At 33.8% G+C, this 115,343-nt stretch carries 102 protein-coding genes, 1 tRNA gene and 1 pseudogene (1 of these 104 cut by a window edge); 75 read left to right on the forward strand and 29 right to left on the reverse strand.

Features of this window, described 5'->3' with window-relative positions:
* Window positions 1–403: the end of a lipoate--protein ligase gene (lplA, locus tag C7P63_RS05895; protein ID WP_125943237.1), read on the forward strand. It extends 602 nt beyond the left edge of the window; the window shows 403 of its 1,005 coding nt (coding positions 603–1,005); its start codon lies off the left edge, out of view; the stop codon is at window positions 401–403.
* 47 nt (window positions 404–450) lie between these two features.
* On the opposite strand, the gene C7P63_RS05900 is transcribed toward lplA, so the two are convergent.
* Complete coding sequence (locus C7P63_RS05900) at window positions 451–1,017, reverse strand: ATP-dependent Clp protease proteolytic subunit (protein WP_125943238.1); 567 nt, start codon at window positions 1,015–1,017, stop codon at window positions 451–453.
* Window positions 1,018–1,093: 76 nt separating this feature from the next.
* Window positions 1,094–2,101 carry a tryptophan--tRNA ligase gene (gene trpS, locus C7P63_RS05905; protein WP_125943239.1) on the reverse strand — a complete coding sequence of 336 codons (1,008 nt, stop codon included), beginning with the start codon at window positions 2,099–2,101 and terminating at the stop codon, window positions 1,094–1,096.
* Between the two features lie 365 nt (window positions 2,102–2,466).
* On the opposite strand from trpS, the gene spxA reads away from it, so the two are divergent.
* Both spxA and C7P63_RS05915 read left to right on the forward strand, forming a co-directional pair.
* Window positions 2,467–2,865, forward strand: a complete 399-nt coding sequence (gene spxA / locus C7P63_RS05910) for a transcriptional regulator SpxA (RefSeq protein ID WP_125943240.1) — start codon at window positions 2,467–2,469, stop codon at window positions 2,863–2,865.
* Window positions 2,866–2,986: 121 nt separating this feature from the next.
* Complete coding sequence (locus C7P63_RS05915; protein ID WP_125943241.1) at window positions 2,987–3,703, forward strand: adaptor protein MecA; 717 nt, start codon at window positions 2,987–2,989, stop codon at window positions 3,701–3,703.
* 35 nt (window positions 3,704–3,738) lie between these two features.
* On the opposite strand, the gene C7P63_RS05920 is transcribed toward C7P63_RS05915, so the two are convergent.
* The gene (locus tag C7P63_RS05920; RefSeq protein ID WP_125943242.1) at window positions 3,739–4,056 is read right to left on the reverse strand and encodes a Rossmann-fold NAD(P)-binding domain-containing protein; all 318 of its coding nucleotides are present in this window, start codon (window positions 4,054–4,056) and stop codon (window positions 3,739–3,741) included.
* A 245-nt stretch (window positions 4,057–4,301) separates the two neighbouring features.
* On the opposite strand from C7P63_RS05920, the gene C7P63_RS05925 reads away from it, so the two are divergent.
* The 5 genes from C7P63_RS05925 (at window position 4,302) to C7P63_RS05945 (ending at window position 8,605) form a co-directional block, all read left to right on the forward strand.
* Complete coding sequence (locus C7P63_RS05925; RefSeq protein ID WP_125943243.1) at window positions 4,302–5,006, forward strand: MgtC/SapB family protein; 705 nt, start codon at window positions 4,302–4,304, stop codon at window positions 5,004–5,006.
* A 109-nt stretch (window positions 5,007–5,115) separates the two neighbouring features.
* Window positions 5,116–6,531 (forward strand): bifunctional metallophosphatase/5'-nucleotidase, encoded by a 1,416-nt coding sequence (locus C7P63_RS05930; protein WP_125943244.1) that lies wholly within the window; start codon window positions 5,116–5,118, stop codon window positions 6,529–6,531.
* A 23-nt stretch (window positions 6,532–6,554) separates the two neighbouring features.
* Entirely contained in the window at window positions 6,555–7,166 is a 612-nt protein-coding gene (locus tag C7P63_RS05935; protein ID WP_243640807.1) for a YutD family protein, read from the forward strand.
* A 14-nt stretch (window positions 7,167–7,180) separates the two neighbouring features.
* The gene (locus C7P63_RS05940; protein ID WP_125943246.1) at window positions 7,181–7,948 is read left to right on the forward strand and encodes a TIGR01457 family HAD-type hydrolase; all 768 of its coding nucleotides are present in this window, start codon (window positions 7,181–7,183) and stop codon (window positions 7,946–7,948) included.
* Between the two features lie 51 nt (window positions 7,949–7,999).
* Entirely contained in the window at window positions 8,000–8,605 is a 606-nt protein-coding gene (locus tag C7P63_RS05945) for a TIGR01906 family membrane protein (RefSeq protein ID WP_279386794.1), read from the forward strand.
* Between the two features lie 6 nt (window positions 8,606–8,611).
* Here the strand turns inward: C7P63_RS05945 and C7P63_RS05950 are convergent, their stop codons facing one another.
* Window positions 8,612–9,034 (reverse strand): NUDIX domain-containing protein, encoded by a 423-nt coding sequence (locus C7P63_RS05950; protein WP_125943248.1) that lies wholly within the window; start codon window positions 9,032–9,034, stop codon window positions 8,612–8,614.
* Window positions 9,035–9,448: 414 nt separating this feature from the next.
* Here C7P63_RS05950 and C7P63_RS05955 point away from each other — a divergent pair, with 414 nt between their 5' ends.
* Together C7P63_RS05955 and C7P63_RS05960 are read left to right on the forward strand one after the other, a co-directional pair.
* On the forward strand, window positions 9,449–9,889 hold the full coding sequence (locus C7P63_RS05955; RefSeq protein WP_125943249.1) for an OsmC family protein: 441 nt from the start codon (window positions 9,449–9,451) through the stop codon (window positions 9,887–9,889).
* A 138-nt stretch (window positions 9,890–10,027) separates the two neighbouring features.
* A complete protein-coding gene (locus tag C7P63_RS05960; protein ID WP_125943250.1) occupies window positions 10,028–10,909 on the forward strand; it encodes a YitT family protein in 882 nt (293 codons plus the stop codon).
* Window positions 10,910–10,948: 39 nt separating this feature from the next.
* Here C7P63_RS05960 and C7P63_RS05965 read toward each other — a convergent pair whose 3' ends face one another.
* From C7P63_RS05965 to C7P63_RS05975, 3 genes are all read right to left on the reverse strand, one after another.
* On the reverse strand, window positions 10,949–11,638 hold the full coding sequence (locus C7P63_RS05965; protein ID WP_125943251.1) for a type 1 glutamine amidotransferase: 690 nt from the start codon (window positions 11,636–11,638) through the stop codon (window positions 10,949–10,951).
* A gap of 2 nt (window positions 11,639–11,640) precedes the next feature.
* The gene (locus tag C7P63_RS05970; protein ID WP_125943252.1) at window positions 11,641–12,981 is read right to left on the reverse strand and encodes a Mur ligase family protein; all 1,341 of its coding nucleotides are present in this window, start codon (window positions 12,979–12,981) and stop codon (window positions 11,641–11,643) included.
* A gap of 140 nt (window positions 12,982–13,121) precedes the next feature.
* Window positions 13,122–14,522, reverse strand: coding sequence for a TrkH family potassium uptake protein (locus C7P63_RS05975; RefSeq protein ID WP_125943253.1), 1,401 nt, complete (start codon window positions 14,520–14,522; stop codon window positions 13,122–13,124).
* Window positions 14,523–14,725: 203 nt separating this feature from the next.
* Here C7P63_RS05975 and C7P63_RS10270 point away from each other — a divergent pair, with 203 nt between their 5' ends.
* The gene (locus C7P63_RS10270; protein ID WP_165863787.1) at window positions 14,726–16,705 is read left to right on the forward strand and encodes a cell division site-positioning protein MapZ family protein; all 1,980 of its coding nucleotides are present in this window, start codon (window positions 14,726–14,728) and stop codon (window positions 16,703–16,705) included.
* A 126-nt stretch (window positions 16,706–16,831) separates the two neighbouring features.
* Here C7P63_RS10270 and nrdF read toward each other — a convergent pair whose 3' ends face one another.
* The 4 genes from nrdF to nrdH are packed head-to-tail and all read right to left on the reverse strand — an operon-like array spanning window position 16,832 to window position 20,565.
* A complete protein-coding gene (nrdF, locus tag C7P63_RS05985; protein ID WP_125943254.1) occupies window positions 16,832–17,800 on the reverse strand; it encodes a class 1b ribonucleoside-diphosphate reductase subunit beta in 969 nt (322 codons plus the stop codon).
* Between the two features lie 14 nt (window positions 17,801–17,814).
* Complete coding sequence (nrdE, locus tag C7P63_RS05990; RefSeq protein WP_125943255.1) at window positions 17,815–19,977, reverse strand: class 1b ribonucleoside-diphosphate reductase subunit alpha; 2,163 nt, start codon at window positions 19,975–19,977, stop codon at window positions 17,815–17,817.
* Window positions 19,955–20,335, reverse strand: a complete 381-nt coding sequence (nrdI, locus tag C7P63_RS05995; protein ID WP_125943256.1) for a class Ib ribonucleoside-diphosphate reductase assembly flavoprotein NrdI — start codon at window positions 20,333–20,335, stop codon at window positions 19,955–19,957. Before nrdI ends, nrdE begins: the two co-directional genes overlap by 23 nt.
* A 2-nt stretch (window positions 20,336–20,337) precedes the next feature.
* Window positions 20,338–20,565, reverse strand: a complete 228-nt coding sequence (gene nrdH / locus C7P63_RS06000) for a glutaredoxin-like protein NrdH (protein WP_125943257.1) — start codon at window positions 20,563–20,565, stop codon at window positions 20,338–20,340.
* Window positions 20,566–20,917: 352 nt separating this feature from the next.
* Here nrdH and C7P63_RS06005 point away from each other — a divergent pair, with 352 nt between their 5' ends.
* From C7P63_RS06005 to C7P63_RS06020, 4 genes are all read left to right on the forward strand, one after another.
* Window positions 20,918–21,388 (forward strand): FeoA family protein, encoded by a 471-nt coding sequence (locus tag C7P63_RS06005; protein ID WP_125943258.1) that lies wholly within the window; start codon window positions 20,918–20,920, stop codon window positions 21,386–21,388.
* A 1-nt stretch (window position 21,389) separates the two neighbouring features.
* Window positions 21,390–23,528, forward strand: a complete 2,139-nt coding sequence (feoB, locus tag C7P63_RS06010) for a ferrous iron transport protein B (protein WP_125943259.1) — start codon at window positions 21,390–21,392, stop codon at window positions 23,526–23,528.
* A gap of 33 nt (window positions 23,529–23,561) precedes the next feature.
* The gene (locus tag C7P63_RS06015; RefSeq protein WP_125943260.1) at window positions 23,562–23,693 is read left to right on the forward strand and encodes a FeoB-associated Cys-rich membrane protein; all 132 of its coding nucleotides are present in this window, start codon (window positions 23,562–23,564) and stop codon (window positions 23,691–23,693) included.
* Window positions 23,694–23,781: 88 nt separating this feature from the next.
* A tRNA-Lys gene (locus C7P63_RS06020) sits at window positions 23,782–23,854 on the forward strand.
* Window positions 23,855–23,975: 121 nt separating this feature from the next.
* Here the strand turns inward: C7P63_RS06020 and C7P63_RS06025 are convergent.
* A complete protein-coding gene (locus C7P63_RS06025) occupies window positions 23,976–24,203 on the reverse strand; it encodes a hypothetical protein (RefSeq protein ID WP_125943261.1) in 228 nt (75 codons plus the stop codon).
* 200 nt (window positions 24,204–24,403) lie between these two features.
* Here C7P63_RS06025 and C7P63_RS06030 point away from each other — a divergent pair, with 200 nt between their 5' ends.
* The 3 genes from C7P63_RS06030 to C7P63_RS06040 are packed head-to-tail and all read left to right on the forward strand — an operon-like array spanning window position 24,404 to window position 27,843.
* Complete coding sequence (locus tag C7P63_RS06030) at window positions 24,404–25,309, forward strand: phosphate ABC transporter substrate-binding protein PstS family protein (RefSeq protein WP_125943262.1); 906 nt, start codon at window positions 24,404–24,406, stop codon at window positions 25,307–25,309.
* A 54-nt stretch (window positions 25,310–25,363) separates the two neighbouring features.
* A complete protein-coding gene (locus C7P63_RS06035) occupies window positions 25,364–26,092 on the forward strand; it encodes a response regulator transcription factor (RefSeq protein WP_125943263.1) in 729 nt (242 codons plus the stop codon).
* The gene (locus C7P63_RS06040) at window positions 26,092–27,843 is read left to right on the forward strand and encodes a sensor histidine kinase (RefSeq protein WP_125943264.1); all 1,752 of its coding nucleotides are present in this window, start codon (window positions 26,092–26,094) and stop codon (window positions 27,841–27,843) included. The genes C7P63_RS06035 and C7P63_RS06040 overlap by 1 nt, the downstream gene beginning before the upstream one ends.
* Window positions 27,844–27,915: 72 nt before the next feature.
* Here the strand turns inward: C7P63_RS06040 and C7P63_RS06045 are convergent, their stop codons facing one another.
* Window positions 27,916–28,737 carry a helix-turn-helix transcriptional regulator gene (locus tag C7P63_RS06045; RefSeq protein WP_125943439.1) on the reverse strand — a complete coding sequence of 274 codons (822 nt, stop codon included), beginning with the start codon at window positions 28,735–28,737 and terminating at the stop codon, window positions 27,916–27,918.
* A 130-nt stretch (window positions 28,738–28,867) separates the two neighbouring features.
* Here C7P63_RS06045 and C7P63_RS06050 point away from each other — a divergent pair, with 130 nt between their 5' ends.
* The 9 genes from C7P63_RS06050 (at window position 28,868) to C7P63_RS06090 (ending at window position 41,484) form a co-directional block, all read left to right on the forward strand.
* Complete coding sequence (locus C7P63_RS06050) at window positions 28,868–30,628, forward strand: ABC transporter ATP-binding protein (protein ID WP_125943265.1); 1,761 nt, start codon at window positions 28,868–28,870, stop codon at window positions 30,626–30,628.
* Window positions 30,621–32,405, forward strand: coding sequence for an ABC transporter ATP-binding protein (locus C7P63_RS06055; RefSeq protein ID WP_125943266.1), 1,785 nt, complete (start codon window positions 30,621–30,623; stop codon window positions 32,403–32,405). The genes C7P63_RS06050 and C7P63_RS06055 overlap by 8 nt, the downstream gene beginning before the upstream one ends.
* A 120-nt stretch (window positions 32,406–32,525) precedes the next feature.
* Window positions 32,526–34,676, forward strand: coding sequence for a HelD family protein (locus C7P63_RS06060; protein WP_165863788.1), 2,151 nt, complete (start codon window positions 32,526–32,528; stop codon window positions 34,674–34,676).
* Between the two features lie 152 nt (window positions 34,677–34,828).
* Window positions 34,829–35,536, forward strand: a complete 708-nt coding sequence (gene yycF, locus C7P63_RS06065; RefSeq protein WP_125943268.1) for a response regulator YycF — start codon at window positions 34,829–34,831, stop codon at window positions 35,534–35,536.
* A 14-nt stretch (window positions 35,537–35,550) separates the two neighbouring features.
* Entirely contained in the window at window positions 35,551–37,380 is a 1,830-nt protein-coding gene (walK, locus tag C7P63_RS06070; protein WP_125943269.1) for a cell wall metabolism sensor histidine kinase WalK, read from the forward strand.
* Window positions 37,377–38,687: a YycH family regulatory protein gene (locus C7P63_RS06075; protein WP_125943270.1), complete on the forward strand. Its 1,311-nt coding sequence runs from the start codon at window positions 37,377–37,379 to the stop codon at window positions 38,685–38,687. Before walK ends, C7P63_RS06075 begins: the two co-directional genes overlap by 4 nt.
* Window positions 38,687–39,526, forward strand: coding sequence for a two-component system regulatory protein YycI (gene yycI, locus C7P63_RS06080; protein WP_125943271.1), 840 nt, complete (start codon window positions 38,687–38,689; stop codon window positions 39,524–39,526). Before C7P63_RS06075 ends, yycI begins: the two co-directional genes overlap by 1 nt.
* A gap of 16 nt (window positions 39,527–39,542) precedes the next feature.
* A complete protein-coding gene (locus tag C7P63_RS06085) occupies window positions 39,543–40,349 on the forward strand; it encodes an MBL fold metallo-hydrolase (RefSeq protein WP_125943272.1) in 807 nt (268 codons plus the stop codon).
* 187 nt (window positions 40,350–40,536) lie between these two features.
* Window positions 40,537–41,484: an NADP-dependent oxidoreductase gene (locus C7P63_RS06090; RefSeq protein ID WP_125943273.1), complete on the forward strand. Its 948-nt coding sequence runs from the start codon at window positions 40,537–40,539 to the stop codon at window positions 41,482–41,484.
* Window positions 41,485–41,575: 91 nt separating this feature from the next.
* Here C7P63_RS06090 and C7P63_RS06095 read toward each other — a convergent pair whose 3' ends face one another.
* Entirely contained in the window at window positions 41,576–42,838 is a 1,263-nt protein-coding gene (locus C7P63_RS06095; RefSeq protein ID WP_125943274.1) for a S1C family serine protease, read from the reverse strand.
* Window positions 42,839–43,211: 373 nt separating this feature from the next.
* On the opposite strand from C7P63_RS06095, the gene rlmH reads away from it, so the two are divergent.
* Window positions 43,212–43,691, forward strand: a complete 480-nt coding sequence (gene rlmH / locus C7P63_RS06100; protein ID WP_125943275.1) for a 23S rRNA (pseudouridine(1915)-N(3))-methyltransferase RlmH — start codon at window positions 43,212–43,214, stop codon at window positions 43,689–43,691.
* Window positions 43,692–43,880: 189 nt separating this feature from the next.
* Window positions 43,881–45,182, forward strand: a complete 1,302-nt coding sequence (locus tag C7P63_RS06105; protein ID WP_125943276.1) for an L-cysteine desulfidase family protein — start codon at window positions 43,881–43,883, stop codon at window positions 45,180–45,182.
* Window positions 45,183–45,240: 58 nt separating this feature from the next.
* Here the strand turns inward: C7P63_RS06105 and C7P63_RS06110 are convergent, their stop codons facing one another.
* Genes C7P63_RS06110 through C7P63_RS06120 form a run of 3 tightly spaced genes read right to left on the reverse strand, consistent with a single transcriptional unit; the run spans window position 45,241 to window position 48,740 of the window.
* On the reverse strand, window positions 45,241–46,254 hold the full coding sequence (locus C7P63_RS06110; protein ID WP_125943277.1) for an aspartate-semialdehyde dehydrogenase: 1,014 nt from the start codon (window positions 46,252–46,254) through the stop codon (window positions 45,241–45,243).
* Between the two features lie 33 nt (window positions 46,255–46,287).
* A complete protein-coding gene (locus C7P63_RS06115) occupies window positions 46,288–47,595 on the reverse strand; it encodes an aspartate kinase (protein ID WP_125943278.1) in 1,308 nt (435 codons plus the stop codon).
* A gap of 8 nt (window positions 47,596–47,603) precedes the next feature.
* Complete coding sequence (locus C7P63_RS06120) at window positions 47,604–48,740, reverse strand: homoserine dehydrogenase (protein WP_125943279.1); 1,137 nt, start codon at window positions 48,738–48,740, stop codon at window positions 47,604–47,606.
* A gap of 88 nt (window positions 48,741–48,828) precedes the next feature.
* On the opposite strand from C7P63_RS06120, the gene thrC reads away from it, so the two are divergent.
* The 9 genes from thrC (at window position 48,829) to C7P63_RS06165 (ending at window position 58,501) form a co-directional block, all read left to right on the forward strand.
* Window positions 48,829–50,319 (forward strand): threonine synthase, encoded by a 1,491-nt coding sequence (gene thrC, locus C7P63_RS06125; RefSeq protein ID WP_125943280.1) that lies wholly within the window; start codon window positions 48,829–48,831, stop codon window positions 50,317–50,319.
* Window positions 50,316–51,188 carry a homoserine kinase gene (gene thrB, locus C7P63_RS06130; protein ID WP_125943281.1) on the forward strand — a complete coding sequence of 291 codons (873 nt, stop codon included), beginning with the start codon at window positions 50,316–50,318 and terminating at the stop codon, window positions 51,186–51,188. The genes thrC and thrB overlap by 4 nt, the downstream gene beginning before the upstream one ends.
* Entirely contained in the window at window positions 51,182–51,619 is a 438-nt protein-coding gene (locus C7P63_RS06135) for an ACT domain-containing protein (RefSeq protein ID WP_125943282.1), read from the forward strand. The genes thrB and C7P63_RS06135 overlap by 7 nt, the downstream gene beginning before the upstream one ends.
* A gap of 172 nt (window positions 51,620–51,791) precedes the next feature.
* Window positions 51,792–52,697, forward strand: a complete 906-nt coding sequence (locus C7P63_RS06140) for a patatin-like phospholipase family protein (protein WP_125943283.1) — start codon at window positions 51,792–51,794, stop codon at window positions 52,695–52,697.
* A gap of 80 nt (window positions 52,698–52,777) precedes the next feature.
* Window positions 52,778–53,659: a DegV family protein gene (locus C7P63_RS06145; protein WP_125943284.1), complete on the forward strand. Its 882-nt coding sequence runs from the start codon at window positions 52,778–52,780 to the stop codon at window positions 53,657–53,659.
* Window positions 53,660–53,817: 158 nt separating this feature from the next.
* A complete protein-coding gene (locus C7P63_RS06150) occupies window positions 53,818–54,342 on the forward strand; it encodes a prolipoprotein diacylglyceryl transferase (protein ID WP_125943285.1) in 525 nt (174 codons plus the stop codon).
* A complete protein-coding gene (locus C7P63_RS06155; protein WP_125943286.1) occupies window positions 54,342–55,049 on the forward strand; it encodes a DUF6681 family protein in 708 nt (235 codons plus the stop codon). Before C7P63_RS06150 ends, C7P63_RS06155 begins: the two co-directional genes overlap by 1 nt.
* A gap of 669 nt (window positions 55,050–55,718) precedes the next feature.
* Complete coding sequence (locus tag C7P63_RS06160; RefSeq protein WP_125943287.1) at window positions 55,719–57,182, forward strand: peptide MFS transporter; 1,464 nt, start codon at window positions 55,719–55,721, stop codon at window positions 57,180–57,182.
* A gap of 164 nt (window positions 57,183–57,346) precedes the next feature.
* A complete protein-coding gene (locus C7P63_RS06165) occupies window positions 57,347–58,501 on the forward strand; it encodes a cation:proton antiporter (protein WP_125943288.1) in 1,155 nt (384 codons plus the stop codon).
* Window positions 58,502–58,550: 49 nt separating this feature from the next.
* Here C7P63_RS06165 and C7P63_RS06170 read toward each other — a convergent pair whose 3' ends face one another.
* From C7P63_RS06170 to C7P63_RS06195, 6 genes are all read right to left on the reverse strand, one after another.
* Window positions 58,551–60,506 carry a vWA domain-containing protein gene (locus tag C7P63_RS06170; protein ID WP_125943289.1) on the reverse strand — a complete coding sequence of 652 codons (1,956 nt, stop codon included), beginning with the start codon at window positions 60,504–60,506 and terminating at the stop codon, window positions 58,551–58,553.
* Window positions 60,490–61,716: a hypothetical protein gene (locus C7P63_RS06175; protein WP_125943290.1), complete on the reverse strand. Its 1,227-nt coding sequence runs from the start codon at window positions 61,714–61,716 to the stop codon at window positions 60,490–60,492. The genes C7P63_RS06170 and C7P63_RS06175 overlap by 17 nt, the downstream gene beginning before the upstream one ends.
* Window positions 61,713–63,809: a hypothetical protein gene (locus C7P63_RS06180; protein WP_207852990.1), complete on the reverse strand. Its 2,097-nt coding sequence runs from the start codon at window positions 63,807–63,809 to the stop codon at window positions 61,713–61,715. Before C7P63_RS06180 ends, C7P63_RS06175 begins: the two co-directional genes overlap by 4 nt.
* A gap of 87 nt (window positions 63,810–63,896) precedes the next feature.
* Complete coding sequence (locus C7P63_RS06185) at window positions 63,897–65,690, reverse strand: oleate hydratase (protein ID WP_125943291.1); 1,794 nt, start codon at window positions 65,688–65,690, stop codon at window positions 63,897–63,899.
* A gap of 183 nt (window positions 65,691–65,873) precedes the next feature.
* Complete coding sequence (locus tag C7P63_RS06190) at window positions 65,874–66,443, reverse strand: TetR/AcrR family transcriptional regulator (protein WP_125943292.1); 570 nt, start codon at window positions 66,441–66,443, stop codon at window positions 65,874–65,876.
* A gap of 72 nt (window positions 66,444–66,515) precedes the next feature.
* On the reverse strand, window positions 66,516–67,298 hold the full coding sequence (locus C7P63_RS06195) for a PHP domain-containing protein (RefSeq protein ID WP_125943293.1): 783 nt from the start codon (window positions 67,296–67,298) through the stop codon (window positions 66,516–66,518).
* A gap of 199 nt (window positions 67,299–67,497) precedes the next feature.
* Here C7P63_RS06195 and C7P63_RS06200 point away from each other — a divergent pair, with 199 nt between their 5' ends.
* From C7P63_RS06200 to C7P63_RS06250, 11 genes are all read left to right on the forward strand, one after another.
* Window positions 67,498–68,592: an ABC transporter substrate-binding protein gene (locus C7P63_RS06200; protein ID WP_125943294.1), complete on the forward strand. Its 1,095-nt coding sequence runs from the start codon at window positions 67,498–67,500 to the stop codon at window positions 68,590–68,592.
* Window positions 68,579–69,358 (forward strand): alkaline phosphatase family protein, encoded by a 780-nt coding sequence (locus tag C7P63_RS06205; RefSeq protein ID WP_125943295.1) that lies wholly within the window; start codon window positions 68,579–68,581, stop codon window positions 69,356–69,358. Before C7P63_RS06200 ends, C7P63_RS06205 begins: the two co-directional genes overlap by 14 nt.
* Complete coding sequence (locus C7P63_RS06210; RefSeq protein ID WP_125943296.1) at window positions 69,355–70,182, forward strand: ABC transporter permease; 828 nt, start codon at window positions 69,355–69,357, stop codon at window positions 70,180–70,182. Before C7P63_RS06205 ends, C7P63_RS06210 begins: the two co-directional genes overlap by 4 nt.
* Window positions 70,179–71,075 carry an ABC transporter permease gene (locus tag C7P63_RS06215; protein WP_125943297.1) on the forward strand — a complete coding sequence of 299 codons (897 nt, stop codon included), beginning with the start codon at window positions 70,179–70,181 and terminating at the stop codon, window positions 71,073–71,075. Before C7P63_RS06210 ends, C7P63_RS06215 begins: the two co-directional genes overlap by 4 nt.
* Entirely contained in the window at window positions 71,075–72,097 is a 1,023-nt protein-coding gene (locus tag C7P63_RS06220; RefSeq protein ID WP_125943298.1) for an ABC transporter ATP-binding protein, read from the forward strand. The genes C7P63_RS06215 and C7P63_RS06220 overlap by 1 nt, the downstream gene beginning before the upstream one ends.
* 207 nt (window positions 72,098–72,304) lie before the next feature.
* Window positions 72,305–73,141 carry a hydroxyethylthiazole kinase gene (thiM, locus tag C7P63_RS06225; protein ID WP_125943299.1) on the forward strand — a complete coding sequence of 279 codons (837 nt, stop codon included), beginning with the start codon at window positions 72,305–72,307 and terminating at the stop codon, window positions 73,139–73,141.
* Complete coding sequence (locus C7P63_RS06230; RefSeq protein WP_125943300.1) at window positions 73,138–73,437, forward strand: MTH1187 family thiamine-binding protein; 300 nt, start codon at window positions 73,138–73,140, stop codon at window positions 73,435–73,437. The genes thiM and C7P63_RS06230 overlap by 4 nt, the downstream gene beginning before the upstream one ends.
* A 252-nt stretch (window positions 73,438–73,689) precedes the next feature.
* Window positions 73,690–76,686: an alkaline phosphatase family protein gene (locus tag C7P63_RS06235; protein ID WP_243640808.1), complete on the forward strand. Its 2,997-nt coding sequence runs from the start codon at window positions 73,690–73,692 to the stop codon at window positions 76,684–76,686.
* Window positions 76,687–76,831: 145 nt separating this feature from the next.
* Window positions 76,832–77,848 carry a branched-chain amino acid aminotransferase gene (locus C7P63_RS06240; protein WP_125943301.1) on the forward strand — a complete coding sequence of 339 codons (1,017 nt, stop codon included), beginning with the start codon at window positions 76,832–76,834 and terminating at the stop codon, window positions 77,846–77,848.
* A gap of 69 nt (window positions 77,849–77,917) precedes the next feature.
* Window positions 77,918–78,598: a YoaK family protein gene (locus tag C7P63_RS06245; protein ID WP_125943302.1), complete on the forward strand. Its 681-nt coding sequence runs from the start codon at window positions 77,918–77,920 to the stop codon at window positions 78,596–78,598.
* A gap of 161 nt (window positions 78,599–78,759) precedes the next feature.
* The gene (locus C7P63_RS06250; RefSeq protein WP_125943303.1) at window positions 78,760–79,956 is read left to right on the forward strand and encodes a DUF2075 domain-containing protein; all 1,197 of its coding nucleotides are present in this window, start codon (window positions 78,760–78,762) and stop codon (window positions 79,954–79,956) included.
* On the opposite strand, the gene C7P63_RS06255 is transcribed toward C7P63_RS06250, so the two are convergent.
* On the reverse strand, window positions 79,945–81,048 hold the full coding sequence (locus tag C7P63_RS06255) for an SLC13 family permease (RefSeq protein WP_125943304.1): 1,104 nt from the start codon (window positions 81,046–81,048) through the stop codon (window positions 79,945–79,947). The genes C7P63_RS06250 and C7P63_RS06255 overlap by 12 nt on opposite strands.
* Before the next feature lie 358 nt (window positions 81,049–81,406).
* Between C7P63_RS06255 and C7P63_RS06260 the strand changes: the two genes are divergently transcribed.
* The 17 genes from C7P63_RS06260 to C7P63_RS06340 all read left to right on the forward strand — a co-directional run bounded on the left by C7P63_RS06260 (window position 81,407) and on the right by C7P63_RS06340 (window position 100,040).
* Entirely contained in the window at window positions 81,407–82,216 is an 810-nt protein-coding gene (locus tag C7P63_RS06260; protein WP_125943305.1) for a pyrroline-5-carboxylate reductase family protein, read from the forward strand.
* A 1-nt stretch (window position 82,217) separates the two neighbouring features.
* A complete protein-coding gene (locus C7P63_RS06265; protein ID WP_125943306.1) occupies window positions 82,218–82,988 on the forward strand; it encodes a VOC family protein in 771 nt (256 codons plus the stop codon).
* 45 nt (window positions 82,989–83,033) lie between these two features.
* A complete protein-coding gene (locus tag C7P63_RS06270; protein WP_125943307.1) occupies window positions 83,034–83,867 on the forward strand; it encodes an aldo/keto reductase in 834 nt (277 codons plus the stop codon).
* 20 nt (window positions 83,868–83,887) lie between these two features.
* Window positions 83,888–84,934, forward strand: a complete 1,047-nt coding sequence (locus C7P63_RS06275) for a zinc-binding alcohol dehydrogenase family protein (RefSeq protein WP_125943308.1) — start codon at window positions 83,888–83,890, stop codon at window positions 84,932–84,934.
* Window positions 84,935–85,075: 141 nt separating this feature from the next.
* Complete coding sequence (locus C7P63_RS06280) at window positions 85,076–86,029, forward strand: alpha/beta hydrolase (RefSeq protein WP_125943309.1); 954 nt, start codon at window positions 85,076–85,078, stop codon at window positions 86,027–86,029.
* A 169-nt stretch (window positions 86,030–86,198) separates the two neighbouring features.
* Entirely contained in the window at window positions 86,199–87,362 is a 1,164-nt protein-coding gene (aroC, locus tag C7P63_RS06285; RefSeq protein ID WP_125943310.1) for a chorismate synthase, read from the forward strand.
* 12 nt (window positions 87,363–87,374) lie between these two features.
* Window positions 87,375–87,878 carry a shikimate kinase gene (locus tag C7P63_RS06290; protein ID WP_125943311.1) on the forward strand — a complete coding sequence of 168 codons (504 nt, stop codon included), beginning with the start codon at window positions 87,375–87,377 and terminating at the stop codon, window positions 87,876–87,878.
* 209 nt (window positions 87,879–88,087) lie between these two features.
* Window positions 88,088–88,954, forward strand: coding sequence for a D-amino-acid transaminase (gene dat / locus C7P63_RS06295; protein ID WP_125943312.1), 867 nt, complete (start codon window positions 88,088–88,090; stop codon window positions 88,952–88,954).
* A 252-nt stretch (window positions 88,955–89,206) separates the two neighbouring features.
* Window positions 89,207–89,791, forward strand: a complete 585-nt coding sequence (locus C7P63_RS06300; RefSeq protein WP_125943313.1) for a signal peptidase I — start codon at window positions 89,207–89,209, stop codon at window positions 89,789–89,791.
* An 18-nt stretch (window positions 89,792–89,809) separates the two neighbouring features.
* Window positions 89,810–90,547 (forward strand): hypothetical protein, encoded by a 738-nt coding sequence (locus tag C7P63_RS06305; protein WP_125943314.1) that lies wholly within the window; start codon window positions 89,810–89,812, stop codon window positions 90,545–90,547.
* A gap of 39 nt (window positions 90,548–90,586) precedes the next feature.
* Window positions 90,587–91,300, forward strand: a complete 714-nt coding sequence (locus C7P63_RS06310) for an SH2 domain-containing protein (RefSeq protein ID WP_125943315.1) — start codon at window positions 90,587–90,589, stop codon at window positions 91,298–91,300.
* Window positions 91,290–91,922 carry a hypothetical protein gene (locus tag C7P63_RS06315; protein WP_125943316.1) on the forward strand — a complete coding sequence of 211 codons (633 nt, stop codon included), beginning with the start codon at window positions 91,290–91,292 and terminating at the stop codon, window positions 91,920–91,922. Before C7P63_RS06310 ends, C7P63_RS06315 begins: the two co-directional genes overlap by 11 nt.
* Before the next feature lie 10 nt (window positions 91,923–91,932).
* Complete coding sequence (locus tag C7P63_RS06320) at window positions 91,933–92,742, forward strand: hypothetical protein (protein WP_125943317.1); 810 nt, start codon at window positions 91,933–91,935, stop codon at window positions 92,740–92,742.
* 11 nt (window positions 92,743–92,753) lie between these two features.
* Window positions 92,754–97,841 (forward strand): hypothetical protein, encoded by a 5,088-nt coding sequence (locus tag C7P63_RS06325; RefSeq protein ID WP_125943318.1) that lies wholly within the window; start codon window positions 92,754–92,756, stop codon window positions 97,839–97,841.
* Between the two features lie 111 nt (window positions 97,842–97,952).
* Window positions 97,953–98,516, forward strand: a complete 564-nt coding sequence (gene efp, locus C7P63_RS06330; RefSeq protein ID WP_125943319.1) for an elongation factor P — start codon at window positions 97,953–97,955, stop codon at window positions 98,514–98,516.
* 134 nt (window positions 98,517–98,650) lie between these two features.
* Window positions 98,651–99,295 (forward strand): NAD(P)H-binding protein, encoded by a 645-nt coding sequence (locus C7P63_RS06335; protein ID WP_165863789.1) that lies wholly within the window; start codon window positions 98,651–98,653, stop codon window positions 99,293–99,295.
* Window positions 99,296–99,401: 106 nt separating this feature from the next.
* Window positions 99,402–100,040 (forward strand): SDR family oxidoreductase, encoded by a 639-nt coding sequence (locus tag C7P63_RS06340; protein ID WP_069027572.1) that lies wholly within the window; start codon window positions 99,402–99,404, stop codon window positions 100,038–100,040.
* Between the two features lie 60 nt (window positions 100,041–100,100).
* Here the strand turns inward: C7P63_RS06340 and pcp are convergent, their stop codons facing one another.
* The 3 genes from pcp to C7P63_RS06355 all read right to left on the reverse strand — a co-directional run bounded on the left by pcp (window position 100,101) and on the right by C7P63_RS06355 (window position 102,856).
* On the reverse strand, window positions 100,101–100,748 hold the full coding sequence (gene pcp / locus C7P63_RS06345; protein WP_125943321.1) for a pyroglutamyl-peptidase I: 648 nt from the start codon (window positions 100,746–100,748) through the stop codon (window positions 100,101–100,103).
* Window positions 100,749–100,851: 103 nt separating this feature from the next.
* On the reverse strand, window positions 100,852–102,024 hold the full coding sequence (locus C7P63_RS06350) for an iron-containing alcohol dehydrogenase (protein ID WP_125943322.1): 1,173 nt from the start codon (window positions 102,022–102,024) through the stop codon (window positions 100,852–100,854).
* A gap of 67 nt (window positions 102,025–102,091) precedes the next feature.
* Window positions 102,092–102,856 (reverse strand): DeoR/GlpR family DNA-binding transcription regulator, encoded by a 765-nt coding sequence (locus C7P63_RS06355; RefSeq protein ID WP_125943323.1) that lies wholly within the window; start codon window positions 102,854–102,856, stop codon window positions 102,092–102,094.
* Between the two features lie 321 nt (window positions 102,857–103,177).
* On the opposite strand from C7P63_RS06355, the gene C7P63_RS06360 reads away from it, so the two are divergent.
* From C7P63_RS06360 to C7P63_RS06375, 4 genes are all read left to right on the forward strand, one after another.
* Entirely contained in the window at window positions 103,178–104,551 is a 1,374-nt protein-coding gene (locus C7P63_RS06360) for a Na+/H+ antiporter NhaC family protein (protein ID WP_125943324.1), read from the forward strand.
* 1 nt (window position 104,552) lies between these two features.
* Window positions 104,553–105,755 carry an S-methyl-5-thioribose kinase gene (mtnK, locus tag C7P63_RS06365; protein ID WP_125943325.1) on the forward strand — a complete coding sequence of 401 codons (1,203 nt, stop codon included), beginning with the start codon at window positions 104,553–104,555 and terminating at the stop codon, window positions 105,753–105,755.
* Window positions 105,756–105,768: 13 nt separating this feature from the next.
* Window positions 105,769–106,821, forward strand: a complete 1,053-nt coding sequence (locus C7P63_RS06370) for an S-methyl-5-thioribose-1-phosphate isomerase (protein WP_125943326.1) — start codon at window positions 105,769–105,771, stop codon at window positions 106,819–106,821.
* Window positions 106,822–106,899: 78 nt separating this feature from the next.
* On the forward strand, window positions 106,900–107,559 hold the full coding sequence (locus C7P63_RS06375; protein WP_125943327.1) for an L-fuculose-phosphate aldolase: 660 nt from the start codon (window positions 106,900–106,902) through the stop codon (window positions 107,557–107,559).
* A gap of 36 nt (window positions 107,560–107,595) precedes the next feature.
* Here C7P63_RS06375 and C7P63_RS06380 read toward each other — a convergent pair whose 3' ends face one another.
* A complete protein-coding gene (locus C7P63_RS06380; protein WP_125943328.1) occupies window positions 107,596–108,663 on the reverse strand; it encodes an exonuclease/endonuclease/phosphatase family protein in 1,068 nt (355 codons plus the stop codon).
* A gap of 90 nt (window positions 108,664–108,753) precedes the next feature.
* On the reverse strand, window positions 108,754–110,286 hold the full coding sequence (locus C7P63_RS06385; protein WP_125943329.1) for a helix-turn-helix domain-containing protein: 1,533 nt from the start codon (window positions 110,284–110,286) through the stop codon (window positions 108,754–108,756).
* Window positions 110,287–110,551: 265 nt separating this feature from the next.
* On the opposite strand from C7P63_RS06385, the pseudogene rbsR reads away from it, so the two are divergent.
* From rbsR to C7P63_RS06410, 5 genes and pseudogenes are all read left to right on the forward strand, one after another.
* A pseudogene (rbsR, locus tag C7P63_RS06390) lies at window positions 110,552–111,564 on the forward strand (ribose utilization transcriptional repressor RbsR).
* A 177-nt stretch (window positions 111,565–111,741) separates the two neighbouring features.
* Window positions 111,742–112,647 (forward strand): ribokinase, encoded by a 906-nt coding sequence (gene rbsK / locus C7P63_RS06395; protein WP_125943330.1) that lies wholly within the window; start codon window positions 111,742–111,744, stop codon window positions 112,645–112,647.
* Window positions 112,648–112,679: 32 nt separating this feature from the next.
* Window positions 112,680–113,075, forward strand: a complete 396-nt coding sequence (gene rbsD / locus C7P63_RS06400) for a D-ribose pyranase (RefSeq protein ID WP_125943331.1) — start codon at window positions 112,680–112,682, stop codon at window positions 113,073–113,075.
* Between the two features lie 33 nt (window positions 113,076–113,108).
* Entirely contained in the window at window positions 113,109–114,449 is a 1,341-nt protein-coding gene (locus tag C7P63_RS06405; RefSeq protein WP_424580143.1) for a PTS transporter subunit EIIC, read from the forward strand.
* Window positions 114,450–114,599: 150 nt separating this feature from the next.
* On the forward strand, window positions 114,600–115,247 hold the full coding sequence (locus C7P63_RS06410; RefSeq protein ID WP_125943332.1) for a GntR family transcriptional regulator: 648 nt from the start codon (window positions 114,600–114,602) through the stop codon (window positions 115,245–115,247).
* Window positions 115,248–115,343 lie beyond the last annotated feature (96 nt).

The raw sequence follows: 115,343 nt of genomic DNA on the forward strand, positions 1-115,343 counted from the left end.
TAGAGAAAATATTTTACTACGTATTTTTGAAGTAGAAGATGTTAGTCAAATTAAAACATATGAGTTAACTGAAAAAGATTGGGAGAAAATTAACCATATTTCAAATGACTATTATAGAAACTGGGATTGGAATTACGGGAAATCACCAGAATTTGAAATTCTTCGTAGAGAACGATTTGATATTGGTTCGATTGAAGCAAGATTAAACGTAGCTAGTGGTGTGATTCAAGAAGTTAAAATTTTTGGTGACTTTTTCGGATTAGGAGAAATTTCAGATGTAGAAGAAGCTTTAACTGGTATTCAATATGATAAGGCTTCTGTAACAGATGCGGTAACTAAAATTGATTTGAAAAAATACTTTGGTAATATTGAAACAGAAGATTTAGTTAATTTATTATATTAGAAAAAGTGTGGATTTCGATTGAAATCCACACTTTTTTATTGTAGTTTTTAGTTAATTTCAGAAGCATTTGAGATGATTTGGTTAACAATCCCATATTCTTTTGCTTCGTCAACAGTTAACCAGAAGTTACGATCGGTATCTTTAGATACTTTTTCATAAGATTGGCCTGTTGCTTCAGCGATTAAACGATTAATTCTCTCACGCATTCTAACAATTTCTTTAGCTTCAATTTGAATTTCAGTACTTTGTCCTTGTACTCCACCTGCTGGTTGATGAATCATGTAGCGAGTATTAGGTAGACTGTAACGATTTTCTTTTTTAGCTGCTAGATAGATAGTAATACCTGCACTAGCAACCCAGCCAGTTCCAATGACTTTAATTTCAGGTTTAACAAATTGAAGCATATCATGAATAGTATCTCCTGCTTCAACATGGCCACCTTGACTATTGATGAAAACAGTAATAGGCTCGTCGCTCATTTGTTCTAAAATAAGTAGTTGGGTACTAACACGTTCAGCTAATTCTTGATTGATTTCACCGTAAATTAAGATAGTCCGACTATCCATTAATTTTTTTGTAAATAAAGTTTGATTTTGATTTTGTTGTTCATCCATGTTGTTCAAACCTCCTACGATTTTCCTATTGGTATCTTAGCATAAAAAGGGATAAATAGACAAAAAAATACCTTGCTTAACGTTTTTTACGTCCTAAACCAACAGCATTTTGCATTTTAGTTAAGGTTTTATTCGCAACTTGTTGAGCTTTTTCTGCACCTTCGTCTAATATACGATGTAATTCTTCTGATTCAAGTAACTCTTTTTGTCTAATTTGGATAGGTTCTAATAAAGCAACGACTGCTTCTGCCAAGTCATTTTTAAACTCTCCGTAACCTTTTCCTTCATATTTAGTTACTAATTCATCAATTGAGTAGTCACTAACAGCTTCATAAATTGTCAACAGATTGGAAATACCTGGACGATTGGTTGGATCGTATTCAATTGTTCCAATAGAATCTGTTACTGCTGATTTAATTTTTTTGCGAATAACATTAGGCTCATCTAACATAGAAATAAAGCCTTTTGGATTACTATCAGATTTACTCATCTTTTTAGTTGGTTCTTGTAAACTCATAATTCTTGCACCACGTTTTGGAATTTTAACTTCCGGTGTGACTAAAATTTCTTGTCCTTTTTGCGCGTAACGGTTATTAAAACGTTGGACAAAATCGCGAGTTAATTCTAAATGTTGTTTTTGATCTTCTCCTACTGGTACTAAGTTTGTGTTGTACAAAATAATATCAGCAATCATTAGCGGTGGATAAGTCAGTAAGCCAGCAGAAACCCCACCACGTTGTGTTTTTTGAGATTTGTCTTTGAATTGTGTCATTCTTTCTAACTCACCAATGCTAGTATTACATTGGACAATCCAAGCTGCCTCTGCATGTGCAGGAACCTCTGATTGAATAAAAATAATGGATTTATTAGGATCGATTCCTACTGCTAAGTAAAGTGCAGCTAGTCCTAACGTTTGCTGTCTTAATTTTAAGCGATCTTGCGGAACGGTAATCGCATGTTCATCAACTACGCAAAAGAAACAATGATAGTCATCTTGTAATTCAACAAATTGTTTCAATGCGCCTACATAATTACCGATAGTGGGAATCCCACTTGGTTGGATTCCAGAAAATATTGTTTCCATAGACGTATGTCTCCCCATTCTTTATCTGTATTGCTTCATCTATTTATTATAATAGAAATAAAATAAAAAAGACAGAGAGAAAATTGTAAGGATATTCGTTTGTGAAAATAATACAGATTATTTGCTGTAGTATTAAAATGTGCTTTTTCAATTAAGATTATGAATTTTTTATGAATAATAATGAAAAAGATGATGATTACTTATAAAACCTTGATATATAAGGGTTTTGAATAAAAGCTAAATTAAATTAATTATAAAATACAGTAGTAATTCTTAGCTAAATGATGTATAATAAAACATGTGAAGGTTAACAGGTTTGAGACCCTGTGTAATAAAAGAGGATTGCATAAAAAAGGAGTGATATTATGCTAACATTGTACACATCACCAAGTTGTACGTCTTGTAGAAAAGCAAGAGCATGGTTACAAGAACATGAAATTCCGTTTAGAGAACGAAATATTTTCTCTGAGCCCCTTGACATTGCTGATTTGAAAGCAATTTTGAGAATGACTGAAGACGGTACGGAAGAAATCATTTCCACTCGTTCCAAAGCATTCCAAAAATTAAATATGGATTTAGACGATTTGTCTTTACCAGAATTGTTAGACTTAGTTCAACAAAACCCTGGATTGTTAAGAAGACCTATTATGATCGATGAAAAAAGACTTCAAGTTGGCTTTAATGAAGATGAAATTCGTCGCTTTTTACCAAGAGAAGTTCGTGCATTAGAGTTAAGACAAGCTCAATTAATGGCTGGATTATAATTTGAGAAGCCTCGTCATCTTGACGAGGCTTTTTTTGAACATTTTTCCTTTACATTTTTTTATTTTGAGCTACAATGTGTCTATATAATAAAAAGAGAGTTAAAAGAGAGGTGTAGCGATAGTGGAAATGGAACGCATTAATGAAAATACGATACGAGTTCTGATTGAAAATGAAGATTTAGAAGAAAGAGGGATTACTTTCTTAGATTTATTAGGAAATCATAAAGAAATTGAGCACTTTTTTTACAGTATTTTAGCAGAAGTTGATATTGATGAGCAGTTTCAAGATTCCGACGCAGTGACATTTCAAGTGCTACCAAATCAAAATGGTCTAGAATTATTTATTAGTAAGAATCTGGTAGAATCTGAAGATGGAGAATTACCTGTAATTCCTGAATTAGAAGCCAGTAAAGAAATGTTAGGTGAACTAATACGTAAGCAACTTTCTCAAAAAGGAAAACTTGATAAACTTAAGAAGATAGTGGGATTTGAAGAAGATTGGGATGATTCTTTATCAGATGATGAAGATGAGGATGATGGACCTATTATTTTTGACTATGTTATCCAGTTGGAATCTTTTGAAGACGCTATTCAACTAGCCAAAGTTCATTTAATCAATTATACGGACTCTTCTTTGTTTAAAATGTCTGATCATTACTACATTCATATGCACTTTGAACTAACTGAAAGTGAACAACGACACAGCCTAAAAGAAGATTTAGCTTTGTTATTAGAATATGGAACCTTATCCATGTTAACTCCTGAAGTGTTAAGTGAATATGGTCATTGCGTTATGGACCGCCGAGCATTAGAACAATTAAAATATTATTTTGAATAAGTCAGTTGAAAAGGAGAGGCTAGCCTCTCCTTTTTTTATAGAGATATTTGATGTTGGATAGTTAGTAAAGCTTGATCTAGCATTGTTTCAAATTCATTTTCTTTGGTCGGTAATTCCTTAGAAGCTAATGCAGCTCTTTTTACATAAGGGATTTCTAGGAGTTTCATTTTATTTAAAACCTCTTGTGAAAGGTTGTTATCAGTTAAAATAAGTCCATGTTTACCATCTAGAAAAGGAAGATTTTCTTCTGTTAATAGTTCTTCTGTTATAATTATTAAAGGTGTTTGTTTTTTTGCCCAAGCTTTAATGAGTGGTTTTTCTTGAGGTAGCACTCCTGTCAGTAAAATTTCCATCCTAGTCACTCCTATAAGTCATTCTATTATTTGTGAACAGATGATTAATCTGTACTAATAAAATACCACATATAACTATTTAATTCAAAATAATATTGTAAATATAATGTTTTTTTTATAAACAGATGAAAAATATTGTACTAGTTAGGGTGGGCTTAACTAGAAGGTAAGAATAAATGGATAAGCTTTCTAAGGAAAGCTATTACTTTTAACATGATATAATAAAAGAAAGTAGAGGTGATTAGATGCCAGAATTAACCACAATGGAAATTATCCTAAGATTGTTATTATCTGCTTTAATGGCAGGGATGATTGGTTATGATAGAGAATTTAAAAATAGACCAGCTGGAATTAGAACCCATATACTAGTATGCTTAGGGGCAACCATCATTGCCTTAATTCAGCAACAGATTGAAGTAGAAGCACTTAAAATAGCTATTACTCAGCCTGAGTTAAGAAGTGTAGTACGGGCAGATCCAGCCAGACTAATTGCCCAAGTGATTAGTGGTATTGGTTTTCTAGGAGCAGGGACTATTATTGTGACTAAGCGTTCCGTTTATGGTTTAACAACTGCGGCGTCTTTATGGACAGTTGCGTGTTTAGGTTTATCTGTGGGGATGGGTTACTATACTATTTCAATTTTAGGTTTTATTGCCATTATTTTAGTCTTGTCCTTGTTAAATAAATTAATTGTTGTTCAAACTCTTAATCAAATTGAAGTTAAATTTACCCATGCTGCTGAAACAAAAGAATTTATTTTAGATTATTTTGCAGAACAAGGTGTTACGCTGAAGAATGTGGATTTTGATATTGATTTTACTGATAACGGTAATCGGTTATACCGTAATATTTATACAGTGGAAATTCCTAAAGACAAAAAACATGCAGATATTATCGAAGACTTAGCCCAAAATAAAAATGTGAAAAAAATTCGAATGATTAATATGTAGTCACTCAACTAAACTAAAGATTAAACTGTGAGGCAAGCAAGTTTGACTCATGGTTTTTTTCATGAAAAGGTAATAAAGGCTAATCGAAAGAGAAAGAAGTGAAAGAATTGTGAAGGAAACCATCCGTTTGGTTCATACTAATGATTTACACTCTCATTTTGAGCATTGGCCTAAAATGAGAAGATGGATTCAAACTAGAAGAAAAGAAAGTCAAGCTAACCACATTAATATGTATGCTGTAGACTTAGGGGATTTTTGTGATCGGTCTCACCCTTTAACAGAGGCAACAGATGGACGTGCGAATGTTCAATTAATGAATGAAATTGGTTATACTGGGGTTACCATTGGCAATAATGAAGGAATTGGCAATAGCCATGATCAATTGGAAACCTTATACATTGGAGGTAATTTCGATGTGGTACTGGCTAATTTAAAAGACAGACACAAAGAAGAATACCCTAAGTGGTTAACTCCTTATAAGATAGAAACAACTTTAGAAGGAACTAAAATAGCTTTTATTGGTTTAACTGCCCCTTTTCCTTTAACCTATGAACCAAATGGGTGGGATATTTTAAATCCGATAGAAGTGTTAAATACATTAGTGCCTAAGTTGAAAGAACAAGCAGATGTTATAGTCTTACTCTCTCATCTAGGGATAAAACGAGAAATAGAAATAGCTCAGCAGTTTAAAGACATAGATGTGATATTAGGTTCTCATACCCATCAATTGTTTACAGAAGGCAAGTGGGTAAATCAAACGCTATTAGCTGCAGCAGGGAAATACGGAGAGTATATTGGAGAGGTTACGTTAGTTTGTGACACTCATCAATTAGTAGAAAAAAAAGCCAGCGTATATGCTGTGGATCAAATGGAAGCAAAAGAGAGAGATAGTAGCGAAGTAGAGGAATATATAAACCGAGGAAAAGCTCTTTTAACTAATCAAGTTATTGGTTATTTACCTGCAACTTTTTCTCCAGTTCAAAGTTCATCTGCTCTTTCTTATACAGAACTAGGACTGTTAGCAGTTAAAGAATATGCTGGTGTAGAGGCAGCAGTTTTAAACAGTGGTTTATTTTTAAGCTCGTTATCAAAAGGAGAAGTGACAAAAGAAGCGTTACATCGAACGATTCCTCATCCAATGCACATTATGAAAGTCACCTTTACAGGTAAAGAATTAGATCGTTTTATTAGGGAAATGGAGAAAAATAGACTTTATTTAGAAAAATTCCCTATGGTAGGAATGGGATTTCGCGGGAAAATTTTTGGCCATCTTATGTATAGTGGGTTGTCTTATCATGCTGAAACAAAACAAACCTATTATTTAGATCAGCCTATTCAATTTGAAAAAAGCTATACTATTGCAACGGTAGACCATTATTTGTTTATTCCTTTTTTCCCAACGATTGAGTTGGCTGGTCAGGTAGAGATGCTTTTTCCAGAATTTTTGAGAAATGTGGTTGAGCAGTTTATTACAGAACACTATTCATATCCACAAAAAATCGCTATAATGAATCGTAAAGACTAAGTAAGGAAAAGGAGATAAGAACATTGACTGATGAACAAATAAAAGAGCCAGTTCTTTCTAATCCAGAAGAAAAGGAAGAGTCCTCTGTTTTAGAGACGCCAAAACGTGTCCGACTTGTTGGAGAAGATACAGTATGGATAGATGAAGTAGAATATAAATTAGTAGAAAATTATCGGGAAGCTTTTCAAGCAGAGCAAGTAGATGCTCGCTATAGTGATATTTTAAGCCGATATGATTTTATTGTAGGAGATATTGGTTTTGAACAATTACGTTTAAAAGGCTTCTTTTCAGCAGATGCTAAGAAAAAGCCTGCAGATACTAGAATTGATACCTTACAAGATTATTTGTATGAATATTGTAATTTTGGTTGTGCTTATTTTGTGTTAGAGCGAGTGAATAAAGTACCAAGTAAAGCAAAAGAGAATAAGCCTAACCGCAAACGTAAAAGTAATAAAAAACAAGCCTTTACTCATGAAAAAAAAGCACCTGCTAGTTCTCCTAAGAAAAACAAGAAGAAACCTATTATTAAAAATAGAAAACAGTCTCAGGATGAAAAGAAAGATAAACAAGTACATAAGCCACAAGAAATTGTTGAGAAGAAGAAAAATTATACTATTAGAAAAAAAGAGAATTAAAGGAGTGATTCCTTATGTCCAAGTATAAAGGATATTTTGTCGATTTAGACGGAACTATTTACCGCGGAAAAGAACCTATACCAGCAGGGAAAAGATTTATTGAAAAGTTACAAGCTAACCATGTCCCTTTTTTATTGTTAACCAACAATACAACCAAAACTCCTAAAGCAGTTCAAGCGAACTTGGCGATGAATTTTGATATTCAGGTAGAAGAAGCCAATATTTATACTGCAACCTTAGCAACGATTGACTATATGAAAGATATTGCTCTAGGAGATAAAGTGTTTGTAGTAGGGGAAATGGACTTAAAACAAATGATTCTGGAAGCTGGTTTTAAATGGGAAGAGGAACGACCTGATTATGTGGTAGTAGCACTTGATAGTTATTTAACCTATGAGGATTTAGCTAAAGCAACTTTAGCCATTCAAAAAGGGGCACATTTTATTGGAACTAATCCAGATAAAAATATTCCTACAGAACGTGGCTTAATGCCTGGTGCAGGCTCTATTATCCAACTTGTCCAAACAGCGACTCGTGTAGAACCAACTGTGATAGGAAAACCTAATACAACGATTATGGAAAAAGCGTTAGAGCGAATTGGCTTATCTAAGAAAGAAGTATTAATGGTTGGGGATAACTATGATACAGATATTCAAGCAGGTATCCAGAATAAAATTGATACCTTATTAGTTTTATCAGGTTTTACTCAACAAGAAGATGTACCTAAATTACCAGTTCCACCAACTTATGTATTAAATTCTCTTGATGAGTGGGAGCTATAAGGGAGGGGATTTTTTATCAATCAGAAAACATGGCTATTTAGACTGGGAGTTATTAGCTTAGTATTAACGATTGTGACAGTAAGTATAACTGTGACCATCAATGCCTATCCTTTATATGTGTGGGAATTAAAACAGTCAGGGATTAGTGAGACCTACCAATTATCTATACAAAACATTTTAACTAACTATAAGGTTTTAATGAATTATTTGAATAATCCGTGGATTAAACAGCTACATTTACCTGATTTTTCTTCATCAAAAGAAGGATTACAACATTTTAAAGAGGTTAAACAATTATTTTTTCTGAACTATTTCTTATTAATAGTTACTATTTATCCTACGTATCGGTTTATCCGAGGGTTAATGTCTGAAAGTCAAATGTGGCGATTGATTCGTCCTTTCCAATATTTGAGCCTATTTCCTTTTTTAGGTTTTTTCGGAATGATTGTAGGATTTGACCAAATTTTTGTAGGATTTCATAAGTTACTATTTAGAAATGATTATTGGCTATTTAATCCATATACTGATCCAATCATTGAAGTGTTACCGGCTAGTTATTTTCTACATTGTTTTTTATTAGCCATTATCTGTATAGAATTGCTTTTTTTAATCACGTTGTGGCTAAGCAAAAAATCTTTAACAAAAGAAACAGAGTAAAGAAAATTAATCTTTACTCTGTTTTTTATTTTGCCATTCTTTTAAAGCGTTAGTCGTTGTGTAAGTTAGAGCCGAGGGAAGTTGATCCAAAGAAAACCATTGTAAATCAGCTATTTTATCAGGTTCTTTGATAATGGGAGTATCTGAGAGGACTGTGGCAAAAAAAGTTGGACAAACAAAATGAACTTGTTGCTCTACTTGGATATGATTGGTGACACAAATAAGTTCATTTAAGTGAATATCAACACCAATTTCCTCTTTTATTTCGCGAATAGTGGCTTCTTCAATAGTTTCATATAGTTCAACTTTTCCTCCAGGTAAACTCCAACAACCAGTATCTGGATTCTTTTTTCTTAAAATAAGTAATAGTTCTTGATTAGTGTTAAATAGCATAGCGCCTACACCAACTTGGGGTTTTATCACAATCATCATCCTTTCTCTTGTTAGTTCTATTTTAAGGGAGATGAGGATATTTATAAAGGGTGTTATCTTAATTTTTTTATTTATATAGATAGTTATTCACAAAGTTTTTAAGCAGATTATAAAAACTTATACTTTACAAGGTAAGTATTAAGCGAAAATACTTGTTTTTCAAAAAATATTAAGGGGATAATTTTGTGAAATGAAATAGTATTTAAAATAAAGATTATCATATCAAGTTATATAGCTGTTTTTTATGGAGATATATGTTGACTGACATAAATGATTTGTTTGGTTTTTTTAAAGGGTATTAAGTAGTACAAATGCTATTTTTGAGAGAATTAAGAGGAATAAAGTGGTTTTTTGTAACCGCTTGTGTTACTATGATTGTGAAGTTATAATCAAACAAAGGAGAGACGCTATATGGCAAAAGAAATTTTTAAAGCAGAAGCACAATCAAAAGGAGGCTGTAAAGTATCTTGTACAGCAAGAGACTTTAACTTTATTTTAGATGAACCTAAAAATTTAGGTGGAACAAATGAAGGTATGAACCCAGTAGAAGCTTTATTATGTTCATTAGGTGCTTGTAAAGTCATAGTGGCACGTTCATTTGCTCGTTTCCATAAAATTAACTTAAAAGACATTCGAGTAGAGCTAGAAGGTACATTAGATACAGATGGTTTTACTGGTAAAAATAAAGAAGCTAAAATTGGTTTTTCACACATCACATCTAAAGTGTATATTGATGCAGACAATACAGATGAAGAGATTGAAAAATTTGTTGCTTTCATTAACCATACATGCCCAGTTCACGACTCATTAGCAAATGCACCAGAGTTTTCAACTGAAATTTACCGTGCTTAATTAAAATCAAATGAAACAAAGGAAAGTGGAGCGTAAGCTTCACTTTTTTTATATTTAGTAGGGGTTGATTTTTTATAAATTCTCTGTCATGATTTAAATAATAACGACTGGATTGTTATCAAGTAAGGAGGATAAAGAATGACAAAAAAGAAAAAGAAAGAGATTTTGTTTAATTTAATCAAAATTACAATTGGTTCATTAATTTTCGCAACGTCCGTGAATGTTTTTGCATTACCTAGTAGTTTAGGGGAAGGTGGCGTAACCGGTGTAACCATGATTTTATATTACACAAATCAAATTCCAACTGCGTTAACAAATGTCGTGTTAAATACTATTTTATTAATTATTGGTTATAAATATTTGGATAAGCAGACGGTATTTTATACGTTATATGCTATTGCCTGTATGTCACTATTTTTACATTTTACCGAAACGATTCATTTTATTCCTTCTGAAAGAATTGTAGGCGCCATTGCAGCAGGAACTTTAATGGGGTTTGGTATGGGAAGTATTATGCGAGGAAATGGTACAACTGCTGGTAGTGCTATTTTAGCTTTACTTGCCAACAAATATTTAGGTTGGAATAAAAGTTATGCTTTATTGTTTTTCGACTTAATTGTTGTATTACCATCTACATTAATCATTGGGTTAGAAAGTATGTTGCTGACTGTCGTATCATTAGCTGTTTCTACTAAAATTTTAGACTTTATTTTAGAAGGATCCAATCCGAAGAAAAGTGTGGTTATTATTTCAGAAAAGCATGAAGAGATTGCTAAAAAAATCAGTCAAGATTTGGAAAGAGGTATTACTGTTGTTAGAGGTGTTGGTTATTATAAACGTAATGAGAAAATTTTATTGTATGTAGTAATCGATCGCCCTCAAGTGTTACAAATTCAAAATCTGATTGAAGAAATTGATCCAACTGCATTTGTTATTTTCAATAATGTCCAAAGTGTTATTGGCGAAGGCTTTACCTGGGAGTTAATGGATACTGCTGATGATAATCCTAACCAAATATAAATAGAAAAAACTGATTGTCCGAAAAGACAATCAGTTTTTTTAGTCTAGTGATAAAGTAGGAGCTTGTTGTTGATATTTATGTTGCAACATCACATTAAGTAGACGAATAGCTAAGTGGGGATTTTTAGCTAAAATCGGTCCATGAAAATAAGAACAATAAGTGTTTTTATAAATAGCGCCCTCTGTTTTATCTTGCCCATTATTTCCAAAGCCTGTTTGGACAGTCCCTAATGGTTTTTCAGATGGGCCAATAAAAGTGACTCCATTATGATTTTCAAAGCCAGTATAGGTTTCGTTAAATGTTTCGTTGTGAATAGTGACATCTCCGATAAAACGGTTATTTACTTGGCTTTCTGTATAGTGATCCAATGCACCAATCCCTTGTATTTTTTCACCATTAGCCCCCATATAATAATGTCCAAGTAGTTGGTAGCCACCACAAATGGCTAAAAAAGGTCCATCATTTTCTATATAATTTATTAAGGCTTCTTTTTTGGTTTGAATATCTTTTGATACAATGAGTTGTTCAAAGTCTTGTCCTCCGCCAAAAAAAATAAAATCATATTTTTCAGGTTGAAAAGGTTCATGGATGCTCACAATTTCTGTATTAAATTGAATATTATTTTTTTTAGCAAAATAATTTAAAACAAGTAGGTTCCCATTATCGCCATAGGTATTTAGTAAGTTACCATATAAATGACAAACATTCAGGGTAAAAGTTTCTTCCATGATTACACTCCTTCTTTAATATATCCTTGGTTAGCCAGTTCTTTCCGCAGTTGTAAAACAGCGGTATAAGTTGCTAGAATATAAACTTTTTCAGTCGGTAATTGTTTAATCGCTGCAATAGTCGCTTTTAAATCAGGCTCTTCTATTAGCTGATTTTCTAGACCAGCAACTTGTAAGCGAAAGGCAATGTCATGATGACGTTCCCCAGAAGCAATCACTTTAGGCACATTCATTTCAGTGAAGGCTTCATAATTCGCATCCCAAATCCAACTAGTATCGATCCCGTCAGCATAGTTAGCATTTAGCATAGAAACGAGGGAAAAAGGCTGTGGAGCTAATTTAATCATATCGATAACTTGATTAATGCCGACTGGATTTTTAACTAAAATAAGTTGGCAAGTTTTATCTTCAATTTGAATGACTTCTTGTCGACCAAATACTTTTTCATCATAAGCCAAGCCTTTTCGAATACTACTAGGTTGGATGTGATAGTAGTTAGCAACACTAGCAGCAGCTAAAGCGTTATATACGTTATATAATCCACCAACTTCAATACTATAGGACTCTCCGTCAATAACAAAACTAGCTTTTTGATCTGTCATATCAGTAAGCTGGGTTAAGGTATAAGTTAACTCTGGACGAGTAAAACCACAATTTGGGCAGTAGTAATGACCTAAATTACTATAGGTAATCATTTTATAATGAAGAACATGGTGGCAAGTAGGGCATAAAACTCCATCTGTATTAAAATGAGCTAATTGTTCTTCTTCTTTTTTATGATTAAACCCAAAATAAAGTCTTGGGTTAACAGTTTCCACTGAGTTAAAAATTGGCAAGTCCCCATTACATAAAATAGGGGCTTTTGGCGCTTTTTTAGCACCGTCAACGATTAATTTATAAGTGGTATAAATTTCTCCGTAGCGGTCCATTTGATCTCTAAAAATATTAGTAAAAACAAATAAAGAGGGAGTTAAATAGCTAGTGACTTTACTTAAACTAGCTTCATCTATTTCTAAAACAGCAAAAGTTTTTCCTTGTTTATTTTTTTTACTAGCTAAAAATGTCGAAACAATTCCTTGAATCATGTTAGCACCAGTCGTATTGGTTACTACATGGTCGTATTCTTGTTTTAATATATTAGTAATTAAAGCGGTAGTTAACGTTTTACCATTAGTACCAGTTACTACAATGATTTCATAATCTTTAGCGAGAGACTGAAGAACATGAGGGTCGATTTTTAATGCAAGCTTTCCTGGATAGCTACTGCCTCCTTTAGTAAAAGTTTTTAAAAACCAACGACTAAGCTTTCCAGCTGTGATTGCTAAGTGACTTCTTAAAGACATATTCTTCCTCCTAAATCAATTCGTCTTATTCTAATGCAAGGTTAAAGCCAATTTATCATACCATATAATATTACTTTTTTTAATAGTTTGAAATTCTGCAAGGATAATTTTAAGAAAAACCTATGCAATTTTGCATAGGTTTAACCGATAATAATTTGCTCTGTAGGATAAGTATAGCCTTTGTCTTTTTTTTCTTTGGGAATAAATAGAAGTAACGTATAAAGCATGCCTACTCGGCCAATAAACATAAGTGAAGCAATAATAATTTTACCAATAGTAGACAAATCACTAGTAATACCTAATGATAAACCAGTAGTTCCAAAGGCAGAGGCTACTTCTACAATGAGAGCGATTAACGAATGGTTTTCAGTAATAGATAAAATAATTACAGAAATAAAGCACATAAGTAAGGATAAGTTAAATACAATCACTGCTTTTTTTATATCGTCATTGGAAATACGTCGTCCAAAAATACTAATGTTTTCTTCGCTTTTAATAAATGAAGTCATGTACAAGCCTAAAATAGCTACAGTAGTGGTTCGCACACCACCACCTACCGAGCTTGGACTACAACCGATAAACATAAAGGAAGAAAATAGTAGTAAGGTAGGAGTTTGGAAATTAGCTAAATCATGAATTTGTAGACCAGCATTTCGAGTGGTCATTGAGTAGAACATGGCATTGATCCAGCGATTTGACTCAGTCATATTAGCAAATAAATGATTTTTTTCTAGTAGATAAATACTCACAGTTCCTACTATAAAAAGTATGAAAAACATGAGCAAAGCTAATTTACTAAATAAAGAGAAACGGAAAGGAAACTCGTGTTTTTTTTGTCTAAAAATGATCCATTCTTTAAATTCCATAATGACAGGAAAGCCAATTCCTCCAATGGCAATTAGAAAAATTATAGATAGGAGAAAAAAATGATCATTAGCATATGGAATAATCGAGTGGCCAGTGACATCAAAGCCAGAGTTAGTTACAGCAGAAATAGCTTGATAAAATCCATTAAATAAAGCATCACTAATCGTTGCATGGTGTTCTTTGTAATAAAAATAAATAGAAAATAGGCAACCGAAAATAATTTGGAGCCACAGCAAGATACTTAGTGCCGTTCTAATTAGTCTAACAATCCCACTAAGTTTTGGTTGGTTCATATCAGTCATAATCAATTGTCGCTGTTTTAAGGTAATTTTTCGCTTGGAAAAAATTAAAAAGAAGGTAGAAATCATCATAATACCAAATCCACCTACTTGAAAGAAAATTTCTAAAAGGATGACTCCTCGGCGATTAAATACCTGGCTAATATCAAACGTGCTTAAACCAGTCACGCTGACAGAACTAACTGCCATAAAAAACATATCTAATGGAGCCACTTTCACTCCTTCATTTTGGAAAAAGGGGAGCTGGAATAAAATGAATGCTAATAAAGTTAAGACAATATAGTAGATAACAATAATTTGTACGCTTGAAAAAGTAGTTGCAATGAAATGTGTCACATCTCTTTTATAGGCAGCAATTTGCCGATTGAAGTGCACGGATATCCCTTCTTTCTTCAGTCAGTGATTACATTTAGTATAGCGATATTTAAATGTAAATACAAAGTTTACCTGAAAGAATAATTTTAAAAATTACTCAAATTCCATAAATAGATCCCTATTTTTTTAAGATATGTGATACACTAAGTTTTGATGAAAAAGTCGATATTTTTAGATTAGAAGAAAGAGGAACGTGGACGATCATGAGTATTAATCCTAAGTGCCCTAATTGTGGGTATATCTCAACAAGCGGCGAAGATTTTTGCCCACATTGTGATAGATTTAAGTACGAAAGAAATCGTACTTTATCTAGCAAATCGCCATCTGAAGTTTCTCAGCAAGCGTCATCTTCTCAGTCAACAGAAACTATTAATTTACTTACCGAAGATACAGCTAAACCAGAATTAGCGAAAAATCAGCCAGATGCTACAGATAATCAGCAAGAAATTGTTGAAGATGTAACAGAAACAGATGGGCTAACAAATCAAGAACTGGATGATTCTCATTCAAATGATGAGCCAAGTGATTTTTGTGAAGAAAATAGGATAGATGAGTCAAAACAAATAAATGAGGATAATGTCTCTGAAGATGAAGAGCTAGAAGAGCATCAAGTGGATCATTCTTTAGTGGAGGCTTTAACAGCCAATCATGAAGACATTCATTTAGAAGATGTTGTTAAGAATAAAGATATTACGATGGCAGAAATTGATTTACTAAATGATGTAAAAGAAAAAGAACTTCTTATAACAGAAGAACAAGAAGAACAAGAAGAACAAGAAGAACAAGAAGAACAAGAAGAACAAGAAGAACAAGAAGAACAAGAAGAACAAGAAGAACAAGAAGAACAAGAAGAACAAGAAGAACATATTGTAGACGAAGGGTTGAACGAATTACCTACGGCAGTTAGCATTGCAGAACCAGAACCAGAACCAGAACCAGAACCAGAACCAGAACCAGAACCAGAACCAGAACCAGAACCAGAACCAGAACCAGAACCAGCTAGCTCAAATGAAGATTCAGAAAATTCAGATATTCAAGAAGAAGTGGATCAAAGGGAAGAGGTTGCCCAATTACGCACACAATTAGAAGAATCATTAACTAAAAAACAAACAACCACCCAGTTAGAAGCTCCTGACTTAGAGGAAACAGACGTGACACCTTCTAAGAAAAAAAGAGTATCTAAAAAATGGTTAGGGTTTATTACGGTTATACTGCTAATAATTGCAGGAGTCGTGGGCATTCAGAAGTATCAAGAACAAAAAGAACAAGAAAGACAAGTTGCTATCACTCAACAAGTGAAAAAACTTGATCAATCTTTAGCAGATATTTATGCGGATGATAATAATGAATATTTAGCAGCAGGAGTCGCTCAAAAAGATTTAAATTATGTTAAACAAGGCATTAAAAAATTAACAGAATTAGAAGCTCCCGCTAAAGCGAAAAATTATCAAAGTCAATTATCAACTGTTCAAGCTAAATTTGACTTGGTCCAAGGAATTAATGATCAATTTGTCCAACCAATTATAGTAGAAGATAAAATCAATCAGACTGCTTATTTAAAAGAAGACTACAAGCTTCCTGAAAAAGTAGCTAAAGAGGGCGATTCTTTTACTCAGTTATATAATCAAGCAGTAGATGAAGGGATTAGGCAAGATCAATCTATCAAAAATTGGTTGAAGTTAGTTGAACAGGTGTATGACCAAGATACCAAAGTACTTAAAGATGATATCACCAAGGATAAAGTTGAGGCGCTTAAAAATAGTCTTAAAGAGATGAAAAACCCAACTTACCAAAAAGAAACAGAGAGCATTATTCAAACTGCTGAAACTAAATTAGCAGAAAAAGAAAAAGAAGCACAAGCGAAAAAAGAAGCAGACAAGAAAAAAGCAGAAGAAGAAAAACGAAAAGCTAAAGAACGAGAAGAAAATGGCGAAGGAGTTTGGGCATGGAATCCAGGCATTAAAGAGCAAGTGATTGAAAAATGTCTAAGTCGAGGCTATATCGTTCCAGATGGCTATAAATTAGTAAAAAGAGAAGTCCAAGGAAATGCAGGGTTATATGATTTATATGCAACCAATACCCAATCACCTCTCCTTCAAAATCATAGTGATAAAGAATTGCCAATTTACTTAGTAACCATTAATTGTAAAGATGGTTTTTTCTGGGGGAATGGACCTAACTAGTTTTTTTAATTAACATGATTATCAGAACAAGTTGTTCGATTAAATAGATCAATAGAAAACAAGTAAAAAAAGACGCTAAACTGACAGTAAAGTCGATTTAGCGTCTTTTTATTTGTTTAAATTTGTTTAAGAGTCTAAGCCAATAAGATAATCGTCATCTCTCATCGCTTCTACAGCACCTAATAGATAACCGTTCCCTACTTGAGAGAAGAAATCATGGTTAGATGTTCCAGTTGAAATACCATTCATGACAATAGGATTGACATCATTAGCTGTATCAGGGAATAAAGGGTCCATTCCAAGATTCATTAAGGCTTTGTTGGCATTATAACGTAAAAATGTTTTCACGTCTTCTGTCCACCCTAAATCATCGTAGAGTAGCTCTGTATAAAGTTCTTCATTAGCATAAAGATCGTATAATAAATCATACATCCAGTCCCGCATTTCATTTTGTTCAGCTTCCTCTAACTCATTAAAGCCAAGTTGAAACTTATAGCCAATATAAGTACCATGTACAGATTCATCTCGGATGATTAATTTAATGATTTCTGCTACATTGGCTAGTTTATTGTTACCTAAGTAATATAAAGGAGCGTAGAAACCGGAGTAAAATAGAAAAGTTTCTGCGAAAACACTGGCTACTTTTTTTTGTAAAGCTGTACCTGTTCGGTAAATTTCGTTAATGGTTTCTGCTTTTTTTTGTAAGTATTCGTTTGTGTTCGTCCATTCAAAAATTTCATCAATTTCTGCTTTAGTATTAAGTGTACTAAAGATAGAAGAATAGCTTTTAGCATGAACAGATTCCATAAATTGAATGTTGTTTAAGACAGCTTCTTCATGTTGTGTGCGGCAATCTGGACGAATCGCTTCAATGGCACTTTCTGATTGGATCGTATCTAATAAGGTTAGTCCACCAAACACAAGACCAATGTTTCTTTTTTCAGCGTCATTCATTTTACGCCAATCATCTAAATCGTTAGATAAAGGAATTCTAGTATCTAACCAAAATTGTTCTGTTAGTTTTTCCCAAGTAGATTTATCAATCATATCTTCAACGTTATTCCAGTTGATTGCTTCATAATAAGTATAACTCAATGTGTTTTCCTCCTTTAAATGACACAACTTTCGCATGAATTACTACCAATTTCAGTTTCATCTTCAGTAAAGGTCCGCACATAATAAATGGATTTAATCCCTTTATGGAAAGCATAGTGTCTTAAAATGTTTAAATCTCTTGTTGTTTGTTTTGACTCTTTATCTTTCCATTCATATAAACCTTCTGGTATATCAGAACGCATAAATAAAGTTAAACTCATTCCTTGATCCACATGTTTTTGAGCAGTGGCATACACATCAATAACTTTTCTCATGTCCATATCATAAGCTGAAGTGTAATAAGGAAGTGTTTCATTATTTAAATAAGGAGCTGGGTAATAAATTTTTCCGATTTTTTTCTCTTGACGTTCTTCAATTAGGCGAGTAATAGGATGGATACTAGCACTAGTATCATTAATATAAGAGATAGATCCATTTGGTGCTACTGCTAACCGGTTTTGATGATAAAGACCATCAGCTTGGATATGTTGTTGTAACGCTTGCCAATCCTTTGCAGTTGGAACAAAAATATCTGAGAAAAGTTGTTTAACTTTATCTGTTTGCGGCACAACAGGCTCATTAATGTATCGATCGAAATAAGAACCATCCGCATAGCTCGATTTATCAAAATTGTGGAAAGTTTGTTTTCTTTCTTTGGCAATTTGGTTACTTTCTACTAAAGTCCAATAGTTTAATAGCATAAAATAAACATTGGTAAAATCAATAGATTCTTTAGAACCATATTCCATTTGGTTTTTAGCAAAATAAGAGTGAAGACCCATAGCACCTAAACCAATGGTATGATTTTGTTCATTACCATGTTTAATAGAAGGAACAACATCAATGCTAGAGGCATCTGTTACATAAGTTAAAGCACGGGTCATTGTTCGAATAGACTGACCAAAATCAGGACTGTCCATTAAATTAGGGATATTGGTTGAACCTAAGTTACAGCTAATATCTGTTCCTAAGACTTCATACATTTGTTGATCATTAACACGGGAAGGTGTTTGAACTTGTAAAATTTCAGAGCAAAGGTTACTCATAATGATTTTGCCATCAATTGGGTTTTGACGATTAGCTTCATCAATATTGATAATGTAAGGATAACCAGACTCTTGTTGTAATTTACTAATTTCATTTTCTAAATCTCGTGCCCGAATCCGTTTTTTACGTATATTTGGGTTAGCCACAAGGCGGTCATATTCTTTTGTGATATCCACATAAGCATAAGGAACTCCGTATTCTCGCTCCACGCTATAAGGGCTAAATAAAAACATATCTTCATTTTTTCGAGCTAGTTCATAAAATTTATCTGGAACAGTAATCCCTAGTGATAAGGTTTTAACGCGAATTTTTTCATCCGCATTTTCTTTTTTAGCAGATAAAAACATTTCAATATCTGGATGGAAAATATCTAAATAAACTACCCCAGCACCTTGTCGTTGTCCTAATTGATTACTGTAGCTAAAACTGTCTTCAAATAATTTCATAACAGGTACAACACCACTACCAGCACCTTCGTAGCCTTTAATAGGAGCTCCAGCTTCTCTTAAATTAGATAAGGAAATACCTACACCACCACCAATTCGTGACAATTGTAAGGCGCTATTGATTCCTCGGCCAATACTATTCATATCATCAGTTAATTGGATTAAAAAGCAAGAAACTAATTCTCCTCGGCGTTTACGGCCAGCATTTAAAAAGGAAGGAGTAGCAGGTTGATAACGTTGGTGAATCATTTCGTCTGCTAATTGTTTCGCTAGTTTTTCATCCCCATCAGCGAAGTAAAGAGCATTGAATGCTACTCGGTCTTCATAGGTTTCTAAGTAAGCTGTTCCTTCATTATTTTTAAGTGCATATTGAGAATAAAATTTATAAGCAGCCATAAAGGAGTTAAACTGAAAGTTTTGGGCTTCTAAAAATTCATAGAGGGAAATAATAAATGAAAGAGAATATTTTTCAATAAATTCTGTTTCTAAATAATTTTCAGAGATTAAATACGTTAATTTTTCTTCAATAGTAGGGAAAGTTAATGTATTAGGTTCTACATTTTCTTTAAAGAAAGCTTCTAAGGCTTCTTTATCTTTATGCAAAGGGATTTGACCATCAACGGGTCTATTTATTTCATTATTTAATTCAAAATAAGAGACATCAGTTAATTCTTTTAGACTCAATTTGATTCACTACCTTCTTAAAATTTTTTACATCTTCATCAGTTCCACTAAACTCAAAAGCAAAGACAAGAGGAACATGATAATCTCTAGCAATATCTTTTGCTGTATAAATAAATAAATCAGCAAAATTACGATTGCCACCACCAGCTACACCTTGTAGATAACTAGCATTTGATTTGAACTCAATAAAATCGTTCACTACTTCAGTGACATCACTATCGTAAGTAGGAACGACTAATAGGTAAGGTTCATTTAATTCAACATAAGGATTATTTAGATCAATTTCGTAATTAGGGAGTTCCAATTTACGAATAAATCGACGAGTTTGTCCAGTAACTGAGAAATAAACAAGTTTCATAGTTACACAGCCAATGCTTTTAATTGATCAGGACGGAAACCAACGATTGTTAGTTCTTCATTTTTAACAATAGGCACACTTTGATAGCCTTGTTGTTTTAGCACGTCCACATATTGTGGTTGTTCTTCTATATTGATCTCTTGAAAGGAAACTTGGTTTTCTGACAAGAATCTTTTTGTCATTTTACATTGTGGACAGTTATTTTTAGTATATATAATGATGTTTTTCATAATGAAAACCTCCATTTAAATTTTCTAGTTGATAATAATTAGTATACCTTCTATAGATTAAATGTCAACTCAAAACACAAGATATTGTGCTAAGAAGATATCTAACCGCTACCTTTAGTGGTTCATTGTTTCACAATACTGATTTATTAGGAATTATAATGCTTTGTTACGACTCGTAACTAATAATAGTTAAAAATTATTTTACTGTCATTCTTGAAATAATTGAAAATTGTATGAAAATTCTTGTTATGTGAATATTTCCACTATTGACAAACAAATAGCCAATGATTATTATGGTAGTAAGTAATGAGAACGATTATCAATAACGATATCTATATAAAGAGGAGATTCTATGAAATTAACAGATGCAACAGTTGGCAAATATTATCAAATTCAACATGTCTCTACTACAGAAGGTGAGCAGAGTTTGGAGAAGAATGGTTTGTCCAAAGGGCAGAAAATTATTTTGTTAGGGAAAAATGAACAAAATAATTATGAAATAGGTACACCTGTTCGTAGAATTCAAATGACTCCCCATGTTTCAAGCCAAATTGAAGTAGAAAAGTATGAAGAGAGCACTTATCGAACTAGTCATCTATGTTCGTTAGAGGAAGCTCCTTTCCATGAGGCAATGTCGATTGACTACATTATTGGTAAAGATAGTGTTAAGCGAAGACTGATGGATATGGGGTTAACAAAAGGGACCAGCATTACTAAAATTAATGTAGCCCCTCTAGGCGATCCTATTGAATTTTCCGTTCGAGGTTATAAATTAACCTTACGACAAGAAGAGGCCCAAAGAATTATTGTAAAGGATAGATAACATGACAAATATATCAATCGCCTTAGTAGGTAATCCTAATAGTGGGAAAACAAGCATTTTTAATGCTGTTACTGGTGCTAATCAATTTGTAGGTAACTGGCCTGGGGTAACAGTAGAAAGAAAAGAAGGACAATATATTCAAAATGAAAAAGTTCTAGTCCAAGATTTACCAGGTATTTACTCTTTATCTCCTTATACACCAGAGGAGGTAGTAGCTAGAGATTATTTGATTGGTCAACAACCAGATGGCTTAATCGATGTTGTGGATGCCACCAATCTTGAGCGAAATTTATACTTAACCTTGCAGCTAATTGAAATCGGTGTGCCGATGGTCATCGCTTTAAATATGATTGATGTGATTCGAAAAGAAAATAAACGAATTAACATTGAAAAATTAGCGTATGGTTTAGGAACACCAGTGATAGAAACAAGTGCTACCAAACAAATTGGTATTCAAGAAGTAATGAAGAAGGCTATTCATGTTCATAACGAAGAAATGGTATCAGGTCAAGGGATAAAATATGATCACCGACTAGAAGCAGCTCTATCAGAAATTCAAGGAATTCTTACTGAAAATGAGGTTGGATTAGATCATCTTCGGTGGTTTAGTATTAAATTTTTTGAACGAGATCAAAAAATAATGCAAGAAAATTCTTTGCCAGAAAAAGCTAGTCAAGAAATTGAAGAAATTATTCAAATGACAGAAAAAATACTAGGTGAAGACAGTGAGAGTATTATTATTAATGAACGTTACCAATTCATCACTCAGCTAACTCAGTTATGTGTAGTGTCTACTGAAGATAGTAAGGAAAATATCAGTGACCGAATTGATAAAGTGATAACGAATCGTTGGTTAGCTCTTCCGATTTTTGCTTTTGTAATGTGGTTAGTTTATTTTCTATCTATTCAAACTGTAGGAACTATGGGAACAGACTGGGTTAATGACGTATTATTTGGTGAAATTGTCCCCAACCATGTGACGAACTTTTTACAAAGTATTCAAGTAGCTTCTTGGATGGAACGAATGATTGTAGAAGGAATATTAGCAGGAATAGGGGCGGTTTTAGGCTTTTTACCTCAGTTAATGGTTTTGTTTTTATGTTTGTCATTTTTAGAAAATTGTGGCTACATGTCACGGATTGCCTTTGTACTAGATCGTATTTTTAGACGATTTGGTCTATCTGGTAAATCTTTTATCCCGATGTTAGTGGCAACAGGTTGCGGAGTACCAGGGATTATGGCTAGTCGAACGATTGAAAATGAAACGGATCGCCGTATTACTATCATGGTGACAACATTTATTCCTTGTTCTGCCAAATTACCAATCATCGCTTTGATTGCAGGAGCTTTTTTCCCTCATAGTTCTTGGGTTGCTCCTTCTGCTTATTTTGTAGGCATGCTAGCGATTGTTTGGTCTAGTATTTCCCTTAAAAAATTTAAAGTCTTTAAAGAGGATCCAGTTCCTTTTATTATGGAACTTCCACCTTATCATATGCCTAAGTTACGTTCAGTGTTACAACCTACTTGGAACCGAAGTAAATCTTTCATTAAAAATGCAGGAACCATTATTTTTGTTTCAAGTATTTTGATTTGGTTTTTATCAAACTATAACATTCGTTTACAAGCTGTTAGTGAAAATGAAAGTATGTTAGCTGGGATTGGTTCAGGGATTGCTTGGTTATTTGCTCCTTTAGGTTGGGGAACTTGGCAAGCAACAGTGGCAACTTTTACTGGTTTAGTAGCGAAAGAAAATGTAGTAGGAACATTTGGCGTTCTTTATGGTGGTGTGAAAGAAGTATCTGAAAGTGGACTAGAAGTTTGGCAAGTGTTAAGACAAGCCTATACACCACTAGCAGCTTATTCCTTCCTATTATTTAATCTTTTATGTGCGCCATGTTTTGCAGCTGTAGGAGCGATTCATAGAGAAATGGCTGATTGGCGTTGGACAGGTATGGCAGTTGCATTTCAATGTGCTTTAGCTTATGCGATTAGCTTTATTGTGTACCAATTAGGATTTGTTTTCTTAGGATACGGACCAGTTGGTTTAGGATTTGTAAGTTCCATTGTTCTATTAATGGTAATGATTTATTTATTGGTTCGTCCAACTGAAAAGAAAGTAACGATTTTATCTACTATTTAGCGGATAAGTGTATAGCGACAAAGGAGAAAAAGAATGTCAACTTTATTAATTGGTTTAGGCGTGTTTGGTTTTTCAGGATATGTTATTTACCGAAAGGTTGTTAAGAAAGATAAAAAAAGTTGTTGTGAAGACTGTGATTGTGCAGTTAAACATCTAGATAAATAAGACGAAGCAATTTGCTTCGTCTTATTTTTTTTAAAAAGTACTTGATGTTATACAATCATAGTGCTAAAATGTTCCTTGTAGCAAGTTCGGGCTGTTAGCTCAGTTGGTAGAGCAACGGACTCTTAATCCGTGGGTCGTGGGTTCGATCCCCCCACAGCCCATTGGGTGCCAAACCCGCAAGAATGGTATCAGGTTGGCGTTTTCGGACGTTTCGAAAACCTGATACGCATTCTTTTTTTTTTATAAGTAAAATCCCCTTCTAGATGATTAGAAGGGGATTTTTTAATAACCAATCGTTGAAATTTGCCAATCAGATAAAGGTAGGGTGGTTACTTTATCGTCTTGATAAATAGTTAAACTAACTGCTCCTTTCTCATTAACTAAGTCAAACAAATCTAGTAAAAGAACAGCTTCATATTGTTCCGTATCTGTATTGACTGTTGCTTTTGTGACATTTGTGTAAAGTTTTTCAGTATAGTTTTTTAAATTAACTAAATTAATACTAGTCATTATCTTACTCCCTTTCCTTTTGTTTAAAGAAAGTATATCGAATAATTCTTTAAGTGAAAAGGGTAAGTAATAGAATTAACAGAAGATTTACAAATAACTTTACTTATAATTTACATAGAAAAGAAATCAAACTTTACAAACACTTGTTAGGATAAAGGTGTCCAAAAGACAATAACATTTTTGATTAAGAGGAGATTAATATGAAGAAAAAAAGTATGGCACTCACTTTTATTAGTTTGTTAATGGTAGGAACGCTAGCAGCCTGTGGAAGTGGTAAAGAAGAAGGAAGTCAATCAACAGACAAAGAAACACCGACTTCATCTAAAAAGGTAGAAATAAGTGCAGTAGGTTCAACCGCTTTACAGCCATTAGTAGAAAAAATTGCAGAAATTTATCAAACAGATAATCCTAATTACTCAATTGTTGTTCAAGGCGGGGGAAGTGGGACAGGTTTAGGTCAAGTGGCAAGTGGCGCAGTGGACATTGGTAACTCTGATATTTATGCAGAAGAAAAAGAAGGTATTGATAGTAAAAAATTAACGGATCACCGAATGGCAGTCATTGGGATTGCTCCTGTTGTTAATAAAGAAGTTGGAATCAAAAATTTATCCCATGAACAGTTAGTCGATATTTTTACAGGTAAAACAAAGAACTGGAAAGATGTTGGCGGAAAGAACGAAGAAATTGTTGTAGTGAACCGAGCACAAGGTAGTGGGACACGGGCAACTTTCGAACAATGGGGATTAGATGGTAAGGGAGCTGTAGATTCACAAGAACAAGATTCATCTGGAACTGTTAAAAAAATTGTAGCAGAAACTCCAGGAGCTATTAGTTATTTAGCTTTTTCTTATCTAGATGATTCCTTACAAGCTGTTTCTCTTGATGATGTAGAACCAACAAATGAAAATGTAGCAGATAATCAATGGAAGATTTGGTCATATGAACATATGTATACCCAAAAAGATGCTAAAAAAGAAGTCAAAGAATTTTTAGACTATATCTTAACAGAAGATGTTCAAAATCATGTAGTCAAAGAATTAAACTATATTCCCATCACACAAATGAAAGTAGAACGCTCATTAGATGGTACAGTTAAAGATAAATAAGTTCTGTCAACTTTGTCTGAATAACGTATAATAATAGAAGGAGAGTGATTAACTATGAAACATGTTTTAGTGGTTGATGACGAACCTTCTATTACTACATTATTGAAATATAATTTAGAAAAAGAAGGGTATACCGTTACAGTGGCTTATGATGGGAAAGAAGCCTTACAAATGGCGTTGTCAGATTCTTTTGATTGTATCGTCTTAGATTTAATGCTACCTAAATTAGATGGATTTGAAGTAACAAAAGCTCTAAGAAGCCAACAAATTCGGACCCCTATTTTGATGTTAACGGCTAAAGATGATGTGGTAGATAAAATTGTTGGGTTAGAGATGGGAGCCGATGACTATTTAACCAAACCTTTTAGCCCTAGAGAGTTAGTAGCTAGAATGAAAGCCATTGACCGACGTTTAAATTTAACTAAGGTAGATGAAGATATGGCAGTTCCTGCTTTAATTTCAGAAAATGCTATTACTATTGGGGAGATTACCATTTATCCATTAGTCTATCAAGTAGTTAAGAAAGAAAATAAAATTCAATTAACTAAAAAAGAATTTGATTTACTACTTTATTTTATGAAACGTCAAAATAGAGTCATAGACAGAGAAACGTTACTATATGCTATTTGGGGCAATAATGATTTTTATGGACAAACCAGAACAGTGGATATTCATGTGAGTCATTTACGGGAAAAAATTGAAGACAATCCCAAACAACCAGAGTACTTGATAACAGTTCGTGGTTTTGGTTATAAATTTCAAGATCCTAAGAGTGTAGTCTAATGAAAAGGCGAGAGAAAAAGTCTACTTATTATATTATTCTAGTGTTGTTACTTAGTTTAGTTTTGAGTTTAGTTGGCGCTTTTTATACTAATCGTTTTTTTTATCAGGAAGTGATTGAACAACAAACCAGTCGTTTAGCTCGTGAGATAGATGTGTTGAATGGGACTTTTCAACAAACAACGTTAAATGAGTATGTGGATCAAGTGTCTCACTTACATTTAACTCAATATGAGCGGATTACTATTCTTAATTCAGAAGGAATCATTGTTTATGACTCTTCTAAAGAAGACTCGGCAGTAGGAACTCGTACCAGTCGACCTGAAATAAAGGTTTTAATGGAGGATCATAAGCAACAAGGGGCTTCTCTTAGAGAGAGTCATACAATCGGAGAGAAATTATTATATGTGGCTAAGCCGATAAAATACCGAGGAGATGTACTAGGATATATTCGTCTATCGGAAAAGTTTCGTGGCTTTTCTCAAACGATTAAAGAGTTTCGCTTGTTACTATTTATAATCTTTTCGTTATTACTTATAGTTAATTTAGGCTTGATTTTATATGTTTATCGCCGCAATCAACAGCCATTAAAATATTTAATTCCTGTGATTGAAGACGCCATCGATAAACCAGAGCAAGAGCAAGTCTTAGAAACTTCTTGGTCAGACTGGAATCAGACCTATGAGTTACTTAATCAACTTTTACAAAAAAATCAGTTGCTTTATTATCAGCAGCTATCAAATGAAGAAAAGTTTTATTTTTTAATGAATAGTCTTAATTTAGGGGTTTGTTTGTTTAATGAAGAGTTAACTATCCTGTCTCACAATCAGGTCGTGGAAGACTGGTTTTTTAATCAACAAAAAGAGGATCAGTTTTCTATCCAACAGTTACCTCAAGCAGTTCAATTATTAATGGAACAGGCACGAGATAAAGAAACAGAAGTCCAAGAAACTTTAGTTGTTTCGACCTCACAGGAACAATTTTTTCAAGGAGTAGTAAGGCTACTACCAAGTAAAACCAATCAACAAAATGAATACTTACTTATTCTATATGATATAACAGAAGTAATGCAGCTGGAACAAATGCATAAAGATTTTATTAGTAATATTTCTCATGAGTTGAAAACACCGACTACCTCAATTATTGGATTTTCAGAAACGTTATTAGACGGAGCTTTAGAAGATCCAACAGTTGCCCGTGACTTTATTCAGATTATCCATAAAGAAGCTAACCGGTTATATGATTTAATTCAAAAAATATTGCAACTTCTGCAAACTGAAAAAACACAGCCAGAGCAAGATATGTTAAGAGTGCCACCACAATTAGTGATTGAAGAAGAATTAGACCGCTATCAGCCGATGATTTTAGAAAAAGAATTATCGATTCGGTTTCAGTTAGATGAGTTATCTGAATTAGTACCGAGTGAGTTTTTTCAGCCAGTTGTCAAAAATTTATTAGAAAATGCTATCACTTATACAGAAAAAAAAGATATCATTTATATTCGTCTGTTTAAACGAGATGAGATGCTTTTTTTTGAAGTAGAGGATACAGGAATTGGTATTTCTGATCAAGATCAACAGCGTTTGTTTGAAAGGTTTTACCGAGTAAGTAAGTCCAGACAGCGTAATCAAGGGGGATCAGGGTTAGGACTATCAATTGTTAAACATTATGTAGAGCTTCTGCATGGTACTGTATTTTTAACTAGTCATTTAGGTGAAGGAACAAAAGTGACAGTCCAGATACCTATGATCTAAATAAAAGCCAAAACTTACCGGTTAAGTAAGTTTTGGCTTTTTGTTTGGTTAATTTAGTTAATAGGTAGGAAATTATTCAATTTGTGATGGAGAGGTTCCGTAATATTTTTTAAATAATTTACTAAAATGATAGGCATCTTCATAGCCAACAATTTGGGCTACTTCTTTGACAGATAATTGGTCATGATGAAGTAGTTCTTTTGCATGTCTTAACCGAATATGAATTAAATAATTAATCGGACTCATATCTGTTTCTTCTTTAAAAACTTTAGATAGATGAGTTTTACTGACAAACATTTTTTCAGCTAATTGTTCTAAAGTAATCTCTTTTTGATAATGATTTTCTAAATAATAAATAGTTTTTTCTACTAAACGTTGTTTTCTTTGGTCAGAGGAAGTCAAAGAAGGGGATAGATAATCTAAGTTTGAAGTAGCATCTAGACTTCGTAAGACTAACACAAGCATTTCTGTAATTAAAGCCTTAATCATAAGACGGGCTTCTAAGTGATCAGAGTTGATTTCTTGGACTACTTGCCAAGCTTTTTCTAAAAAGACTCCGTGATAAGCACCTAATTGTAATACCGCTTTAGAATGAGGAAATCTATTTTTAGGTAAATTTGTCAAAAATAAATTGTCAATCCCAATATGTAGTTGATGGGAATAAGTGCCAGAGTGTTGTTGCTCACCGTGGACTACTTGAGGATTGAACAACAAAACTGTACCTGCCATAAGTGAGTAGTTTTGATTGTCAATAAAATAATGAGACTCACCTTCTAAAATAATAGAAAATTCTAGATGATCATGTTGATGTAAGGGACTCTCATTATTCGGTTCATTCCAAGGATCAAAAGCATATAAGATATGAGGATTAAAGGTTTGGTTGTTTACATACATAGCCAAAAGAATCTCCTTTCATGAAAGATAGTCATATTGTACATCATTTTAAAGAAGAATGCCCATTCAAATTATAAAAAAAAAGAGTAGTCTTATATAGCAAATAAAGAATAAAAGGAGGCTTATAGCTGTGAATAGTTTTGAATGGATTTGGCAATATTCAAAAAAATTTTGGAAGTACGGTGTGATTGCTATTATATTAGTTATTATCAATGCGGCAACCATTGCTATTAATCCATTATTAACCGGTAAAATAGTAGATGAGGTAATTGAAGGAGGAAAAGAAAATTTATTAGTTCCCTTATTACTTATTATGATAGGGGTTACATTTTTTAGAACAGCTGTCCGCTATTGTTATCAACTATTATTTGAGCGAATAGGACAAAATACCTTGTTTGATTTAAGAATGGATTTGTATCAAAAGTTGCAAGAATTGGATTTCGATTTTTTTAATCATACGCGAGTAGGAGATATTATGGCACGAATGACTGGAGATACTGATGCTATCCGTCATTTTGTTTCCTGGGTTACTTATAACATTTTAGAAGCTATTTTATGGTTTGTGATTGCCATCATTGCGATGGGAACCATTAATATGAAATTAATGCTTTCTTTAGTAGCTGTGACGCCAATTATTTTTATTTTAACGAAAAAAATGGCGAATGAGTCTCAAGCCGCTTTTTTTGAAATTCGTGAAAGTTTTTCAAGATTAAATTCAATGGTAGAAGAAAATATTGGCGGAAACCGAGTAGTTAAAGCTTTTGCTCGTGAAGCTTATGAAATTGAAAAATTTAATCAGCATAATGATGATTTTAAAGAAAGAAATATGGGGGCCGCTGATATTTCTAAAAAATATTTACCTTGGTTAGACGGCTTAGCTGGCAGTTTAACTTTAATCACTTTATTAGTAGGTGGTTTGTTTGTCATGTACGGTGAAATGACATTAGGAGAACTTGTCACATTTAATGGTTTTTTATGGATGCTTAATATGCCAATGCGAATGAGCGGATGGCTAGTAAATGATGTGCAACGGTTTAATGCAGCTTCGATTAAAATTAGACAAATGTTGACGACTACCCCTAGTATTCCAGTTGCTCAATCTTTAGACCAATTAAAGATTGAGGGTCATGTTACTTTTAAAGATGTTTCTTTTCATTTTTCAGATGATCCTACAACTGAGGTATTATCTCATATCAGTTTTTCAGCTAAACCAGGTCAAACTATTGGGATATTAGGAGAAACTGGTTCTGGAAAAACAACCTTAGTTAATTTGATTGCTCGGTTTTATGATGCTAGTTCTGGTGAGATATGGATTGATGGAAAGCGAATTGAAGAGTACCCTGTTCGTCAGCTAAGAGAGAATATTTCAATGGTTATGCAGGATGTGTTTTTATTTTCCAACACCATTCAAGATAATATTGCCTTTGGTACTCCAGAAGCTGATTTAGGTTATGTGAGTCAAATTGCGAAAATTGCAGATGCTCATGGATTTATAGCTAGCATGCCAGAAGGTTATCAAACCATTGTGGGAGAAAGAGGAGTAGGTTTATCAGGGGGACAGAAACAACGGATTTCTTTAGCGCGAGCGTTAGCTAAAAATCCTTCTATTTTAATTTTAGATGATACTACTTCAGCAGTTGATATGGAAACAGAATCTAAAATTCAACAGGAGTTAACTAAATTAACAGGTGAAAAAACAACATTTATTATTGCCCACCGGATATCATCCGTTCGAGATGCTGATTTAATTTTGATGATGTCTCATGGAAAAATTGTTGAGCGAGGGACTCATGAGGAGTTAATTCAACAGCAAGGCATGTATTTTGACGTGTATAAAAAACAATTAGGGTTAGAAGAGGATGAATTAAAAGGAGGTGCTAAGCTTGGCTAGAAATAAGTTTGATGTGGATGAGGAGTTAACTCAGGAATTTAATTGGAGCTATTATAAACGGTTAGGTGCTTATATCAAACCTTACCGAAAGCAAGTTTGGAAAATATTAAGTGTGATTATTGTCGCTAACTTGTGTGCCATGCTTGGACCTTATTTTACTAAAATTGCTATTGATCAAATTATTCCTAACCATAATATTTCATTATTAGTATGGATTAGTGGTATTTATTTAGTGGCTTTAGCTGTCATGGGCTGGTGTTTAAGGTACCGAATTTATCACATTACAGAATTAGGTCAAAATATGTTGAAAGATATGCGTTTCTCTATTTTTGAGCATTTACAAAAGTTACCTTTTTCTTATTTTGACAATCGTCCCCATGGCAAAATATTAATTCGGGTAGTTAACTACATTAACACTTTAAGCGATTTGTTGAGTAATGGATTAATCAATTTAATTTCAGATGTATTTACGGTCATCATTACTTTACTAGTTATGATAGCCATTGATGCTAAATTAACATTATATAGTTTAGCTCTACTACCTATTTTATTTGTTATAGTTATGTTGATTAAAACAAAGCAGCGAAAAGCTTATCAAGTGCTAAGTAATAAGCAATCCAATTTAAATGCGTTTATTCATGAAAGTATTGCAGGAATTAAGATTACCCAATCTTTTGCCCGAGAAAAAGAAAACGATATGATTTTTACTGAAGTCAGTGAAGATTACCGCAGTTCTTGGATGAAAGCTATTTATGTCCAGTTTGCCCTTTGGCCAGCAGTCAATAATATAGCAGTAGTGACAACCTGTTTGATTTATTTTGTTGGAATTAAACAAATCGGTGTAAATGTTAGTACAGGAACCTTGATTGCTTTTATTGGATACATTAATAATTTTTGGAATCCAGTGATTAACATTGGAAATTTTTATAATTCGTTAATTACAGCTACTGCTTACTTAGAAAGAATTTTTGAAACTTTAGATGTAGAACCAGATATTAAGGACCGACCTCATGCAATTGATATGCCTAAAATTAAAGGAGAAGTTAGCTTTGATCAAGTGACGTTTAGATATGAAGAAGGTAAAAATATTTTAAGTCAGGTTAGTTTTAAGGTTCAGCCAGGAGAAAGTGTGGCTTTAGTTGGGCCGACTGGTTCAGGTAAAACAACTATTGTTAATTTGTTAAGTCGTTTTTACGATGTTAATGAAGGCAGTGTGCAAATTGATGGGATAGATGTTCGAGATGTACATCTTCAGTCTTTGCGGCAGCAAATGGGAGTAATGATGCAAGATACCTTTATTTTTTCTGGAACAATTTTGGAAAATATTCGCTATGGTCGGTTAGATGCAACCAAAGAGGAAATTATAGAAGCAGCTAAAATTGTTCGAGCTCATGATTTTATTCAGGAGCTAAAGGATGGTTATGACACAGTTGTAGAAGAAAGAGGTAGCACTTTATCAGCAGGACAAAGACAATTGATTTCATTTGCTAGAGCTTTATTAGCCAATCCTAGAATTTTAATTTTAGATGAAGCTACTGCTAATATTGATACTAAAACGGAAGAGTTATTACAAATAGGTTTATTAGAGTTATTAAAAGGACGCACTAGTTTTATTATTGCTCACCGTTTATCTACTATTAAAAATAGTGATAAAATCTTTTACATTGAAGCAGGAAGAATTAAAGAAGCAGGAAGTCATCAAGAATTAATGGCAGAAAAAGGCTATTATTATCGTCTTTATCAATCTCAATATGATTTATTGCGTCAAATGACTTAGTTAAAAACAAGGGGCCTAGTTATAGGTGCCTTGTTTTTTCATTAATAATAATTGACTCATTTAATAAAACAGCGTAAAATATATTACCATTGTATAAATATAATCAAAGGAGATATGCCTGTGTCGAAGAGTCAAGAATGGTTAAAAGAAGAAGCTCATTTAAAAGAAATTTATGCTAAATTACAAGAGATGCAAATAAAAGTAGAACAAGCTTCTCATGAAGAAGATGAGACTTCTCGTAATTTTGTTAGAAACTTATCCGATGACATAAAAATGAATACTAACTCACCTATAGATAGTTTTGAATCTCTGATTGAAATTGAAGCTAAAAATCAACAGTTAGCTCAATTAAAGTTTAAGCGAGAATGGTTAGAAAGACAAAAAGATAGTATTGAAAAATTGTTGGCTAGTCCTTATTTTGCTAAATTAGATGTTCAGTATCCTGATGAAGCATCTACTGAGTCTTTTTATATTGGCGTGGCAGGTTTCAGTGATGAACAAACCCACGAACAATATATTCAAGATTGGCGCTCACCGATTGCTAACTTGTACTATGAAAATGATTTAGGCCCGACTAGTTATGAAGCACCTATGGGACAAGTTGAAGTAGATTTACAAAATCGTCGTCAAATTAAAGTTGAGAAAAATGACTTGCTGCAATTTTTTGATACAGCCACAGCAATTGAAGATCCTATGTTATTAGAAGTGCTAGGAGAAGAGTCCACAGCTAAATTACAAGACATTACTAGTACTATCCAAAAAGAGCAAAATGCTATTATTAGAGATACTAAAAGTGATGTTTTAATAGTAGAAGGAATTGCGGGAAGTGGGAAAACTTCTACGGTTTTACAGCGAATTGCTTTTTTATTATATCGTTACCGAGAAGATTTAAGAGCTGAACAAGTTTTACTATTATCTCCTAACCCAATGTTTAGTAAATATATTGAGGAAGTCTTACCAAGTTTAGGTGAAAAAAATCCACGCCAAATGACTTACCGAGATTTAATTCAATACCCAGGGTCCAAACGTCACATTGAAACACTTGAAGAGCAGCTTCAAATAAGTGAGTACACTTCTTCTGTTGAAGCCATGAAACAGCTAGAAGCATATGTGTCACATTTGACTCCTAGTGATTTAGCACTACGACCTCTTGTTAAAGGAGACGAAGAAGTTATTTCAACTCAGTGGATGCGTGAAAAATTAGCAACTTTACCAGAAGATATTGCGATGTACCGAAAATTAGATTATTTGCGGGAACAAATGTCAGAAAGATTGCGACAAGTAATCAAAGAAGAAGCTAAAAAACAAAAATGGCGTGACAAACTGGAAAATTTAAGCAATGAAGAGTATAACCAAGTATTTGGTGTCAATAAACAAGGTGGGAAAGAACAAGATTTAGATAAAGTGGTCTTTCAATTAGTTAGTCGTCATTATCAAGTGTTGCGAGGAAAAATCCAACACTATCAATGGTTAAACTTACAGGAACATTATTATCTAGCTACAGGTAATCAATTGCGTGACAATATTTCTTTAGATTTAGGGACAGAGTTTGCTTATTTTTACTATTTAATGTTACGCCCAACTGTAGATAGACAGATGAAATTTATGATTGTAGATGAAATTCAAGACTACAGTGAAGCCCAATTATATTATTTAGCCCAAGTATTTCCAAAAACTCGCTTTACTTTAGTAGGGGATCGTTACCAAGCTATTTTTGCTCAAGGCGTGACGTTTCCTAGAATTGCTGAGATTTTTAAAGGAGATAACCGCAACATTCGTCAGCTATCACTTTTAAAATCTTACCGGTCTAGTGGACCAATCAGTCGTTTTATGCAGCAGTTGATTAGCCAAAAACAAGGAGAAGTAGAAATCATTAACCGACCAGGTAAAGAGCCTGAAGTGTTAGGATTTAAAGATAATGATGCTTACGTAACTTATCTGAAAAACTGGTTAAATCAACAAGCTACTCAGGAGCGAAGTGTGATTTTAACAAAAGATAGCCAAGAAGCGCTACAAGTGATGAGTCAATTAAAAGAGGTAGCTGGCTTATCAGCAATTACTCATTCTAGTAAAATGTTATTTGATAGTCATTTATTAGTGATGCCTATTTATTTAGCAAAAGGCTTAGAATTTGATAATGTGTTAGTTCATAATGCCTCAAAAGAACGATTTAATACAGAGAAAGAATTAAATATGTTATACACAGCTAGCTCTAGAGCCATGCATACTTTATCTGTTCCTTATGTAGGGGAAAAATCATCTTGGTTATAGTTAAAACTTATTAGAAATTAAAATAGAAAAAGAGAAGGGGAAAGACTTCTCTTTTTTTTTAATTCAGTAAGAGAAAGTACCCTCAAGGTAAAAAATCATGTATAATGGGTATGAACTTGATGATAGAGTAGCAATTAGGAGGAAACTTATTCATGAAAAAAATATTAGTGGTCGATGATGAAAAACCGATATCCGATATTGTCAAATTTAATTTAAATAAAGAAGGCTATGACGTTTACACCGCTTATGACGGAGAAGAAGCAATTGAACAAGTAAAAGAAGTGGAACCAGATTTAGTCTTACTAGATTTAATGTTGCCTAAAATAGACGGGTTAGAAGTTTGTCGAGAAATACGTAAAAGCTACGATATGCCTATCATCATGGTTACGGCGAAAGATTCTGAAATCGATAAAGTTTTAGGTCTAGAGTTAGGAGCAGATGATTATGTCACTAAGCCATTCTCTAATCGGGAATTAGTGGCCAGAGTTAAAGCAAATCTTAGACGACAAGGAAGTATTGAAGCTAAAGTACAAGAAGAAGATGAAAATAATGAAATTGAAGTGGGAGATTTAACGATTCATCCTGATGCTTATATGGTATCTAAACGAGGATCTGATATTGAATTAACTCACCGAGAATTTGAATTGCTCCATTATCTAGCTAAACACTTAGGACAAGTGATGACTCGTGAACACTTGCTTCAAACTGTTTGGGGCTATGATTATTTTGGAGATGTGCGCACAGTAGACGTAACAGTTAGACGTTTGCGTGAAAAAATCGAAGACAATCCAAGTCATCCTACTTGGTTAATTACTCGTAGAGGTGTGGGATATTATTTAAGAAATCCAGAACAAGATTAGGAGTTTGCGGATAAATGAAAAAAAGACTTCATTTTTTCCAATCCGTTCATTTTAAAATAGCCATGGTGTTTGTGCTACTGTTACTTATCTCAGTAGAAATCATCGGGGCTATTTTTATTCGAGAATTGGAAAAATCAACGATTGATACCTTTGAAAAAGGCATTGATTCCCAAGTAGAACAGTTAGCGTCTAACATTAGCGTGGAGTTAATCCCTACTGATCATGAAGAAGATGGCGATACTAATTTAAAACGGATTGTGAATGAATTTGCCAAACGGGATGTGCTAGAAGTTCGAGTGATTGATGATAAAGGGATTGTTCGGGCAACTAGTGACGCCAATCAGCAAGCCGTCATTGGTAAAAAAAATGATAACGTGTTACTAAATGACTTTGCAGAAAAACGAAAAGAGTTAAAAGATAATGATTCAGGCCGGAGAGTGTACATCAATGTCCAGCAAATTAAATCTTCCACTGGAGATACAGTGATAGGTGGTTTGTATGTTAAAAGTGATGTAGAAAGTAAATATCAAGAAGTAAATAATACCGCCCTGATTTTCTTTACCGCCTCGATTATCGCCCTATCGATTTCTTTAGGTGTAGCCTTGCTAGTTTCCCGTACCATAACTAAACCTATTGGGGAAATGAAACAACAAGCTATGCGGATTGCGGAGGGAGATTATTCCGGCAAAGTAGAAGTTTATGGGCAAGATGAATTAGGACAGCTAGGCACCACCTTTAATGAGTTATCAGATAGAGTAGAAGAAGCTCAGGGGACTCTTGAATCAGAACGTCACCGGTTAGATAGCATTTTAACCCATATGACAGATGGCGTAGTAGCAACTGACAGAAGAGGAAAAGTCATTACTATTAATGAAATGGCAACAGGACTGCTACATACAAAAACAGAAGAAGCTTTAGGTCGTTCAATTATTGATTTGTTAGGTATGGAAAAAACTTATACCCTTAGACAACTACTAGAAAGTTCTAGTGATCAAATTATTGAAATTTCCCAACCAGGTTATGAAGATAGTATTTTACGGGCTGATTTTGCTTTAATCAGAAGAGAGTCAGGTTTTATTAGTGGGTTAGTTTGTGTGTTGCATGATATTACAGAGCAAGAGAAAAATGAACAAGAACGACGAGAGTTTGTTTCGAATGTGTCTCATGAATTACGTACACCTTTAACTAGTATGCGGAGTTATTTAGAAGCTTTAGCAGATGGGGCTTGGGAAGATAAAGAAATTGCTCCCAAATTTATTAATGTGACTCTTGACGAGACAGACCGTATGATCCGTATGATTAATGATTTACTTAATTTATCTCGTATGGATGCCCAGAGAAGTCCTTTACAGTTAGAATTAGTTAACTTAAATGAAATGTTTCATTTTGTCATTGAGCGTTTCGAGATGATGATTACTAGTACAAATCAAAATTATCGAATTAAAAAAGATTTCACTCAACGAACTATTTGGGTGGAAGTCGATCCAGATAAAATGATTCAAGTTCTAGATAACATTATGAATAACGCATTAAAGTATTCTCCTGATGGGGGACAAATTACGTGTAGTTTATTGGAAACTCATAACAATGTCATCATTAGTATTGCAGATGAAGGAATGGGTATCCCTAAAAAAGATGTGCGCCGAGTATTTGACCGATTTTTCCGTGTAGACAAAGCGCGTTCAAGAGCTATGGGAGGATCAGGTTTAGGCTTAGCCATTTCTAAAGAAGTGATTAAAGAGCATGGTGGTACTATTTGGGCTGAAAGTGAAGAGGAAGTTGGATCAGTCTTTTATATTTCTCTACCTTATGTGCCAGTAGAAGAGGGGGATTTTTGGGAATGAAATTGATAGATCGATTTTTTCGGTTGCTTCTTGTCATTATGATTCTATTAAGTGTCGTTTTGTCAGCGAAGATTTGGACTAACTCAGGTAAAATCGATGCTGAAAAAGAAGAAACAACTGACAGTATTCTACAAAAAAAATTACCTCAAGAAGTATTTGTTCCGACTCAATTTGTTTATCACAGTGAAGATGGTCGCCATTTTTACAGTAATCACGAAAATTTTATTACCAGTTTAAATAAAGCACTCGTCAAGTTATCACTAGGTAAGCTTAAACCAGTAGTCGAAGGTCAAAGAGAGGCTTATATTGATATCCAAACTAAGCGGCAAAGTATGGAATTAATTTTTCCAAATGAGCTAAACCTAGCTTATTATTTTGAAATTAACCATCTGTCCCTTGACCGAAGTGTTTATAAATCATTAACCTTTAACCGCATTGTTCTTGATTTTAAAGAAAATAAGCTGTATTTTTTAGCAGATGACCGGTTTAAAGTCTATGAAGCAAGTATTAGTGGGAATACAAAAGGATTAGAACATAATCTTTATGAGAAAGAGAATAAATTTAAAGAAGTAACGGCTAATCAAGAATGGTTGCCAGCTATTTATAGCACTAAAGAAACAGACGATATGACCTTTAAAAAGTATAGTTATATCTTGGCAACTCAGTCCTATACTATTTTTTCCAAAGCTTTTTTTGATAAAACAGAAGAAATATTTCCTAATGAAAGTTCAAAAGAAAGTAAAGATGTGAACTTGATGAATTATGAAGGAGAAAGTATGACAGTTAGCTATCAAACAGGAGAAGTCAACTTTTTTGGAAGAATTAGAGAAAGCAGTCGTAGAGAATCTTTAAATCTTTTTTCAGATAGTTTTTACTACTTAGAAGATATTGCTAGCTCTTTTGGAACTCTACGCTATTTTGATAGTACAGCCTCTACAATTGTTTACCGTAGTTATGTAGAAGGGTATCCGGTGTTTAGTGATTATAGCCGTGGAAGTGTCCAGTTTAACTTGATGAACCAAAATGTTCGCATTTTAACCAATCAAGAAACGATTCAAGTGCCTATTCCTTCTGACGAAACCATTACTTTACCTACTACCCAAGAGGCAATCAACCAATTAACGCAAGCTGGCATTCCTGAAACCGATATTAGTAACTTGAAAATTGGCTATACTTGGCGAACTAATGATGAAACGAAACAAGTGGTGGACTTAATTCCTGAATGGTATATAAAATATAAAAATGAATGGAAATCTGTGGCCAATGTTTTAATTGAACAAGGGATTCATGAAGGAGGTCAGTCTTAATGGATTTTAAAAAGATTGAACGTATTTTTTTACTTGCCTTTTTCTTCTTGAATCTGTTTTTACTCTACACTTATAGACAAGGAATGAGTAATGATTCTGCAGGTTTAACTGAGAGTAGTCATTTAAATAATATTGAACAACGATTGCAAGTAGATAATATTAAATTTCCAGCTGCTTTTTCTAATGAAATTCACGATGGGTATTATTTAAGTGGGATTAAATCAGATGAAGGAGACATGACCAATTTTAAATTAGACGGAGAGATATTTTCCTTAGACTCTGGTAAAATGCAAGTGAATTTAAATAAATCAGTAGTAGTTCCTAAAAGTAAAAAAGAAAGTTTAAAAACAATGAAAGAATTAGTCAAGCAACCTCATTTGGTTCCTTATGGCGGAGAATATCAGTATCAAGGAATTTTATCTGATTTACCTCATAAATATGTTTTTACGCAGCAATATAATGGTATTCCGATTATTGATGAAACGAGTCTATTAACTATTAATGTAGATAAAGATTCTGAGTTTGGGGATAATAGTTTAGTGAATAGCTATACTCAAAGTCATTTAAGAGAGATAGAGGCCTTAAGGGAAAGTCAACCGCTTATTACTGAAAGGGACGCTGTTACCACACTTTATCTAAGTAATAAAATACCTAAAGATGCTCGGTTAAATAATATAAAATTAGGTTACACACGCATTTTTAGTGTACGAGGAAAAAATGTATATATTCCAGCATGGTTTGTTTGGATTGAAACCAGTAAAAAAAATAGTCAAATCGAACGAGTGAATGCTTTTACTAATTCGATTATTTCAACAAGTGTAACTGAAGTAAATAAATAAAGAGAGGAGAAAAAGTATGACAATGGATTCAGCATTTCAAGTGAGTGTGTTAGCAAGTGGAAGTACTGGAAACTCTCTTTATATCGAATCTGATCAAAAAAAAGTGTTAGTAGATGCCGGTTTAAGTGGTAAAAAAATTACTGAATTAATGGGACAAATTGACCGAAATCCTAAAGATTTAGATGCTATTTTTGTGACTCATGAGCACCGAGATCATGTCCACGGGGTAGGGGTTCTATCTAGAAAATATGACATTGATGTGTATGCAAATGAAAAAACATGGGAGGCTATGTCTCGCATTGTAGGTAATATTAAGCTAGAGCATCAACATATTATCGAAATGGGGAAAACCTTAACATTAGGAGATATGGATGTGGAAAGTTTTGGCGTATCTCATGATGCGGTAGCTCCTCAGTTTTATCAGTTCCACCGGCAAAATAAGGCCTTTGCTGTATTAACTGATACAGGATATTGTAGCGAACAAGTTAGAGGAGTTTTGCGTAACGCTAATGGTTATTTGATAGAAAATAACCATAACATCGAGATGCTTAGAATGGGGAAATATCCTTGGCACTTGAAACAACGAATACTAGGAGACAGAGGCCACTTATCTAATGAAGACGGAGCCTATGCCTTAGCTGATATGATTGGTTCTAAAACAGAAAGAGTCTACTTAGGGCATCTTAGTAAAGAAAATAACATGAAAGAACTTGCTCATTTAACTACTGAGAATATTTTGAAATTAAAAGATTTAGGGGTAGATGAAGATTTTACTATCTGGGATACAGATCCAGATATGGCTACTGATTTATTTCAATTTTAATAGAAACAGCTAGTAGTTTTATCAAGCAGTTTTAGAAGTTAGAACCTGTCTCTAACTTTTAAGACTGCTTTATTTTTTTATAAAACTAAGTACTTTTTACAAAAGAAGCTAAATCCTAAGTTGAAATTATTTACAAAAAGTAAGTAAAAGGCGTATAATTTATTTTGTAAGAAAGGGGCTATTAAAAATGAAAACAAGAGCTATTGCTATAGAAAAATATGGTCATGGGGATCAATTAGTGGAAAGAGTCATTGATTTACCTAGTTTAGGAGATAAGCAAGTACTCATTAAAGAAAAAGCCGCTTCAGTTAATCCAATTGACTGGAAATTAAGAGAAGGATATTTAGCTGAAATGATGCCTTGGGATTTTCCTATTGTTTTAGGCTGGGATGTAGCTGGAGTCATTGAAGAGGTAGGAAAAGATGTAACAGATTGGCAAGTAGGTGATGAGGTATTTGCTAGACCGAAAACGACTCGGTTTGGTACCTATGCTGAATATACAATGGTGGATGAGGACTTACTAGCTAAAAAACCGCAAAATATTTCTTTCCAAGAAGCAGCTGCTGTCCCTTTAGCTGGTCTAACAGCTTATCAGGCTCTTGTGACCTATGGAGGTTTACAGTCCGGTGAAAGTGTTCTAATCCATGCTGGAGCAGGTGGGGTAGGTTTATACGCTATTCAATTAGCTAAAATGTTAGGGGCAAAAGTCTATACAACTGCTAGCGAATCTAATCACAGTTTATTAAAGAAATTAGGAGCAGATGTTGTGATTGATTATCATGCAACTGATTTTAGAGATGTGGTTAAAGAAGTGGATTTAGTGTTTGATACCTTAGGGGGAGATGCTCAGCGGAATAGTTTCCAAGTATTAAAAGCAAATACTGGCAGGCTTATCTCTATCGTCAGTGAACCAGATCAAACACTTGCCAAAGAAAAACATGTTTTAGCTAAAAGTATTTGGCTAGAACCAAATGGACAGCAATTAAGTCTATTAGCTAATTACTTAGAAGAAGGAAAATTGACGGTTCAAATTGCCGCAGAATTTCCACTAACAGTGACAGGGGTAACCCAAGCTCATCAATTAAGTGAAACCAACCACGCGGTAGGAAAAATTATAATTAAAACAGAAAACTAGAATTATGTTTAGTCAGTTTTTTTAAGAGAAATAGCTCCTGTTAAATGCAATCCAATGAATTTAACAGGAGCTATTTTTACGTGTTATTAACTTATTTAGTTGCAGATTGTTCGATAACTAAATCTACTGTCACAGATTTTTTATCTTTTCCGCGGTAGAAAGTGATTTTTGCTTTATCTCCAACTTTTTTCTTATAAAGAGCAGTTTGTAAGTCAGTAGAAGTTTCTACTTTTTGGTCGTCTATACCTACAATGACATCATATTGTTTAAGACCTGCTCGATCTGCTGGAGTTGCTGCCCGAACTTCTCGGATAATGACCCCAGTAGTAATATTTTTTGGTAATTTTAAGATTTTTTCTTGTTGTTCAGCACTAACAAGAGATAAGTCACTCATCGTAATACCTAGAGCTGGACGAATTACTTTTCCATTTTTCTCTAATTGATTGATCACAGTAATCACATCGTTACTTGGAATGGCAAAGCCTAATCCTTCTGCTGAAACACCACTTTCAGCTTGGGCAATTTTAATGGAGTTAATACCAATGACTTGTCCTGCAATATTAACTAATGGTCCACCAGAGTTACCTGGGTTAATAGCAGCATCCGTTTGTAAAGCATTAATGTTGGTTACTTGGTTATTATCTGTTCGGTTAACGATGTTTCTATTTTTAGCAGAAATAATTCCTTGAGTAACGGAATTAGCATAAATAGAACCTAAAGGAGAACCAATAGCAATAGCAGGTTCACCTACTTTAATTTTGTCAGAATCACCAAAGTCAGCTGTTTTTTTGACCTTACTACTGTCTACCTCAATGACAGCTAAGTCGGTATAAGCATCTGTCCCTACTAGTTTAGCAGCTAGCTTCGTTCCGTCATCTAGAAGAACTTCTAGCCCATCTGATCCTTCAACAACGTGGTTATTAGTGACAATATAAGCTTTGTTGCCTTCTTTTTTGTAGATAACCCCACTACCTTCACTACTAGCTTCTAAATCTTCATCAGAAGATTTTTGTTCTGAATTATCTTCTTGTTGCTCACTTTGCCCGAATAAGGAACCAAGACCGCCGTAAATATCTTCCATTTTTTGTCTCTTTTGCAAATTAACTACTGAAACAACAGCATCTTGAACTTTTTCTACTGCTTTTGTTGTCCCAGATTCTACATTATAGGTCACTTTACTGACTTCTGTTGGTTTATTTGGTTCGCTAGATGTGGAGGTATTTGCTGTTGAGTTAGGTTTTATAACAGCAAAAGCGAGACCAAAGGCTAATAGACCTCCAATAATACCACCTAATAAACCTGATAAAAATTTAGATTGTTTTTTCTTTTGGGGAGTTACGTCTTTTCGCATCATGTCGGTGTAATCACCTTTCCTCCTTTATTTGTTATAGACTTTTTATGTATACAATTTTATTATACAATTAAAAGATACCTCTAGTCTAATCTTCCACTTTGAATATTTTGTGAAAAAGATAGGATAAAATGGGAACTAAAGAAAATCTTAAATATTTATTTTCTTGTTATTTTTTAAGGAATAAAAGTCAAAGTAGACTTATCCACAAAATGTGGATAATGTTAATAACTTTTAAATGTTTGTTAAATTAATCTTCTGAAACGCTTTAAAAATGATAAGATGTGAATAAGTTTGTGGATAAGTATGGATAAATCTAAGAAAAAAGATTACTAGATATCTATTAAAATAAAATAAGAATCAAAAGGAGCCTATAATGAAAATTAAAATGATTACAGTTGGAAAGTTAAAAGAAAAGTATTTGAAACAGGGCATTGCAGAATACAGTAAAAGATTAAGTAAGTATTGTAAATTTGAACTATTAGAAGTTAGCGATGAAAAAGCACCAGAAAAATTAAGTGAAGCTGAGATGCTTCAAGTTAAAGAAAAAGAAGGAGAGCGGATACTAGCTAAAATTGGGGAACAAGATTATGTTATTTGTTTAGCCATTCAAGGGGAAAATTTAAGTTCAGAAGACTTTGCTAAAAAGTTAGATCAGGTCATGCTGCAAGGAAAAAGTACGATTACCTTTGTGATTGGTGGCTCACTGGGTTTATCAGAAGCAGTCATGAACCGTGGTAATTTTTATTTATCTTTTGGGAAAGCAACGTACCCGCATCAATTAATGCGATTGATTTTAATTGAACAAATTTATCGCTGTTTTCGGATTAATCATCATGAGCCGTATCATAAATGATAGTGATAATACAGACAACTAAGAAAATAGTATATTTTTGATTAAAAAAAAAAGACTTTAGTAAAAAATTATTGTAAAAGCGTTTTCTTGCATGTATGCTTTGATTGAGACTATTGTTAGACAAAGATCTTAATGTGTTTAGAGTTAAGATCACTTTTGAAAATTGTTTAATTAAAGGAGAGTATATCAATGGATACATTACAAAAGACAAGTCCTTTTATACAAGCACTTAAAGAAGGAGTAGTTCCAGCTACTGGGTGTACAGAACCAATTGCAGTGGCATTTGGAGCAGCAGTTAGTAAAAAATATTTAGGAGAACAACCAATTAAGCAGGTTCAAGTAGCAGTATCTCCTAATGTGATGAAAAATGCGATGGCGGTGATTGTACCTGGAACAGGTGAACCTGGACTATGGATTGCAACAGCTGCAGGGTTAATCTCTGGAGACGGAGATGCTGGATTAAAAGTGATTGCTCAACTACAAGAGGAAGATTTACCTGAGATAAAAGAACTAGCTCAATCAGGAAAAATTGAAGTAGAAGTAGCACCTGTAGAGGATAGTTTATATGTAGAAGTTACGCTATTAGGGGAAGTGGATTCTGTAACAGTGAAAATTGCAGGAGGCCATACCAATATCTATAGCATTACTAAAAATGAGGAAGTTATCTTAGATAAACCACGTCCTGTGACAGGAGAAGTATCAGAAACTAAACAGTTTTTACAACAAACAAACTTACGAGAAATCTGGGAATTTGCTGAAACAGCACCGATTGAAACCATTCAATTTATGAAGGAAGCTAAAGAATTAAATATGGCTTTAGCTCAAGCTGGTTTGACTGGTTCTTATGGATTAGGTTTGGGAAGATCTGTTGATAAGGCTAAGTTAAATCAATTTGGTTCTGGGATTGAGGGAGATATTTATAATCAATTATTAGCTTATACAACAGCTGCTTCTGATGCCAGAATGGGAGGAGCTCAATTAGCAGCTATGTCTAATTCCGGCTCTGGTAACCAAGGAATAACTGCTACAGTGCCTGTATGTGTAATGGCTAGCTTTAAAGAAGTTGGAGAAGAGAAAGAAATTAGAGCGTTAACTCTTTCTCACTTGACGGCTCTTTATATTCATGCATTTTTACCTGTGTTATCTGCTTTTTGTGCAGCTGATTCAGCAGCTATGGGAGCAGCAGCAGGCATTGTGTATTTATTGGACGGAGAGTATACTCAAGCTGAGATTGCCATAAAAAATATGGTAGGAGATGCACCTGGTATGATTTGTGACGGAGCAGGTTGTTCCTGTGCAATGAAGGTAGGAACATCGGTTTCTTCGATGTACCGGTCGGTTAATTTAGCGATGCAAGACATTGCTATTCCCTGTAGCAACGGCTTAATCTGTGATAGTTTTGAAGAAACAATCCATGCCTTAGGTAGACTTGCAACAGACGGACTGAAACAAACAGATGCGGTGATTTTAGATATTATGATGAACAAATAAATAAAAAAAGAGTGTCTCCTTAATATGAGGGAGGCACTCTTTTTTAGCTGAAAATTTGTTAGGCATAATCTTTTAAATAACTCTCTAGTATTTGAATACTATTAGTTGCAGCACCTTTTCTCAGTTGATCTCCGCAACACCAAAAACTAATGGCAGTTTGATTACCAATTGGTTGTTTTCTAATTCGACCTACATAGATTAAATCTTGATTACTTGTATCTAAAGGAGTTGGGTATTCGTAGTTAAGAGGATCGTCTACAACTTTTACTCCTTTAGCATGGGATAAAATTACTTTGACTTGTGAGACATCTAAGTCTTGCTCAAAGAAAAGCGTAATCGATTCAGAGTGAGAACGAATAACTGGTACTCGAACACAAGTACAAATAACTTGTAAGTCTTGATGGTGGAGAATTTTTCTACTTTCATTTTGTAGTTTTAATTCTTCGCTGGTATTGCCTTCCTCATCAAAGGAACCAATTTGCGGAATTAAGTTATAGGCAATTTGACGAGGAAAAATAGCAGGTTGCGGGATTTTATTCATTTGTAAATCATGGGTTTGAGTAGTTAATTCTTCCATTCCTTTAATTCCAGCACCTGAAACAGCTTGATAAGTTGACACAATCATAGACTGAATAGGATAACAAGCATGTAAAGGAGCGATAGCCATCAAAGCAATAATAGTGGAACAGTTAGGGTTCGCAATTACACCATTTTGAGAGGAGATATCTTCTGGATTAATTTCAGGGATAACTAAAGGAACTTGTTGGTTTAGTCGGTAAAGACTAGAGTTATCGATGACTAAACATCCTTTTTCTACTGCTATAGGAATAAAACGTTGAGCGACGTCATTATCTAAAGCAGATAAAACTACCTCTATTTCGTTAAAACTATCAGGAGTAAGCTGTTCAACGACTAATTCCGTTTCTCTAAAGGGAAATTTTTTTCCAGCACTTTTAGCAGAAGCAAAAATCCGTAGATTATTACTAGGCCATTTTTTTTCAGATAAGATGCTTAACATTTCCTGACCTACTGCACCTGTGACTCCTAAAATGGCTAAACGACATGTTTTCATTACAGTTAACTCCTTTATAAAATAGTTAGTGAGCTATTCAAATTCGTTGTAAATGGCTTGAATAGTTCGTTCGTAGTCTTTATTAGTTACCGCTAGAATAATAGTGGTTTCATTACTAGTTTGAGAGATCATCGAGATATTAATCTGTTGTTCTCCTAGGGCATCAAATAAACGACCGCTCATGCCAGTTTTATGTTTCATAAAGCGTGAGACGACAGCAATCAAAGAAATATCATTAGCCACAGTGACTTCATTTGCTCCGCATTTTTCTTTTAATTGATAAATCACATCATAATATCTTGGTCGTAGCTGGCTAGAGTCAATCACTAGTGAAAAGGTATCAATACTAGTTGAAATATGCTCAATTTGGATGCGATTTTCCTCTAATACTTCTAAAGCTTTTCGAATAGTCCCAAATTCATTAGACATGTGTTCTTTAATTACAGTTATAATAGAAAAATCATTTTTACCAGCAATACCTGTAATTTCTTGTGAGCGTTCTTGTGTGACTTTATTTAAAATAATTGTCCCAGGATTAGTTGGCTCATTGGTATTTAAAATATAGATTGGAATGTTTTTATCTTTAACTGGGTAAATCGCTTCTTCATGTAAAACAGAAGCTCCCATATAAGAAAGCTCTCTTAACTCTTCATAAGTGATGAGATCAATTTGATGAGGCTGATGGACAATAGAAGGATCTGCTTTTAAAATACCAGACACATCTGTCCAATTTTCATAACAAGTAGCATCTGATAAGTTAGCCAAAATACTTCCAGTAATGTCACTGCCTCCTCTAGACATGGTTTTAATTTTTCCGTCTGGATAGGCACCGTAAAAGCCAGGAACTACAATACAAGAAGTCTCTTCCATAATACTTGAAAAAGCTAATGCCATTTTAGAATAATCTAAGCTACCATCATAGCTAAAGAAAATTAAGTTTTTAGCATCCACAAAGGTGTAGCCTAGATAATCTGCCAGAAGTTGAGCCGTTAAGTATTCCCCGCGACTGACTAAATAATCACAGTCAATGTGATCGTAAATTTGTGTGTATAATAAATCAATTTCTTGTTTGATATTAGTAGATAGTTCTAAACTTTTTTCGATACCTAATAATTTTTCTTTAATCATGTCAAAAAGTGGATCAACTGGCATACCATAACGTTTATGTTCAAAACATAAGTAAAGTAAATCAGTAATTTTATGATCTTCATGACTTTCTTTGCCACTAGCACTTGTGACAACGATTTTTCTAGCTGGGTCACTTTCTATAATTTGTTTTACTTTTTCAAATTGTGAAGGACTTGCTACACTACTGCCACCAAATTTTGCTACTTTTACCATTGTTTATGTCACCCCAAGTTATTCATTATTCTAACGACAACAGCCTGTGGATCATCTAAGTAAGCAAGCAGTTCTTTTACCTGGACTGTTGTGAGATAGGTTGTCTGATAATAGTGAGAATCTTTTGCTTGAATCCATTGCTCTGGTATTTTTTTAGAGCTTTTGATTACATAAGCATGTGAGTCTAAAGGACGGTATTGTAATTGGTTAAGAGGTAAGGATTGTTGGTCTTTTTTTCCTTCCTGTATATCTAAAAGATTTTGAACAATAGCGTCAGCAGTTGCTTTTTTTCCAGCTCCTTGTCCAAAGAATTTTAATGTCCCAATATTACTTCCTACAAGAGAGACTAAATTATATTGGTCAAAAACGTTTCCTTCTAAACTGTGTGTATCTACAGCATTAAGTAGAACGCTCCCCTCATAGGTTTCTCCCTTCACTTGTATATCTCCTAAATATTTTAGCGTAAAGCCTTTTTGTTTAAAATAAGATATGTCAGCTTGAGAAATATATCTCATACTACAAGTGAGTAACTCTTCAGGATTAATTTTACCATTAAAAGCAACAGAGGCACTAATATTTATCTTATTTAAAATATCTATACCATCAATATCTGCACTAGGATCTGCTTCTGCGTAACCTAATTCTTGAGCTTTTGTTAAAACCTGCTCAAAGTTTTTTTCTTCTTGTGTCATTTTCGTTAGGATAAAGTTAGAGGTGCCATTTAAAATACCGTAACATCTAGAAATAGTATTAGCTTTTTTAGCTCGTTCTAAATGATGAATCCAAGGAATTCCTCCAGCTACACTGGCTTCAAATAAAAAAGAAACTTGATTATCTTGGGCTAGTTGTTTGAAATACTCATAATAAGGCGCAATCACTGCTTTATTAGCACTGACTACGTGTTTTCCCTGTTTAAGACAAGCTGTGATGCATTCATAGGCGGGATGGATACCATTTAAGGTTTCAACCACACAGGTAATGTCTTCATCTAGTAAAATTTGTTTAAAATCTTCACACCATAAAGGAATTTGTTTGTCAGGATTAGGTCGGTTCCAAATTTTTTTGACTTGAATGTGTGAGTGTTGTTCTAGCAATTCGTAGACGCCTGAACCGACTGTGCCGTAACCTAAGATAGCAATTTTCATGTTTCACCATGTCTTTCTCAAGAATACACTTGTGTTTATATGGAGAACATTGTACCATAGGCATATATGAAAAACAAGGAGTGTTTGGATGAAAAAAAGGTATCAGAGTACTAGAAATGAAGATGTTTTAGCAACTTCTAGTGAAGCCATATTAACAGGCATGAGTCCTGATGGAGGGTTATTTGTTTTAAAAGATATCCCTCGCTATATGACCTCTAGCGAAAAGTTAATGGATAAAAACTATCAGCAGTTGGCGATTGATGTTTTAACCTTATTTTTAGAAGATTTTACGTTAGAACAAATTGAATACTGTGTTAATAAGGCTTATACTGATACTTTTTCTGATGAAAAAGTGACGCCTTTAAAAAAAGTAGGAGAACACTATATTTTAGAGTTGTTTCATGGTCCAACTAGTGCCTTTAAAGATATTGCTCTAGCTCTTTTACCTAGATTAATGGAAACTTCTTTAACCATTCAAAAGAGATCTGAGACTTTGTTGATTTTAACAGCTACCAGTGGAGATACAGGTAAAGCAGCTTTAGAAGGGTTTAAAGACAATCCATTGGTTAAGTTAATCGTTTTTTATCCGGATCAAGGAGTATCTAACATTCAGAAATTACAAATGGAAACTCAAGAAGGACTAAATGTAAGAGTGACGGCTATTGATGGTCATTTTGATGATGCCCAAACGGCAGTGAAAACCTTGTTTAATGATGAGGATTTAAAGCAACATTTAAATCAAGTAGGCATTCAATTATCTAGTGCCAACTCTATTAACATTGGTCGCTTGATTCCTCAAATAGTTTATTACTTAGATGCTTACCGGCAACTGTTAGTAAATCATGATATTCAAGTAGATGAATTAGTTGATTTTATTGTTCCCACAGGAAATTTTGGGGATATATTAGCTGGTTACTATGCAAAACAATTAGGTTTACCAATTAGAAAATTGGTTTGTGCTTCCAATCAAAATCATGTTTTAACAGATTTTTTATCCACTGGTTGCTATGATAGTCGTCGTCAGTTTTATAAAACCAGTTCACCTAGTATGGATATTTTAATTTCATCCAATTTAGAAAGATTACTTTTTTATGCTAGTGGTCAAGATGAACCTTATGTAAAAAAATGTATGGAGACTTTAGCAACAACAGGTCAGTTTACAGTTAATCAAAAAGTGTTAACCAATATTCAACAAGATTTTGCTTGTGGCTATGTGACAGATCAAGAGGTACTTGAAACAATTGGCGAGGTTTATAAAGAACACCACTATTTACTAGATCCTCATACAGCTGTTGCTTATCGAGTGATGAAAGAAAGAGGAGATGAGTTGGTCAAGCAAGTTGTACTAGCTACAGCTTCGCCCTATAAATTTTTAGAAACAGTTGCTAAAGGGATTCAAATGAAAAATCCTGCTGAAGATCCTTTTAGGTTGATGTTACAACTAGAAGAGAAAACGAACACTCAAGCTCCGTCTTCTTTAAAGGAATTACAGAAAAAGCCCGTTCGGTTTTCTGACTGTTTAGATAAAGCTTACATAAAAGATTATGTCGTACAACAAGTAAAGGAGCTGACTAAATGATTGAGATACGTGTTCCAGCTACATCTGCTAACTTAGGGTTAGGTTTTGACTGTTTAGGAATGGCTCTAACTATGGAAGCTTCTGTTCAGTTTTCAAGTAGTGACCAGTTAATCATTACTGGGTGTGATAAAAAGTATCAAGGAGCGGATAATTTAATTTATCAAGCTTACTGTCACGGGATGAGTTATTTAAATCAAGTAGCTTTACCTGTTCATATTCATATTAATAGTCCTATTCCTCCAGCTAGAGGGCTAGGAAGTAGTGCGACTTGTGTTGTAGCAGGGATACTGGCTGCTTATGGGTTAACTGGTACCCCAGTTAATCGAGAGGAAGTTTTAAAGTTAGCAACTGAATTGGAAGGACATCCTGATAATGTAGCCCCAGCTATTTTAGGCGGATTGACTGCTTCTTATCAAGGGGAGAAGCAAATTTATACTATTACTTATCCGGTTCACAGCTCGTACCGGTTTGCTGTCTTTATCCCAGATTTTCCTTTAGAAACACAAAAAGCTAGAGCAGTGTTGCCTCAGCAGATTGCTTTTTCTGAAGCTGTTTCTAATCAGAGTCAACTATTATGTATGTTAGAAAGTTTAAAACAAGGAGAGGGGACTTGGTTAAAAGAGGTGTTAAAAGATCATTTGCACGAGCCTTACCGTAAAAAACTGATTACAGAATATGAACAAGTTAAAAAAATAGCGGAAAGAACTGGAGCAATTAGTTTGGTTATTTCAGGAAGTGGCCCAACCTTGTTAGCTATTTATCAAGAGCAAGTTCCTTTAGCTGAATTAACAGCAGAACTTAAACAATTAGAACACAAGTGGGATTGCCAAGAGCTATCTATAGAAACTAAAGGAGCTTACATATGTTAGAAAACTATTTGATTGTGGATGAACAAGTGTTGCCAGAAGTTTTTAGTAAGGTAATTCAAGTCAAACAATTATTAAATACCGGCAAACACACACAAATTAGTGAAGCAGTTAAAGAAGTAGGCATTTCTAGAAGTGCTTATTATAAGTACAAAGATCATGTTTTTTCTTCTGAGTCTGTTTCACTTGTGCGTAAGGCATTAATTTCTTTTGTGTTAACAGATGTGAAAGGGTTACTTTCAACTGTTTTAAATGCTATATCAGATTTTGGAGGGAGTATTTTGACTATTAACCAAAATATTCCCATTCAACAAAAAGCTAATGTGATTGTCAGTTTAGACATGCAAGATTTAAGAATTCCTATTCAAGAATTGTTAGATAATATTGCTAAAATACCAGGAGTTAGTAAGGTGAGTTTACTGTCAATTGACTAAGCCTGATTAAAAAGAACTAGTTAAGAAAATAAGATAGACCTGTTTAGCTAGAGGGGTATCTGTTTTAAAAAACTAGTTCTTTTTTAGTAGAAAAGATTATGACTAGGGAAAATATAGGTAGGTATGGTAAAATTTTGATTAGACAAATGAGTAAGTGAAAGAAGGAATGATGATGAACCATCATACATATTCTAGGTTGAACGAGATACCAGTAGGCAAAGCCTCTGATCATATAACAAAAGGTTGCCTTGTTTTAGAAGGCGGGGCTTTTAGAGGAATGTATACACAAGGTGTTTTAGATCTATTGATGAAAGAAGACCTTAATTTTGAGTGTACGATTGGTTGTTCTGCTGGAGCCATGAGTGGGATTAACTATGTGTCTGGACAAATCGGACGTGCAGCTAAGATTAATTTAACTTATCGGCATGATAGTCGTTATGTAGGGCTTAAATCAATTAAACCTAATCATGGGGTTATTGGGTTTGATTTTGTTTTTGATCAAGTAGATCACAAGTATCCTTTTGATAGGAAACGATTTTTTAAAGAAAACCGCCGATTTGTTGCAGTAGCCACAGATTGTATCACTGGTAAGGCAGCTTATTTTGAAAAAGGGAAAACTTCAGATATTTTAGCAGGAGTACAGGCTTCTGCTAGTATGCCTTTTGCTTCTAAAATGGTGAAAATAGGTAACAGTGTTTATTTAGATGGGGGTTGTAGTGATAAAATTCCTTTTCAATGGGGGATTGATCAAGGATATGACAAAGTGATTGTTGTTCGAACTAGAGAGGATGCTTACCGCAAGCCTGCTTCTGATCCCTTGGTTCACTATGCTAAGCATCTTTACCAAGACTATCCTAAGTTTATGGAGGCCCTGGAAGAGATGGATGCTAAATATAATCAACAGTGTGATGAGATAGAACAATTAGCTCAAGCTGGAAAGATATTTGTTATTAGTCCTTCTTCGCCAGTCACAGTAGGACGGTTAGAAAAGGATGTTGAAAAGTTAGGGGATTTATATGTACAAGGTTATTCTGATGCTAAAGCCTCTTTGCCTTTGTTAAGAAAGTATTTGGAATAGGGTTTATTTTAAGAAGAAATAAAAATGGTATAATATACTTGGAGGTTATTTGTTAGGACCTTTTTAGGAGGAGATTATCTATGTCAGATTTTATATTAAGTTGTTGTTCTACTGCAGATTTATCGAAGGAGCATTTTTTAAATCGAGATATTCAGTATATATGTTTTCATTATTCTTTAAATGGCGTTTCATATCTAGATGATTTAGGAGAGTCTATGTCATTTGATGAGTTTTATCATCAAATGGAGCAAGGAGCTGAAACTAAAACATCCCAAGTAAATGTAGACGAATTTATTCAGTATTTTCGCCAATTATTAAAAGAAGGAAAAGATATTATTCATGTGTCACTTTCTTCTGGTTTATCTGGCGTGATTAATTCTGCTTATATGGCAAAAGAGCGAGTGTTAGAAGAATATCCAGAGCGGCAGATCACTATCATCGATTCTTTAGCAGCTTCATCTGGTTATGGTTTATTAATGGATAAATTAGCAGATTTAAGAGATGAAGGTTTTGAGTATCAGCAAGTCATCGATTGGGCTGAAATACATAAGTTAGAGTTAAATCATTGGTTTTTCTCTATGGATTTAAGTTTTTACGTTAAAGGTGGTCGTATCTCTAAAACTTCAGGTTTTGTTGGTAATCTTTTAAATATCATTCCTTTATTAAATATGGGGGAACAAGGAGAATTGGTTCCTTACGCTAAAATTAGAGGGAAGAAAAAAGTGGTTAAAACGATTGTAGAAGAAATGACAACACATGCTAACAGCGGGCTAGCCTATGCTGATAAATGTTATATCTCGCATTCTGCTTGTTTAGAAGATGCTAAGCGTGTTGCAGAGTTGGTAGAAGAAACATTTCCTCATCTGAAAGAGAAAGTAGAAATTAATTCCATTGGAACTACAATTGGTAGTCACACTGGACCCAATACAGTGGCTTTGTTTTTTTGGGGAGATCAGCGTTAAGGACTGTTATAACAAACTTTTTGTTGCCGGTGAAACGGATATACAAGAAGTTTGTTATTTTTTTAAGCTTATGTTAAATAAGAAGAGATAGCTTAGGATTTTAAAAAGAGCATGCTAAAATAAGGACAAGTGAAGTAAATTAATGGAGATGAAAAAAATTGAGTAAGAAAAAAGTTGTCGCTCCTTTTTTAAAACCGTTAGCAATTTTGACTATTTCAGTAGGGATTTGCACAACAACGGCAGTAGTAGATAATAAAGGATATAAACCACCGAAAACTAATATAGAACAGCCAAAAGAAACGAATCCTACAGATGTTAAAACTAATCAATCTAAAGAGGAACAACCGGACCAGACTCATAGTCAAAGCGATGAGCAAACAAAAGAGAGTAGCGAACTGGAAAACTCTCAAACAAATTCCGAAAATTCTCAGCCTGTAGATAAAGATAAACCAAAACAGTCTGTAGAAGACCAACCTAGTACTCCTGCTAAAGAAGAGGAAGAAACTAAACCAGATAGTTCTAATTCTCAGCCAGATGAAAGTACAGATTCTAATATTAATGAGCAACCTGATTCCAGTCAGCCTTCTGGAGAAGATTCTCAGCCGACTCAAAATGAAACGAGTCAAAATAATGGGGCAAAAAATCAATCTGTTACAAATAATTATGAAGGGGGACAAAGTTAATGGAGGCACTTTTGACTCTTATTTTTAGTAATATTAGTAAGTTTTTAAACTATTTAAACATTAATCCCCGCTTACAAAATAAAATTTTTACAGTAGTTAGCGTTTTTCCAACGCTTTATATTTTAAGGATTGTCAAAGGTTATTTTCAAAATGGTAACCACTTACGAGGGATTATTTACTTATTGATTTTTATCGTGTTAATGTATTTTATTGTCGTTAATTTTTTGTATTATTTTAAAGAGCGTAAAGTTAAATGGGATGTTACCAACTTAATTGAAGATATTGTACCAGAAGATACAACTTTTGGTGGAAGTGTCCCAACTAACTCACTTGAGACTTCTTCGATTAAAGGACAAAAAATAAAATTAAACCTTAGTGAAGATAGCGATATAATTATTGAAGAAGTTGTTGATAAGTTGGTAACAACTGGTGAAATTAAGTTAAATTCTTTAGAGCAAGAGGGGTATTTATTAGATAAATATACATTAATTCCTTACTATAAAATCCGTAAAGAAACTTTATGGATAGGTAGTAGTTATAAAGATATGAAGCCAGTTGCTAGTATTGTTCAACTAGATGACCGAGATGAATTGATTCCTTTAGGGGTATTTCTAATTGGCGGACCTTACCGAGAAGGACCAATAACTTATAAAGAACCTTTTAGACTTCAGTTACGGGTAAAAGACCGAGAAGGAAGAGTATCCTAAAATTTATATCTAAATACATGAGAAAAGCCTCCACCTACAGATGTTAAGACTGATAGGTGGAGGCTTTTTTAGTTAGTTAGCGTGATATTATTAAAGAACTCTAAAAAAGTTTTCTGAAAAACTGTGAATATATAAAGTAAGATTTTATTTCAACTTTTTTTGATAGGTAGGTTGATATAACAGTCTTAATAGCCTCTTGGTTTTAAATAAAATAACTCAATCTTTGTTTTATTAAATAACGATTTTTAAAATAATGTTTTTTTATTCAATTTGTTGAATAGAAATTCATGTTATTAAAAATAAAAAAGAAAAAAGAGATGAGCTAGGTTAATTAAATTAGAAAATAGGAGTTCTATGAGAAATTTATTCATTTTTTTAGTTAGTCATTTAAATAGTTTGTAAAAACCTTAAAAGCTTAGATAACAATGGTTTTTACGGCATGTTCGATTAGTTTATTTTTTTATTTAATTTATTAGTATAGGTAAAAAATATCACAAGATTAAAAAATAAAAAGATTTTTTTCATCAACTTATATTGCCAACTGTAATTATAGAATGTATAATTAACTAATTATATGAGGTATTTATTTTGCTAATTTGGTAAGCGAAATAAAACAGAAAACTTTCAAAAAATAATGATAGTTTCTGCAAATTATAAAGGTGGTTTATTATGGATACCAAAGAAAAAACGTTTTTGGGTCAGCCAATAGGTTTGGCCACACTCTTTTTTACAGAAATGTGGGAAAGATTTAGTTATTACGGTATGCGTGCAATTTTACTTTACTACATGTACGATACTGTTACAAATGGTGGATTAGGATTACCTAAATCTACATCGGTTGCTATTATGTCAGTTTATGGTTCTTTAGTTTTTATGTCCAGCATTGTCGGTGGATGGCTTGCGGATAGATTATTAGGATCTAGAAAAACTGTATTTTACGGTGGTTTGTTCATTATGTTTGGTCACGTGGTATTAGCCACACCTTTTGGCATTCCGGCTTTATTTGTTTCAATGATCATGATTGTTATTGGGACTGGGATGTTAAAAGCGAATGTATCTAGTATGGTAGGATCTCTTTATAGTAAAGAAGATTTACGCCGAGATGCAGGTTTCTCTATCTTTTATATGGGGATTAATATCGGTAGTTTGTTAGCCCCAATTATTGTCGGTACTTTGGGACAAAAAGTGAATTATCATTTAGGGTTTTCAGTGGCGGCTGTGGGAATGCTGTTTGGTTTAATTGTCTATTATTTCCAAGGCAAACGAACAATGCCAGGCATTGGTGTAGAACCAAGCAATCCAGTTGTTGGCTCTGAACGTCAAAAATTAGTGAAAGTATTTGGCTTAATATTATTAGTTGTAGCAGCTATTTTTGGCACTGCAGCGGTAACTGGTCATTTAACGATTGATTTCTTTATTAACTTTATTAGTGTATTGGGAATAGGTTTACCAGTTTTCTATTTTGTTAGAATGTTAAGTTCTAAAGATGTCTCACCAGAAGAAAGAAAAAGAGTGAGAGCCTATATTCCATTGTTTATTGCCGCAATTATTTTCTGGTCTTTAGAAGAGCAAGGTTCTTCTATTTTAGCGCTATTTGCTAGTGATAGAACACAAGGAACATTGTTTGGATTTAATATCCCAGCTAGCTGGTACCAAATTTTAAATCCTGTGTTTGTGGTAATGTTGACACCAGTTTTTGTTTGGTTATGGACGAAATTAGGAGATAAACAACCTACAACTGTTGTTAAATTCTCAATTGGGTTAGTCTTAGCTGGTTTATCGTTTGTCATATTAATGTTCCCTGGTTTATTGTTTGGAACGGATCAACGAGTTAGTCCATTATGGTTAGTCGCTAGTTTCTTTGTAATGATTTTAGGAGAAATGTGTTTATCTCCAGTAGGATTATCTGTTACCACTAAGTTAGCGCCTAAAGCATTTGAAGCTCAAACATTAGCTATTTGGTTATTAGCTGATGCGTCTTCTCAAGCTATTAATGCCCAAATCTCTAGATTTTATACAACTCAAACCGAATCTGCTTATTATGGGATTGTTGGTGCGGTAGCTGTGATTGCAGGAATTATTTTATTTACTATCCGAAAACCAATTCAAAATCTAATGGGAAATATTCATTAAGCTAGAATAACATAACTCTGTTAGCATTTTTATTGCGAGGAAATTAGATTTCAGATATAGTAAGAATAGAAGTGATGCTCAATTTGATAAAAAAATGAGCATCACTTTTTTTAGTCCATTAGAGAGAAGGTTTGGTAAACACATAAAAGAAAGGGGATTTTTTAATGGAATTACTATTAACGTTAATTATTATTTTGACTGGAACGAAACTAGCAGGTCAGCTGTCTATCCGGTTAGGGCAACCAGCTGTGTTAGGTAAATTGATCATAGGGATTATATTAGGGCCAGCCATGTTAGCTTGGGTGAACGATTCAGCTATTTTTCAAGAATTTTCTAACTTAGGAGTGTTACTCTTAATGTTTCTAGCTGGATTAGAAACAGATGCTGATCAGTTAAAGGCAAATTGGAAGCCTTCAGTAGCAGTAGCGGTTCTTGGTATTATTATTCCATTTATTAGTGCTTTTGGAGTAGGTTCTTTGTTTGGTTTTGGATTTAATGGCTCTATCTTTTTAGGGGTACTATTTTCAGCCACATCGGTAAGTATCACAGTTCAGGTTTTAAAAGAAATGGGTGTGATGCAAAGTCAAGAAGCTACAACGATCTTAGGGGCAGCAGTTGTTGATGATATTTTAGTTGTGACACTGTTAGCTTTTGTGATGTCTTTTATGGGAACAGATACTTCCCAAGTTTCTGTAGGATTACTGATTGCTAAAAAAATTCTCTTTTTCTTAGTGGCTTTTGTAGCAGGAATCTATCTTGTGCCAAAATTTTTACAATTGTTTGCTAAATTTAAAGTAACAGTACCAGTAACAGCAGCTGCTTTAATTATCTGTTTTGGTTTTGCTTATTTTGGTGAATTATTAGGAATGGCTGGTATCATTGGTACGTTTTTAGCAGGTCTCTTTATTTCCCAGACGCCGTTTAAAGAAGAAATTGAAGAAACAGTTGATCCGATAGCCAATGGTTTATTTGTCCCATTTTTTTATGTGAGTGTTGGATTAAGTATTTCTTTTGACGGAGTCTTAAGTCAAATGGGCTTGCTAGTAGTTTGCACCTTAGTAGCTATTTTATCTAAGTTACTAGGAGGCTATTTAGGAGCTCGAATGACAGGCTTCCCATCAGATTCAGCTTTTGGTATTGGAGCAGGAATGGTTTCTAGAGGAGAAGTGGCGTTGATTATTGGAACAACTGGGTTGAGTAGTGGTCTTTTAGCAGAAAACTACTATACCACTATTATTATTTCTGTGATTTTAACCACACTGATTGCACCACCTATTTTAAAACATTTCTTCTTAAAAATGGAACATCAGTCAGTTTAAAAATAGATAAGCAGTTAGCTTTAGTAATCCACTAAAGTTAACTGCTTTTTTAATAAGTAAAAATCGTTTCGATATGCTTTTTAACACTAGCTAACAATTTATCAGGTAAGGTATCAATTTCCTCTCCTAGACGAATACCATGTGGCTCTTTAAAGCCTTGATTCCAAATGAAATCAAATGTTTTTTCAACTTGTTCATTGTTGTTACCAATTTGAAAGGCAAACATTTCAACTTGTTTATCAAGTAATTTTTCAATGGCTGTTTTAGTAGCACCAGGAAAGCTAGAAGCTCCGTCAGTTATTTCAAAAATAAGTTTAACTTGCTTATGGCGAGCTAAATCATGTTCCTGCTTAGGAGTGATGCTATCTAAAATAGCTTCTAAACAGCTAGCGTCATCAGTAGCTCCTCCTTGTCCTTTTAAACTTATAACCGATTTAATCAACTCACTTTGCTGTTCTTTAGGAGAGGGTGAGTCAAAGCTTTTCAATTGGGTAAATTGACTACCGAAAAGCCAGGTTTCACTAGTTACTGTTAACCGGTTATGTAATAGATTGGCATTTTTTTGTAAGTAAGTATTAAAGTCCTCTAAAGATAATAAGGTAGCAGTCAGTGCTTTTCTAGCTGCTTCAATTTTTTCTGTATTCATCGAACCAGAATTGTCTAGTACAAAAGAAATTTCAATGATTTCAGGTAAAATATTTTCTTTAGGGGTTAAAACATAGCGACTAAAAATAGGGAGTTGTTTGTACTGCCCAGTTTGTTGGGCTTCTGAGAAGTCGGTATAATGCTGAATTAAACTGCCCACATCTAGTTTGCCTTTCACTTGAGCAGCTTGTTTAACACTTTGCTCTTTTTTAGCTTCTCCCACCACTTTTTGCCAAAAAAGTGCCATTTCTTGTCGTTCTTTTTTAACCGCTTGTTCGTAGTAATGGAATAGTTGTTGATCTGCTACAGTTATGTCGTAATTGGAAAGAGAACCTATGCCTTTCATCTGTTGTTGAAGGAGTTCTTTGGCATTAGATTCTTGTTCTAGAAGTTGTTCTAATATTTCTTTTTCTTCAGCTGGAGTAGCTTCTAAACTGTCTGCAGTTACGTCATTCGAGTCTTTTGTTAGACTTAAAGATTTTTCTAGGACCCCTTGTTTTGTGTTACTTTTTTTATTAGATGAAAGAGTCATCTGATCGATTTCTTGTTGCCATAACTTTTTAAAAAATGGATAGACAAAACTTTTTAAAAAAGCATCTTTTTGAAAAAGATCCGCTTCATTAGCCACGAGTTGTTTCATCTTCGTTTGAATAAATGAAGCATAAGGCTGTTGGAAAACGACCGCATCAAATGGATTATGAACAGTATCTAAAGAAATATAGTTTAATCCCTCAATTTCTAGTACGATAAAGCTTTGCACAAAGCCTTGATGAAGAGGTAGCTTTGTGATAGTTCCAGTTTTTTTTCCTTGGGTGTGTAAGTAAGACTGAATGTATTCTTTGTACTGAGGTTGTTGATAAATTGGACAAAGTTCTGCCACTCTTAAAAAAGCTAGATAATGGTCACAAGTATAGAAAAATTGGGTAAACTCTTGTTGGACATGGTTGATGGCCAACAGTGTTTTAGTTTCCTTATCTTCTGGAAAGTTACTTTGATTTAGAGCGTGTAATAAATAAGCTACCATAAAGTTGGCTTCTTGTTGCCAATAATCGAGTCTATTCAAATAAGCTTTAGGGTATTTTTTCCAATCAGGATAGAGGGATAATTCGTAATAAATATGCCAAAGCATTTGATTACCATCTAATTCTTTATCCAAAAAGCGACTAAGAGGCAAGTAAACTAGATTTGTTTTAGGATCAAATTTAATCCGGTCTCTATCTGCTTGAGGTAAATAGTTTAATTGTCCATTTTGGGTAAAGGTGGCTAAGGATCTTTCTTGTCGTTGTAAAAACTCTTCACAATTTTTTTGGGAAGTAATTTTTAAGGGAGCTTCGTCCCACCAACTAGTTAGTTTGTCCATAAGGCACCTCCCTTTTTTGGTAAGGATTAAACTGCTGTAAGTCTTGGGGATGACGCAGTGTTTGTATCCTTAGTAGTTGAAATGAATTATCAACATCTTGTAGTAAATAGTGGGTAGCATCTAGCCCAATGATATAGGTTAGCCACCAGTCAGATTGAGTGGCATAAGGGTTTATTTCCCATTGGTTAAAGTTTTCTTCTAAGAAATAAGCTTGTCCTAAGTCATTTAAAAAAAGTGCGGTTCCAGCTGCAGAACTGCCAGTAAATAAAGTTCCCTCTAAAGTCTGACCTGGTTGAACAGATAAATCTGGGTTAATAATAGCCCATTCTCCGTTTAAGCCTAAAACAGCTAATTGCCTTGTCAGCTTATTACTCCCAACTAAAGGCATAATCTTTTGAACAGAAGTAGTTAAACAAGGTATAGTGCTTCGTAAACGTATTTTTTTTGGCAGACATTGGATACATATGACCTTTCCTTTTTCATTCCCTAAAAATAAGAGATGAGTATTTAGTTGACAAATAGCTAAAAAAGGTTGGGGTGTATCTAATTGTTTTGTTTCTAAAATGACTGGATTAAAAAGAGAAGTCAGATTGACTCGGTAAAGAGTGCCTTTTTTACTGATAGCTAGACACTGATGGTGTTCTAATTTAAGTAACCATTGATTGTCTTTAAAGGCAATAGACTTACCTCCTTGTTTTAAGAGAGGTTTTTGCTGCATTTCTTCTGCAGCTAACAAGTCTTGTTTAGTCAAATAATAACTTTGGCCATTGCTGTCAAGAAATAAAAAAGAATTACCATAATCCATTACAGTGGTAAAGTTAACTGCTAGCGGATTAATCATAGGATAAGCAATTAGTTCATTTTTTTCTAAGTTGAGATTAACCCACTGAACTTTCCCAGAAAAATAGTGAACTAAAAAAGAATGTTCTGCTATTGGAAAGATTTGTTGAATCAGTGGGATAACATCCATATGTCCATAAGTTTTGACTGCTGACATGTGGAGTCCAACTTGTTTTTTATGTGTATCTGTTAGCCGAAAAAAAGGAAGTAGGTCTGTTAAAAGTGCTTGATTTGATGTTGTTAATTCCTTTAAGCTAGATAAAACAGAAGAGTCGATTGTTCCTGTTTGAAGACTGTCATTTAATAGCTGTCTTAGTTCTTCTAGTTGGCTGATAACTTGTTTAGCTTCAGTTTTAGGAAGTTGTTTCACAGTTTATCACCATCTTCAGTTAGAAATTGCCATAGAAACTGACTGTATTCTATTTGACTAAGTTCTTGGTCTAATTTTTGATAATTTTTTAAAGTCATCATAGGTTTTGTTTCTTTAAAGTTTGGATGCTCCTGTAGAGTTAGAGGAACACTGGTTCTAGCAGGTTGGTTTCCAAAAATTAATTGGATAACATCTAAATAGCTTAGTGTCTCGGTTGTAGGCCGAACATAGTGGTAAGGGTATTCCCTTATTTCATCATAGGTGGTTAAACCTTCCCCAGTTGCTTTAGTAGCCACACACCAACCATCTGCTTGTTGGAAAAATCCTAACCGAACCGCTTGGGATAGGATATAGTTTTGGTCATCTGGATAAGTAATCGAACTGATAAACCCTTCCCAAAGTGCCTGACTTAAATCTTTTTCTTCCCCTAAATTCCATTCATCTAGCACACGAATAATATTCCGAATAGATAATACTGATTCTCTTAATTCTAAATGACTCATAGTTTCTCCCTTTTCATCTTCAATCCATTTCCCCATAAAAATGTGTTGAGTTAATCGGGATAACTGGGCAAAGCGAAATAGTTCTGCTAGACTTTGTTTGGCATTAGGGAGTTGTAGTGTGCCATTTGGATTAGCTAATGTAGCTAACATAATTCGGAATAACTCATTTTTTTCAGGTTGTTCTTGTTGTGTTAAATCTCCAGTTAATTGTTGGGGCACATAGTTATATTCAATAGTTAGAAAACGAGACTGAAAAGCTGGGTTTAACTGGTTAGTCCCTTCGTAACTAACTAAATCAGTAGATAAATTACCTGTACCAATAAAACCAAAGCCAGGATGAATGTAGACAGGTCCTACGCCAGTGATATAGGCAGTTTGACCAGCGTGACGCTGTAAAATATCATTTAAAGCAATCAGGTTTTGCATTGCTATAGTATTTAATTCGTCCACAATCACAGGTCGACCTTGTTTAATGGCTAATAAAATTTCTCGGTCCATTTTTTGAATGGTGGTTCCAAAGCTACTGTTTTTAGCAATGAATAAATCAGAAAAACTTTTCCACACTTGAATTTTTAGCTGGAGAGATTCATCTGCTGTCAAATGATTTAAATAAGTGTCATGTTCCGTTAGCCACTGATTGTAGTCTGTAGCTAAGGTGTTAAGATAATCTGAAAAAGATTGAGACTGAAAAGTTTGTTCTAAGGTTAATGTTTTTTCAACAAACATATCTTCATAAGTTAAGTTATGTGAGCCAGAAATAAACAAAGGTCTTAAAGCTGCTATTTCTTCTTTTGAGCCATGAGTTAAAAGATGAATATAATGGGTGTGCTCCACTTGATACATTTTTTTGAAAAAAGTTAAGACCTCTTCTTTAGAAGCTTTCGGATGTGAGGTAAACCATTCTTCTAAAGCGGTTTCTAATTTTTGTTGAATTTTTCTTTGAATAATAAAATCAGTAGCTACCTCAATAGCTAATTGGGTTTTCCCACTGCCAAGATGACCTACAACATAAATAGGAGTTCCTTGTTTTAAGGCTTTTAGCATTTTTTCTTTGGTTTGTTGGACATAGGGCACTGAAACTAATCGCTGCTGATGTAAGTTGTCGATATCCTTTAACCATTGTTGCTGATAATACGTTTCCCAGGCTTCTGGTGAATGTTGGATAACTTGCTTGATTTCAGTTTTTAGTCTTTCTTTTTGGTCCACATGGTAACGAGTATAATCGTTACTTTTAAAGGTAAGACTTTCTTCTGTTTGGTCAAGATTTTTCTCCCAGTTTAGAAAAAAATCTTCGTAAGTAAATTCATTTTTTAACGTAAGTAGCTGCTGTTGTTGTTTCTCTTGTTCTGTCTTTTTAAAAGATAAATACTCTTTAAACAAAGGAGAAGAAGGATCTGTATCAGCTTGCTGATGATCTGATAAGACAGGTTCTCTAAAATGAGCAAAAAAAGGTTGCTGAATAAGTTGTTCTTTTTCAGCTTGTCTAATCTCTTTTAAAGAAATTTGGCGTAAATATTTTTCATAAAGATTTTGCAGTTGTTCTAGTGACATAGTTTCTGCTTGGTTGTGGTTGTATAGGTTCTCACTCACAGGAGCGCCTCCTTGTTATATGCCTGATTAAATAAAGGAAGATCCCGTTTTCGCGGGATCTCTTGATAAAAAGATAGATTGAAAGGCTTAAAGAATGTGATATTCTTTTAACAGTGTTTCAATTTCTGTGTCTTTAATTTGTTTAACTAGCTTATGTCTAAGAAGAGGTGGTAAGTCAATATCAGGTTTTTCTCCGTCAAGTAAGCTAGATACAGCACTTAATAAGTAACGAATGTCATATCTTGATGCATAAACTTCAGGTACGCCTTTTTCCACACCTGTTAACACATAAACAGCTTCCATTGCTGTTCTACCAGAGTATTCAATCGTGAAGACAGTATCTCGTCCTGGATCGTCTAAAGTTTCAGCGAACTGACCTAAAAAGGCAAAGTTTACACCATCTTTTGGTACAACATAAGGTCTGTCACCAGCTTTTCTTGGTAAGAATTGAGCAGTGATATAAGGCATCATAACAGGAACAGCTGTACAAGATTCTGCTAATTCATCAATTTCATTAACAGGTACACCAATATGGAATAACCATTCCTTAGTAATTTCTTTACCTGTACAGTCTCTCATTGGTTTTGTAATATAATCCCCAGGTACGTCAGATAGAAGTCCATAAACCCAAATTGCGACATCTTTTTCAGGTTGTCCGTAATATTGTTCTTGTCGGTTGATTGTCCAACTCATTAACCAAGAGGAGTCAATGGCAGAAACAATCCCACCTGAAACTGTTTTACCACCATAAGGAGACCGTTTAGTAATTTTTTCAATATAAGCAGGTACTCGTTCATCATGACAAGTGACAGTACAAGATTCCCAGTTGGATCTTTCTGGGTCATAACAGAATTTATCTGGATGACCAAATTCTTCTGATTGTTTAGCAATGTTTTGCCATAATGTCCAACATCCTTTAGGTTCTTTATTGAAAGGAGCAGGTGTGTTGTCATCTCCGTAGCCAGAACCTTCTGTAATGGAACCATTGGTAATGAAAACTAAATCATTTTCAGTTAAATCAATAGATAAATCTTTGCCATTTTTGTCTGTGGCTACAATTTTTTTCGCTACTTTTTTAGTAGGTGCTACATCAAATTCAACATTTGTAACAGTTACACCGTACTCAAATTTAGCTCCGTGATCTTTTAAGTATTTAACCATAGGCATAACAAAAGATGTATATTGGTCATGTCTAGAGAATTGTAAAGCAGATAAGTCAGGAAGTCCTCCAACGTGGTGGATAAACCGGTTCATGTATAATTTCATCTCTAAAGCACTGTCCCAGTTTTCAAAAGCAAACATGGTCCGCCAATATGCCCAGAAGTCACTGTTTAACAATTCGTCAGAGAAGATATCTTCAATGGCTTTATCTTCTAATTCTTCATCGGTTGTTCCAACGAAAAAGGCTAATTCTTTGGCTAAGTCCTGACCTAAGTTAAATTTACCATTATCGTAACGTTCTCCCCGATTTTTAGTAATCCGGCAATTACTGTAGTTAGGATCATCGTAGTTTGTATAATAAAAGTGATCTAGTACACTCATACTAGGATCTTCTGTAGCAGGTAAAGAGCTAAATAAACTCCAAAGCACTTCAAAATGGTGTCCCATTTCTCGTCCACCACGAGCTACATAGCCTGCATTTTGTAAAACTTCTCCATCTAAAGAGCCACCAGGTAATTCTAATTGTTCTAAGAAAGTAATTTTACTGCCGTCCATATGAGCATCTCGGACTAAAAAGCAACCAGCTGCTAAAGAAGCAATCCCAGTGCCGATTAAGTAAGCTTTTTTATCTTCGATGTTTTTAGGTTTTCTTGCGTTGACTAAAGAGTGATAAGTACCGTTAGTTAAAGTAAGTCTTGGATCGTGTGTTTTTAATTCCATGAATTTATCCTTCTTTCTTTTATCTAACTCATGATAGATGGTTTATTTCTAATAGTTACCATCTAATTTCATTATACGGTGTAAAAAAATAAGAAACATTAAACAAAAAAGCATGATGCCTAAATTTTAGGCATCATGCTTTAAGTGTCTAGTAGATTATCCAGTTGTAAAAACTTAAACCGTTTATATACGAGGAGAATGTGAACTTCTGAGGAGTGAGGCTTGAATGTTTCCATCAAATAGATAGCCAACCCGTTTTATTACCTGTTCAGGGTCTTCTTTCATTCCTGTTTCAATCCAATGTAAAACCATACCTGTTAAAGCACATTGGTAGAAAGAAGTAATTAACTGTTTATCTTGGTTTAAAGCTTCTAGTTGTTCACTTTCATGTTCTACGTATTTTTCCATAATGTTTCCAGAAGTATTAAAAATATAAGAGGTCAACTCTTCTCGCTGCATTGAGTCATAAACATGATAGAGAGCAGTTTTGTTGTTAAGAGCTAATTTAGTTGCCACCATAAAACTTTTCTCCCATGATAATGTTTGGTTGTATTCATCAATCACAGCTTGTAGCTCTGTTCTAAAAATTTCAGATAACAGTTCGTAAATATCTGCGTAATAATAGTAAAAAGCATTTCGGTTAAGATCACAAGCTATGGTTAAATCTTTGACAGTAATTCTTTTTAAAGGTCGTTCGTTAAGCATCTTAATAAAAGTATCTTGAATTAATTTTTTTGTATATTGATGTGCCAAGCTATCTCACCATCCTTGCTCTTCATTATATCATGTGAAAGGAGACTAAAAAAGAACCAGTCTTACTAGCAGTTAAAAAGTGACTAGCGTCAATTGTTGCTGCTGATACGTTGCTAACTGATTAATTTGAAAGGAATGTAGTAAATCTTTCATCTCTTGAAATCCCATTTCATAATCAGAAGCACGGTGAGCATCAGAGCCTAAAGTAAATAAATAGCCTCCCAAGGAAAGGTATAGTGGAATGACATAGGTATATAACTTTTTATTTTTGTAAGTTAAGATACTTTTAGCATTAAGTTCTAATGCCATATTTTTAGCAATAATTTCTTTTAAAATGGGGATTAGGAAAGGTTCTGCTATCTGTTTGAAATCATTGACAGATAGGGATAGTTTTCTAACACCATAGTCAAAGTGAGTCAAAACTTGAGCGTTTGAAAATTCTTTGACAGCTTGTAACATCTGGGTGTAATAAGCAGCAGTGACTTCTTTAGGATCTAAAGAGAGAATATTATTGTCCATATAGTCTAGCTGCCCATTTTGATGCACACTTAATAAAATAAGATCAAATTCTTTTCCTTTTAAAAAATGTTGAATATCTAGCTGATGTTGATTTAAATATCCGACTTCAATCCCTGTTAAAAAAGTGGTGTTAGGATATTGCTTTCTTAAACTATCTAATTCTTGAGTATAGTTAGCGTAATCTGGCAAGCTATCATTAAAATGATCACTTGGATTTTTAAAGTCAAGATGTTCTGTGGTAATGAAAATAGACGGCTGATGCTGCAAATAATGATGAAAACTTTCTTTTGAATCAAATGAATGATGACTGTGCAAATGTTGATCGTAATAAATCATTCAATTCCCTCCTTATATGAATAAAGTTAATGTAGCATATTTTCTTTCATTAAAAGAGGATTATGAGAAAAATTCAGGTAAAGTTTAGGTGAAAAAATTTACCTAAACTGTTTCTATTGTATACAGCGACTTTACTGTTAGTTTACATCTGTTTTCTATACTACAAGTAGTGTCACAATAAAATAAATGAGGTGTCAAAATGAAGAAGGTTTTACTAACAGGCATGGTGGGAATATTAACTTTAGGAGCATTAGCAGGTTGTTCTAGTGAAGACAAACATACAAGTCAAGCAGCAGTTGATGCCAATGACTCTTTAGAAACCATTGTCGAGAAAGCGAAAAAAGAAGGGGAAGTAGCTAGTGTTGGTATGCCAGATACTTGGGCCAATTGGGTAGGAACTTGGGAAGATTTAGATAAAAAATATCAAATTAAACACCAAGATACTGACATGTCCAGTGCAGAAGAATTAGCTAAGTTTGAATCAGAAGGTGAAAATGGGACAGCAGATATAGGCGATGTAGGGATTAGTTTTGGGCCGTTAGCAGCTGAAAAAGATTTATTACTAGCATATAAAACAACCTATTGGAAAGATATACCTGATTGGGCTAAAGATAAAAAAGGTGAGTGGCTACTTAGTTACACAGGCACTATCTCTTTTATGACAGATACTAAAAATGTGCAAAACCCACCAACTAGTTGGGAAGACTTAGTAACAGGTGATTATAAAATAGCAGTGGGAGATGTGACTAAGGCAAACCAAGCCCAATTTTCTGTGTTAGCAGCAGCCATGGCTAACGGAGGAGATGAGAAAGATATTCAACCAGGTTTAGATTATTTTAAAAAATTAGCGAAGAAGGATAGACTGTCTTCTGTGGATGCCACGTTAGCCAATATAGAAAAAGGTGAAACAGATGTGACTATTTTATGGGACTTTAATGCGTTGAATTACCGCGATCAAATCGATAAAAGTCGTTTTAAAGTCACTATTCCAAAAGATGGGTCAGTCATTAGTGGCTATACCACGTTAATTAATAAACATGCTCCTCATCCTAATGCTGCTAAATTAGCCAGAGAATATATCTTATCAGATGAAGGACAAATTAATTTAGCTAAAGGATACGCTCGGCCTATTCGGGAGAATGTTACATTACCTGAAGAGGTTAAAAAACAATTGTTGCCAGATGAAGAGTATGAAGCAGCTAAACCAGTGAAGTCTAATAAAGACTGGGATCAAACTGCCATTGAACTACCTGAAAAATGGCAAAGTGAGGTATTAGTTCATGTTAAAAAATAAAGTCATGTTAATTTTATTAGATGGTTGCCGGTATGATACAGCAGTAGAGCAAATGGGCTTTTTAGGCGGACTAGTGGAAAAAAATCAAGCTCAACTCCGAAAAGTGTTAGCCGAAGTACCTAGTAATTCTCGGCCGCTATATGAAACCCTTCTAACAGGTAGGTCTGTATATGAGCATCAAATTTATACCAATATGACTGTTCGACTGTCAAAAGAAGTCTCTATTTTTGATTTAGTTAAAGAACAGGGAGGAGTGACAGCCTGTGCAGGTTATTATTGGTTAAGCGAGTTATATAATCACAGTCCTTATCAACTGATGGAAGACCGAATTCAACATGATCCTACCCAAAAAATACAACATGGTATTTTTTATCATGAAGATTGTTACCCAGATAGCCATGTGCTAGCAGATGCGCAGTCTTTAATTCAAACTTTTTCTCCTGATTTTTTAATGGTTCATACGATGAATATAGATGACAGTGGGCATAAGTATACTTGTCAGTCCCAAGAATATGTTCAGGCGGTAAACCGAATAGATGGGTTACTGGCCTATGTGATTCCTGTATGGCAAACATTAGGATATAACATTATCGTGACAGCAGATCATGGAATGGATGAGCAAGGGTTACATGGTGGCATGCGTTTAGCTCACAGAGAAGTTCCTTTTTTCTTATTGAACAACGCACCAGTTTTACCAGATACCCTAGAGATGTCTCAATTAGAAGTGATGCCTCTTATTTGTCAGTTACTAGGAGTGAGTGAATGAAGAAAAAAATAGTTATAGGTTGGTTGTTAGTTCCTGTTACTCTAGTGGTCAGTTTATTTTTAGTAATTCCTCTTGTGTATATGCTACTTTCTAGTTTTAAACAAGACGGTACACAAGCTTGGACGATAAATAATTATCTACAAGCTGTTAGCAATCCCTATTATTACCAAGCATTTTTTAACAGTGGATGGATTGCTTTAGTTTCTAGTTTAGTTGGAATTTTATTAGCTAGTTTATTTTGCCAAGCCTTACTGCAATTGCCAGACAAGCTACAAGAGAAATTAACTTTGTTTTCTAATTTAGCAGCTAACTTTGCAGGGGTGCCTTTAGCTTTTGGGTTTATTATTTTATTTGGCAATGCTGGTATTTTTAAACTGATTTTTCCAGAGTGGCTTCAGTTTGATTTGTATTCTTGGAAGGGATTAGTTTTGACCTATGTTTATTTTCAAATTCCGTTAGCTACCCTCTTTTTATATCCTGTCTTAAAAAAAGTGCAAAAAAATTGGCAAGAAAGTGCTGAACTATTAGGCGCTTCTAACTTTTATTACATAAGAAAAGTAGTGTTTCCCTATGTTTTACCTGCCATGAGTGGTACTTTTGCTATTTTATTTGCCAATGGTATGGGAACGTATGAAACAGCTTATGCATTAGTTGGCAGTAATATTAATTTAATCACAACCAGAATTGGGGCTCTAGTAGCAGGAGACGTGTATGCCAAACCGAATGTAGGAAGTGCCCTAGCTGTTTTATTTGCTTTGAGTATGATTTTAGTCATTGCTTTATCTCAAAAATTTATGACACAAATGAGGAGGGTAACTGAATGAAACCACTAGTCACACCTAAAAAGAAATGGCCTTATGTGGTAGTTATAGCTATTTGCTTATTTTATATTACCCCATTACTTATGACAGGTTTGTATGCATTTAGTGAAAGTTGGGGTAAAACTGTGTTACCTGACAAGTTAACGATTCATTGGTTTGTTGTGTTGTTTAAAGATCCTTATTTTTTACAAGCTGTGCTACGTTCCTTTATGCTATCCATTGGGATGTTAGTCGTGATTTTGGCTTTAATGATTCCTAGTGTGTTTCTACTCTTTTTATATTTTCCTAAATTAGATAAGGCTGTGCAAAGTTTAACCATGATGCCTTATGCTATTCCTGGTGTTATTTTAGTTACTGCTCTATTAAAAACCTATTCTAAATCAGCTATTCCTATGTTGGTTGTGTTAGGAGGAGCTCTTTTTATCAGTTGCTTACCAGTTATGTATATGAGTATTCGTAACAGTTTGATAGCAGTCAATACTAAAGAGTTGATGGAAGCAGGTGCTATGTTAGGAGCTCATCCATTTTCCATCATTGTTAAAGTTATCTTACCTAATTTAAGAATAGGTATTGTGTTATCTAGTTTGATGGTATTTTCAGGTTTGTTTGGTGAATATGTGTTGACCAACTTACTAGTTGGAGGTAGGTTTGAAACGTTACGTATTTATATGTTGCGCCGGATGAATGAAAATGGTCATTTAGCCAGCAGTGTGATTGTGATTTATTTTATTGTCTTAATGTTAGTCGGCTTAGGCATTAATTATTTGTCACATAAACAAAAGAGTAAAAGTTCTATTTCTACTAACAAGATGAAATTAAACAATAAAAAAAGAAAACAATCAGTAAAAGAGTCACCACTTATACCTTTTTCTGATCAACTCAAGGAGGGAATTTAATGACCTATTTAGAAGTCATTGAAGGAAGTGTTCAATTTGGAGAACGTCAAGTATTAAAAAATATTTCTTTAACAGTTGAACAGGGAGAGCTTGTTACCTTATTAGGGCCAAGTGGCTGTGGTAAATCTACACTGCTAAGAATGATTGCTGGACTAGATCCTCTTAGTCACGGGGTAGTTAAGTTAGAAGGAAAAGAAATTCAACATTTACCAAGTAGAAAACGGCAAATCGGTATGGTCTTTCAGTCTTATGCGTTATTTCCAACTATGACAGTTTTTGAAAACATTGCCTTTGGTTTACGCATTCAAAAATTAAGTAAAGAAGTCATAGAGGAAAAAGTTTTGAAGATATTAGAGCTAGTTGAAATGACTTTATTTAAAGATCAACTAGTTAGCCGATTATCAGGTGGACAAAAACAACGTGTGGCATTAGCTAGATCCTTAATTGTTGAACCCAAATTATTATTATTAGATGAGCCTTTAAGTGCATTGGATGCAAGAATTCGTAAGCAGCTTCAATTAGAAATTAGACGTATTCAAAAAGAGCTAGGGATTACGATGATTTTTGTTACTCATGATCAAGAAGAAGCGATGCGGATTAGTGATAGAATTTATGTGTTAACTGAGGGAGAATTAGCACAAGTTTCTACTCCTGAAGGTATTTACACCCAACCTAAAACCCAATTTGTAGCCGAATTTATTGGAGATTATAACCAATTAAGTGGAAAAAGTTTAGCTACTTTACTAGAAGGACAGAATGTTTTTGTCTCAGAAAACAGTTTGTACTACATTAGGCCAGAAGTGATTAAATTTGAGGCTAGCAGTCATGCTGTTAGAGTTAAAGCTGTTTATCAATCTCAGCAACTATTAGGTAATATTATTAGGTATCAGTTTATGACAATGGATCATCAAATTATTCAAGTGGACCGATTAAATGATCAAGAGATTCCTTATCTGCAATTAAAAGAGCCGATGACTCTTTATATTCAACAAGAAGATTTAATTCAAGTGGCTGTGAGTTGACTATTTAAAAGGACGTGCTATATTAAACGTGTATACAATCTATCTAAAATAAATAAGTGCGGGGGGACTCTTAGGAGTTGAGAAGGTATAGCCTGACCCATTGAACCTGACAGTTAAGACTGACGTAGGGAAGCTAATTCGTTGTAAGGACAAGTGCTGACTGTTTAGGTGAGCACTTTTTTTATTAGAGAAAAGAGGCTTTTACCTATGACAGAATGGATTCAAAAAGAAATGATGGTAGCTATGAATAAGGTTCGGGAACAGACCCCTTTAGTTCCTTCTATCACGAACACGGTGACCATTAATTTAGTAGCGAATGCTCAATTAGCAGTTGGTGGTTCTGCGGCGATGGTTTATTTGCCTGATGAAGGGGAGAGCTTAGCTAAGTTAGGTCAGTCTTTTTATATCAATGTGGGAACCATGTTTCCTATTTACCAAGAGAGCTTACCTAGAACGGTTCAAGCATTAGTAGCGAATCAGACTCCTTGGGTACTTGATCCTGTAGCAGTTGGCTTAGGAGAGTTAAGGACTTCTTTATTAGCAAGTTTTAAACAAGGCAAGCCTAATATTATTCGGGGAAATGCTTCTGAGATCATTGCACTAGCAGGACTCTGGGGGTTATCAGGTGGGGCAAAGGACTCTCAGGTAAAAGGAGTAGACGCTTCTGAACCTGTAGAACAAGCGATTCCCGCGGCTATTTCTTTAGCTAGGTGGACAAATGGAGCTGTAGCTGTATCTGGAGAAAGGGATATTATAACAGATGGTCACAAATTAGCTTTCTCTAGTGGTGGCTCTTCTTTTTATGAAAAAATAACTGGGGCAGGTTGTTCACTTGGGGGAGTATGTGCTGTGTATCAAGCAGTTACCACACCGTTTATAGCTGCTTTAACAGCTAGCACTCTTTATAATGTAGCAGGAAAATTAGCTGAACAACAAGCAACAGGTCCTGCTAGTTTTCAGCAACATTTTCTAGATCAATTGTATCAATTATCCCCAAGTCAAGTTGCTAGTCATCCGTTTGAGTTAAAGGAGGTGTCAGAGTGAATACATTAGTAGCAGTAGCTATTGCCCCTGTAGGAGTTGGGGAAGAATTATCTAAGGAAGTAGCTAAAGTCATTCAAGTAATCAGAGAATCAGGCTTACCATATCACACTTCTTCTATGTTTACTGAAATTGAAGGATCTTGGGATGAAGTTATGGAAGTGGTTAAACAAGCCACGTTTGTTTTGGCTGAACAAGGCATTCGGACAGAAGTTGTCTTAAAAGCAGATATTCGACCAGGCTATCAAGATATGATGGTCAGCAAAGTTGAAAAAATTGATAAATTATTAGGAAAGTAGTCATCTATTATTTTCATAAAAGTCAGTTACCTCTTTATTTAGGTGACTGGCTTTTTTGCTTAAATAAAATATCTTTATCTTCAAATAATTTAGGTTTAATATAACGTTTCATATAAAATTCATTAGGCAAAAACAAGCTTGTTTAGATATTTTTTCATGCTATAATGGTCAATGTTATGACAGTTAAGCAAAGTTATACTTAGTATAAAAGTTTATTTGCAAGAGAATGGAAAAATAAAGGAGGCTTTTTTTTTGCTGACAAATAACAAACAAAAAATAAATATACTTGTACCAGTAGTGGCTTGTCTATTTATGATAACTGAAAAGATATTACAAATAGCGACTGTTGTGCCAATACATGCTCAAATGCCTACCCGATTTTTTATCTATTATGGATTAAAAGCGGTCACATTAGTTGGAATTAATTTAATCCCACTATACTTCGGCTATCATGCACAAAAGTTCAGCCAACAACCTTTAAAGCATTTAGCTAAATATTGGCTGATTTATGCTATTTCAGCACTGCTTTCCACAAGCTTCTTTTTTGTCTTAAAAGGTCAATTAAGTTTAAGAGATTTATGGGTAGTATTATTTCCTATTAGTCAAAATTATTTTGGCTTTTCTGTAGCCTGTGTTTTATTGTACCTAGCTCTACCTTATTTAGAAAGACAACTAACTAATTTATCTATGTCTAGTCTAAAATTAAGCATCTTTTTAGCAACTATTATCTTTTCCGGATTACCGACTTTATTTGGTAAAGATGTTTGGCGGTTCCAAGATGGGTATTCCGTTGTTTGGCTTGTCTATTTGGTTGGTCTAGGTTTTTTTCTAAAGAAACGAGAAGAACAACAACCAATTGCCTTTAGATGGGGGCATTTACTGATTAGTTTATTTCTGATAACTGGTGTTATTGTACTAATGACCCATATTTCTTTAATGTTAAGAGGAGATACCTCCACTGCGAACCGATTTAGTGTACCTTATTCTTTATTGGCAGTTTACTATTCAGTCAGTTTATTTTTATGTTTAGAAAAATTACAAAAAATCATACCTGTCCAGTGGCAGAAAACCACTTTGGCAACTTATTTAATAAATACTCAAATAGTTATTAACTGGCCAGTAATTATTTATCAAGTACAAAGTTTTTATAAAAAAGATTTTCCTGATTCTGGAATGAAATGGTTATTAAATAGTTTGCTGTTTGTTGCTATTTATCAGGTAGCTGTTATCAGCTTAACTGTGCTATCTTTATTTCTTCAAAAAATTGGTACGTATCAGAAGTTAGAAAATAAGTTATCCATTCAAGATTATGGTCAACTTAAACAGCTGTTGTTAGAGTTTCCTAATTGGCTTAAAAAGAAGAAACGATTGTTTTTATTAATCGGTTTTTTCTACGGGATGACCATACTCCAAATGTACTTAGTATCTGATCATTACATCAATATCACCGTGTCTAGAAGTGTTAATGCCTATTTATATATCTTTTTTGCTAGACAAGGAGCGATTGTCTTAAACGTTATTATCCTCATGGCTTTTTTCTATTTACTCTTTTTAATTAGCAATCGCTTTTGGTATGCTTTTACCTTTACTTTGGTGGTAGATATTGTTCTGACTATTTCCAATGTATTAAAAATTAGTATGCGTGAAGAGCCTATTCTTCCTGCTGACTTAACCTTGATTGCTGGGATGAATGAAGTATTTAATATGATTAGTCCTGTTGTGTTAATCGGTGGCAGTTTATTTTTAGTTGTTTTAGCTATTTCTAGTTGGCTAATTCAAAAGAAAATGGCTAAGTTATACGCGTTAAAACTAAATCGTAAAAAACGAGTGATTCGGATTCTTTGCTTGTGTCTCTTTTTCTCTGGTGCTTTTTGGGTTAACCATAAAAATACCTTACCTTATCATGTGTTTAATGTATTTAAAATCAATCGTTATTTTTATAATCAAAAATTAGGGGCGCAAATTAATGGTCCTTTAGTTCAGTTTATTAATAACATTGATACTAAAGTTATGGATGAACCAGAAGGATACAGTCAACAAGCGATAGAAGAAATTATGAAAAAATATGATAAAGAAGCTAACAGGATTAACCAAACGAGAGTCGCTTGGCCTAGTAATCAGACGATTATCTTTAATTTAAGTGAAAGTTTTAGTGATCCTAAGCGAATTCCTAATTTAAAGGTTAGGGAGGATCCCATGCCTTACATTCGGCAGTTAGAAAAAGAAACCACATCAGGAGTAATGTTATCTACTGGTTACGGTGGTGGGACTGCTAATATTGAGTGGGAAACATTGACTGGATTAGACCTAAGTAGTTTATCCCCAACCCTACCTACTCCTTATACCCAATTAGTCAAAAAGCAACAGTTAACGCCTAATGTGACGGATTTGTTTGATGAAAAAATAGCTATCCATCCTTATGTGGCTACGCTTTATAACCGTAAAAATGTTTTTAAAAAATTCGGTTTTGACCGATTTTTATATGACAAAGGTCCAGATGAGTTAAACTATCAAGAACGTTTAGGGACAAGTCCTTATATTTCAGATGAATCAGCTTATCGTGATACTTTAAAAGTGATCAAAGAAAATCAAAGTAGCTCTCAATTCATTCAACTATCAACTATGCAAAATCATATGCCTTATGATGGTTATTATGATGGGCCTTCTTTTAATTTTGAAGGAACTGCTGTGTTAGATGGTCGTAAAGAAGAGATGGAAACTTACATGCAAGGGTTATTTTACACAGATCAAGCGGTTAAAGAGTTTATTGCAGAACTAGACCGAATTGAAAAGCCGATTACCTTAGTTTGGTACGGAGACCATTTGCCTTCTTTATACACAGGAAATCCGATGTCTAAGTATGGATTAGTTCAACATCAAACGGATTATTTTATTTATAGCAATGCTTATAGTCGAAGAATATCGGAAAAATTAGACAAGCAAATCGTGTCACCTCACAATTTCCCTGCCCTTGCTTTGGCACAAGCTAATTTAAAAGTGACGCCTTACTATGCCTTGTTAACAAAAATTAGTGAGAATTTACCAGCTACCACAACGAATCCTATGTCTAGTGTGTCGAATAGTTATAATGGTCTTAAAGTCTTTGTCACAGATAAAGACCAGTTTATTCAAGAAGAAGAATTAACTGCTAAACAGCAAAAATTATTTAATGAGTATCAATTAATTCAATATGACCTGACAGCAGGAAACGAATATGCTGCTAAATGGGCTTCACAAGGTATTTCGTAAAAAGCAGCCAGCTTAGTCTGGTTGCTTTTTTATATTGACAGAAGAGCAACTTTGACGTAGACTAAATGAATTATTAAAAACAAATGAGACTATTCAAAGAATTAAGCTTAGCTGAATAGAGCTTGTGAGAAATGGTGGGATCGATATGGATTTGGATTGGAACAATTTAGGATTTTCTTATATAAAAACCCCTTTTAGATACCGAGCGACTTGGAAAAATGGAAGTTGGGAGAAAGGGGAATTAACCGAGGACAATTATCTAACAATTCATGAAGGTTCAACAGCTTTACATTATGGTCAACAGTGTTTTGAAGGATTAAAAGCTTATCGAAGAAAAGATGGTCGCATTAATTTATTTAGACCGGAACAAAATAGTCAACGTTTAAACCGAAGTGCAAGAAGATTGCTTATGCCAATGGTTCCAGAAGAGATGTTTTTAGAAGCAGTTGAAGCGGTAGTTAAAGCTAATCAAGCTTACATTCCTCCTTACGGAACAGGTGGTTCCCTATATTTACGACCGTTACTCATTGGAGTAGGGGAAAACATTGGGGTACATGCTGCACCAGAGTATTTATTTACTGTGTTTTGTACGCCAGTAGGAGCTTATTTTAAAGGTGGCTTAAAGCCAACTAACTTTATCGTTTCAGACTATGACCGAGCTGCACCAAAAGGGACTGGAGCTTCTAAAGTTGGCGGAAACTATGCAGCTAGTTTATTACCTGGAGAAGAAGCTAAGGGAATGGATTATTCAGATTGTATTTACTTAGACCCTAGTACCCATAGTAAAATTGAAGAAGTAGGAGCAGCTAACTTTTTTGGTATTACTAAAGATGGGATGTTTATTACTCCTAAATCAGATTCCATTTTACCTAGTATTACTAAATATTCTTTACTTCAATTAGCAGAAGAACGCTTAGGCTTAAAAGCTGTGGAGGGAGATGTTTATATCGATCAATTAGATCAGTTTACAGAAGCAGGAGCATGTGGCACTGCTGCGGTGATTTCTCCAATTGGTGGCATTTTCTATCAAGACCAATTACATGTTTTTTATAGTGAAAAAGAAGTAGGACCCATTACGAAGCAATTGTATGAAGAGCTAGTAGGTATTCAATACGGTGATAAGGTTCCTCCAAAGAATTGGATCAGAATTATAGAAGGTTAGTGTTCTATTTCTTCCTGAATATGATAAACTAAAGAAAAGAGATTTGATAAAAAAGAAGGTTTAGTTTATATGCAACAAAGATTTCATGAAGAACGATTAGTTGGTTTATTAATGACTTTTGTAGGCGGGGCTATGGATGGGTATACCTATATCCATTATGACGCCTTTGCTTCTGCACAAACAGGTAATTTGATTTTAGCTATTATTCAGGGGTTTGATGGTCAATGGGGGAGCGTTATGAAAAAGCTATTGTCCACCCTTTGTTTTTTATGTGGAATTTATCTAGCTAAGTTTGTAGCAGATTACTGTCAGGAAAAGGGTTGGCATTTTTGGCGCTTGTTTGTGTTATATTACGAAGGGTTTGTCTTTTTTTTAGTGAGTTTACCAGCTATTAATGAGCACCCTGCTTTTGTAACAATGTTAATTGCTTTTACCGCAGCGATTCAATGGATTGCGTTTGATAAAATCAAAGGAATGTCTTATACCAATCTATTTACTACTGGTAATTTAAAAGGTTTGGCTAGTCATTTTTATGAATACCGAAAGACTAGAGCAGAGGAAGAATTTGAACAGTTAATTCACTTTGTATTAGTCGTTGTATTTTTTATTTTAGGTGCAGTTAGTTCGATTGGGTTATATCATCTAGTTGGTTTTAAGGCTATTTTATTAGTGACAGTTATTTGTTTATGTTTATCAATTTACGCGACTTATATGTTATGGCGTTTTTCTAAATCAGAATTTTCTCGTTAAAAACTACTCTCTTAGCTTTAAAGAGGGTAGTTTTTTCTTTTGTGAAATTTAGCTAGCGGAAAGATAAAATTGATTATAAAACAAAATAGTCTACAAATTAAATAAAATTATCTAAACTAGATAATGAGGGGTGTTTTTATGAGGATTAAGGAGGAATTTAAATGGAAGAGTTAAGTCAGTCAACCTTTGTTTTGCCTGAAAATAAGGCCTTGTCTAACGAACAACAACAATTAAAAGAAAAAATATTTAACTTTATAACTTGTCACAAACAGCATGCTAAACCTGCTGTATTTGTGATTGAAGGAGATGCTGGTTCTGGTAAAAGTGTGGTGTTAAATCATGTATTTACAGAGCTTCAGCAATTAAGTAGGCAACCCGATAGCCAATTTTATCAGTTAGACAATAAATTGGTAGTTAATCATAATGAGATGCTTAAAATCTATAAAGAAGTAGCAGGGGTTACTCCTTATTTATTAAAAAAAGATTACCAAAAACCAACACCTTTTATCAATCATTATCAAAAGTTAGGGAAAAAAGCGGATGTGGTATTTGTAGATGAAGCTCATTTATTACTAACTAAACCAGATGCGTACAACCGGTTTGAGCAGCAAAATCAATTGACAGAGCTTTTAAAGTTAGCGCATGTTATTGTATTAGTTTTTGATACTAAACAAGTGATTAAGCTTAAAAGTTATTGGGACACTTCATTATTAAGTCAGGTATTAAAAGAGGCGGATACAGAGAGGTTTCATTTAGACACTCAGTACCGGATAGAAGAACCAGCTGTAGCAGAGTGGATCAATCAATTTGTGGCAGGGCATATTTTACCAGTGCCTGATACAGAAAAGTTTGATTTACGCTTTTTTGAGGATGGACAGCCTATGTATGAACTCATTCGGCAAAAAGATCACGAAGTAAAATTATCTAGAATGATTGCAACGGCAGATTATCCTTTTACCGTATTTGGTGATAAAATTTGGTACGTTCAAGCAGGAAGTCTAAGGTTACCTTGGGATAAAATTAATTTTACCGATAGACCGTGGGCACAAAGACCAGAAACCTTAGATGAGGTGGGATCTATTTATACTATTCAAGGCTTTGATCTAAATTATGCAGGAGTTATTTTAGGTCCTAGTATTAAGTACGATCCTCAAACAGAAAAGGTATATGTAGATATTGATCAATATCAAGATAGTGAGGCCTTTAAAAAACGTTCAGACCTAGAAAAATTGGACCAAGCAAAAGCTGAAATTATTATGAATTCTGTTAATATTCTACTCAAACGTGGCAAATATGGACTGTATATCTATGCAGAGGATCCTTTACTAAGAGGAAAACTACTTGAATTAACACACTAAAATAAAAATAAAGGTAAGAGTGACTAATAATAATACATTGATTTTAGTAAACACAATTAAAAATTGTTTAGAGTCATTTGGTACATAAACTTTGATTAGTTTATAACCAATTAAATTAGCTAAAGAAGCAATTAGTGTTCCTAAACCACCTAGATTAAGACCAATCATAATAGCTTGTACATGATCAGTAAAAGGCGCAATTAAAATAGAAGCAGGAACATTGGAGATAAATTGACTTAAAAGAATACTTCCTAAAAAGGCATGGGTATTTGTTTGAAAACTTTTTTCAATAAATTCAGTGAGAAATACCCAATTAGAGATATTTCCTACAATTAAAAAGAAACAAATAAAAGTACCTAGTAAATGGTAATCTATTGACCGTAAAATAGTAGGATTTAAAACAAAAAAACTAATCGTTACTAAAATAACTGCTAACCTAAGTGGAACAGCTCCTAAAATAGCTAATATCATCAAGATCATTAAACCACTTAGTCGACTAACTTGTTTAGGGTTTAGCTTAAATTGAGAGAGATTAGTCATATTTAGGTCTTGTTTTGGAATAAAAAGTAGGCTAGCTAGCAAAATGAGAATAGCTAACAGTAATAGTTTACTTGTCCAACTGAAAAAATCAGGCAAGGGAGTTTGAAAATAACTAAATAAAAAAAGATTATGTGGGTTACCAAAGGGCAGAAAACTACTTCCTAAATTGGCAAAAACAATAATAAAGGTAGCCCCTATAAATGTTTTATTGAAATGAGGGATCTTGTTAATAATTTTAAAATAGATGGGGATTAACGTTAAAATGGCGACATCGTTAGTTAAAATCATGGAGCCAAAGAGACTAAGAGTCCATAGACTTCCCATAAGAACACGGGTGTTTTTAGAGATAGCTAATAGTTTTTGGGCTAAAAATGTTAAAACTTGTGCTTCTTCTAAGCCTTTAATCACTGCCATTAAGCCAAATAATGAAAAGATAACATTAAAATCAATATAAGTCAGGGTCAATTGGCCAAAAGTACAACTAATGACAGCTAAAAATAAAGCGATAGTAAATAATAAATCTTGTTTTAAAAACGTTGACAATTTGTTCATAAATTTCCTCCTACATCAGACAAACAAAATTAGTATAACACTGTATTTTACGAAATTATGTTTTAAGTTATGTTTTTTATCATTAAAGATACTTTTTATATAATTTATGTATGGTATTTAAGTACTTATTTACTTGAGTTGAGAGAGAAAAACTTTATATAAAGGATATAAAAAACTATTTTTTATTAAAAAAATTTCATAAGTGATAAACTAGTAGTAGGTATAGTAAAATTGGCTATTTGTTAGTTAAAAATAGGTAGCCAGTGTGCAACTTAGAGAATTTTCGATTACTTAAATAAACAGATAAGTGTGTTAGTAAATAGACAAAAGAGTTTATTACCAAGAGAGGAAGTTTGTCATGGAACAAAAGATTTATGCAGTAGGCGGAGGCCAAATGCTTGAGGCTATTTTAAAAGCAAGTATAGAGGGAAATACTAGTCATTCTGCTAATTTTTATGTGGTAGATATTAGTCCAGAAAGGGTAGATTATCTGAGAAATACTTATCAAATAGAAGCTAGTACGTCATTGAATCAAGGCAAAGTGTTAGAGGCAGACATTGTTTTATTAGGTGTGCGGCCACAAGATAATTGGTCAGATTTACTTAAAGAATTAGCAGCTATTAACAACCAAGCGCAATATATTTCTATAATTGCAGGTGTTACCATTCGGCAGCTCCAAACAGCCTCTTTACAAAAGGATTTACCTATTGTTCGGGTAATTCCTAATACCTTAACCCTGACAGGTTTAGGTTATAGCGGTGTGTCAGTTAATCAATTTGTCAAAAAAGAGCTAGTGTCAGATTTTTTGACCAGCTTTGGAAAAGTAACCTATATTCCTGAAGAACAGTTTGACGTCTTTACTGGTTACGGGATTGCAGGACCTAACTATATTTATAATTTTTATTTAGCTTTAGCTAATGCCGGAGTATTAAATGGATTATCAAGAGAGCAGGCTAATGCTTTGGCATTAGAAAATTTAAAAGGGGCAGTAGCGATGTTAGAAATGACTGGGAAACACCCTTATGAGTTGCTAGATGCTAATAATTCTGCTGGAGGAGTTGGCATTTCTGCGCAACATGAGTTAGATCAAAGTGATTTTTCTGGAGCTATTCAGCGAGCAGTAACAGCAGCAGTTAAGCGAACTTCCGAATTGGGAGGGGAAAAATAATATGAAGGAACAAATTGCTTGGGACCACATTATGCTAAATGTGTTGGATTTAGAAAAAAGTATGGCAAGCTTTAATCAAGCAGGTATCTGTTTTCAGTTAGGAGGGAAACATCCGCAGTGGGGAACTTATAATGGATTAGGCTATTTTGGTTTAACTTATTTAGAAATGATTAGTGTTTATGATACTGAGTTAGCTAAAACAGTGACTGAGGATGCCATTCCTTCTGTTTATCAAGCAGTGACAGACTATGGTAAGAAACAAGAAAGATTTAACACAATTGCCTTTCGGACGACAGATATAAAAGAAACGAGAGCAAGATTGCAACAGCAAGGTATTAGTGTAGGAGAGATTGAGCCAGGGCAAAGAAAAGATCCTAAAGGTAACTTGATTACTTGGTCCATGCTGTTTTTGTCAAAAAATAACGATTCTAGCTTGGTCCCTGAACCATTTTTTATTCAGTGGGATCAACCAGATGATAAGCGAGAACAGATATTGCAACAGCAAGGAATTGCATTAAATCACCCAGTTAGTGTAACAGAAGGAATAATTATGTGTGAGGAGCCAAGCAAAGTAGCAACTCATTGGGGACAGTTGATTGATCAAAAACCTGTATACGAACAGGATGCTGCTTACTTAATGGTGGGGGATCAGCGACTCTCTTTTGAGTTAGGAACAAGTAACCGTTTGACAGAGGTAAGAATTAAAGGGGCAGACGCTTCCTTAAAAAAACCAGCATTAACAATAGGGTCAGCTGTTTTTAAATTTGTTTAATGTGTCTCAATAGACAGTCAAATAAAGATCAGAAGGAGGAGCATTATGGAAAACAATTATCAATTATTAGATGGATTTAGTATTCCCAAAATTGGGTTTGGAACGTACAAACTAAATGGTTTTGAAGGGACTAGACGTATTGAACAAGCCTTATCTGTAGGATACCGGTTAATTGATACTGCTTTTAATTATGAAAATGAAGGTATTGTAGGTCAAGCAATCAGAAATAGTAGTGTTCCAAGAGATCAGTTAACGATTACGTCTAAATTACCCGGGAGACATCACCAATATAAAGAGGCTTTAACTAGTATCGAAGAATCCCTAACTCGGTTAGGCCTTGATTATTTAGACCTATATTTAATTCATTGGCCTAACCCTTTAGAAAATCATTATGTAGAAGCATGGCAAGCTTTAATTGATGCTAAAAAATGGGGATTGGTCAGGTCGATTGGTGTTTGTAACTTTTTACCAGAACACTTACAGCGGCTAGAAACGGAAACAGGGGTGTTACCTGTAATTAATCAGATTGAATTACATCCCTCATTTAATCAACTAGAACAAAGAGATTATCACCAAGAAAAAGGGATCATAACAGAAGCTTGGAGTCCTTTAGGGCGTGGAGGAACTATTTTTTCTCAACCAATCTTACAAGAAATAGCTAAACATCACCAAAAAACAGTGGCCCAAGTGGTACTTAGATGGGAACTACAATTAGGTGTGTTACCTATCCCAAAAGCTTCTCATATCAAACGACAACAAGAAAATTTAGCTGTCTTTGATTTTTCTTTAACTGCTGAGGAAATGGTACAAATTAATCAATTAAGCCAACAAAATGGACGTATTAATAAGCAAGATCCAGCTGTTTACCAAGAGTTTTAATCACACTTAGGGAGGAGTTCATCATGAAACAAGATCAAGTTCCAGCTATCGGTTCTTTTAAAGGGTTAGGGATAGATGAAGCAGAGGTATTTGTAGATGTTTGTCAACCAATGCCTGAACATTTAACACCACGTGATTTACTAGTCAAAGTTCAGGCAGTATCTGTTAACCCTGTAGATACTAAATTACGTCAGAATTTACCAGAAAGTTCTACCCCGCATATTTTAGGGTTTGATGCAGTTGGTCAAGTAGTCAAAACTGGTTCTGATGCTACAAAGTTTAAGGTAGGCGACCGAGTATTTTATGCAGGCAGTGCTAAGCGAGCAGGTAGCAATCAAAGTTATCAATTAGTAGATGAGCGGCTAGTAGCATTAGCCCCGCATAATTTAACCGATGAAGAAGCGGCTGCTTTGCCTTTAACTTCTTTAACAGCATCTGAATTATTGTTTGATAAATTTCACTTAACTCCGGAAAAAAATGCTCACCGAGGTAAAAGTTTATTAATTATTAACGGTGCAGGTGGCGTAGGGTCAGTTATGACTCAATTAGCCAAATGGTTAGGATTAACCGTAATCGCTACTGCCAGTCCTAAAAAATTTGATTGGTTGAAGGAAAATGGCACTGACTATCCTTTAGACTATAAACAAGGGATTACCTCTGGTCTAAAAAAAATCGGAATAGATAAAGTAGACTATATTGCAGTGCTTCACAACATTACCCCTTATTTTGAGGAACTGACTCAGATTATTCAGCCTTTCGGACATATTGGTACGATAGTAGCTATTGATCAAAAACTTGATATTGGCTTACTTAAAAATTTATCAGTCAGCTTTGACTGGGAATACATGTTTGCAAAAACTGATTACGGCATTCAGCTAGAGTCACAAGGACAAATGCTAAGTAGAATAGCTGAATTAGTTGAAAAGGGTGAGGTAAGAAGTACAGTTACTAAAATTTATGGAGACGGTATTCATGCTGCCAACTTGAAACGTGCCACAAAAGATGTTGAAACAGGGCATATGACAGGTAAAGTAGTAGTAAGTGGGCCTTTTAACACTTTAAATTAAGACGAGATAAATTTTTAGTTAACGATAGGATAACAGATCTGTAAAAGATTATTAAATAACAAATGTCTTGTTTTTAAAACCTTGACATCTTTCTTTTTTTCAATTATATAAGAAGAAGCATAAAAAGAAAGAGGCTGATGTATGAAAAAAAGAAACTACCTAGTTATAGGGATAATATTAGTATTTATTTTGTTAATAGGGTTAGGTGGAGTGACTCGTTACTTGTATAATTATGCCATTGTCATAAGCGATAAGTCTTATTTAGCTGATCAAAGAATAACGCCTGATGAAGAATTAGCTAGATTAAAGTCTTGGAATTTTAAAAACACTGATTTTCAATTGTTAAAAATGAAAAGTCGAGATGGTTTAGCTCTACAAGCTCCTTTGTACCGACAAAAGACTACCCAACAGGATCTAAAGGCACCTAAAAGAGTGATGATTGTGGCTCATGGTTATGCAGGAAAGTCTTCTGATATGAAAAAATATGCCCAAATGTTTAATCAGGCAGGTTATGATGTGTTAATTCCTGAAGCTAGAGGCCATGGTCTAAGTGAAGGAGATTACCGAGGCTTAGGTTGGCATGAAAGGTTAGATTATGTTGACTGGATTGACTATTTAATAACCCAGTATGACAGTCCAGTTGAAATTGGTTTGTTTGGGTTAAGTATGGGAGCGGCTACTGTTATGATGACAAGTGGTGAGGAGCTACCTAAAGAAGTCAAATTAATCATAGAGGATTGTGGCTATACGTCTACTGATGCCGAGCTTGCTTATCAGTTGAAAGCGATGTATCGTTTACCTAAATTTCCATTAATTCCTTTGACTTCTTTATATACCCAAGTTAAAAAAGGGTATAATTTTTATGAAAGTAGTGCTGTCAAACAACTACAAAAAAATAAACGACCAATCTTTTTTATTCACGGAGAAAAAGATAGTTTTGTTCCAACGGAGATGGCTTATGACTTATACGAAGAAACAAAAGGACCGAAAGAGTTATGGATTGTGAAAGGGGCAGAACACGCGACTTCTTTTCAAACTCAGCCCAAAGTATATAAGCAAAAGATATTAGACTTTATTGAAACCTATTGGCAATAAATAAACCTAGATATAGACCACTGGTTACAAGTTAGACAATTAAGCTGACTGTAATCAGTGTCTTTTTTTAAGCGTAAGTAGAAGAGTCATGATACAATAATTAATTGATAAGTGGTTAAAAAATTAATTAAAAAGTAGCTATATCATGTATTGACTGGGAGGAAAAATAATGCGTTTTATAACAGCAGGAGAATCTCATGGACGAGAATTAACCGGAATTATTGAAGGAGTTCCAGCAGGACTTCCTTTATCTGTTTTAGATATTAATGAAGAGTTAGCTAGAAGACAAAAAGGCTATGGACGTGGGGGTAGAATGCTGATTGAAAAAGATCAAGTCACCATCACTTCAGGGGTGCGTCATGGCTATACATTAGGTTCTCCTATAACTCTAGTCATTGAAAATAAAGATTGGAAAAACTGGCAATCAGTTATGGGAGTAGAAGCTGTTTCGGGACATGATCAAAAAAGACGAGTGTCTAAACCTAGACCAGGCCATGCAGATTTAGTCGGAGGGATTAAATATGGGCACCGAGATTTACGCAATGTTTTAGAGAGGTCCTCTGCTAGAGAAACTACTATGCGAGTAGCCATTGGTGCTATTGCTAAAAAAATATTATCAGAGTTAGCTATTGTTGTGGCAGGCCATGTCATGGAAATTGGTGGGATAACTAGTCAAGTACCTGATCAACTCACAGCTGAAGAAATTGCTAAGTTATCTGAAAAATCTAGTGTTAGAGTGGTAGATCCATCTTGCGAAGAAAAAATGAAAGCCTTGATTGATGAAACAAAGAAAAAAGGGGATACGGTAGGTGGAGTTGTAGAGGTAGTGGTGGACAATGTTCCAATAGGCTTAGGTAGCTATACACATTGGGATCAAAAACTAGATGGTAAAATTGCTCAAAGTTTGCTCAGTATTAATGCGTTTAAAGGAGTCGAATTTGGCATAGGCTTTCAGGCAGGGACTCTTTACGGCAGTCAAGTTATGGATGAAATTATTTGGAGTCAAGCAACAGGGTATAGCCGTAAAACTAATCATTTAGGAGGATTTGAAGGAGGCATGACCAATGGGATGCCTATTGTGGTTCGAGGAGTTATGAAACCTATCCCTACATTATATAAACCTTTACAAAGTGTGGATATTGATACAAAAGAAGTGTATCAAGCTTCAGTTGAACGTTCAGATAGTTGTGCGGTTCCAGCTGCGTGTGTTATTGCAGAAGCAGTTGTTGCAACGGAAATAGCTCAAGGGATTTTAGCTAAATTTGATAGTGATCAATTTGATCAGTTAAAAAAACAAGTGAGTCAGTACCGAGAATATACTAAAGAGTTTTAGGAGGAGGAATAGATGAAACCAATCGTTTTAGTTGGGTTTATGGGGGTAGGTAAAACGACAGTAGGACAATTGTTGGCTCAACGATTAGACAAAACATTTGTTGATGGAGACCATTATTTTGAAGAACAATTAGGTCAAAGTGTTCCTAGCTATTTAGCTGAGTTTGGAGAAGAAGAATTTCGGAAACAAGAGAGTCGTTTATTACCTGAAATGTTGAAAAAGTTTGATGTTATTGCAACTGGTGGTGGAATCATTACTCTCGAAAAAACTCGGCAATATTTAAAACAAACCCAATCTGTTGTTTATCTGTTTGACTCTTTTGAAACTAATTATGCTCGGTTAGTAGCTGACACTCATGTTAGACCATTAGTCCATCATCAAAGAATAGAGCAAGTTCAAGATTTGTTTACTTATCGTCAACCTTTATATGATGAAGTGGCAGATAAAAAAATTTATGTGAAGGGACGTTCACCTGATAAAGTGGTGGAAGAGCTTATTCAATTAGTTTTAATCTAGCACACTCATAAGTATTACTGATTTAAAACCTTATTTTTCTCTTTATGAGGGAAGAATAAGGTTTTTTTGGTATCTAAAAAATCTAACTTTTTTAGATAAATTTAACTATGATTCAACCGATAATTATGATATTATAATAAAAATTTAGTTAAAAAATAGAAAGAATAGGCTGGCTATGGGAATAGAATGTCTAGATAGGGAGTGACTGGATGAAAGTATTATATAAAAATCAATTGATCGATAGAGAGCAAGCACAGGTGATTGACATTGAAGATAGAGGCTATCAATTTGGTGATGGTGTTTATGAAGTTATCAGAGTGTACAATGGTCATACATTTACACTGAAAGAACATTTGACTCGTTTGTTTGAAAGTGCTAAAAAAATTAAATTAACGATTCCTTATAAGAAAAAAGAAATAACTGCCTTAGTTTTCCAATTAATCCAAGCAAATCAGTTAACAGAGGGAACCGTTTATTTACAAATTACTAGAGGGAATCAATCCCCAAGACAACATGACTTTCATCTTAGTCAACAGTCTGAAAGTATTTTAACAGGCTCCACTAATCCTAAAGCAGTCAACCGAGCACAACTTCAACAAGGTGTTAAAGCGACTCTTATTCCAGATACTAGATGGCTACATTGTGATATTAAAAGTTTGAATTTATTAGTTAATTTACTGGCAAATGCCCAAGCCCATGAACAAGGGGCAACAGAAGGTATTTTTCACCGAGATGAGATAGTGACAGAAGGCTCTCATTCGAATGTATTTATCGTCAAAAATAAACAAGTGATTACCCATCCAGCTAATCACCTTATTTTAAATGGGATTACTAGACAGGTGATTTTAGCTCAATGTGCTGCTACAGGCATTCAGCTAGAAGAACGAGAGTTTACGAGAAAAGAGCTACTAGAAGCAGATGAAGTTTTTTTCACTAGCACTTCAACAGAAGGACAAGGAATAACTGAAATCGATGGTCAAATAATTGGAGATGGTCAAGTAGGACCTTTGACGAAACAAATTCAACAATTAGTATTTCAAGAAATCAATAAACAGTGTGGAAAAATTTATGTTTAATATACTTAGATAAAAAATAGGCTGTTCGGTTTAACTGAGTAGCCTATTTTTGTATGGAATAATCTATCTCATTTATCGATTAGTGAATTTGTTGACAATTGTTTTTTTTTACTTTAATCTAAAGAAAATAAAGCGATTTCTCTTGTTTTACTTCGAGTTTACCCCCTAAGCATCTCAATACGTACACTGGATTTTCTTCCATTAAAAGTCAAACTTTGTTCAAAAAAATATCGTTTTAAAAAGGAGGCTGCCATGCAAATAACCAAGAAAAAAAAGAGAAAGAGTGTTGCAACTATTGTAGGAATACTTTTGTGCTTATTGTTAGTTCCTATTTTAGTCATGAATGTTTACGTTATTATTTATGGACACTATCATCCTGAAAAGCCGCCTTCTTTATTTGGTGTTACCCCTATGATTGTTCAGTCTGGTTCCATGAATGAGGGGGAGCAAGCAGATATTGAACCAGGTGATTTAATTCTAATTCAACATTTAAATCAGGAACAGGCGAATCAACTTAAAAAGAAACAAGTGATTACGTTTAAAGAAGAAGGAAAATACGTCACACACCGAATTGTTGAGATAAAGGAAGATCAGGAGGGGAAACCTTTATATGTTACTAAAGGAGATGCTAACCAAGTAGAAGATGAACTGTTAGTTGCTCCGAAACAAATTCTTGGGGTCTATACCACTCGTTTTCCTTATTTGGGAGATGTGGCGATGTTTTTACAAAGCCCATTTGGTTTATTGATTAGCTTAGGAGTACCTATTACTTGTCTATTGATGTATGACTTTATTCAAAAGATAAGATGGAGAAAAAAACAACCAGTATCTTATTAATTAAAAGGAGGCGTTATCATGGAAACAAGAAAAAAGAATTTATCATTAAGAGGTGCATTTATTTTAGGGATTTTAATCATTTTGACTCTAGGTTTACTAGGAAGAACTATTGCCAAATATACTACAACTAAAAGCATTACAGCAAATGCTAGAGTAGCTGAATTTAAGGTAGGTCTTGAAGCTACACAAGATGGTGAAACATTTAATAGTGATCCATTCACATTAGGTAATCCACTCTATGATAATTGGCCAGACAATAGTGGATTTACAGTGGATAGTGATTTCGAAGCTAACAAACCAGCGAAAGAAGAGGATGTTTGGAGTAACAAAGGGGAAAAGGAGGCTAAGCCTATTGCACCTGGAACATCTAGCATTGTTGTTGTTAAATTAACAAATGATTCAGAAGTAAGTGTCAAGGCTAAACTAAAACTTGGTCTAGTTAAAATTAGTGGAGTAACTGAGTATGAAGGTTATTCAGCAGAAAAAATACAGAACATGTTAAAAGAGGCTATTCAGTTTAGAATAGAAAGAACTAATGGAAGTGACGAGGACTGGAAGAGCTTAGAAAATATTTCTGAAGTAAGTCGTGAGTTGGATATAACAGAAAAGGATAATAAAGAAATTGCAATAGCTTGGCGTTGGCTATTTGAAAGACCAGGAAAAGATGAAGAGGACACCATCCTCGGAAAAGTGGCTGCTAAAGGAGAGTTAGAGATTGAAATGGATGTACAAGCACAATTTGATCAAATTGATTAAATTAGGATAATTAAATCAATATAAACGGAGGGAAAATTAATGAAGGGAACAAAATATTTGTTGCTAATCTTATTAATCTTTCTCTCTGTTTTTATTATGGGAGAAACATACGGGGAAGAGCTAGGTTCGTCTGATTTAAAAGTGTCAGATCAATATGGTCAAGTTTGGCAAAATCAGCGACAGGTAAATATTTTTGGACCAAAGACACCCCTATTAAAGCCAGGGATTGAAGGCAACTATCAATTTGTTATTAGCAATGTATCAGATGTATCAAAAGATTATCAGTTAAGTTTTAAGGAAATAAATGCTTTCAGTGTACCGATTATTTATCAAATAACAGAAGATGGAAGGTATATATTAGGCCAAAATCAAAAATTTCAACATTTACCTTCTGACATGAAAAGGGAAAAGATAACTCTTGTCCCAAATCAAGCTATAACTTATCAAATGAATTGGCAGTGGGATAAAAATTCTACTGATAAACAAGATACCTATTTAGGGAAACAGTCTGCTAAAGAACCAATTTATTATCAGTTAGAAATAACTATTCAAGAATGGAATACGGAAGAAGTGGAAAAAGATAGTAAGCGAGAAGAAAAAGATTCTAGGTTAATCCATGTTTTTTCAGATAAAAAGTATCCACAAATGAATGAAAAAAAACGAAAGTTAACAAGGTTTGGATTTTTTTTCATAGGCTGTAGTTTATTAGTGGCTTATTATGTGAAAAAGAAGGAGAAAGACCATGAAAAATAAACAGGGTAAGAAACCTTCAGCGAAGCATACAACAAAAAGGCCGAAAAAAGAGGGACTTATTGGTAAAGGCAAATTATTTTATGTATTTTTAGTGGCTATAGTTATAGCAGTTAGTCTACGAGCAATATTACTGATGGATACCTTTAGTGCCTATACAAATAACAAAAAAATAGCTAGTAGTGGATCAATTGCTCAGTGGTCATATCAAGTTATTCCTTTAACTTTTTCAAAAGAAGTTATTGGGCCAGGGGATACTTGTGAAGCGGTCTTTTTTGTCAACAATTATCTAGAAGAGAATGAAACAACATCAGAAGTAGTAGGAGAGTATATTGTTCAGTTAGCAACTTTAGGAAAATTGCCTTTAACCTATAACTTGTATTGGGAAGTTGTTAAAGAGCATCAAAAGGTAGCCTCCTCTTCTTTAGAACAACAGCTTTTATTTCAAGCTAATGAACATGACATGTTAGAACCTATTCGTAATCAATTTTTGTCTAATAAACCAGAAATTCATAAGTATCGTTTAGTAGTTAACTGGCCAAGTGGTGCTGGAATGAAATTACCAGCTAGATCCTATGATTTAAAAGGAATTAAAGCCTCTATTCAGTTATCACAAAAAAATTGAGGTGAGGAAAGTGACAACAAAACGTGTAGCTAGAAATGTGTTAATCAGCATGGTACTTATTATTTTTTTAGGAATAATAGGGTATACAGTTTACGGAAAATATGAGCTAAATCATAAAAGTTATAAAGTTTTGAGTGCTAAAACATTTTATTTCACCAGTGACTTATTAAAAGAAGATGGTAGCCCAGTTTATCACATAGCTAACTGGAATAACCAAACTTCCGAACTTAGTTTTTATTTGTTTAACACACAAGATAGTAACCGATTTTCTACAGCTGAAATTGATTATAAGATTTATTTAAATAATGACAGTCAACCAGTTAAATCAGGAAACTTAGAACCAGCCATTGATATAAATCATGGGATTAAACGAAAAATTACTCTACAACCTCAAATAAAGAATCAAGTTAATTCAAGTCTGGGAGGTCAATTGTCACCTACCAAATATGTGGTTAGAGCTGAAACAGTAGGGCAATACGAAACTAGTTTATCGGCTACATTTTACTTGTACCAAGAAGGCCCAACAAATCCTTATTATTGGCATATTATCGATCAAAAAGGTAGTCCCACTGCTCGACTTATCTTAGGAAGTCATATGGCTAATTTTACTCCAATTATTCAATGGGATGCTGGTAAAGTCATGATTGATAGAACCCATCCTAGTTTTTTTGAGAAACCTTTAGATAATGTGTCATCTGTTAAATTAGATACACCGGGTTTAACTTGTTTAGAGGGAATAACTGTAGATTTTTTTAAAGTGATAGAAAGTGATCAGTATAGTAAAGAAGATGGAGCTATTCAAGTTATTATGGAAGAGTAGGAGGATAAAGCATGAAAAAGAACAGATTTCGTCAGTTAATAATCAGTTGGTTTGTTTTTTTTCAGCTGATTTTTCCGTTATACCAAGGGCAACAAGCCTTGGCTAAAAATTTTTCGCCAAAAGAGATGACTAAATTAACAGAAGATCATTCAAAAAATGAAGATATATTAAGTTATCTCCAGCCCTTAGATCAATTAAATTGGGAGCAAGAGCAAGAGCAAGAGCAAGAGCAAGAGCAAGAGCAAGAGCAAGAGCAGGAGCAGGAGCAAAGGCTAGAGGAAAAAAATAGTGTGGAAGAATCTCAAACGGAAACAGAAGATGTACAAGTAGAGGAACAAGAAGTAGATATACCAAATTATTCTAAAGAGGAGCGAATGGGACTTCCTACCATTTATGCTGTTATTGAGGAAGAAGGGGTGGCCCTTAGACGAGTTGAAGAAGAAGCTGATTTACTGACGCTAGAACAAAGCTATCTTAAACCATTAGACATTAGAATCCAACTGGATAATTTACAAGTAGGGGAAGAGGCAAGTTGGGTTATATTGGATTTACCTATAGGGATGATGCTGACTACTTCTTTAGAGATGTTACAAAAAAATTATCAATTTATAGAAGAGATTGATGCTACAGAATTTAATCAGGAAACTTTAGATACTCATCAACCTAATAGTGGTCGATTAGCTATTAAAATTAACAATGAATGGGGATCGGTTGGTTTTAATCTAGCTATTCAGCCTGATAGTATGATTTGGGATACAACAGATGATGAACCTTTGACTAGTCATCATCCAGCTATTAAAATAACTCTTCAACAACAGGAGATAACAGATATTGTTCAACTGGATCAGGTGTATATCAAAGAAAAAGTGACCAATCGAGGAGTAGTACTTTACCGAGATGAAGAGCTAAGTTCAACTACTTTGGATTCACCTGTTTTGGGAGATAACCAGTACTGTATTCAGTTAAGAACTCCTATTGGTACTAATAAACAGTTATATAGTTACTCTGCTTATAAAGCTGAAGTCTATGTTCCTTATGTAGTGTTAGACTCTAACCAGTATTTATCAGCAGAGTTAGATGAGCAAAGATTAAATGACTGGTGTGAAAGAAATCCGCATGTTACTTATGAAATCAATCAACAAGAAGATGGTAGAATTCGGCTAATTTTTACTTTTAAACAGCAAGTTTATCATATGAGAAAAGCTATTATGCTATTTTTTAAATTAAATGAAACAGATTTTGGTAAGTATTTGGAAAAAGAAAATGCACTAAAGTATACAAGTGTTCCTATGTTTTACCGAAAAAATTATTATCAAACAGACTTTAGGCAGTACACTTATGGAATGAATCCCAATCTAATAACTGAACCTGATATGGTAAGTAAAACAATTTCAGCTATTCGACCTATTTTAAATTTAGGTAGAGCTAATGGAAGTGATATTGGCTATATCTACAATGAAACAGCATTTTCTCAACTAGGTTTTTTTGGATTGAAAAACACAGGACCAGGTGATACAAAGGCTAAGTTAACGTTTGAGTTTAATGCTAATGAAGCACTTAGTGAAGCAAGTATAGGGGTTACTACCGTAAGGATGTTCGCTGAAATTTCTCAACAAAACTATCAAGTGACTTGTTCAATGTTTGACCGACGAACAGGAGAAGAATTAGAGGAAACCACCCTAAATGTTACGCAAGAAGATTTAAGTACAGGAAGTCGCTTTAATCCTTATAGAGCTTTGTTGACTCGCAGTTTTGTGTTAGAAAAGTTAGGGATTGATGCTAGCCAGTGGGAATATTATTTTTTCAAACAGGTTAGTTATCAGTTAACGATGCCAGGTTCTTATGAAGGTGGAAACCCAGCTTCTTCTAAAGCAACTGGTGGGAATTTTTATGGACAAGCTCTTATTCCTTTTGCAGAAAGTCAGCAGGCAATGAAGACTGTTTTCACCTTATCAGAATATGAGGGAGAAATAACGGGAGATTTTAAAGAAGTAGTGACAGAAGATGATCAAGTAGCGTATCAAAAAAATATAACTAGTGAGATTATTTCTAATGAAGAATTAACTAGTAGCTATTATCTGAATAACCTTATAATTAGTCAAGATCAGGATGAAGGAACAAAAAAAGTAGAAGATGGGGACACAATTAACAGTGATACACGCTTAAATATTTCTGCCGAATCTATGATGAGTAGCTACCCTTACAGTCATATTAACTACTTAGAACATCCCATTTTTCTAATTAGAGTGCCAAAAGGGATGGAACTGATACTTAATTCTGTTCAAGTTAGACGAGGCGGGCGGGGGATTCCTTTTACCATTGATTATCAAGAAAAGCGAGTTTTAAAGGATGGCAGTTATTTATATAAAGTTCAAGTAGACAATAATACGGGATTTGGCTATTATAAAGAAAATTTAACTGCAGTTCAAAGTAATATTAGCATTCAGTATAAATTAGATATTAAAGAATATTCTCCTAATCAAATTGTTAAATTTGATGAACTTTTATTTATCACCCATGAGTATATTAAAGGTTATTATCGGTCAGAACGAGATAGAAGTTATATCATTGATCAATGGGGAGTAGCAGATTTTATGGAGGATTATGGTTACTCATTAGGTTATGATAACAATCAATACTATTTACCAAGCAATAGTTCTACTGCTAGTTTTCAAGTGGCAGGAAAATCCAGATTGCTCCAAACTAAGTTAGAGCGTAAATTAACTAATGAATCTGCTAGTAAATGGAGTGACTTAGAGGAACCTTTAGTGATAACAGATTTAGAAGAAGGACAGATTGATTACCGAGTCACAGTTGAAAATCCCTATGTAAGTGGTCAAGTGGAACAAACAGGCTTTTATTATTATTTGCCAGTTCCTAAAAAAGACATGAACAATAACTGGATGGATGATCCGTTAAGTTTTAGTTTATCTTTAACCGGTGCAGTGAAATTGTCCGGTTTAAATGGAGAGGATTTTGAATGTTTTTATACAACAAAAACCTCAGATTTTGATAATCAGCAAGCCAATGCGGAGGAAAAAGATGGCTATTATTCTAAAGAAAGATTTCAGGAATTATCTTTTAATTGGAAAGATGTGACCATGGTTAAAGTCTTGCTTAAACCAGAACATCGAATTAAAGGAACTATGACGTTGTATTTGACCAGTCAGTTAATGTTGGATTTTAGTAGTCAAGAGGAGATGCACAGATTTGCTGGAGAGAAAATTAATTGGACAGCCTATGGAAGTCAACGATATTTAGATGATGAACTGATTAATCAAATTTCTCAAAAAACAAATCCAGTGGGACTGCGTATTAAATATGTGGACAGTAGGGAATTTGATTTAACTGCTTATAAAGGGGATACATTACCTGAAGGATTTGAAGGAAGTAAAATTTATACTTTAACAGATTTACCGATTTTTGTGGGCAGTCATGATTTAAAAATAAGTGAAGTGAAAACTAATAATGTTATTCTTGTTGCAGAAGATTTCTTTGATGAAGAAACCTCTGCCTTAGTTTCTAATTCAGCCTTTTATGTTGGGGTTTCAGGAAGGACTACCTCAGAAGAATCATTAAGTCAGTTGAAAGAGGGAGAGGAGACACTGATAGATAGTGTTTCTGGAGATGAATCACCTAGACTACGATTCCGTGTCCATAATGGTGATTATTTAACCAATAGTTTAACAGAGCGGTATTTAACCATGAAAGTAAAAGCTCAAGATGATATAGAATTAAAGATAAAAATTAATATTAGACGAATTGTGACAGTGGTCGGTCATGATGTTGGTTTAGAATCAGGCAAACATTTCACACCGTTTTTACCTAAATCAAAGGTAGCCATTACACAAAATAGTGCCGTAAGTGGTCAAGCTATGTTGAGTTATGCATGGGATGATTTTTCTGTACCAACACTAATATGTGATCCACCATTACCTAAAGGAGCTTCAGTTACTGTTAAATTAGTTGAGACGGAAGATGATACACCTGTCACTTCTCCTGTATATGGATATTACACAGTTCCTCTTTTCAATGAACATCCTATTAAAGAAATACCTCTATCTCTGTTAAAAAATATTCAAACAGGTGCTCCTTTATTAGATCCTTTGTGGACAGGAGATAAAGTAGTTGATAGAGGATTTATGATTGTGGTAGATTTTCAAAAAGTACCAGAAAGTGCTTATCTACCAGTTGGAACAATGATTAAAATGTCTTTAATCGCTAAAAGTAAACACCCATCTATAGAGGATATTTATTTGCTTATGGGAAATATTCAAATGGCAGAAAAAAGAGTTTTTTCTATGGAACAAGGTATTGATATGGGACAACAGTATAGCCAAACAGAGCCTATTCCTTTGCAGTTTACCGCTAAAGCAGATCATGTTTTAGGACGAGATGGGTGTGATAATTTTAATTTTGAGAAAAAAATGCATGCTCAGGTTCAATTATGTCGCGATGATCAGCCAGTCAAGCTACCTGAAGGGGCAGTGTTAGTTAGCAAAGAGGATCAAGTTTATCCAGTGTCTTACAGACAAGATTCATTTATTATTCCTAACATGATTGATATTAATGCCAATTTTGAGGTAGAAAGAGGCTATTTTGATGGTAAGCTAGTGACTCAATACGATCCATTGCCGGAAGGTGAGTATACTTGGAAGGTTACTCTTTATAACTATCATGACAGTAATCACCCTTTAGCTGGAGATTGTGTAGATGTATGGAAGAGTAAAAAATTTCAGTTCGTCAGTGAGCCAGATAACTATGGACTGAGAGTTTATAGTAAATCCAATGATGAGAGGATTATTTATACAAATGCTAAGCAGCAGACATTACCTCTTTCTTTAGACTTTAAACATATTTCTAAGATTCAGATGAGTTTATATCAAGTTGGAGATATGGAAGAGGAATGGAATCACATGATTGAAACATCTAATCAGTTAACATTTGATGATAGTGCCACTCATAAAGACATTGAATTAGTAATTCAAGATAATCTATCATCTAAACAAAAAGGAGAGTATGAAATCATTTTTCAAGTAACACCACAAAAAGGTGAAGATTTTCAAGTTTATTATCACTTTTTAATTGACGATCAGTAGTTAGCAGTAGTTAGCCAGCCTTTGAAACAATCGGTTTGTAATCTTTCCTAGAATAATGTGAAAGTGTTTGTTACAATGATAACAGAACACATTAGAAAAGAGGAAATAAGAATGATAGCAGCAATTGATTTAAAAGCTGGCATGACTTTCGAGCAAGGAAACAAATTAATTAAAGTGTTGGAAGCAAACCATCACAAACCAGGTAAAGGAAATACTGTCATGCGTATGAAACTAAAAGATGTACGCTCTGGAGCTGTAACAGATACAACTATGCGTCCAGATGAAAAAGTAAAAAAAGCACATATTGATACAAAAGATGTTCAATATTTATATAGTCAAGATGACATTGCTTTCTTTATGGATTTAGAAACATTCGAACAATATGAAATTCCAACTTCTATCATTGAAGATGAATTAAAATATATGTTAGAAAACATGGAAATTAAAATTCAATTTTACGGAACAGAAGTAATTGGAGTGACTTTACCAGGAACAGTTGTCTTAAAAGTAGTTGAAACACAACCTTCTATTAAAGGTGCGACTGTTACAGGTTCAGGTAAACCTGCTACAATGGAAACTGGTTTAGTGGTTAACGTTCCAGACTTTATTAAACAAGATGAATATTTAGAAGTTAATACACAAGAAGGTACTTATGTAAAACGTGCTAGCAAATAAAAATTAGGGAAAGCTGATAAGCTTTTCCTTTTTTTTGTCTATTTTTAACAAGTAGAAGATGATATTTTTGTGTTAATTAAACGTGTTTGATATGCTTAGGTTACTAACAAAAAATAAGAAAGAAGTTGACTAGATTGAAATTATTTATTTTTGGTGCAAATGGACAAGTAGGCCAACATTTGGTTAAAGAGTTAGCTAAAAACGATGACAATATTATCACAGTATTTTTAAGATTGAACAGTCAAGCAGGTAAGTTAAAACAATTAGGAGCAAGTAACAGTATCATTGGAGACTTGACTGATAAAGAGGCGATTAACCAAGTGCCAGATGATACAGATGTTGTAATTTTTGTGGCAGGCAGTCAAGGAAAAGATGTCATTAATGTCGATCAAAAAGCAGCTATGTCTGTTGCAGATGTGGTGAAGGATAAACAGATTTCTCACTATATCTTGTTAAGTTCATATGGAGCAGACTCTCACTCTACTACTGAACATTCACTAAAAGAGTATTTAATAGCTAAAGGAAAAGCAGATGATTATGTCAAAAAATTAGGAATTCCTTTTACTATTTTAAAACCAGGTGTGTTAGATAATCATTCAGGAACAGGTCTTATTTCTGTAAAAAAAGAAAATTTAGAGGTTAGTAATCGGTCTATACCTAGAGAAGATGTGGCTAAAGTGATTGCTTATATTGCTGAAAACCAGTTATTGATTGGCGAAAGTCTAGAATTAATTAGTGGAAATCAATCGATTGAACAAGGATTGAAGTCATTAAGATAAAGGCCTATTAATTAAGAAATCAATTATTTGTAAAAAAATATCGTTAGTTGTAATATGAAAATACAAACATATAAGATATGTAAAATTAGTAAGGAAGCGAATAATGATGAAAAGAGTACTAGTATTAGGTGCTAACGGTCAAATTGCTCGTTTAGCAAGAGCGGAGTTACTAGAGCAAGAAGTTGAGCAAGTTTTATTTTTAAGAAAGGCTAGCCGAATTCATGTTCAAAATACGGATAAAGAAATAGTGTTTGAAGGAGATGCTTCTAAAGTTAGTGATTTAGAAAAAGCAATGGATTCTGTCGATATAGTCTATGCTAATTTGGCAGGTTCTAATATTGTGGCTCAAGCTAAAGCAGTAGTCACTGCTATGAACAATAAAGGAATTAACCGGTTAATTTGGATTTCTACTCTAGGGATTTATGATGAAGTTCCTGGTAAATATGGTCAATGGAATCATCAAATGCTTGATGGTGGCTATCTTGAAACTTACAGTGAAGCAGCTCAAGTTATTGAACAGTCTAATTTAGATTATACAATTATTAGACCTGCTTGGTTATCTAATAAAGATGAAGTGGATTATGAATTAACTAAAAAAGGTGAAGACTTCAAAGGAACAGAAGTATCAAGAAAAAGTATTGGTTATCTAGTCGCAACCCTTGTGGCTAAACCTGATCAATATATAAGAGAGTCTTTAGGTGTTAACAAACCTAATACTGACGGAGATAAACCTGCTTGGTATTAATTTAATCACAACAAATTACAATTCCCTAGCTACTTTATATGAGAAGCTAGGGAATTTTTTTTAATGGAGAGTACCACCTTCCATGGCTAGATCTGATTGGTTGTGAAACAAAATCATTTGCTCAATCCCAGAAGAAATTCCCTTAATAATGTGTTCTAAAGACATAGAGGGCATAGTAGGTTTAGTTACTACTTGCTCCGGAATGAAAGGTACATGGATGAATCCTGCTTTAACAGGCAATTGTTGTTTGTCAATAAAATAGTGGGTTTGATACATGATATGGTTGCAGACAAATGTGCCGGCACTGTTAGATATGCTTGCAGGAATTCCCGCGGATTTAATTCCTTTAACAACTGCTTTAATAGGTAATTGTGAAAAATAAGCAGGTTGTCCATTGTTTTGAATCGGTTGATCAATAGGCTGTTGTCCCCAGTTATCTGGAATAGAAGCGTCATCGATGTTAATAGCAACTCGCTCAATCGTTATTTGACTACGACCACCAGCTTGACCAATGTGTAGGACAATATCAGGTTGATAAAGTTGAATGGCTTTTTGAACTTCTTTGGCAGATTCTAAAAAAACAGTTGGAATTTCTAATTTGATAATAGTTGCACCTAATATAGTATCAGGTAGTTGTTTGACAGCTTCTAAAGCAGGGTTAATGGTTTCTTTATTAAAGGGATCAAAGCCTGTGACTAAAATATTCATGATATCCTCCAATTAATGATTTTCTTTCTATCATATCAAATATCAGAAAAATAAACCTAAATTAAAGATATGATTGTCTTTAATTTAGGTTTATTTGGTGATTTTAACGTGCTAATTGAAAAATAGCTATGATGTCTGAAGATGTTAAAGGCATTAAATGCCCTACGGTTTGACTATCGTCATTAGTTGCTCTATTAGCCATTTGTTCAAAATGAGTTTCGTCGATATTTAATTCAGTTAGAGATGTTTTCATTCCCATTTTCTTAAAAAACTCTCGCGTTTTTTGGATACCTAGGGTTATAATTTCTTCTTTAGTTTCATAGGCAAAGGGATTAATATCAAAAATTTGAACAGCATATTGTACAAAAATATCTGGATAAAATTGGCTAACATACTCCATCCAAGCTGGGAAAATAATAGCCATCCCTTCTCCATGTACAATTCCATATTGACCACTTAACTCATGTTCTATTCTATGTGAACCCCAATCCGGTTCTCTTCCTAACTCTAAACTATTATTATGAGCCATAGAAGAAGTCCACATAACCTCTGCTCGCAAATGATAATTATCTAAATCATCTATAAGCTTAGAACCACTAACTAAGAGAGAGTTTATCGCTCCTTCTAATAGATAATTGGTTAAAGTGACATGCGAAACTTTTGTAAAATAACGTTCCAATAGGTGAGTAAGAATATCAGAAATGCCAACACCTGTATAGTATTTAGGTAGTTTCGTTGTGTAGGCAGGATTTAAAATTGAAAATTTTGGGATGATTAGTTCTGATTCTACTCCGAGTTTATGGGGACCATTTGAGATAATAGTGGCATTAGACATCTCTGATCCAGAAGAAGCGACAGTAGAAATAACCCCAACGGGTAAACTTCGAGTAACTGCTACTTTGCCAGTAAAGAAATCCCAAACATCTCCTTCGTATAATGCACCGAAGGAAACAGCTTTAGCAGTGTCAATAACACTACCTCCTCCAACAGCTAAAAGAAAGTCTATTTCATGTTCTTTTACAAAAGAAACTAGTTCCCGTACTAAAGCAACATCAGGGTTCGGTACAATATTTCCATTTTTGAAAAATTTAATATGTTGCTCACTTAATTGTTTTGAAATAGTTTTTTCAATCCCTAATTTGGTTAAATAATCTCCACTATAAAGTAGTAACACTTTTTTAGTATGTGTATGAGATGAAATTAATTCACCAACTTTTTCTTCTTCTCCTTGCCCAAATAGTATATTTGCTGGATTATAATAATTAAAATTTTTCATGATAAACTCCTTTATTGTTTGGTTTGTTGGAACCGCTATTCAATAAGTGAGTTGATATTTATAATTATTAATAAATTAATTGGATATTTTTTTCAGTTAAAAAAGTGGACCAGTTAGCATTATCTGGTTTTTTATCTGTAATAATTGTATGGATTAAAGAAAAATCAGTAATTAGGTGAATTGTTCTAAAATCAAATTTTGTATGATCTACGACTAAGAAATTTTGTTGAGATTGTTTAAGAAATTGCCTACGTACGAGAGATTCAGCTTCATTATTGTCTGTTGGACCAATATTTAATGAAAGGCCTGAACTACTAATAAAAGATTTATCAATTAAGTATCGAGCAATGTCTGATTGAGAATTCATACCAACAAAAGAGTGAGAAACAGAGCGAAAATTACCACCAATTCCTATTAAGTTGATAGAATGATGATTTTTTAATACGTTAAAAATATCAATAGAATTCGAAATAACTGTAATTTTTAATTCAGTTTTTTTCAATTCCGTGGCAATAGATAAACAAGTAGTGGAACTATCTAAAGCAATGGCGTCTCCATCTTCAATAAACTTTAAACAATGTTTGGCCATCAAGCTTTTTTCTTCTTGGTACATGGTCTCTCTAAGAAGAACAGGTACTTCTTTATCAAGAGTATTAGGCTTGAAAGCACCGCCACGAACACGTTTTAATTTTTTTTGTTGCTCTAAAGTATCTAAATCTTTTCGAACAGTTTCCTCTGTGACATTCAGCAATTGACTCAAATCTGTTACTTTGACACTACCTGTTTCATCTAATAACTCTAAAATAGTTTGTAGACGATCATATTTAATCAAAATATCACCTACTTTCAATATTTATAATTCATTTTAAAGTGTAACATAAAAAATAAAAAAGTAAATAATAATAAAGATTTCCAAATAAAATAAAAAGAATATCACAGAATATAAAAGAAAAAAAGTTTGTTTAAATCGTTTATTTTTTTGTTTTTCTTTATTTTTCTTTTAAAAGTCTTGATTTTTTTGGAAAATACGATTATGATGGTTTTGTTGGAAGCGCGTTCAATATGATTTAGGGGAAAGGATGAGTAAAAAATAAATATAGGCATTATTATTTTTTAAAAGTATATATGACAAAGTAGAGAAAGAGGAAACGAGATGAAGGAAATAAATAAGAATACTTCAGAAAAAAAAGGACACTTTATAGGAATGGTCCCACTGTTAATTTTTTTAGTTTTATACATGTTAACAGGTTTAACGTCAGGTAGTTTTGAAAATATGCCACTTATGGTTGGTATTTTAATTGCTTCAGGAATTGCGTTAATGATGAACAACAAAGATAATCCTACTACTTTTGAAGAGCGGGTGACTATCTTTTGTAAAGGTGGGGGCGATCATACACTGATGTTAATGGTTATTATCTTTATTTTAGCAGGGGCTTTTTATGGAGTAGCTAATGGTATGAAGGCAGTTGACTCTATGACAAATTTAGGTCTCAGTATTTTGCCTTCTAATTTAATTTTACCAGGTTTATTCATCATTGGTTGTATTTTGAGCTTCTCCATGGGAACTTCTATGGGAACAGTTGCTGCATTAGCACCGATTGCTATTGATATTGCCAATAAAACTGGAACTAATTTACCGCTTGTTTGTGGTATTGTAGTTGGAGGAGCAATGTTTGGAGATAACTTATCATTTATTTCTGATACAACCATTGCAGCAACACGAACACAAGAAGTAGCAATGAAAGATAAGTTTAAAGCAAATATTTTAATGGTTTTACCAGCCTTGGTGATAAATTTAGTAGCGCTAGCTATGCAACCTATCGATAATGTTTCCTTAACTGGAGTTCATAACTATAATTTAGTAAATATAATTCCTTATTTATTAGTAATTGTGTTGTCTTTGATAGGTGTTCAGGTTCTAAATGTGATGATAGCTGGTATTTTTGCTGGAATGATTATAGGATTAATTCATGGTGATTTTGATCTAATTGGTTTTATGTCCATTGCTCATGAAGGTATGAAGAGTATGGAAGATATGGCTATTATTGCTATTTTAGTAGGTGGCTTAGTCGCATTAATGAATTATTTAGGTGGAATAGATTGGTTATTGCAAAAGTTAACAAAAAGTACCAAAAGTGCAAGAGGTGGAGAGCTATCAATTGCAGCTTTAGTAAGTTTGATGGATATCGCAACTACCAATAACACAATTTCTATTATTGCTGCTGGACCTTTAGCTCGTGATATATCAGATAAATTTGGAATTTCACGTTCTAGAACAGCTAGTTTGCTTGATATTTTCTCAGCCGCATTTAATGGTTTATTACCTTATGCGGGACAATTATTAGTAATGGGAGGTATGGCAGGCGTTTCTCCAGTAAGCATCATGCCGTATAATTGGTATTCCATTTTAATGATTATTATAGGTTTAATCTCTATTGCTATTGGTTTCCCTAAAGGAAAAATTTCTGATCATAAAAAATTAACAAATATAGTGAAACAAACTGATATTATAGAAGGAGATTTATAACATGAAAAAATTCGACCAACATTTTTTAATGAGCCATGAAGATATAAAGGAGTATGTGACTGATTATTTAAAGTTGTTCTCTAGTCAAGAATCTTTAGAGGTTTATGAAATTGGAGATGGGAACATTAATTATGTGTTTAAAGTAATAGACACCACTACACAAAAGAGTGTGGTAGTGAAACAAGCAGATGTTTTATTACGGTCTTCAGGTCGTCCTTTAGATATTTCTCGTAACAAAATTGAAGCAGATATTTTAAATATTCAGTATCAGTTAGTACCAGAATTCATTCCTGAAATTTTCTATTATGATGAAAAAATGGCAGCTTTAACTATGGAAGATATTTCTGATTTTAAAAATTTACGTTACGAATTGATGGCAGGAAAAATATTTCCACATTTTGCAGAAGAAATAAGTACTTTTTTAGTGGAAACATTGTTATCTACAACTGATTTATGCTGGGAGCGACATGAGAAAAAACAATTAGTCAAAAATTTTACTAATATTGATATGTGTGATATTAGTGAGGACTTAGTTTTTACTGAACCTTACAATAACTATAAAAATCAAAATGTTATTTTAGAAGAAAATCAAAACTTTGTTGAGGAGCATATTTATCGTAATGAAGCCCTTATTTCACAGGTTGCTGATCTGCGAAATAATTATATGAATAATGCTCAGGCTCTTGTTCACGGAGATTTGCACTCTGGTTCTATTTTTGTTAATCAGGAAGGAATGAAAGTTATTGATCCTGAATTTGCATTTTATGGACCAATGGGTTATGACATAGGAAATGTGATAGGTAACCTGTTCTTCCCTTTAGCTAAAGCAATGTTTTATCAGGAAGAAGACTCATTTGTTGAATGGTTGACAGAAACTATTAGTAATATTTATGATCAAGTGACTGTTAAGCTTAAAAAAGGGTTAGAAGAAAAAGTAAGCTGTTCTTTATATCAAAGTGAGGAGTTTCAAACTCGCTATGTCAAAGAAGTTATGGCAGACACGTTAGGTTACGCTGGAACAGAAATAATTAGACGAGTGATTGGGGATTCTAAAGTCAAAGAAGTTTCTGAAGCCCCTTTAGGAGAAGCTCGTGTTAAAATGGAAAGAGCCTTGTTAAAATTAGGAATAGAATGTATTTTAAATCGATATGATATAACAGATGGCAAAGAATTAATTAGTCGGTTTACTTTGATTTGTGGATAGTGGAGGAAATGAAATGAAAAGAGCAGATTATGATTTACCGTTTTTATTAACTTATGAAAATGTTGCTTGGTATGATAATGGAAAAGTCCGAATTTTAGATCGCCGAGTTTATCCAACAGAAATAAGCTTTGTAGAATGTACGTCTCATAAAGAAGTGGCACAAGCTATAACAGACATGGTCACTCAAAGTGCAGGACCTTATACAGCGGCAGGTATGGGGATGGCTTTAGCAGCTTACGAAGTGAAAGGAAAACCAGAACAAGAACAACTGGCTTTTTTGAAAACAGCTGCTGAAACAATCGCCTATGCTAGACCAACTACTGCTAATCGAATGGGAAAAATTACACAACAGTGTTTAAAAGTAGGTCAAGAAGCTTTAGCTATGGGAAAAGATCCAATTGAAGCAATTTTTCTAAGTACTGTAGAATCTTTAAATAGACGATATACTATTATGGATAAAGTAGGCCAACATTTATTATCTGTAGCACCTAAAAAAGGAAAAGTGTTAACCCAATGTTTTGGGGAAACCATTATTGGAACATTTTTTAGAGCAGCGAAAGCCAATAATTATGATTTACAAGTATATTGTGCTGAAACTAGACCTTATTTACAAGGAGCTAGATTGACTTCTAGTTGTGTAGCAGAACTTGGTTTTGATACAACTGTTATAACAGATAACATGGTAGCTTATGTGATGGAAACAAAAGGTATCGATTTATTTACCTCTGCTGCAGATAGTATTGCTAGAGATGGTCACATTGCTAATAAAATTGGTACCAATCAAATCGCTTTAATTGGTCAAAATTATCAAGTGCCTTATTTTGTGACAGGTATTCCAGATTCAGATAAATTTGGACGACAAGATATTATCATTGAAGAAAGAGATCCAAAACAAGTATTAGAGTATCGAGGGATTCCAAATACTTTACCAGAAGTAAAAGGAATTTATCCATCTTTTGATATCACTCCACCTTCAAGAATTAGCGGGATTGTAACAGATAAAGGTGTGTTCTCTCCTTATGATTTAGATACTTATTTTTTAGAAGAACAAACTCGTTTTTATTAAAAAATGGAAGAAAGTCAAGATGAAGACTTTGCCATATGTTATCTAGAAATAAATTAAGATAGTAAAGAGGAAACAAAAATGAAATATATAAAAGAACGTAAAGAACTAGTTGAATATGGTAAAAAAATGTTAACAGAAGGGCTAACCACAGGTACAGGAGGTAATCTAAGTATCTTTATACGAAAAGATCAAGTGATGCTTATTACACCAAGTGGCATTCCCTATCAAGAAACTCAACCGGAAGACATTGTGTTATTAGACTTAGAAGGCAAGGTTTTAGAAGGAGATAGAAAACCTTCAAGTGAATACGATATGCACCGTATTTTTTACCAAAAAACGCCCCATGTCAATGCTGTAGTCCATACTCATTCTGAATATGCAACAGTTTTTGCTTGTTTACAAGAAGAGATTTTACCTCTTCATTATATAATCGGTTCTGTTGGAAATAAAATTCGTTGCTGTGACTATAAAACTTTTGGCACATATGAGTTAGCGGAAGAAGTCTACCAAACTATTGGAGAAGATAAAGGTCTTTTATTAGGAAATCACGGAACCATTGCAGTAGATGCAGATTTAGCTTCAGCTTTTTCTGTAGCAAAAGATATTGAGTTTATTGCGAAACTTTACTACCGAGCTCGCTGTATTGGTAATCCTGTTTTACTGACACCTGAAGATATGGATAAGGTAGTGGAAAAATTTGATACATATGGTCAATTAAGAACATATGGACAAGATTAAAAAAAGTTCCAGTTGTTTAAACAACTGGAGCTTTTTTTAAGGTAATAATTGAAATCTCATAACAACAGGATTGTGGTCTGAGTAGTTGAAATTTGTTTGTTTAACTGAAAGTTGATCCACTTGAATATTATCTGAAATGATAAAGCCGTCTACTAAAGACACAAAGGTTTTTCCAGGTTGATAGGCTTCATTTAAATTTCTAACTGAGGGGATTTTTTTCTGTGCTAAATTTTGTGTCGCTAAGTTAAAATGTTGTGGTAAATCCTGTTTGGGAAAAGGTTTAGTCCAAGTTAAAGGCGTCTTTGACTTTCCAAAAATATCTGCGCTATTCCCTAATACATCATGGTTATAATCACCACATACCAAAACGTAATTTCCTTGCTGATAGGCAGAGGCCATATAACGGAATAACGTTTTTAACTGAGCAGCTTGAACAGATTTATCTTTTGTAAAAGCGGATAAATGTACATTGATTAGCGACAAGGTTTTACCAGTTTGAACAGGAATATCACTAATAGTAAAGGCTCTATCTAAGTCAAAAAATTTATTAAAGCTAGTTTCAATTGGCAGTTGAACACGTTTTGCTTGTTGAATATTTCCTTTACTTAGCGTTAATAAACCTGATTTTGCACGACCGATTGGTTTTTTAAAAGGATAGAATAAATAGGGAGAGTCATAGTTTTGACCATAAGTATATGTAAAATCAGGTAATTTTTTTGTTACATAATCAATTTGATTTTGATAATAAGAGCGGGTAGCTTCTTGATCGATTTCTTGTAAACAGGCAAAATCAAGCTTTAAATTTTTTAGAGTTGAGACAATTCCGTGTAAGTTAGTTAGCACATCTTCTTGGCTAAAAGCTACGGAATATTTCCCACCATCCATAAAAAAACTATACTCAGGGCTATATGAAGCATAGCCAATGTTGTAGGTAGCAATGCGGTAAGGAGTATTAGTTGTCAACTGAGTATGTTGCTGATTGTAGGGAGTTAACTTTAAATTAGGTTGCCGATAATAAGTTAAAGAAAGATAGGCTAAGTAAGCTAAAAGCAAGCCGATAAGAACTATTATGGTTCCAATACTTATATGAATTATTTTTTTCACAAAAACACCTCCAAATGTCTGGGTTTATTGTAACAAAAAAAGAAAGAAATAAGTTCTATTTCTTTCTTTTTTAAGAAAATATGTGAAAAATTATTCCTCATCAAGTTGGACTACACGGGATAAAAAAACTTTTTGATAAATAATAGTTGAAATTTCAGATAGCAACATGTTCCAATTTTGATAGTCATATTGGTTATCAAAATACAAATGTTCTTGGTGAGGGTGGGAGGTGACACCTTCAAAAGTATCTGAAATAATTAAGTCTGCATTTTCAGGATTTAGTGTAAACGTAATGGTATCTTTGTTAAAGGTATTGGTTAAAAACTTTTGAATACTTCTACCGATATAAATGTTTTTACTCATTTGAATATGTACTTTAATAGAATTCGGAGATAGGTTTTGGTGATAGCAAAAGAATAAAACATGGGATAACATATTTAAAATATCTTCAGGAATTGTTTTAAGAAAGTTAGGTTCCACATTTTTTTTTATAAACAGATATAAGTTGTTTTCCACCTGTTTAAATTCGTCTACAAGTGCTTTAGGTCGATTAACATAAGTCATATCTGTGTGAAATTTAGAAAAATCAATATTAATATACTGAAAATAAATAAATAAAATAAGTAACAAATAGTATATTTCAATGTATCCTTCTTTTGAAAAATGAAATACCATGTAGTTTTCAAATTGATGAATAAACTGAGTAATTCGCTGACTTATTTCTAAATCAGCTTCTTGGTAATGATTAACTAATTGTTTTTTTCGGTCAAATGAGTCAATATCTGCTATCAGTAACTTGGTGAAGAAAACGAATAAGTCTGATTCTTGTTTCTTTTCTTCTTCAGTTAAATCGGCAGTGATCTTAGGTAATCTAAAATTATCTGGGTTAAATAAGGCAATATCTTTTGCTAAGTCAGGTTCTAAATTTATTTTTATTTTGCGGTAGTTAATTCGGTACAGGGTAATTCCTTGTAGCATGCTAAGTTTAGTTGTTTGAGATAAAGATAATACTTTTCTGTCTGTTATCAAGGGACGAAGGTGATCAATCGTTAAATAATCATTAGGCATATGGGGACCAAAAGGATTTGTTTGTGTTGTTCGGTACATGGACCAATATAGAAAATAAATAAATAGACGAACGCCTAATTCATCCCCTTCGATATTACTTGTGCGACTATTAAAGGTGATTTTGCCATTAAAGTTTTCTGTTAATTGTTGCATGACAGCCATACTTTTATAAATAGCAGAGTTGCTTAAATTTAAATCGATAGAAAGTTTTTCCATTGAGGGATATTTTTTGGTTAAAATAGCATTTAACACTAAAACAGGGGTACTATTATTTAAATAGTAGCAGCGCATTTGGTCAATGACATAGCTGTCTATAAATAAGTCTTGCTTAGAAAATCGGTAACGTTTGTCTTGAAAAAAAATAATGGAGACTTGCGCATCAAATAGCTGACTTAAATCTTCATTCAATTCGTTGATATACCGAATAGTAGAACTTTTAGACAAATCATACATAGTCATCATTTCAATTAAGGAGTACCCTTGTTTTTTTTGTGTAAAGCCCTTTAATAGATCGAATTTAATCTTATCTTTATTGTTTAAAACAATTTGTTCCAAGAGGATCCCTCCATTTTTTTATTACATTTAATACTACCTGTTTTTAAAAAACTTGCAAGAAATATGTGATTAAATTAATGTAAAGGAATGGTGAGAGTTTATCGGTTTAAAAAGAAGATTGGCGGTCTATTGTTGGAGAAATATTTTTATTTTTTTGTGTAATGTACATAAAAAAATAAATTAAATCGCTTATGCTAATTATTTTTGTTATGATAGTAAGGAGTTTAGGTAAAAGTCAAGATTATGTTAGAGAAGAGTGAAGACAATGGGGAAAAAGAAAGCAACCATCAAAGATGTGGCAAATCTTTCAGGGGTATCAATTGCCACCGTTTCATTAATTTTAAATAATCAAAGTCATAAATTTAGTCCATCAACAGTGGATAAAGTATTGGCAGCTAAAGAAACATTAAATTATCAACCAAGCTATGTTGCTCAACAAATGATTACGAAAAAAACTAAAACAGTTGGATTAATTATTCCAGATATAACTAATCCTTTTTTTAGTACGTTAGTTAAAGGAATTGAATCCGTTTTATATCAAGATGATTTTGTAACGATTTTAGCTAATGCAGGCACAGATGAGTTAAAAGAAAGTAACTATTTGAATGAATTAGCTAGACGGTCTGTAGATGGCTTTATTATTGCGAGTTCTGCTGTGTCTAATACAGAGATCAATCAAATATTAAGAGAGAAAAATAAACCATTTATTGTGCTAGATCAAAAAAATCAGAAGGTTATAGTGATTCTGTTTTAACTGATGATTACACAGGAGGTCAACTAGCAGCTAAACATTTAATTGATTTGGGACACACTAATTTGGCAGTGGTTGTACCTAATCATATGACCAGTAACATTGCTAAAAGACTGAAAGGTTTTCAAGAAGTAGTTAACGGTCACCGATCTGTTACGTCCTTATTAGTTACAACAACTCTTTCAAAAGAAGGAGGCTATTTAGCTACTTCTGAAATTTTAGCTAGTGAGGCAACAGCTATTTTTGCAGTTAACGATGAATTAGCTATTGGTTTGTACCGAGGCATTAATGAAGCCGGCAAACGAATTCCGATTGATTATAGTGTGATTGGTTATGACAATATTGATATGTGCGAGTATATGGAGCCTAAGTTAACAACTATCTCTCAACCAATTTTTGAGTTAGGTGAAACAGTTGCTCATTTGTTACTGGAAAGAATTGAACAACCTAATAAGCAGTGGGAGGAAAAAATGTTGCCTGTTCATTTAGTGAAAAGGTTTTCCACAAGGGGCTTGACGAAAAAATAAAAGTGTGCTATTTTATATTCACAGAGTTAAAGCGTTTTAATTCTGTGGATTTAGCTTTCTAATAAGAGAGCTTATTATTTTTATTAAGTGTTAAAACGTTTTAATACTTAATAAAAGCAATAAAATATTTTTTTAAATAAAAATTAAAACGTTTTAATAAGAAGGGATAGATCATACATGAATAAAGTAACGGTTATTGGAAGTCTGAATGTTGACACAACGATTAAAGTGAAAGCAATGCCAAAGCCAGGTGAAACATTACATGCGAAAGAAGTATTTAATGCTGGAGGAGGAAAAGGAGCTAACCAAGCTATAGCCGCTGCTCGTTCAGGTGCAGACACTCACTTTATTGGAGCTTTAGGTAATGATAGCAATGGTCAGTACATGCAAGAATTAATGCGAAAAGATTCTGTTAATATTTCTCCTATTGCGATTAAATCAAAGGAAAGAACTGGAGAAGCTTATATCGTAGTAGATGAAGCTGGTGAGAACAGTATCATGGTTTATGCAGGAGCTAATATGGCGCTAACTCCCCAAGATGTTCAAGTTTCTGAGCAAGTAATTAAGGCAAGTGATTGGGTTATTAGCCAGTTTGAAAGTACAACAACTGCTACAGAAAAAGGTTTTGAATTAGCAAAACAACATGGAGTTAAAACCATTTTAAACCCAGCTCCAGCATTAGAAAATATTTCAGCAGACTTACTAGCTAAAACAGATGTGTTAATTCCTAATGAAACAGAAACAGAGATTATTACTGGAATCAAAATTAGTGATGAAGCGAGTTTGAAACAAGCAACAGATAAATTACATCAGTTAGGGGTTGAAGCAATCATCATTACATTAGGTAGTAAAGGTGCTTATTACGATGTTTTAGGTCAATCTGGTTTAGTTGATGCGTTTAAAGTGAAAGCAGTAGATACGACAGGTGCCGGTGATACATTTATTGGAGCATTAAGTTCTGTTTTAAAAACCGATTTTTCTAATATCGAAGAAGCCATTCGTTACGGAAACAAGGCATCATCTTTAGCTGTTCAGCAATTTGGTGCACAACCATCTATTCCTTACAAAGAACAACTAAACTAATAATAAAATTCATATAGAAAAGGATGTTCAACATGAAAAAAACACCAGTTATTAATTCAGATATTTCAAGAGTAATTTCTCAAATGGGTCATTTTGACAAATTAAGTATTGGAGATGCTGGCATGCCAGTTCCTATGACCACTGAAAAAATTGATTTAGCTGTTACTAATGGTTTACCAAGTTTTATGGATGTGTTAGCCAATGTGGTAGAAGAATTAGAAGTACAATCAATTATTTTAGCTGAAGAAATTAAAGTGCAAAATCCTAAAGTCCTTGAGGAAATCAAAGAATTAATGCCAAAAACACCGATTGACTTTGTGCAGCATGAGGAAATGAAGCAAGACTTGAATAATTGTCATGCTTTTATTCGCACAGGAGAAATGACTCCTTATGCTAATATCATTTTAGTTAGTGGAGTAGTCTTTTAATAAGTAATCAGTCAAAAGAAAGAGGGATAATAAGTGAGCCATGATGTCCAACAATTAGCTATGAGTTTAGGCGGTTTAGATAATATTAATCAGCTAGATGTTTGTAGCACTCGCTTACGTGTTAAATTAAATCGAAATTTAACCGAAGAAGAAATCTTAAATGGAAAAAATTTAACCAATGTTCAATACTTTTTAACCTTGAGTGATCATGTAGAAGTTATTTTGAAAGAAAATATTTTAACTGTATATGAAGAGCTTAACCAAGCTTTGCATGAAAAAACAGGTGAGAAAAAGAAAGCCAATCCAGTTGAAAAATTATTTGCTTTAATTTCTGAAATTTTTATGCCGATTATTCCGTTGTTTGCCGGATCAGGAATTTTAAAAGGACTAGTTGTATTAGCCACAACATTTGGTTGGTTAAGTGAGTCTAGCGGAACTTACGCTATTTTATCGGCTGCTTCTAATGCTGTGTTTTATTTTCTACCAATCTTTTTAGCCTTTTCTTCTGCTAAAACATTTAAAGTAAATGGTTATATTGCAGGAGTAATTGCAGCTGCGTTAATTGAACCAAACATTGCTAATTTATTAGCAGGTGATGGTAAAACGTTAACTCATTTCTTTGGAGCTCCAGTTGTATTGATGCAGTACACCTCAACGGTTATACCTGCCATTTTAGCAATCTTTTTCTATTCTTATATTGAAAGATTCTTAAAAAAACATATTGCAGAAAACATGCAATTGGTATTTGTTCCGTTGTTGTCACTTGTGATAACTGTTCCGTTGACGTTAATGCTATTTGGGCCAGCAGGTGTTTACATAGGTGAAGGATTAGCTGCGGCTATCACTTGGATGTTAAACGTGAATGGTCTAATCAGTGGGGCATTGATTGCAGGTTTTTGGAATGTACTGGTTATTTTTGGTATGCAGTGGGCAGTTAATCCAGTCATGATTGCTAATATTTCTCAATCGGGATTTGATTACATTGTTCCTTTAACAGGAGCAGCCAATTTTGGGATGGCCGGTGCAGCACTAGGTGTATTTTTAAGAAGTAAAGGTGCTCGTAATAAATCACTAGCAGGATCAGCTTTTGCTTCTATTTTACTAGCAGGGGTTACAGAACCAACTGTTTATGGAATCGCAATTCCTTTAAAGAAACCTTTCATTGCAGCTTGTATTGGAGCAGCTTGTGGCGGTGCTGTTATGGGATTTGCTCGGGTAAAAGCAATTGCCTTTGTATTTGGTAGTTTGACTACGTTACCAGCTTTTATTTCAGGCACATTTTTCTGGTATGTAGCTGGACTAGTTGTTAGTGTGTTAGTAGCCATGTTTATTACCTTAACTGTTGGCTTTGATGAAAGTTTATTGCCAGAATAAGGCTAAGAGAGACGTTTAAAGAGAGTAGAGCAATCTACTCTCTTTTTTATTTGGTTTTTTTTAGCTAAATTAAAATCAACTTGCAAAATAAACAAGAATGTTTTACTTTTAAACTAGAAGTCCTTGGAATAAGTAAAGAGGAGAAAAAGAATGGTTAAAAAAACAATGAGACCCCCTAAGTATCAATTAATTGCAGTAGATATTGCAGAGCGAATTGTGGAAAATCGTTACCGGGTTGGTGATAAGTTATATGCTAGATCAACCTTGGCTAGTACATATGGTGTTTCGCCAGAAACTGCTCGGAAAGCGATTAGTGTCTTGGTTGATTTAGATATTGTTGAAGTTAAGCATGGAAGTGGTGCTTTTATTTCATCTAAAGAAAAAGCACAAGAATTTATTGAGCTATATCAAGATGTTAGTACAATTCAAGATATTAAAACCGATATTCTTAGTAGTGTGACTAAGCAACAAGAAGAATTAGTTAATTTAACTAATTTATTAGATAGATTAGTCGATCAAACCAAGCATGCTAATCGTTTAAATTTATTTACTCCTTTTGAGTTAACTCTAACTAAAGAGGCAGAACACTTAAAACAAACAGTTAAAGATATTAATTTTTGGCAACAAACTGGTGCTACCATTATTGCTATTCAACAACAGAAAGATTTAATTCTATCTCCAGGTCCTTATGCAGTTTTAGAAGAAGGGGATACGGTGTTTTTTATAGGCAATGAGTTAAGTTATCAACGAGTGCAAAATTTATTTTACCCTAAAACAAATGAAAATAAAGAGAAATAAAAGATGCATTTTCTGAAAATCATCTTTTATTTTCTTGACAAAAGTGACCACATTGTATTAACATAGTGTGGTCACTTTTTTATAAGGAAAGATAAG

It is taken from the genome of Vagococcus humatus, from assembly GCF_003950325.1.
Taxonomy (GTDB): Bacteria; Bacillota; Bacilli; order Lactobacillales; family Vagococcaceae; genus Vagococcus_C; species Vagococcus_C humatus.

Bases quoted from the DNA above. Each gene is read 5' to 3' on its own strand.
- C7P63_RS05900 (WP_125943238.1), bottom strand. From the start codon at position 1,017: ATGGATGAACAACAAAATCAAAATCAAACTTTATTTACAAAAAAATTA.
- trpS (WP_125943239.1), bottom strand. From the start codon at position 2,101: ATGGAAACAATATTTTCTGGAATCCAACCAAGTGGGATTCCCACTATC.
- spxA (WP_125943240.1), top strand. From the start codon at position 2,467: ATGCTAACATTGTACACATCACCAAGTTGTACGTCTTGTAGAAAAGCA.
- C7P63_RS05920 (WP_125943242.1), bottom strand. From the start codon at position 4,056: ATGGAAATTTTACTGACAGGAGTGCTACCTCAAGAAAAACCACTCATT.
- C7P63_RS05925 (WP_125943243.1), top strand. From the start codon at position 4,302: ATGCCAGAATTAACCACAATGGAAATTATCCTAAGATTGTTATTATCT.
- C7P63_RS05940 (WP_125943246.1), top strand. From the start codon at position 7,181: ATGTCCAAGTATAAAGGATATTTTGTCGATTTAGACGGAACTATTTAC.
- C7P63_RS05950 (WP_125943248.1), bottom strand. From the start codon at position 9,034: ATGATTGTGATAAAACCCCAAGTTGGTGTAGGCGCTATGCTATTTAAC.
- C7P63_RS05955 (WP_125943249.1), top strand. From the start codon at position 9,449: ATGGCAAAAGAAATTTTTAAAGCAGAAGCACAATCAAAAGGAGGCTGT.
- C7P63_RS05960 (WP_125943250.1), top strand. From the start codon at position 10,028: ATGACAAAAAAGAAAAAGAAAGAGATTTTGTTTAATTTAATCAAAATT.
- C7P63_RS05965 (WP_125943251.1), bottom strand. From the start codon at position 11,638: ATGGAAGAAACTTTTACCCTGAATGTTTGTCATTTATATGGTAACTTA.
- C7P63_RS05970 (WP_125943252.1), bottom strand. From the start codon at position 12,981: ATGTCTTTAAGAAGTCACTTAGCAATCACAGCTGGAAAGCTTAGTCGT.
- C7P63_RS10270 (WP_165863787.1), top strand. From the start codon at position 14,726: ATGAGTATTAATCCTAAGTGCCCTAATTGTGGGTATATCTCAACAAGC.
- nrdI (WP_125943256.1), bottom strand. From the start codon at position 20,335: ATGAAACTTGTTTATTTCTCAGTTACTGGACAAACTCGTCGATTTATT.
- nrdH (WP_125943257.1), bottom strand. From the start codon at position 20,565: ATGAAAAACATCATTATATATACTAAAAATAACTGTCCACAATGTAAA.
- C7P63_RS06005 (WP_125943258.1), top strand. From the start codon at position 20,918: ATGAAATTAACAGATGCAACAGTTGGCAAATATTATCAAATTCAACAT.
- feoB (WP_125943259.1), top strand. From the start codon at position 21,390: ATGACAAATATATCAATCGCCTTAGTAGGTAATCCTAATAGTGGGAAA.
- C7P63_RS06015 (WP_125943260.1), top strand. From the start codon at position 23,562: ATGTCAACTTTATTAATTGGTTTAGGCGTGTTTGGTTTTTCAGGATAT.
- C7P63_RS06025 (WP_125943261.1), bottom strand. From the start codon at position 24,203: ATGACTAGTATTAATTTAGTTAATTTAAAAAACTATACTGAAAAACTT.
- C7P63_RS06030 (WP_125943262.1), top strand. From the start codon at position 24,404: ATGAAGAAAAAAAGTATGGCACTCACTTTTATTAGTTTGTTAATGGTA.
- C7P63_RS06035 (WP_125943263.1), top strand. From the start codon at position 25,364: ATGAAACATGTTTTAGTGGTTGATGACGAACCTTCTATTACTACATTA.
- C7P63_RS06040 (WP_125943264.1), top strand. From the start codon at position 26,092: ATGAAAAGGCGAGAGAAAAAGTCTACTTATTATATTATTCTAGTGTTG.
- C7P63_RS06045 (WP_125943439.1), bottom strand. From the start codon at position 28,737: ATGTATGTAAACAACCAAACCTTTAATCCTCATATCTTATATGCTTTT.
- yycF (WP_125943268.1), top strand. From the start codon at position 34,829: ATGAAAAAAATATTAGTGGTCGATGATGAAAAACCGATATCCGATATT.
- walK (WP_125943269.1), top strand. From the start codon at position 35,551: ATGAAAAAAAGACTTCATTTTTTCCAATCCGTTCATTTTAAAATAGCC.
- C7P63_RS06075 (WP_125943270.1), top strand. From the start codon at position 37,377: ATGAAATTGATAGATCGATTTTTTCGGTTGCTTCTTGTCATTATGATT.
- yycI (WP_125943271.1), top strand. From the start codon at position 38,687: ATGGATTTTAAAAAGATTGAACGTATTTTTTTACTTGCCTTTTTCTTC.
- C7P63_RS06085 (WP_125943272.1), top strand. From the start codon at position 39,543: ATGACAATGGATTCAGCATTTCAAGTGAGTGTGTTAGCAAGTGGAAGT.
- C7P63_RS06090 (WP_125943273.1), top strand. From the start codon at position 40,537: ATGAAAACAAGAGCTATTGCTATAGAAAAATATGGTCATGGGGATCAA.
- C7P63_RS06095 (WP_125943274.1), bottom strand. From the start codon at position 42,838: ATGATGCGAAAAGACGTAACTCCCCAAAAGAAAAAACAATCTAAATTT.
- rlmH (WP_125943275.1), top strand. From the start codon at position 43,212: ATGAAAATTAAAATGATTACAGTTGGAAAGTTAAAAGAAAAGTATTTG.
- C7P63_RS06105 (WP_125943276.1), top strand. From the start codon at position 43,881: ATGGATACATTACAAAAGACAAGTCCTTTTATACAAGCACTTAAAGAA.
- C7P63_RS06110 (WP_125943277.1), bottom strand. From the start codon at position 46,254: ATGAAAACATGTCGTTTAGCCATTTTAGGAGTCACAGGTGCAGTAGGT.
- C7P63_RS06115 (WP_125943278.1), bottom strand. From the start codon at position 47,595: ATGGTAAAAGTAGCAAAATTTGGTGGCAGTAGTGTAGCAAGTCCTTCA.
- C7P63_RS06120 (WP_125943279.1), bottom strand. From the start codon at position 48,740: ATGAAAATTGCTATCTTAGGTTACGGCACAGTCGGTTCAGGCGTCTAC.
- thrC (WP_125943280.1), top strand. From the start codon at position 48,829: ATGAAAAAAAGGTATCAGAGTACTAGAAATGAAGATGTTTTAGCAACT.
- thrB (WP_125943281.1), top strand. From the start codon at position 50,316: ATGATTGAGATACGTGTTCCAGCTACATCTGCTAACTTAGGGTTAGGT.
- C7P63_RS06135 (WP_125943282.1), top strand. From the start codon at position 51,182: ATGTTAGAAAACTATTTGATTGTGGATGAACAAGTGTTGCCAGAAGTT.
- C7P63_RS06140 (WP_125943283.1), top strand. From the start codon at position 51,792: ATGAACCATCATACATATTCTAGGTTGAACGAGATACCAGTAGGCAAA.
- C7P63_RS06145 (WP_125943284.1), top strand. From the start codon at position 52,778: ATGTCAGATTTTATATTAAGTTGTTGTTCTACTGCAGATTTATCGAAG.
- C7P63_RS06155 (WP_125943286.1), top strand. From the start codon at position 54,342: ATGGAGGCACTTTTGACTCTTATTTTTAGTAATATTAGTAAGTTTTTA.
- C7P63_RS06160 (WP_125943287.1), top strand. From the start codon at position 55,719: ATGGATACCAAAGAAAAAACGTTTTTGGGTCAGCCAATAGGTTTGGCC.
- C7P63_RS06165 (WP_125943288.1), top strand. From the start codon at position 57,347: ATGGAATTACTATTAACGTTAATTATTATTTTGACTGGAACGAAACTA.
- C7P63_RS06170 (WP_125943289.1), bottom strand. From the start codon at position 60,506: ATGGACAAACTAACTAGTTGGTGGGACGAAGCTCCCTTAAAAATTACT.
- C7P63_RS06185 (WP_125943291.1), bottom strand. From the start codon at position 65,690: ATGGAATTAAAAACACACGATCCAAGACTTACTTTAACTAACGGTACT.
- C7P63_RS06195 (WP_125943293.1), bottom strand. From the start codon at position 67,298: ATGATTTATTACGATCAACATTTGCACAGTCATCATTCATTTGATTCA.
- C7P63_RS06200 (WP_125943294.1), top strand. From the start codon at position 67,498: ATGAAGAAGGTTTTACTAACAGGCATGGTGGGAATATTAACTTTAGGA.
- C7P63_RS06205 (WP_125943295.1), top strand. From the start codon at position 68,579: ATGTTAAAAAATAAAGTCATGTTAATTTTATTAGATGGTTGCCGGTAT.
- C7P63_RS06210 (WP_125943296.1), top strand. From the start codon at position 69,355: ATGAAGAAAAAAATAGTTATAGGTTGGTTGTTAGTTCCTGTTACTCTA.
- C7P63_RS06215 (WP_125943297.1), top strand. From the start codon at position 70,179: ATGAAACCACTAGTCACACCTAAAAAGAAATGGCCTTATGTGGTAGTT.
- C7P63_RS06220 (WP_125943298.1), top strand. From the start codon at position 71,075: ATGACCTATTTAGAAGTCATTGAAGGAAGTGTTCAATTTGGAGAACGT.
- thiM (WP_125943299.1), top strand. From the start codon at position 72,305: ATGACAGAATGGATTCAAAAAGAAATGATGGTAGCTATGAATAAGGTT.
- C7P63_RS06240 (WP_125943301.1), top strand. From the start codon at position 76,832: ATGGATTTGGATTGGAACAATTTAGGATTTTCTTATATAAAAACCCCT.
- C7P63_RS06245 (WP_125943302.1), top strand. From the start codon at position 77,918: ATGCAACAAAGATTTCATGAAGAACGATTAGTTGGTTTATTAATGACT.
- C7P63_RS06250 (WP_125943303.1), top strand. From the start codon at position 78,760: ATGGAAGAGTTAAGTCAGTCAACCTTTGTTTTGCCTGAAAATAAGGCC.
- C7P63_RS06255 (WP_125943304.1), bottom strand. From the start codon at position 81,048: ATGAACAAATTGTCAACGTTTTTAAAACAAGATTTATTATTTACTATC.
- C7P63_RS06260 (WP_125943305.1), top strand. From the start codon at position 81,407: ATGGAACAAAAGATTTATGCAGTAGGCGGAGGCCAAATGCTTGAGGCT.
- C7P63_RS06265 (WP_125943306.1), top strand. From the start codon at position 82,218: ATGAAGGAACAAATTGCTTGGGACCACATTATGCTAAATGTGTTGGAT.
- C7P63_RS06270 (WP_125943307.1), top strand. From the start codon at position 83,034: ATGGAAAACAATTATCAATTATTAGATGGATTTAGTATTCCCAAAATT.
- C7P63_RS06280 (WP_125943309.1), top strand. From the start codon at position 85,076: ATGAAAAAAAGAAACTACCTAGTTATAGGGATAATATTAGTATTTATT.
- aroC (WP_125943310.1), top strand. From the start codon at position 86,199: ATGCGTTTTATAACAGCAGGAGAATCTCATGGACGAGAATTAACCGGA.
- C7P63_RS06290 (WP_125943311.1), top strand. From the start codon at position 87,375: ATGAAACCAATCGTTTTAGTTGGGTTTATGGGGGTAGGTAAAACGACA.
- dat (WP_125943312.1), top strand. From the start codon at position 88,088: ATGAAAGTATTATATAAAAATCAATTGATCGATAGAGAGCAAGCACAG.
- C7P63_RS06300 (WP_125943313.1), top strand. From the start codon at position 89,207: ATGCAAATAACCAAGAAAAAAAAGAGAAAGAGTGTTGCAACTATTGTA.
- C7P63_RS06305 (WP_125943314.1), top strand. From the start codon at position 89,810: ATGGAAACAAGAAAAAAGAATTTATCATTAAGAGGTGCATTTATTTTA.
- C7P63_RS06310 (WP_125943315.1), top strand. From the start codon at position 90,587: ATGAAGGGAACAAAATATTTGTTGCTAATCTTATTAATCTTTCTCTCT.
- C7P63_RS06315 (WP_125943316.1), top strand. From the start codon at position 91,290: ATGAAAAATAAACAGGGTAAGAAACCTTCAGCGAAGCATACAACAAAA.
- C7P63_RS06325 (WP_125943318.1), top strand. From the start codon at position 92,754: ATGAAAAAGAACAGATTTCGTCAGTTAATAATCAGTTGGTTTGTTTTT.
- efp (WP_125943319.1), top strand. From the start codon at position 97,953: ATGATAGCAGCAATTGATTTAAAAGCTGGCATGACTTTCGAGCAAGGA.
- C7P63_RS06340 (WP_069027572.1), top strand. From the start codon at position 99,402: ATGAAAAGAGTACTAGTATTAGGTGCTAACGGTCAAATTGCTCGTTTA.
- pcp (WP_125943321.1), bottom strand. From the start codon at position 100,748: ATGAATATTTTAGTCACAGGCTTTGATCCCTTTAATAAAGAAACCATT.
- C7P63_RS06350 (WP_125943322.1), bottom strand. From the start codon at position 102,024: ATGAAAAATTTTAATTATTATAATCCAGCAAATATACTATTTGGGCAA.
- C7P63_RS06360 (WP_125943324.1), top strand. From the start codon at position 103,178: ATGAAGGAAATAAATAAGAATACTTCAGAAAAAAAAGGACACTTTATA.
- mtnK (WP_125943325.1), top strand. From the start codon at position 104,553: ATGAAAAAATTCGACCAACATTTTTTAATGAGCCATGAAGATATAAAG.
- C7P63_RS06370 (WP_125943326.1), top strand. From the start codon at position 105,769: ATGAAAAGAGCAGATTATGATTTACCGTTTTTATTAACTTATGAAAAT.
- C7P63_RS06375 (WP_125943327.1), top strand. From the start codon at position 106,900: ATGAAATATATAAAAGAACGTAAAGAACTAGTTGAATATGGTAAAAAA.
- rbsK (WP_125943330.1), top strand. From the start codon at position 111,742: ATGAATAAAGTAACGGTTATTGGAAGTCTGAATGTTGACACAACGATT.
- rbsD (WP_125943331.1), top strand. From the start codon at position 112,680: ATGAAAAAAACACCAGTTATTAATTCAGATATTTCAAGAGTAATTTCT.
- C7P63_RS06410 (WP_125943332.1), top strand. From the start codon at position 114,600: ATGGTTAAAAAAACAATGAGACCCCCTAAGTATCAATTAATTGCAGTA.